At 73.0% G+C, this 81953-nt stretch carries 68 protein-coding genes and 1 pseudogene; 59 read left to right on the forward strand and 10 right to left on the reverse strand.

Annotated elements, in window-relative coordinates; all coding sequences use genetic code 11:
• Nucleotides 1-244: 244 nt before the first annotated feature.
• Entirely contained in the window at nucleotides 245-430 is a 186-nt protein-coding gene (gene rpmB, locus ACZ55U_RS23775) for a 50S ribosomal protein L28 (RefSeq protein ID WP_014138233.1), read from the reverse strand.
• Between the two features lie 263 nt (nucleotides 431-693).
• Between rpmB and ACZ55U_RS23780 the strand changes: the two genes are divergently transcribed.
• The 10 genes from ACZ55U_RS23780 (at nucleotide 694) to mutM (ending at nucleotide 10652) form a co-directional block, all read left to right on the forward strand.
• Nucleotides 694-2361, forward strand: coding sequence for a DAK2 domain-containing protein (locus tag ACZ55U_RS23780; RefSeq protein WP_465528710.1), 1668 nt, complete (start codon nucleotides 694-696; stop codon nucleotides 2359-2361).
• A gap of 42 nt (nucleotides 2362-2403) precedes the next feature.
• Nucleotides 2404-4629 carry an ATP-dependent DNA helicase RecG gene (gene recG / locus ACZ55U_RS23785; protein WP_465528712.1) on the forward strand — a complete coding sequence of 742 codons (2226 nt, stop codon included), beginning with the start codon at nucleotides 2404-2406 and terminating at the stop codon, nucleotides 4627-4629.
• 103 nt (nucleotides 4630-4732) lie between these two features.
• Nucleotides 4733-5266 (forward strand): hypothetical protein, encoded by a 534-nt coding sequence (locus ACZ55U_RS23790; protein ID WP_465528714.1) that lies wholly within the window; start codon nucleotides 4733-4735, stop codon nucleotides 5264-5266.
• Nucleotides 5267-5356: 90 nt separating this feature from the next.
• Nucleotides 5357-5941, forward strand: coding sequence for a 16S rRNA (guanine(966)-N(2))-methyltransferase RsmD (gene rsmD / locus ACZ55U_RS23795; RefSeq protein WP_465528716.1), 585 nt, complete (start codon nucleotides 5357-5359; stop codon nucleotides 5939-5941).
• A gap of 49 nt (nucleotides 5942-5990) precedes the next feature.
• Nucleotides 5991-6482, forward strand: coding sequence for a pantetheine-phosphate adenylyltransferase (coaD, locus tag ACZ55U_RS23800; RefSeq protein ID WP_465528718.1), 492 nt, complete (start codon nucleotides 5991-5993; stop codon nucleotides 6480-6482).
• 188 nt (nucleotides 6483-6670) lie between these two features.
• On the forward strand, nucleotides 6671-7858 hold the full coding sequence (locus tag ACZ55U_RS23805) for a cell division initiation protein (protein ID WP_465528720.1): 1188 nt from the start codon (nucleotides 6671-6673) through the stop codon (nucleotides 7856-7858).
• 174 nt (nucleotides 7859-8032) lie between these two features.
• Nucleotides 8033-8677, forward strand: coding sequence for a YceD family protein (locus tag ACZ55U_RS23810; protein ID WP_465528722.1), 645 nt, complete (start codon nucleotides 8033-8035; stop codon nucleotides 8675-8677).
• 2 nt (nucleotides 8678-8679) lie between these two features.
• Nucleotides 8680-8853, forward strand: coding sequence for a 50S ribosomal protein L32 (gene rpmF, locus ACZ55U_RS23815; RefSeq protein ID WP_030056747.1), 174 nt, complete (start codon nucleotides 8680-8682; stop codon nucleotides 8851-8853).
• Between the two features lie 20 nt (nucleotides 8854-8873).
• The gene (gene rnc / locus ACZ55U_RS23820) at nucleotides 8874-9662 is read left to right on the forward strand and encodes a ribonuclease III (RefSeq protein ID WP_465528724.1); all 789 of its coding nucleotides are present in this window, start codon (nucleotides 8874-8876) and stop codon (nucleotides 9660-9662) included.
• Between the two features lie 93 nt (nucleotides 9663-9755).
• On the forward strand, nucleotides 9756-10652 hold the full coding sequence (gene mutM, locus ACZ55U_RS23825; protein WP_465528726.1) for a bifunctional DNA-formamidopyrimidine glycosylase/DNA-(apurinic or apyrimidinic site) lyase: 897 nt from the start codon (nucleotides 9756-9758) through the stop codon (nucleotides 10650-10652).
• Here the strand turns inward: mutM and ACZ55U_RS23830 are convergent.
• Nucleotides 10639-11559, reverse strand: a complete 921-nt coding sequence (locus ACZ55U_RS23830; protein WP_465528728.1) for a DMT family protein — start codon at nucleotides 11557-11559, stop codon at nucleotides 10639-10641. The genes mutM and ACZ55U_RS23830 overlap by 14 nt on opposite strands.
• 318 nt (nucleotides 11560-11877) lie before the next feature.
• Between ACZ55U_RS23830 and ACZ55U_RS23835 the strand changes: the two genes are divergently transcribed.
• The 5 genes from ACZ55U_RS23835 (at nucleotide 11878) to ftsY (ending at nucleotide 19281) form a co-directional block, all read left to right on the forward strand.
• Nucleotides 11878-13224 carry a hypothetical protein gene (locus tag ACZ55U_RS23835; protein WP_465528730.1) on the forward strand — a complete coding sequence of 449 codons (1347 nt, stop codon included), beginning with the start codon at nucleotides 11878-11880 and terminating at the stop codon, nucleotides 13222-13224.
• Between the two features lie 79 nt (nucleotides 13225-13303).
• Nucleotides 13304-13603, forward strand: coding sequence for an acylphosphatase (locus ACZ55U_RS23840; protein WP_465528732.1), 300 nt, complete (start codon nucleotides 13304-13306; stop codon nucleotides 13601-13603).
• A 457-nt stretch (nucleotides 13604-14060) separates the two neighbouring features.
• Nucleotides 14061-14264, forward strand: a complete 204-nt coding sequence (locus ACZ55U_RS23845) for a hypothetical protein (RefSeq protein WP_030056753.1) — start codon at nucleotides 14061-14063, stop codon at nucleotides 14262-14264.
• Between the two features lie 155 nt (nucleotides 14265-14419).
• Complete coding sequence (gene smc, locus ACZ55U_RS23850; RefSeq protein ID WP_465528734.1) at nucleotides 14420-18010, forward strand: chromosome segregation protein SMC; 3591 nt, start codon at nucleotides 14420-14422, stop codon at nucleotides 18008-18010.
• Nucleotides 18011-18057: 47 nt separating this feature from the next.
• On the forward strand, nucleotides 18058-19281 hold the full coding sequence (ftsY, locus tag ACZ55U_RS23855) for a signal recognition particle-docking protein FtsY (protein ID WP_465528736.1): 1224 nt from the start codon (nucleotides 18058-18060) through the stop codon (nucleotides 19279-19281).
• Between the two features lie 185 nt (nucleotides 19282-19466).
• Here ftsY and ACZ55U_RS23860 read toward each other — a convergent pair whose 3' ends face one another.
• Nucleotides 19467-20144 (reverse strand): bifunctional DNA primase/polymerase, encoded by a 678-nt coding sequence (locus ACZ55U_RS23860; RefSeq protein WP_465528738.1) that lies wholly within the window; start codon nucleotides 20142-20144, stop codon nucleotides 19467-19469.
• 635 nt (nucleotides 20145-20779) lie between these two features.
• Between ACZ55U_RS23860 and nsdA the strand changes: the two genes are divergently transcribed.
• From nsdA to ftsH, 7 genes are all read left to right on the forward strand, one after another.
• A complete protein-coding gene (nsdA, locus tag ACZ55U_RS23865; protein WP_465528740.1) occupies nucleotides 20780-22234 on the forward strand; it encodes a transcriptional repressor NsdA in 1455 nt (484 codons plus the stop codon).
• A gap of 360 nt (nucleotides 22235-22594) precedes the next feature.
• A complete protein-coding gene (locus ACZ55U_RS23870; RefSeq protein ID WP_465528742.1) occupies nucleotides 22595-24073 on the forward strand; it encodes an ammonium transporter in 1479 nt (492 codons plus the stop codon).
• Complete coding sequence (locus ACZ55U_RS23875; RefSeq protein ID WP_316526085.1) at nucleotides 24070-24408, forward strand: P-II family nitrogen regulator; 339 nt, start codon at nucleotides 24070-24072, stop codon at nucleotides 24406-24408. Before ACZ55U_RS23870 ends, ACZ55U_RS23875 begins: the two co-directional genes overlap by 4 nt.
• A 218-nt stretch (nucleotides 24409-24626) precedes the next feature.
• The gene (locus ACZ55U_RS23880) at nucleotides 24627-27065 is read left to right on the forward strand and encodes a [protein-PII] uridylyltransferase (protein ID WP_465528744.1); all 2439 of its coding nucleotides are present in this window, start codon (nucleotides 24627-24629) and stop codon (nucleotides 27063-27065) included.
• Between the two features lie 268 nt (nucleotides 27066-27333).
• A complete protein-coding gene (ffh, locus tag ACZ55U_RS23885; protein ID WP_465528807.1) occupies nucleotides 27334-28899 on the forward strand; it encodes a signal recognition particle protein in 1566 nt (521 codons plus the stop codon).
• A gap of 143 nt (nucleotides 28900-29042) precedes the next feature.
• The gene (locus tag ACZ55U_RS23890) at nucleotides 29043-29567 is read left to right on the forward strand and encodes a GNAT family N-acetyltransferase (protein ID WP_465528746.1); all 525 of its coding nucleotides are present in this window, start codon (nucleotides 29043-29045) and stop codon (nucleotides 29565-29567) included.
• 92 nt (nucleotides 29568-29659) lie between these two features.
• The gene (gene ftsH / locus ACZ55U_RS23895; RefSeq protein WP_465528748.1) at nucleotides 29660-31720 is read left to right on the forward strand and encodes an ATP-dependent zinc metalloprotease FtsH; all 2061 of its coding nucleotides are present in this window, start codon (nucleotides 29660-29662) and stop codon (nucleotides 31718-31720) included.
• 137 nt (nucleotides 31721-31857) lie between these two features.
• Here the strand turns inward: ftsH and ACZ55U_RS23900 are convergent, their stop codons facing one another.
• Nucleotides 31858-32562 carry a class I SAM-dependent methyltransferase gene (locus ACZ55U_RS23900; protein WP_465528750.1) on the reverse strand — a complete coding sequence of 235 codons (705 nt, stop codon included), beginning with the start codon at nucleotides 32560-32562 and terminating at the stop codon, nucleotides 31858-31860.
• Nucleotides 32563-32955: 393 nt separating this feature from the next.
• Here ACZ55U_RS23900 and proS point away from each other — a divergent pair, with 393 nt between their 5' ends.
• The 18 genes and pseudogenes from proS (at nucleotide 32956) to ACZ55U_RS23990 (ending at nucleotide 50076) form a co-directional block, all read left to right on the forward strand.
• The gene (proS, locus tag ACZ55U_RS23905; protein ID WP_465528752.1) at nucleotides 32956-34368 is read left to right on the forward strand and encodes a proline--tRNA ligase; all 1413 of its coding nucleotides are present in this window, start codon (nucleotides 32956-32958) and stop codon (nucleotides 34366-34368) included.
• Between the two features lie 513 nt (nucleotides 34369-34881).
• Entirely contained in the window at nucleotides 34882-35460 is a 579-nt protein-coding gene (locus tag ACZ55U_RS23910) for a hypothetical protein (RefSeq protein ID WP_380696563.1), read from the forward strand.
• A gap of 531 nt (nucleotides 35461-35991) precedes the next feature.
• Nucleotides 35992-36420, forward strand: a complete 429-nt coding sequence (gene rpsP, locus ACZ55U_RS23915; protein ID WP_196946892.1) for a 30S ribosomal protein S16 — start codon at nucleotides 35992-35994, stop codon at nucleotides 36418-36420.
• A 2-nt stretch (nucleotides 36421-36422) separates the two neighbouring features.
• A complete protein-coding gene (locus ACZ55U_RS23920) occupies nucleotides 36423-36662 on the forward strand; it encodes an RNA-binding protein (protein ID WP_030056773.1) in 240 nt (79 codons plus the stop codon).
• Nucleotides 36663-36852: 190 nt separating this feature from the next.
• Nucleotides 36853-37497 carry a ribosome maturation factor RimM gene (rimM, locus tag ACZ55U_RS23925; protein ID WP_465528753.1) on the forward strand — a complete coding sequence of 215 codons (645 nt, stop codon included), beginning with the start codon at nucleotides 36853-36855 and terminating at the stop codon, nucleotides 37495-37497.
• A gap of 149 nt (nucleotides 37498-37646) precedes the next feature.
• Complete coding sequence (gene trmD / locus ACZ55U_RS23930) at nucleotides 37647-38465, forward strand: tRNA (guanosine(37)-N1)-methyltransferase TrmD (protein ID WP_465528809.1); 819 nt, start codon at nucleotides 37647-37649, stop codon at nucleotides 38463-38465.
• Nucleotides 38466-38619: 154 nt separating this feature from the next.
• Nucleotides 38620-38970, forward strand: coding sequence for a 50S ribosomal protein L19 (gene rplS / locus ACZ55U_RS23935; protein ID WP_030243502.1), 351 nt, complete (start codon nucleotides 38620-38622; stop codon nucleotides 38968-38970).
• 78 nt (nucleotides 38971-39048) lie between these two features.
• Nucleotides 39049-40104 (forward strand): signal peptidase I, encoded by a 1056-nt coding sequence (gene lepB, locus ACZ55U_RS23940; protein WP_465528754.1) that lies wholly within the window; start codon nucleotides 39049-39051, stop codon nucleotides 40102-40104.
• Between the two features lie 253 nt (nucleotides 40105-40357).
• Entirely contained in the window at nucleotides 40358-41137 is a 780-nt protein-coding gene (lepB, locus tag ACZ55U_RS23945) for a signal peptidase I (protein ID WP_465528755.1), read from the forward strand.
• A gap of 242 nt (nucleotides 41138-41379) precedes the next feature.
• A complete protein-coding gene (gene lepB / locus ACZ55U_RS23950; protein ID WP_465528757.1) occupies nucleotides 41380-42387 on the forward strand; it encodes a signal peptidase I in 1008 nt (335 codons plus the stop codon).
• A gap of 160 nt (nucleotides 42388-42547) precedes the next feature.
• Entirely contained in the window at nucleotides 42548-43300 is a 753-nt protein-coding gene (gene lepB / locus ACZ55U_RS23955) for a signal peptidase I (RefSeq protein ID WP_465528758.1), read from the forward strand.
• A 112-nt stretch (nucleotides 43301-43412) separates the two neighbouring features.
• Complete coding sequence (locus tag ACZ55U_RS23960) at nucleotides 43413-43886, forward strand: NUDIX hydrolase (RefSeq protein ID WP_465528759.1); 474 nt, start codon at nucleotides 43413-43415, stop codon at nucleotides 43884-43886.
• A 55-nt stretch (nucleotides 43887-43941) separates the two neighbouring features.
• Nucleotides 43942-44268, forward strand: coding sequence for a DUF2469 domain-containing protein (locus ACZ55U_RS23965; protein ID WP_030056781.1), 327 nt, complete (start codon nucleotides 43942-43944; stop codon nucleotides 44266-44268).
• Between the two features lie 168 nt (nucleotides 44269-44436).
• Nucleotides 44437-44940 (forward strand): YraN family protein, encoded by a 504-nt coding sequence (locus ACZ55U_RS23970; protein WP_465528761.1) that lies wholly within the window; start codon nucleotides 44437-44439, stop codon nucleotides 44938-44940.
• A gap of 1 nt (nucleotide 44941) precedes the next feature.
• The gene (locus ACZ55U_RS23975; RefSeq protein WP_465528763.1) at nucleotides 44942-46657 is read left to right on the forward strand and encodes a YifB family Mg chelatase-like AAA ATPase; all 1716 of its coding nucleotides are present in this window, start codon (nucleotides 44942-44944) and stop codon (nucleotides 46655-46657) included.
• A complete protein-coding gene (dprA, locus tag ACZ55U_RS23980; RefSeq protein ID WP_465528765.1) occupies nucleotides 46654-47904 on the forward strand; it encodes a DNA-processing protein DprA in 1251 nt (416 codons plus the stop codon). Before ACZ55U_RS23975 ends, dprA begins: the two co-directional genes overlap by 4 nt.
• Nucleotides 47905-48551: 647 nt before the next feature.
• Nucleotides 48552-49324, forward strand: a pseudogene (whiG, locus tag ACZ55U_RS23985) (RNA polymerase sigma factor WhiG).
• A 167-nt stretch (nucleotides 49325-49491) separates the two neighbouring features.
• Nucleotides 49492-50076 carry a TetR/AcrR family transcriptional regulator gene (locus tag ACZ55U_RS23990; protein WP_465528811.1) on the forward strand — a complete coding sequence of 195 codons (585 nt, stop codon included), beginning with the start codon at nucleotides 49492-49494 and terminating at the stop codon, nucleotides 50074-50076.
• Nucleotides 50077-50215: 139 nt separating this feature from the next.
• On the opposite strand, the gene ACZ55U_RS23995 is transcribed toward ACZ55U_RS23990, so the two are convergent.
• Nucleotides 50216-50605 carry a peptidoglycan DD-metalloendopeptidase family protein gene (locus ACZ55U_RS23995; RefSeq protein WP_465528767.1) on the reverse strand — a complete coding sequence of 130 codons (390 nt, stop codon included), beginning with the start codon at nucleotides 50603-50605 and terminating at the stop codon, nucleotides 50216-50218.
• A 918-nt stretch (nucleotides 50606-51523) separates the two neighbouring features.
• Between ACZ55U_RS23995 and rpsB the strand changes: the two genes are divergently transcribed.
• The 8 genes from rpsB to rlmN all read left to right on the forward strand — a co-directional run bounded on the left by rpsB (nucleotide 51524) and on the right by rlmN (nucleotide 62522).
• Complete coding sequence (gene rpsB, locus ACZ55U_RS24000; protein WP_465528769.1) at nucleotides 51524-52375, forward strand: 30S ribosomal protein S2; 852 nt, start codon at nucleotides 51524-51526, stop codon at nucleotides 52373-52375.
• 129 nt (nucleotides 52376-52504) lie between these two features.
• The gene (gene tsf / locus ACZ55U_RS24005) at nucleotides 52505-53344 is read left to right on the forward strand and encodes a translation elongation factor Ts (protein ID WP_465528771.1); all 840 of its coding nucleotides are present in this window, start codon (nucleotides 52505-52507) and stop codon (nucleotides 53342-53344) included.
• A gap of 261 nt (nucleotides 53345-53605) precedes the next feature.
• The gene (gene pyrH / locus ACZ55U_RS24010) at nucleotides 53606-54370 is read left to right on the forward strand and encodes a UMP kinase (protein ID WP_030056790.1); all 765 of its coding nucleotides are present in this window, start codon (nucleotides 53606-53608) and stop codon (nucleotides 54368-54370) included.
• Between the two features lie 99 nt (nucleotides 54371-54469).
• On the forward strand, nucleotides 54470-55027 hold the full coding sequence (gene frr / locus ACZ55U_RS24015; RefSeq protein ID WP_380728924.1) for a ribosome recycling factor: 558 nt from the start codon (nucleotides 54470-54472) through the stop codon (nucleotides 55025-55027).
• Nucleotides 55028-55302: 275 nt separating this feature from the next.
• Entirely contained in the window at nucleotides 55303-56526 is a 1224-nt protein-coding gene (locus ACZ55U_RS24020; protein WP_465528813.1) for a phosphatidate cytidylyltransferase, read from the forward strand.
• A 519-nt stretch (nucleotides 56527-57045) separates the two neighbouring features.
• Nucleotides 57046-59058 carry a stealth family protein gene (locus ACZ55U_RS24025; RefSeq protein ID WP_465528773.1) on the forward strand — a complete coding sequence of 671 codons (2013 nt, stop codon included), beginning with the start codon at nucleotides 57046-57048 and terminating at the stop codon, nucleotides 59056-59058.
• Nucleotides 59059-59276: 218 nt separating this feature from the next.
• Complete coding sequence (locus tag ACZ55U_RS24030) at nucleotides 59277-61328, forward strand: DUF8189 domain-containing protein (protein ID WP_465528775.1); 2052 nt, start codon at nucleotides 59277-59279, stop codon at nucleotides 61326-61328.
• Nucleotides 61329-61421: 93 nt separating this feature from the next.
• The gene (rlmN, locus tag ACZ55U_RS24035; protein WP_465528777.1) at nucleotides 61422-62522 is read left to right on the forward strand and encodes a dual-specificity RNA methyltransferase RlmN; all 1101 of its coding nucleotides are present in this window, start codon (nucleotides 61422-61424) and stop codon (nucleotides 62520-62522) included.
• A gap of 21 nt (nucleotides 62523-62543) precedes the next feature.
• On the opposite strand, the gene ACZ55U_RS24040 is transcribed toward rlmN, so the two are convergent.
• The 4 genes from ACZ55U_RS24040 to ACZ55U_RS24055 all read right to left on the reverse strand — a co-directional run bounded on the left by ACZ55U_RS24040 (nucleotide 62544) and on the right by ACZ55U_RS24055 (nucleotide 66565).
• Nucleotides 62544-63695, reverse strand: coding sequence for a hypothetical protein (locus ACZ55U_RS24040; protein ID WP_465528779.1), 1152 nt, complete (start codon nucleotides 63693-63695; stop codon nucleotides 62544-62546).
• 26 nt (nucleotides 63696-63721) lie between these two features.
• Complete coding sequence (locus ACZ55U_RS24045) at nucleotides 63722-64477, reverse strand: ABC transporter ATP-binding protein (protein ID WP_465528781.1); 756 nt, start codon at nucleotides 64475-64477, stop codon at nucleotides 63722-63724.
• Nucleotides 64478-64700: 223 nt separating this feature from the next.
• Nucleotides 64701-66095 (reverse strand): aspartate aminotransferase family protein, encoded by a 1395-nt coding sequence (locus ACZ55U_RS24050; protein WP_465528783.1) that lies wholly within the window; start codon nucleotides 66093-66095, stop codon nucleotides 64701-64703.
• Entirely contained in the window at nucleotides 66092-66565 is a 474-nt protein-coding gene (locus ACZ55U_RS24055; protein ID WP_030243538.1) for an Lrp/AsnC family transcriptional regulator, read from the reverse strand. The genes ACZ55U_RS24050 and ACZ55U_RS24055 overlap by 4 nt, the downstream gene beginning before the upstream one ends.
• A 253-nt stretch (nucleotides 66566-66818) precedes the next feature.
• On the opposite strand from ACZ55U_RS24055, the gene ACZ55U_RS24060 reads away from it, so the two are divergent.
• From ACZ55U_RS24060 to ACZ55U_RS24070, 3 genes are all read left to right on the forward strand, one after another.
• Nucleotides 66819-68312, forward strand: coding sequence for a gamma-aminobutyraldehyde dehydrogenase (locus tag ACZ55U_RS24060; RefSeq protein ID WP_465528784.1), 1494 nt, complete (start codon nucleotides 66819-66821; stop codon nucleotides 68310-68312).
• 215 nt (nucleotides 68313-68527) lie between these two features.
• Entirely contained in the window at nucleotides 68528-69886 is a 1359-nt protein-coding gene (locus ACZ55U_RS24065; protein WP_465528786.1) for an aminotransferase class III-fold pyridoxal phosphate-dependent enzyme, read from the forward strand.
• A gap of 66 nt (nucleotides 69887-69952) precedes the next feature.
• On the forward strand, nucleotides 69953-71155 hold the full coding sequence (locus ACZ55U_RS24070; RefSeq protein ID WP_465528788.1) for a polyamine ABC transporter substrate-binding protein: 1203 nt from the start codon (nucleotides 69953-69955) through the stop codon (nucleotides 71153-71155).
• Between the two features lie 12 nt (nucleotides 71156-71167).
• Here ACZ55U_RS24070 and ACZ55U_RS24075 read toward each other — a convergent pair whose 3' ends face one another.
• On the reverse strand, nucleotides 71168-72820 hold the full coding sequence (locus ACZ55U_RS24075) for a PucR family transcriptional regulator (protein WP_465528790.1): 1653 nt from the start codon (nucleotides 72818-72820) through the stop codon (nucleotides 71168-71170).
• 233 nt (nucleotides 72821-73053) lie between these two features.
• Between ACZ55U_RS24075 and ACZ55U_RS24080 the strand changes: the two genes are divergently transcribed.
• From ACZ55U_RS24080 to ACZ55U_RS24115, 8 genes are all read left to right on the forward strand, one after another.
• Nucleotides 73054-74565: a gamma-aminobutyraldehyde dehydrogenase gene (locus ACZ55U_RS24080; protein ID WP_465528792.1), complete on the forward strand. Its 1512-nt coding sequence runs from the start codon at nucleotides 73054-73056 to the stop codon at nucleotides 74563-74565.
• A gap of 56 nt (nucleotides 74566-74621) precedes the next feature.
• Nucleotides 74622-75872 carry a polyamine ABC transporter substrate-binding protein gene (locus tag ACZ55U_RS24085; RefSeq protein ID WP_465528793.1) on the forward strand — a complete coding sequence of 417 codons (1251 nt, stop codon included), beginning with the start codon at nucleotides 74622-74624 and terminating at the stop codon, nucleotides 75870-75872.
• Nucleotides 75873-75912: 40 nt separating this feature from the next.
• Nucleotides 75913-77055, forward strand: coding sequence for an ABC transporter ATP-binding protein (locus ACZ55U_RS24090; protein ID WP_465528795.1), 1143 nt, complete (start codon nucleotides 75913-75915; stop codon nucleotides 77053-77055).
• The gene (locus tag ACZ55U_RS24095) at nucleotides 77052-77981 is read left to right on the forward strand and encodes an ABC transporter permease (RefSeq protein WP_465528797.1); all 930 of its coding nucleotides are present in this window, start codon (nucleotides 77052-77054) and stop codon (nucleotides 77979-77981) included. The genes ACZ55U_RS24090 and ACZ55U_RS24095 overlap by 4 nt, the downstream gene beginning before the upstream one ends.
• Nucleotides 77981-78784 carry an ABC transporter permease gene (locus ACZ55U_RS24100; protein ID WP_465528799.1) on the forward strand — a complete coding sequence of 268 codons (804 nt, stop codon included), beginning with the start codon at nucleotides 77981-77983 and terminating at the stop codon, nucleotides 78782-78784. The genes ACZ55U_RS24095 and ACZ55U_RS24100 overlap by 1 nt, the downstream gene beginning before the upstream one ends.
• A gap of 63 nt (nucleotides 78785-78847) precedes the next feature.
• Entirely contained in the window at nucleotides 78848-80242 is a 1395-nt protein-coding gene (locus ACZ55U_RS24105; RefSeq protein WP_465528801.1) for an NAD(P)/FAD-dependent oxidoreductase, read from the forward strand.
• 264 nt (nucleotides 80243-80506) lie between these two features.
• Entirely contained in the window at nucleotides 80507-80938 is a 432-nt protein-coding gene (locus ACZ55U_RS24110; RefSeq protein ID WP_465528803.1) for a bifunctional DNA primase/polymerase, read from the forward strand.
• 95 nt (nucleotides 80939-81033) lie between these two features.
• Entirely contained in the window at nucleotides 81034-81852 is an 819-nt protein-coding gene (locus ACZ55U_RS24115) for a hypothetical protein (protein ID WP_465528805.1), read from the forward strand.
• The last annotated feature ends 101 nt before the right edge of the window (nucleotides 81853-81953 follow it).

An 81953-nucleotide genomic window follows, 5' to 3' on the forward strand; every position in this document is an offset into this window, starting at 1 on the left:
CCAGTCGAGGAGGGGGGATATGTAGGGGAGGGGGTTTTTCCTTCGGGGTGAGGGGTGCACAGCACGCTCTTCAGGGGGGAGGGGGGGGGGGGGGGTGGGGGGGGGAGGGGTTTCCCCCCCCCCCCCCCCCCCCCCCCCACCACCGGTGAGCCCGGAAAGCGGCGTAGCCGGTCACGGAAACAGCGAAGCCGGCCCATCCGAGGATGAACCGGCTCACTGGAGGACCGGCATGCCGGTCTGCGCGTCAGCGCGAGACCTTACCGGCCTTGATGCACGAGGTGCAGACGTTGAGCCGCTTCGGCGTCCGCCCAATCACAGCGCGCACCGTCTGGATGTTGGGGTTCCAACGACGGGGGGTACGGCGGTGAGAGTGGGAGATGCTGTTGCCGAAGCCCGGCCCCTTGCCGCAGACGTCGCAGTTGGCAGCCACAGGAGTCACTCCAAGACTTCAGATCAGATACTTTCGAAAACCCCGCTCAACCACCAGAACACTCGCGTGAACCAGACCGGACAAGGGGGTGAGCCTGGACGGTTCCAGGCAACCGGAAGAGCATACAACGCTTGCTTCCGTCCCACGAAACTACCACGACCGGCCGAGTGATCGCTCCGGCCGCCGGACCGGCCGGCCCTCCCCGGCCCCCGATAACCTGCCGGTATCACCCCCGCCGCCGCAACCGAACGAGTTGCCGCCCCATGGGCCATGTCGGCGTCCCACCCGGAGGAGACCTGGTGCTGCACACGCTCGACGCACCGGCCGTGCGCACCTGGTGCCAGCTCGCCCTGCGCGCGCTCGGCCAGGCCCGCGAGGAGATCGACGCGCTCAACGTCTATCCCGTCCCGGACGGCGACACCGGCACCAACCTCTACCTGACCGTCGAGTCCGCCGCCGCCGAGGTGGAGAGCCGCTTCACCGACCCCGCCGCCGAGCCGGCCCCCGGGCTGGCCGACACCGTCCGGGCGATGGCCCGCGGCGCGCTGGTCGGTGCCCGCGGCAACTCCGGGGTGATCCTCGCCCAGTGGCTGCGCGGCACCGCCGAGACGCTCGCCGAGGGCGGCGGCGCCGAACAGCTGCGGGCCGCCCTGCAACGGGCCGCCGAATCCGCCTACCAGGCCGTCGCGGAGCCCGTCGAGGGCACCCTGCTGACCGTCGCCCGGGTCGCCGCCCGGGAGGCCGTCCGGGCCGGGGACGGGCTCGCGCAGGTCGCCGACACCGCCTACCGGGCCGCCCGGGACGCGCTGCGGCACACCCCCGAGCAGCTCGCCGTGCTGGCCGAGAACGGCGTGGTGGACGCCGGCGGGCGCGGCCTGGTGGCCGTCCTCGGCGCGCTCGCCGACGCCGTCGCCGGGCAGCAGCCGATGGGACCGGTCGCACTGCGCGGGGACGTCCGGGCGGCGGAGCACTGCGAGGCCCACCTGCGGCCGCCCGGCCCCGGCCACCCCGCCTTCGAGGTCATCTACCTGCTCGACGCCCCGGACGAGGCGCTGCCCGCCCTGCGCGAGCGGCTCGGCGCGCTCGGCGACTCGCTGGTGATCGGCGGCGGCGACGGCCTGTGGAACGTGCACGTCCACGTGGACGACGCGGGCGCCGCCGTGGAGGCCGGGGTCGAGGCCGGACGCCCGCACCAGATCCGGATCACCCACTTCGCCGAGGCCGCCGCCCGGGCCGGCACCACCGCCGAACGCGGCGAGCGCGAGGAACGGGCCCGCGCGGTGCTGTCGGTGGTCTCCGGCGACGGCCTGGCCGAGCTCTGCGAACAGGCCGGCGCCGTCGTCCTGCACGCCGACCCGGACCGCCCGCCGGCCAGCGCCGAACTCGCCGCCGCGGTGCGCCGCTCGGCCGCCCGCGAGGTCGTCCTGCTGCTCAACGACCCCGAACTGCGCGCCGCCGCCGGGGCCGCCGCCGACCAGCTGCGCGAGGAGGGGGTGCGGATCGCCGTGCTGCCCACCCGCTCGCCGGTGCAGGGGCTGGCGGCCCTCGCGGTGCACGAGGGCTCCCGCCGCTTCGACGAGGACGTGGTCGCCATGACCTCCGCCGCCGGAGCCACCCGGTACGCCGAACTCGCCGTCGCCGAGGGGGAGTCCTGGACGATGGCCGGGGTCTGCCAGGCCGGGGACGTGCTCGGGCTGATCGACGGCGACGTCGCGGTGATCGGCACCGGGCTGGCCGAGGTCGGCGAGAGCGTGCTGGACCGGATGCTCGGCGCCGGCGGCGAACTCGTCACCCTGATCCTCGGCGGCGGCACCGACGCGGCGCTCGCCGAACGGCTGGTCGCCCACGTCCGGCACCGCCGGCCCGAGGTGGACGCGGTGGTCTTCCACGGCGGGCAGGAACCGGCGCCGCTGCTCATCGGGGTGGAGTAGGAGGACCCGGTTTGTCCGTGCGGTGGTGTAGACAGGGGCCTGATGGGCGCTCTCGATGAACCACTGACCAAACTCGTCGGCGACCGCACCGCGAAGGTGCTCGCCGACAGCCTCAAGCTGCGCACGGTCGGGGACCTGCTGCACCACTACCCGCGCCGCTACGTCGAACGCGGCCAGCTCACCAGCCTGGACGAGCTGGAGGTCGACGAGCACGTCACCGTGCTGGCCCGGATCGAGAAGGTCACCCTGATCCCGTTCCGCGGCCGCAAGGGCGACCGGCTGGAGGTCGTCGTCACCGACGGCCGCAGCCGGCTCTCGCTGGTCTTCTTCAACCAGGGCTGGCGGCAGAAGGAGCTCAGGGCCGGCGCCCAGGGCCTGTTCGCCGGCAAGGTCGGGGTCTTCAACCGCACCCGCCAGCTGGTCTCGCCGGACTACCAGCTGCTCGACGAGGAAGCGGGCTCGGACGCGGCGGAGCAGTTCGCCGGCCGGCTCATCCCGGTGTACGCCGCCAGTGCCCAGATGCCCAGCTGGAAGCTCTCCATCTGCGTCGAGACCGCCCTCACCAAGCACCTCGGCGACGTCGGCGAACCGCTGCCCGCCGAACTGCGCGAGCGGCACGGCCTGATCCCGCTGCCCGAGGCGCTGGAGCTCATCCACCGCCCGCGCGGCCAGGCCGACCGCGAGCGCGCCCAGAGCCGGCTGCGCTGGGACGAGGCCTTCGTGCTCCAGGTCGCCCTGGCCCAGCGCCGGGCCGCCGACTCCGCGCTGCCGGCCAAGCCGCGCGAGGCCCGCGAGGGCGGCCTGCTGGACGCCTTCGACGCCCGGCTGCCGTTCACCCTCACCGAGGGCCAGCGGAAGGTCTCCGCCGAGATCGCCGCCGACCTCGCCACCGAACACCCGATGCACCGCCTCCTCCAGGGCGAGGTCGGCTCCGGCAAGACGCTGGTCGCGCTGCGCGCCATGCTCGCCGTGGTCGACGCGGGCGGCCAGGCCGTGCTGCTGGCGCCCACCGAGGTGCTCGCCCAGCAGCACCACCGCTCGATCGTCGAGATGATGGGGGACCTCGCCGAGGGCGGCATGCTCGGCGGCTCCGACCTCGGCACCCGGGTGGTGCTGCTGACCGGCTCGATGGGCGTCGCCGCCCGCCGCCAGGCGCTGCTCGACATGGCCTGCGGGGACGCCGGGATCGCCATCGGCACCCACGCGCTGATCGAGGACAAGGTCCAGTTCCAGGACCTCGGCCTGGTCGTCGTCGACGAGCAGCACCGCTTCGGCGTCGAGCAGCGGGACGCGCTGCGGGCCAAGGGCGAGCAGCCGCCGCACCTGCTGGTGATGACGGCCACCCCGATCCCGCGCACCGTCGCGATGACGGTCTTCGGGGACCTGGAGACGTCCGTCCTGGACCAGCTGCCGGCCGGCCGCTCGCCGATCTCCACCCACGTCGTCCCGGCGCTGGAGAAGCCCAACTTCCTCACCCGGGCCTGGGAGCGGGTGCGCGAGGAGGTCGCCAAGGGCCACCAGGCGTACGTGGTCTGCCCGCGGATCGGGGACGAGGAGCCGGCCGCCGAGCCGAAGGCCGCGAAGAAGAAGCGCAAGGCGGCCGAGGAGGACTTCGAGGACCTCGCCGACGCCGGCGCCGCGAGCGACGAACGGCGGCCCCCGCTCTCGGTGGTGGAGACGGCCGAGAAGCTGGTCAGGGGGCCGCTCGCCGGGCTGCGGGTGGAGATCCTGCACGGGCGGCTCGCGCCGGAGGCCAAGGACGAGGTGATGCGCCGGTTCGCCGCCGGGGAGGTGGACGTGCTGGTCGCCACCACCGTCATCGAGGTCGGCGTCAACGTCCCCAACTCCACCGTGATGGTCATCATGGACGCCGACCGCTTCGGCGTCTCCCAGCTCCACCAGCTGCGCGGCCGGGTCGGCCGCGGCAGCGCGCCGGGCCTGTGCCTGCTGGTCACCGACATGCCCGGGGCCAGCGCCGCCCGGGCCCGGCTGGACGCGGTGGCCGGCACCCTGGACGGCTTCGAGCTGTCCCGGATCGACCTCGAACAGCGCCGCGAGGGCGACGTGCTGGGCCAGGCGCAGTCCGGGGTGAAGTCCTCGCTCAAGGTGCTCTCGGTGCTGGAGGACGAGGAGGTCATCCTGACCGCCCGCACCGAGGCCACCCGGCTGGTCGCCGAGGACCCGGACCTCGCCGCCCACCCGGAGCTGCGCACCGCGCTGGAGAGCCTGCTCGACGAGGACCGCGCGGCCTACATGGAGAAGGGCTGAGCGGCCCCGGGGCCGCCGGACTGTCAGACCCCCACGAGAGAATGAAGGTGTTCAGGGCGCACCCCCAAGGTGCGTACCTGGCGCGACACTTGGGGGTCATGCCATGGCATTCCGTCATCTCAACGAGCTCCCGCTGGGCGACAAGGTCTTCCGGATCGAACTCGCCAGCGACGACGACCGCGAGGTCACCCTCACCCTGACCGGCTGGCGCGAGGGGGCGGCCGCCGCACCGCTCGCCTCGGGCAAGCTCCGCCTGCCGGTCGAGGACGTCGCCTCGCTGCGGATCGCGCTCAACCGCGCGCTGCGGGCGCTGGCGATCGTCGCCGACGTCTCCGAGCCCATCCCCGACCGCGACGTGCTGCGCGAGCTGTACCCCGGCCACGGCGCCCCCTGGGTGCCGCAGCACGAGGAGGAGCTGGTCCGGCGCTTCCACGACGGTGAGACCGTCGCCCGGATCGCCGCCCGCTTCGGCCGCACGCCCGACTCCGTCCGCACCAAGCTGCGCGAGCTCGGGCACGACCCGCGCCGCCCCGAGTTCTGCCCGCCCGACGGCTGCCTGTCCTGGTCCCGCTACGCCTCGCCGGCGCTGCTCGGCGCGGCCGTCCCGGCCCCCTCGGCGGGCGCCGAGGCGAGCTGAGCCGCACTGCCCGCGGGCCCCGCCGGTACGCCGGGCGGGGCCCGCGCCGTATAGCGTGGTCGGGCAGCGACGAAAGGACCTCCCACCACCATGACCCGCGTGATCGCCGGGGCGGCCGGCGGCCGCCGCCTGGCCGTACCGCCCGGCCGGGGCACCCGCCCGACCTCCGACAAGGCCCGGGAGGCGATGTTCTCCACCCTGGAGGCGCTGCGCGGCACCGTGCACGGGGCCCGGATGCTGGACCTGTTCGGCGGGTCGGGCGCGGTCGGGCTGGAGGCGCTCTCGCGCGGCGCCGAGCACGTCCTGCTGGTGGAGGCGGACGGCCAGGCGGCCCGGGTGATCCGGGAGAACGTCCGGGCGCTGGGCCTGCCGGGCGCCGAGGTGCGGGCCGCCAAGGCGGAGAAGGTGATCGCCGGTCCGGCCCCGGAGAGGCCGTACGACCTGGTGTTCCTGGACCCGCCGTACGCGGTGACGGACGGGGAGCTGCGCGAGATGCTGATCACACTCCTGGCCGGGGGCTGGCTCGCGGAGGACGTACTCGTCACCGTGGAGCGCAGCACCCGGGGCGGCGAGTTCGGTTGGCCCGAGGGGTTCGAGGGGCTGCGCTCCCGCCGTTACGGCGAGGGCACGCTCTGGTACGGTCGCGCCGCCGCCGCGGCCGGCGATCAGGAGTAGCGGGCCGCGGCCCGCAGTAGCCGTCACCCCACGAGGGAGCACACACGTCATGCGCCGAGCCGTCTGTCCCGGTTCGTTCGACCCGATCCACAACGGCCACCTCGACATCATCGAGCGCGCCTCCAAGCTCTACGACGTGGTGCACGTCGCGGTCCTGGTCAACCGGAACAAGCAGGGCATGTTCACCATCGAGGAGCGGATCGGCCTGATCGAGGAGGTCACCGCGGACTTCGGCAACGTGGTGGTCGAGTCGCACCAGGGCCTGCTGGTGGACTTCTGCCGCGAGCGCGGTATCCCGGCGATCGTCAAGGGCCTGCGCGCGGTCAGCGACTTCGACTACGAGTTGCAGATGGCGCACATGAACAACGGCCTGACCGGCGTGGAGACGCTGTTCCTGCCGACCTCGCCGACGTACAGCTTCCTGTCCTCGACGCTGGCCAAGGAGGTCGCCTCGTACGGCGGCGACGTCTCGCACCTGCTGCCGGAGGCGGTGCACGGCCGGCTGGTCGAGCGGATCGCGGAGCGCAGGGCGGCGCAGTAGCCCGCCGGCTGTCCGATTCTGCCGGTTCGTCACCTCATGTCCGTTTCCCGGGCCGCCCGTTCGGCTCGGGGGTTGGGAACCCGCAGGGCAGTGGCCGTACAGTCAGTACTCCCTGCCCTGCGGTGAGGTCCACCGCGTCGGGCCTGCCTCCGCCGGAGCGTCGGCGGCACACGGAAAGACGAAGACCCGTGGACGTGCAGAACAAGGTCGACGAGATCGTGGCGGCGGTCGAGAACGCCCGCTCGATGCCGATGTCGGCCTCCTGCGTGGTGAACCGGGCCGAGCTGATCGGCCTGCTCAACGACCTCAAGGCGGCCCTGCCCGCCGAACTCGCCCAGGCCCAGTCGGTGATGGCCGACCACGAGCAGGTGGTGGCGGGCGCCCAGGCCGAGGCCGAGCGGATCATCCAGGGCGCGCACGCCGAGCGCGGCTCGCTGATCTCGGACACCGAGGTGGTCCGCCGGGCCCAGGCCGAGGCCGACCGGATCCTCGCCGAGGCGCGCGCCGAGGTCGAGGCCAAGCGGGCCGAGGCCGACGACTACGTGGACAGCAAGCTCGCCAACTTCGAGGTCGTGCTGACCAAGACGCTGGGCGCGGTCGGCCGCGGCCGCACCAAGCTGCGCGGCGACTCCAGCGTCTTCGAGACCGAGTCCGGCGGCGAGGGCGACGGCGAGGAGTTCCGTCCGCAGCGGATCAGCCCGAGCCCCGAGGTGGACGAGTACGTCGATGTGAAGCTCGCCACCCTGGAGAACGTGCTCAGCGCCACCCTGGACGCGGTCGGCAAGGGCCGCGACAAGCTGCTCGGCAAGCGGCCGATCGACGAGCTGGGCGCCTACCTGGCCGCCGCCGACCAGGCCCAGCAGGCCAAGGAGCGGGCCGAGGCGGTGGCGGCGGGCTTCGCCGAGGACGCCGAGGGCGGGGACATCGCCTGGTACCGCGAGGAGGTCCCGCAGCAGCAGACCTGGCCCGAGCAGGCCCCGGCCGCGGCCGGCTGGCAGGCCCCCGGCGCCGACCAGTACGCGGCCGCCCAGCAGCCGGGCGGGCAGTACGCCGAGGTGTACGGCGGCGGCTTCGACCCGGCCGGCCAGGGCGACCCGTACAGCACCCAGTGGGGCCAGCAGCAGGGCGGCTACCCGCAGCAGCCGGGCTACCCGCCGCAGCAGGGGGACGGCTACGGGTACGCCCAGCAGCAGCCGGGCTACCCGGCGCAGTCGTACGACGGCTACGCCTACCCGCAGCCGCCCGCCGCCCCGCCGACCGTGCCGCACCAGCAGCAGGGCCAGCAGCAGGGACAGGGCCAGGGCCTGGACGAGACCAGCTTCTTCGACACCAGCATGATCGACATGACCAGGCTGCGGGAGCTCGGCGGCCGCTGAACCGGCCCGGGCGCGACGGCGGGGGAGTCTCCTGACGGGACCGAAGTTGGGCCTGGCGGGAGACTCCGGTAGTCTGACCACTCCGGCCTCCCCATGTCCGGCCGTCGGCTTGCCCTCTCGCAACGCCGACTTGTATGGGGACTCCTCGTTGATTCCTATGGAAGTCAGGACACTGTGAACCGCCTCGACCACCGCGACCCCCTCGTGTTTGACACGCACGAGCTCGGCCGTCGCCCGGGCTCGATGCGCAAGGTGAGCCGGACCCTGGAGGCCCCCGAGGGCCTCGGGATCGTCGACGTGGTCGGGGTTCCGGAGGGAAGCCCGATCGAGCTGGAACTCCGCCTGGAGTCCGTGGTCGAGGGCGTGCTGGTCACCGGCACCGCCGAGGCCCACGTCGAGGGCGAGTGCGTCCGGTGCCTGGAGCCCGTCGAGTTCGACGTCGACGTCGACTTCCAGGAGCTGTACTACTACCCGGAGTCCGACGAGCGCCATCGCGCCGCGACGGCCGGGACCGAGGACCTCGACGAGGACTCGGAAGAAGAGACTTACCGTCTGGAGGGCGACTTCTTCGACCTCCAGCCGGTGCTGCGTGACGCGGTGGTGCTCGCACTGCCGCTGCAGCCGGTGTGCCAGGAAGACTGCCTGGGCCTGTGCTCCGAGTGCGGAGCGCGCCTGAGCGACGACCCGACGCACCACCACGACGCCGCCGACCCCCGGTGGGCGGCTCTGCAGGGACTCTCCGCCGCCCCCGGCGACGAGGGTGACGGGATCAAGACCAGCGACACCCGTGAGGGTCTCGCCGAGAACCAGGAGAAGTAGCCGTGGCTGTTCCGAAGCGGAAGATGTCGCGCAGCAACACGCGCCACCGTCGGTCCAACTGGAAGGCCGTCGTTCCGGCCCTCGTGGCGTGCGACCGCTGCCACGAGCCGAAGCTCGGCCACATCGCGTGCCCGAGCTGCGGCACGTACAACCGTCGCCAGGTCCTCTCGGTCTGATCGGCGGGGTGCACGGATCGATGTCGGACGGTAACTCCACCCGCAAGGCGTCCTCCGCCCCGAAGGGTCCTTCGGGCGGCGGCAAGGCCGGTGGGCCGGCTTCGACCGAATACGACGTCCTGGAAGGGCGCCTCGGGTACACGCTCGAGCGCGCCCTTCTGGTACGTGCCCTGACCCACCGCTCGTACGCGTACGAGAACGGCGGGCTGCCCACCAACGAGCGCCTGGAGTTCCTCGGCGACTCGGTGCTGGGCCTCGTGGTGACCGACACCCTCTACCGCGTCCACCCGGACGTCCCGGAGGGCACGCTCGCCAAACTGCGCGCCGCGGTGGTCAACTCCCGCGCGCTCGCGGACGTCGGCCGCGGCCTGGAGCTCGGCGCGTTCATCCGGCTCGGCAAGGGCGAGGAGGGCACCGGCGGCCGCGACAAGTCGTCGATCCTCGCGGACACCGTCGAGGCCGTGATCGGCGCCATCTACCTGGACCGGGGGCTGGAAGCGGCCACCGAGTTCGTCCACCGGCTGTTCGACCCGCTGATCGAGGAATCCTCTCAGCTGGGCGCCGGCCTGGACTGGAAGACCAGCCTCCAGGAGCTCACCGCCTCGGTGGGCATCGGCGTGCCCGAGTACGTCGTCATGGAGTCCGGTCCGGACCACGAGAAGACCTTCACCGCGGCGGCCCGGGTGGCCGGTGAGGACTTCGGCAGCGGCGTCGGCCGCTCCAAGAAGGAAGCCGAGCAGAAGGCCGCCGAGAGCGCCTGGCGCGCGATCAAGGAGAAGTACGCCGACCGGCTCCCCGCCGGGGCCTGAGCGACGGCCCGACACGCCGGGCCCGCCGCGCAGTAACCTTCACTCCTGCCGATCCGTACCGATGCCGATCCGCCCAGCAGGAGGCGTTCTCCCGTGCCCGAACTCCCCGAGGTCGAGGTCGTCCGCCGTGGTCTGGCCACCTGGGTGGCCGGGCGGACCGTCGCCGACGTCCAGGTGCTGCACCCGCGCGCGGTGCGCCGCCAGCCCGCCGGCGCGGCCGACTTCTCGGCCCGGCTGACCGGCACGACCTTCGGCAGCGCGCAGCGGCGCGGCAAGTACCTGTGGGTGCCGCTGACCGGTGCCGGCGCCGGATTCTCGCTGATCGGCCACCTCGGGATGAGCGGCCAGCTCCTCGTCCAGGACCCGTCCGTCCCCGACGAGACGCACCTGCGGGTCCGGCTGCGCTTCGACGACGGCGGGCGCGAGCTGCGCTTCGTGGACCAGCGGACCTTCGGCGGCCTGGCGGTCGAGGAGGCCGAGGACGGGGACCCGGAGGGCACCCCGGTCTCCATCGCGCACATCGCCCGCGACCCGCTCGACCCGCGCTTCGACGACGCCGCCTTCGTGGCCGCGCTGCGGGCCAGGCGGACCACCGTCAAGCGCGCCCTGCTCGACCAGAGCCTGATCAGCGGCGTCGGCAACATCTACGCCGACGAGGCGCTGTGGCGCTCCCGGCTGCACTACGACCGCCCGACCTCGACGCTCACCCGCCCGCAGGCCCTCCTGCTGCTGGCCAACGCCCGGGACGTGATGACGGCGGCGCTCGCCGTGGGCGGCACCAGCTTCGACAGCCTCTACGTCAACGTGAACGGCGAGAGCGGCTACTTCTCCCGGGACCTCGACGCCTACGGCCGCGCGCAGGAGCCCTGCCGCCGCTGCGGCACCCCGATCCGGAGGGCGGCCTGGATGAACCGCTCCAGCTACTTCTGCCCCCGCTGCCAGCGCGTGCCGCGCCAGGCGAGCGGGGGCCGGAGGGCTACTTCCGGGTGAGCTCGGGCTCCTGCGGGGCCGGCTCCCCGGGCGTGCCGTGGGTGTCCTGGCCGAAGTAGGCGACCCCGACCGCGGAGACCACCGCGAGCAGGAAGCCGACCACGCCCAGCCAGCCCAGGCCGGCCTTGGAGGAGTCGCCGAGCCAGAGCACGCCGGCCGCGCCGGGCAGCACCGTCTCGCCGACCACCAGCGCGGCGGTCGCCCCGTTCACCGAGCCGATCTGGAGCGCCACGGTGTGGATGTACATGCCGCCGAGGCCGCCGACCAGGACGGCGTACAGCGCCGGGTCGGAGAGCAGCGGACCGAGCGCGAACGGCTCGACGCCGTTGAGGATGCGCACCCCGACGCCCAGGGCGCCGAAGCCGAGTCCGGAGAGCAGACCGGCGACGATGGCGCCGTTGGCGCCCATCCGCCGCACCAGCAGGCTGCCGCCGACCAGCAGCACGGTGGTGACGATCAGCAGCGCCCAGTGGAAGGACATCGCCGCGTGGTGCCCTCCCTCCGGCCCGGCCGAGACGGCCAGCAGCACCAGCGCCGAGCAGAGCACGCCGATCGAGGCCCACTCCAGCTGCTTGAGCCGGATGCCCAGCAGCTTGATGCTGAGCACCGCGGTGATCACCAGGTTGGCGCTGATGATGGTCTGGGAGAGGAACAGCGGCAGCAGCCGCGCGGCCAGCGCGCCGAGCCCGAAGCCGATCAGGTCCAGCACCGTGCCGAGGATGAACTCCCAGGTGACGGCGGCCTTCGCGGTCGAGGACAGGCTCGGGCCGCCGTGCTCGGTGGTCGAGGTGGTGGCGCCCTTGGCGGCCTCCTCCCGGGCGGAGCGGCGGGATCCGACGGCCTGGAGGACCGAGCCGGTGCCGTAGCAGGCGGATGCCGCCACGGCGGTGACGAGGCCGATGATCACCGAGCGCTCCGATCGGGAGTTGGGTCAGGAACGGGCTGAGTAAAGAAAGGGCAATGGGACCGGCGGTCCGGGACCACTATGCCCGCTCGCGCGGTACGGTCGGCACGCCCCCGCAGTGCCCCGGCACCGGGCCGTGCCCGCCGGGACGTACGTCCGGGGGCCCCGCGGGGTTCCCGCGCCGGGCCCGTCTCAGGGGAAGCTCGGGGGAACATCATCCCCGAGGAGGGGCGCCACCCCGGCGGACGACGGGGCTCTTGCCGATACCAGTATGCGAAGGGTATGGCGTGCTCCGGGGCCGATCACGGTAGCGTCGGGGGCATGAGAACCCTTGCACGACGTTCCCGGGGCGCCGGGCCGCTTGCCCTGGTGGCGGCGCTGCTCGGGCTGCTGATGCTCCTGCTGGCGCCGGCGGCCTCGGCCGCCGGCGGGCTGAGCGACGCCGCCGCCACGCTGAAGAAGGGGCAGGTCTACGTCGCCCCGGCCATGACCGGCCGCTTCAGCCAGGCCCAGGCCGATGCCCTGACCAAGAAGATCGACAAGGCCGACAAGCCGATCTTCGTCGCGGTCATCCCCGACAAGGCGTTCGCCAAGTCCACCCTCCAGGACCTGCGCACCCTGGTGGGCATCGACGGCGTCTACGCGGTCTGGCACGACGGCACGCTCGACGCCGGCGGCGACCGCGGCGCGATGGGCGCCGGCCAGCCGCAGCGCATCGCCGGCGCGGCCGCCCGGTCGAACGGCGGCGACATCGACGCCACCCTGAACTCCTTCGTCGACCAGGCGGCTCCGCAGACCAAGGGCACCGGGGTCAACCACAGCACCTCGATCGCCTGGGTGGTCATCCCGGTCGTGCTGCTGGCGCTGGCCGGGGCCGGGGTCTTCTTCCTGTTCCGCCGGGCCAAGCAGCGCAAGGAGGCGCAGGCCCGGGCCGAGCTGGAGCAGCTGCGCCGGGTGGTGGACGAGGACATCACCGCCTTCGGCGTCGAGCTGGAGCGGCTCGACTTCAACCCGGCCGCCGCAGACGCCGACGACGCCCAGCGCACCGACTACAGCCAGGCCCTGGACTCGTACGAGAAGTCCAAGCGGCTGATCGACGAGGCCAAGCGGCCGGAGGACGTCAAGCAGGTCACCGAGGCGATCGAGGAGGGCCGCTTCTCGCTGGCCACCCTGGCCGCCCGGCGGGAGAAGCGGCCGCTGCCCGAGCGCCGTCCCCCGTGCTTCATGGACCCGCGCCACGGCCCGTCCGTCAAGGACGTCGACTGGGCCCCGGGCGGCGGCTCCGCCCGTTCCGTGCCGGTCTGCCAGGCCGACGCGGACCGGATGGCGGCGGGCCTGGACCCGGCCGTCCGCACCGTCGACACCGAGCAGGGCCCGCAGCCGTACTGGAACGCAGGCCCGGCGTACGCCCCGTACGCGGGCGGGTACTACAGCGGCTTCGGCGGCGGCGGTCTGCTGCCGGGCCTGCTGGTCGGCACCATGCTCGGCTCGATGATGAGCGGCCCGGCGTACGCGGCCGCGCCGATGATGGGCGGCGGCTACCAGGACCAGTACGAGGGCGGCGACTTCACCGGCGCCGACTTCAACGCCGCCGACTTCGGCGGTGGCGACTTCGGTGGCGGCGGGGACTTCGGCGGGGGCGGCGACTTCGGCGGCGGGGACTGGTGACCCACCCGCCCGCCACACCAGCGGCCCCGCCGGTCCTCCGGCGGGGCCGCTCGCGTTCGCGCGGGTTAGGGTCGGGGGCATGCACGGTCGCGACGCCCACAGTGAGGAACCGGTCCGGGTGACCGCCTGGGTCCGGGGGAAGGTCCAGCAGGTCGGGTTCCGCTGGTGGACCAGGGCACGGGCGCTGGAGATCGGCCTGAGCGGCTACGCGAGCAACCTCGGCGACGGCCGGGTGCAGGTGGTGGCCGAGGGGCTCGCGGCCGACTGCGAGGAGCTGCTGGCCCGGCTGCGCGGCCCCGGCACCCCGGGCAACGTCACCGGTGTCACCGAGATCTGGACGGCGGTCGGCCCCGGGTACGAGGGGTTCGAGATCCGCTGAGCCGCCGGGTTCGCGGACCGCCGCCGACCGCTTGCCCACCCGTCACCGGCCGTCGCCGCCCCGCCGCGCGGGCTCCGGGGAAAAGATCCGGAACTGGCGGTGTCACGAGGTTGCCATCCGGGCAGACTCGTGGTTGACTCCGCATCGAACGATGATCCACGAGCGTGTCGTGGACCCGTCCCGAGGCCCCCCAGGCGTGACGACACCGCCGGGCAGGTGACAGGGGCGCGGTAGCGTGCGGTGATCGTGTTGACCCTTTCCGTCTTTGGTGAGACGCTGGAAGCCCGCGCACACGACCGCGTTTTCCCGGTAGGCGCATGCCCTCGTGAGCCCAGCTCACGGTGGTTGTGCCGTAGTGCCCAGCCAGCACTTCCGGAGGCGCGCCGCGCGTGCGTCCCCCTTCCCCCTAGACCTGTACCGTTCCGGTTCGGTCACTCAGCGTGGAGGACCATTCATCATGGCAAAGGCGCTTCTCGGGTACGTCGGCGGCCCCGACCCGCGAATGCTCTCCGAGATGCGACGGCTCCAGCAGCGCGTCCAGGACCTTGAAGCCCAGCTCCTTCGGATGCAGGCGGAGAACGACGCTCTCACCGCTGTCGCTGACGAGCACTCGCTGCTCAACAGCATCGATCTGGACCAGCGGGAGCCGGCTCTCACCTGAGTCCCGCCCGGTCCTCACAGATCGACGCCGCTGTGCACAGAGCCGCCCCGAAAGGGACGCAGCTTGCAAGGGACGCCCGGATGTGGCGTCCCTTCGTCGTGTCGTGCTCCGGATAGAGTCGGTTCCAGTCGTGAGCGAACGAGGGGACCGGCGGCGTGCACCTGAAGAGTCTGACGCTGCGCGGGTTCAAGTCCTTCGCCTCCGCCACCACGCTGCGCTTCGAGCCCGGCATCACCTGCGTCGTCGGCCCGAACGGCTCCGGCAAGTCCAACGTGGTCGACGCGCTCTCCTGGGTGATGGGCGAGCAGGGGGCCAAGACGCTGCGCGGCGGCAAGATGGAGGACGTCATCTTCGCCGGGACCAGCGGGCGCGCCCCGCTCGGCCGCGCCGAGGTCAGCCTCACCATCGACAACGGTGACGGCGCCCTGCCGATCGACTACTCCGAGGTGACCATCACCCGGACCATGTTCCGCAACGGCGGCAGCGAGTACGCGCTCAACGGCGAGACCTGCCGCCTGCTGGACATCCAGGAGCTGCTCTCCGACTCCGGCATCGGCCGCGAGATGCACGTCATCGTCGGGCAGGGGCAGCTCGACTCCGTCCTGCACGCCGACCCGATGGGCCGGCGCGCCTTCATCGAGGAGGCGGCCGGCGTCCTCAAGCACCGCAAGCGCAAGGAGAAGGCGCTGCGGAAGCTGGACGCGATGCAGGCCAACCTCAACCGGGTCCAGGACCTGGTGTCCGAACTGCGCCGCCAGCTCGGACCGCTCGGCCGCCAGGCCCGGATCGCCCGCCGGGCCGCCGGCATCCAGGCCGACCTGCGGGACGCCCGGCTGCGGCTGCTCGCCGACGACCTGTGCACGCTGCGCCGGGCCGTCGAGGCCGAGGTCGCGGACGAGCTGGCGCTGCGGCTGCGCCGCACCACCGTCGAGCAGGACCTGGCCCGGGCGGTGCGGCGCGAGCGCGCCCTGGAGGCACAGGTCCAGCAGCTCGGGCCGAGCCTGGAGACCGCCCGGCAGACCTGGTACCGGCTCTCCGCGCTCGCCGAGCGCACCCGCGGCACCCTCGGGCTGGCCGAGGCCCGCGCCCGGCACGCCGCCGCCGGGGCACGGGGGGAGGAGCGGCGCGGGCGCGACCCGCAGGAGCTGGAACGGGAGGCCGAGCGGGTCCGCGAGGAGGAGGCCGCGCTGGCCGAGGCGCTGGAGGAGGCCCGGTACGCGCTGGCCGAGGCGGTCGAGCGCAGGGGAGGGCTGGAGCGGGAGCTGGCCGACGAGGAGCGCCGGCTGCGCGATGCCGCCCGGGCCATCGCCGACCGCCGGGAGGGCCTGGCCCGGCTCCAGGGGCAGGCCGCCGCCGCCCGGTCCGAGGCCGCCGCGGCGCAGGCCGAGATCGGGCGGCTCGCCGAGGCCAGGGAGGAGGCGCTGCTGCGCGCCGAGGCCGCGCGGAGCGAGCTGGACGAACTCCAGCGGCAGGTGGACGGCCTGGCCGGGGAGGATGACCGGGTCGAGGCCCGGTACCAGCGGGCGCGGGAGCAACTGGCTCTGGTGGAGCGCGAGTTGGCCGAAGCCCGGGAGGCGGCCGGCGCCGCCGAACGGGAGCGGGCCGGGCTGGTCGCACGGCACGAGGCGCTCTCCCTCGGGCTGCGCCGCAAGGATGGCACCGGCGCGCTGCTGGACGCCGGGGAGCGGCTGGACGGACTGCTCGGCCCGGCGGCCGCGCTGCTGCGGATCGAGGCGGGGTACGAGGTGCCCGTCGCCGCGGCGCTCGGTGCGGCGGCCGACGCGGTGGCCGTCGACTCGCCGTCCGCCGCCGTCGAGGCGCTGCGGCTGCTGCGCGCCGAGGACGCCGGCCGCGCCGCGCTGCTGATCGCCGGCGTCACCGAAGTGGCCGACGTGCCGGGCGAGTTGCCGGAGGGAGCCCGCTGGGCGGCCGAACTGGTCGACGGCCCGGCCGAGTTGCTCGGTGCCGTCCGTCAACTGCTCTCCGGGGTCGCGGTGGTCGCGGACCTGGACCGGGCACTGCGGCTGGTCGCCGCGCTGCCCGGAGTCCGCGCCGTCACCCTCGACGGGGACCGGCTCGGCGCCGGCTTCGCCCAGGGCGGGTCCGGCGGCGCACCGAGCCTGCTGGAGACCCGGGCGGCGGTGGACGAGACGGCCCGGGCGATCGGGGAACTCGCCGCCCGCTGCGCCGAGTCGGCCGAGCGGCTGGCCGAACTCACCGAACGGCGCCGGGAGTCGGCCGCCGAGGTGGAGCAACTGGCCGAGCGGCGGCGGCAGACGGAGAAGGAGCGGGCGGGGACCGCCGGAGCGCTCGGCCGGCTCGGCGGGCAGGCCCGGGCCGCCGCCGGGGAGGCCGAGCGGCTGTCGGCCGCCGTCGCGCGGGCCGAGCAGGGGCTGACCGGGCTGCTCGACGGCGCGCAGGAGCTGGCCGAGCGGCTGGCCGCCGCCGAGCGGTCGGCCCGGGACGGGGAGGACGAGCCGAACACCGCCGAGCAGCAGCGGCTGGCCGAGGCGGCGAGCGCCGCCCGGCAGGCCGAACTGGAGGCCCGGCTCGCCGTGCGCACCCACGAGGAGCGGGTGCGCGCCCTGACCGGCCGGGCCGACCAGCTGGACCGGGCCGCCCGCGCCGAGCGCGAGGCGCGCGCCCGGGCCGCCGAGCGCCGCCGGCGCGCCGAGCACGACGCCTCGGTGGCGAACGCGGTCGCGTCCGGCGCCCGGCAGCTGCTGGCCTGCCTGGAGGTGTCGCTGGCCCGCGCGGACGCCGGGCGGGCGGCCGTCGAACAGGAGCGCGCCGAGCGCGAGCAGGAGCTGCGCGAGCACCGCGAGCACGGCCGCGGCCTCAAGGAGGAGCTGGACAAGCTGGTCGACGCCGGGCACCGGGACGAGGTGCTGCGGGCGGAGAAGCGGCTGCGGATCGAGCAGCTGGAGGCCCGCGCGCTGGAGGAGTTCGGCATCGACGGCGACGGCCTGCTCGCCTCGTACGGGCCGGACCAGCCCGTCCCGCCGTCCCTCCCGGAGGAGGGCGGCGAGCCCGGGGAGCCGTACCCGTACGTCCGGGCCGAGCAGGAGAAGCGGTTGCGGGCGGCCGAGAAGGCGTACCAGCAGCTCGGCAAGGTCAACCCGCTGGCGCTGGAGGAGTTCGCCGCGCTGGAGGAGCGCCACGCCTTCCTCGGCGAGCAGCTGGACGACCTCAAGCGCAGCCGACGGGACCTGCTGGACATCGTCCGGGACGTGGACCAGCGGGTCGAGCAGCTGTTCACCTCGGCGTACCACGACACCGCCGCCCAGTTCGAGGCCGTCTTCGCCCGGCTCTTCCCGGGCGGGGAGGGCCGGCTGGTGCTGACCGACCCGGAGGACATGCTGGCCACCGGCGTCGAGGTGGAGGCCCGGCCGCCGGGCAAGAAGGTCAAGCGGCTGTCGCTGCTGTCCGGCGGCGAGCGCTCGCTGACCGCGGTGGCGCTGCTGGTGGCGATCTTCAAGGCGCGGCCCAGCCCGTTCTACGTGATGGACGAGGTGGAGGCGGCGCTCGACGAGACCAACCTGCGCCGGCTGATCGGGATCATGGAGGAGCTGCGGGAGAGCTCCCAGCTGATCGTGATCACCCACCAGAAGCTCACCATGGAGTGCGCCGACGCCCTCTACGGCGTGACCATGAAGGGCGACGGCATCTCCCAGGTGATCAGCCAGCGGCTGCGGGACGGGCACCGGGAACGGCGGCCGAGGGCGTCGCACACCGCGTCCGTGTAGGGCGGCTGCGGTCCATCCGGGCTCCGGTCGCGGATACTGGAGCCGTTATGGAATACGTGATCCTTGCCGTAGTCATCGCCGTGGTCGCCGTCGGCGCGATCACCGGCCTCGTCGTTTCCGGCAGACGACGCCAGCAGCTGCCCCCGAAGTCGCAGGCGCCGGTCATCACGGCGCCGAAGCCCACCCCGCGGGAGCCCCAGGTCGGCGAGGAGGCCGCTCCGCCGACGGAGGCACCCCGCCGCACCATCGAGGAGGTGGAACTCCCGGCGGAGACGGAGGCTCCCGAGGCCGCCGAGGTCGTCGAGGCCCCCGAGGCCGCCGAGACCGCACCCGCCATCGAGGTCCCCGAGCCCACCGCGGGCCGGCTGGTCCGACTGCGCTCGCGGCTCTCCCGCTCGCAGAACTCGCTCGGCAAGGGCCTGCTCTCGCTGCTCTCCCGGGAGCACCTGGACGAGGACACCTGGGAGGAGATCGAGGAGACCCTGCTCACGGCGGACGTCGGCGTCGCCCCCACCCAGGAGCTGGTCGAGCGGCTGCGCACCCGGGTGAAGGTGCTCGGCACCCGTACGCCCGACGAGCTGCGCGGGCTGCTGCGCGAGGAGCTGGTCGAGCTGATCGGCAAGGACTCCGACCGCACCGTCCGCTCCACCAAGCACGAGGAGGGCCCGGCCGTGGTCCTGGTGGTCGGCGTCAACGGCGTCGGCAAGACCACCACCACCGGCAAGCTGGCCCGCGTCCTGGTCGCCGACGGCCGCAAGGTGGTGCTCGGCGCCGCCGACACCTTCCGGGCCGCCGCCGCGGACCAGCTCCAGACCTGGGGCGAGCGGGTCGGGGCGCGCACCGTGCGCGGCCCGGAGGGCGGGGACCCGGCCTCGATCGCCTTCGACGCGGTCAAGGAGGGCATCGCCGAGGGCGCGGACACCGTGCTGATCGACACCGCCGGCCGACTGCACACCAAGACCGGCCTGATGGACGAGCTGGGCAAGGTCAAGCGGGTCGTCGAGAAGCACGGCCCGGTGGACGAGGTGCTGCTGGTGCTGGACGCCACCACCGGCCAGAACGGTCTGATCCAGGCCCGGGTGTTCGCCGAGGTGGTCGACATCACCGGCATCGTGCTGACCAAGCTGGACGGCACCGCCAAGGGCGGCATCGTGGTCGCGGTCCAGCGCGAGCTGGGCGTGCCGGTCAAGCTGATCGGCCTGGGCGAGGGTGCGGACGACCTGGCTCCGTTCGAGCCGGGGGCGTTCGTGGACGCGCTGATCGGGGACTGAGGCTGACCGGGGCCTGAGGCTCCCCGCGCGCCAGGGCCCGCTCCCTTCCGGGAGCGGGCCCTTTCGCGTGTCCGTCGTCGCGCGTCGGTCGTCGCGGGTCCGTGGCGCGTCCGTCGGGCGTCCGGCGCGGGCGCCGGGTCGGCGGCGGGGCCGGGTTCAGCGCGTCCCGGAGGGGAGCGCTCGGCTCACGAGGCCATCCAGGCCGGTTCGGCGGTGCGCTCGCGGCCGCGGTGGCACGCGTAGGCGAGGGTGCCGAGCAGCAGCCGGGCCTCGGGCGGGCAGCCCGCGTTGTCCCGGGTGGGGCGGCGCAGCCAGCGGACCGGGCCGAGGCCGCCGAGGACGGTGGGAGGGGCGGCGACGTAGCCGCCCTCGCCGTGGCAGACCAGGTCGAGCGCGGCGTCGTCCCAGCCCATCCGGTACAGCAGGTCGGGCAGGCGCCGGGCGGTGCCGGCGGCGACCAGGAACTGGAGCCGGCCGGTGGGGGCGGCGAGCACCGGGCCCACCTGGGTGCCCATCCGCTCCAGCCGGACCAGCGCCTGGAGGCCGGCCTGCTCGGGGACGTCCAGGACGTCGAAGGAGCGGCCGGTGGGGAACAGCACCGAGCCGCCGGCGCGGGCGGCGCGGGCGCGGCCCCCTCCGCCGGGCAGCGGGTGGGGACCGGGGGCGGCGCACAGGGCGGAGCCGCAGGGACAGCGGGTCGGGGCGGTGGCGCCGGCGACCGGGTCGCCGGTGACGACCGCCCAGCCCCAGCGACCGGTGTACTCCGCGGCGGCCTGGGACGCGGTGACCTTGGTGCGGCGGCGCGTGCCCAGCGGTGCGAGCCGAAGGTGCCCCAGTCGAAGTTCGCCGAACAGGTTGTCCATGCCTCCCCCAACAGGTTCTCGTAGCCGATGGTTACGGGACGGTGACTGTGTGTCGATTGTCAGCCGTGTGGTGCGTAGTGCGGTGGCGGCGCGCAGCGCGTGGTGTGCGCCTGTTCCGTCCGTGTGCCTCGGGCGCCGCCTTGTGGTGGCGGCGGCGATGCCGGATCGTCGTGTTCGTGGGACTGGCGCCGTCCGGAGTGGACGGTGAACTCGCCTGTGACCGCGGTGGATTGCGGGTCCGCCGGGTCCTCCGGGAAACGCCGGGTGACTGGGCGGGCCGCATACGCCGAGCCGTCGGGACCTCCTAAGTGAAGCGTGCGCCCCCGGGCTGCGGTTCACTCCCGGGGGTGGCGAAAGGTGGCGTTTCGCCAGGGCCGCTCCCGCGGGCCCCTCGCAGGGCATTACGTTCAGCATGCGGATGTCGTCGAGGTGCTCGTTCCGGGTCGACTGGCTACGGGAGTAGGGGATCTGACGGATCGTCCGCGAGGATGGCACACCAGTGCGAGAGCGTCGCGGTGCGGCACCGCCGCGGCGCGGCAGCACTTCAGGCACGGCACGTCTGGCAAGAGCCCGCAACCGTCGGGCGGTCACGATCGGGGCCCCGTTGGGGGCCGGGCGGGATGGGGACGTCACCCATGGCAGAGAAGCAACCGAACGAGAAGCTGACCACGTGGTTCGTCCGCAGTGGCTGGTCCAAGGGCGAGTTGGCCCGCCAGGTCAACCGGAAGGCCCGGCAGATCGGCGCCCACCACGTGTCCACCGACACCTCCCGGGTGCGCCGCTGGCTCGACGGCGAACAGCCCCGGGAGCCGATCCCCAAGATCATGTCGGAGCTCTTCTCCGAACGGTTCGGCTCGGTGGTCTCGATCGAGGACCTCGGTCTGCGCGCCGCGATCCCGGTCTCGACCGTGGGCGGCAGCGTCGACCTGCCGTGGAGCGGGCAGCAGACCGTCCAGCTGATCAGCGACTACTCCCGCAGCGACCTCATGCTCAACCGCCGGGGCTTCCTCGGCACCTCGCTGGCGCTGACCGCGGGCGCCGCGCTGATCGAGCCGATGCAGCGCTGGCTCGCCCCCGGCCCGACCGGGGTCCCCACCCCGATCCTCACCGCGGCCAACGGCGGCGAGGCGTTCACCGGCCGGCTCTCCGAACCCGAGCTCGAACTGCTGGAGCAGACCACGGTCATGTTCCGGCAGTGGGACGCGCAGAACGGCGGCGGGCTGCGCCGCAAGGCCGTCGTCGGGCAGCTCCACGAGGTCACCGACCTGCTCCAGGAGACGTACAACGAGGCCACCACCAAGCGGCTGTTCCGGCTCACCGCCGAACTCGCCCACCTCGCCGGGTGGATGTCCTACGACGTCGGGATGCACCCGAGCGCGCAGAAGTACTACGTGCTCGCCCTGCACGCGGCCAAGGAGGCGGGGGACCGCCCGTTCGGTGCGCTGATCCTCACCGACATGAGCCGCCAGATGATCCACCTCAACCGGGGCGAGGACGCCCTGGAGCTGATCCACCTGGCCCAGTACGGCAGCCGCGACTCCGCCACCCCGCGCCAGCAGTCCCTGCTGTACGCGATGGAGGCGCGCGCCTACGCCACCATCGGCGAGGTCAACCGCTGCGCCCGGGCGATCCGGCTGGCCGAGGACACCTTCACCGACATCCGGGAGGGGGACACCGAGCCGGACTGGCTGAAGTTCTTCTCGCCGGCCGAGCTGAACGCCGAGAACGCCCACTCCTACCGGGACCTCGCGTACCACTCGGACAACGCCGGGCTCTACGCCTCGATGTCCGCGCCGGTGATGGGGCGCGCGGTCGACCTGTTCCGCGAGGACGCCGACCACGTGCGCTCGTTCGCCTTCAACCTGGTCGGCATGGCCAGCGTGCACCTGCTCCAGAAGGAGGCCGAGGAGGCGGTGCGGTACGCCGAGGAGGCGGTGGACATCGCCACCAAGGTCCGCTCGGAGCGGCTGAACTCCCGGGTGCGCAAGACCACGGAGGCCGCGGCGGAGCGGTTCAAGGGCGTGGACGCGGTGAGCCGGCTCAAGGAGCGGGTCGTCCAGGACCTCCCGGAGTACGTCTCGGTGGTCTGACCGCCAGACCGCCAGACCGTCTGACCGCCCGACCATCCGACTGTCTGACCGGCCCTGCCGGGGACCGTCCGGAGAAGCTCCACCGACCGTGACGGCCGCCGCCGTCACGGTCGGTGGTGTGTCCGGGCCCGGCGTTGCTCCGGCGGGGTGGTGCTCCGCGCCCGGCGTTGCGCCGGGCGGCGGCAGGGCCGTGGTTCACGCGGTCGTAACCCGCGCGCCGCATGCGTCACGGCGGCGAAACAAGCGGCCGCACCGGCCGAAACCAGCCTCCGGCACGCTCCTGTCCAACGCCGACACCCCGGGTGGCAGCACGGGACGGATCCCCGGGTGCGGATCGGCCTGGACGCAGAGGAGACGCCGATGCCGGACGGCTTCAGTGCGGGCGACACCGCCTTCGTACTCATCAGCGCGGCCCTGGTCATGCTGATGACCCCCGGGCTGGCCTTCTTCTACGGGGGCATGGTCAGGGCCAAGAGCACGCTGAACATGCTGGCGATGAGCTTCCTCTCGCTCGGCGTCGTCAGCGTGCTGTGGGTCCTCTACGGGTACTCGCTCAGCTTCGGGTCCGACTCCTTCGCCGGTCTGATCGGCGACCTGGACCACCTCGGGATGCGCGGCCTCGGCCTGAACGAGCTGACCGGCACCATCCCGGTCACCGCCTTCGCGCTCTTCCAGCTGATGTTTGCGGTCATCGCCCCGGCGCTGATCAGCGGCGCCGTCGCGGACCGCGCCAGGTTCACGGCCTGGGGACTGTTCATCGCGCTCTGGGTGACGGTCGTCTACTTCCCGGTCGCCCACTGGGTGTTCTTCTTCGACGGCGGCCACGGCGGCTGGCTGGGCGACCGCAACGGCGTGATCGACTTCGCCGGCGGGACGGCCGTGCACATCAACGCGGGCGTCGCCGGACTCGCGCTCTGCCTGGTGCTGGGCAAGCGGATCGGCTTCCGGAAGGACCCGATGCGCCCGCACAGCCTGCCGCTGGTGATGCTGGGCTCCGGGCTGCTCTGGTTCGGCTGGTTCGGCTTCAACGCGGGATCGGCGCTGGCCGCCAACGGCGTCGCCGCGATGGCGATGGTCAACACCCAGGTGGCCACCGGCGCGGCGCTGCTCGGCTGGCTGGTCTACGAGAGGCTCAGGCACGGCGCGTTCACCACGCTGGGCGCCGTCTCCGGTGCGGTTTCCGGGCTGGTCGCGATCACTCCGGCGTGCGGCTCGGTCAGCCCGCTCGGCGCGGTGGCGATCGGGCTGGTCGCGGGTGCGGTCTGTTGCGCCGCCGTCTCGCTCAAGTACCGCTGGGGCTTCGACGACTCGCTCGACGTGGTGGGCGTGCACGCGGTCGGCGGGGCGGTGGGCTCGCTGCTGGTCGGCCTGTTCGCCACTGGCGGGGTCGGCCAGGACGTGAAGGGCCTGTTCTACGGAGGCGGGTTCGGGCAGCTGGGCAAGCAGGCGATGGGTGTCGCGGCGGTCGCGGCGTACTCCTTCGTGCTGTCCTGGCTGCTGGCCAAGGCGGTCGACCGGCTGGTCGGCTTCCGGGTCGCCGGGGAGGTCGAGGTGGCCGGCATCGACCAGGCCGAACACGCCGAGTCCGCCTACGATTTCAGCGCCGTGGGGGCGGGGCTGGCCCGGGCCCTGCCGGGCCTGGCCGCCGCTGCCTCCGGGCCTGCCACGGGGTCTGCGGCCGGAGTGGTCGAGGGGCCCGTGGCCGGGACGACCGGGACGGCGGGGAAGCCCGCCGCTCCGAAGGCCGTCGCTCCGACGGGCGCCGCCGAGGAGCCCGTCGCTCCGAAGGCCGTTGCTCCTACGCCCGCCGAGAAGAAGACCGAGGTCGACGCCCGATGAAGCTCATCACCGCCGTGATCAAGCCGTACCGACTGGACGAGGTGAAGGCCGCCCTCCAGGCCTTCGGGGTCCAGGGCCTGACCGTGACCGAGGCCAGCGGCTACGGCCGTCAGCGCGGCCACACCGAGGTGTACCGGGGGGCCGAGTACACCGTGGACCTGGTGCCGAAGGTCAGGATCGAGGTCCTGGTCGAGGACGAGGACGCCGAGGACCTGATCGACGTCCTGGTGAAGGCCGCCCGGACCGGGAAGATCGGCGACGGCAAGGTGTGGAGCGTGCCGGTCGACACCGCCGTACGGGTCCGCACCGGAGAGCGGGGCCCGGACGCCCTGTAGGGCCCGTGGCGGGCGGTGCCGCCCTCCGCCGGCCTCCGTTGCCCGTTCGGTCGAACGGCCCGTTCGCGGGACGGCTCACCCGGACGGGTCCACCAGTACGTACGACGGCCCACCGGCAGGACGGTCCGCCCGACGGGCGGTTCACCGGCTGGACGGATCACCCGACGGACGGTTCACAGCAGGACGGTTCACCAGCACCACGGACGGGATCCACGCGCATGGCCACCGAGACCGACCCCTCCGACCCCGCCGCCGCGGCCGGTGGCGCCGCCGCCCGGGCCGCGCTGCTGGCCGCCCCGGGCCCGGTCGGCCGCCCCCGCCGGCAGGCGCTCGCCCGGCTGACCGACGACTGGCTGGCCGGGCTGCTCGCGACCGCCGGCGCCCCGCCGTCGGGCGTCGCGCTGGTCGCCGTCGGCGGCTACGGGCGCGGCGAGCTGTCCCCGCGCAGCGACCTGGACGTCCTGCTGCTGCACGCGGGCCCGATCGCCCGGGAGCTGCCCGAGCGGATCTGGTACCCGGTCTGGGACGCGGGCGTCAGGCTCGACCACTCGGTGCGCACCGTCGCCGGGGCCCGCTCGGTGGCCGCCGCCGACCTCAAGGTCCAGCTCGGTCTGCTGAACGCCCGCCACCTGGCCGGGGACCAGGCGCTCACCGAGGAGCTGCGCGCCGCGGTGCTCACCGACTGGCGCGCGAGCGCCCCGGCGCGCCTGCCCGAGCTGCGCGAGCTGGGCCGTGCGCGGGCCGAACGGCAGGGTGAGCTGTCCTTCCTGCTGGAGCCCGACCTCAAGGAGGCCCGCGGCGGCCTGCGCGACGTCGTGGCGCTGGACGCGATCGCCGCGACCTGGCTGGCCGACGCGCCCCGGGACGGCCTGGACGCCGCGGCGCGGTGGCTGGCCGACGTGCGCGACGCCCTGCACCTGGCCACCGGCCGGGCCACCGACCGGCTCGTCCTCCAGGACCAGGACCAGGTCGCCGAGCGGCTCGGGGTGCTGGACGCCGACGCCCTGCTGCGCCGGGTCTACGAGGCCGCCCGCACCGTCGCGTACGCGGGGGACGTCACCTGGCGGGCGGTGGACCGGGTGCTCGCGGCCCGCGGTGGCCGGGGCCGGCGGGTGTGGCGGCCGGGCATCCCGTTCGCGGGCGCCGTGCGCGGCGGCGCGGTGGCCCGGGGCGCGGTCGAACGGCGTCCGCTGGCCGAGGGCGTGGTCGAGCAGGACGGCGAGGCGGTGCTCGCCCAGGGAGCCCGTCCGGCAGCCGACCCGGTGCTGCCGCTGCGCGCGGCGGCCGCCGCCGCGCAGAACGGGCTGACCGTCTCGCACGCCACGGTGCGCCGGCTGGCCGCCGAGTGCCGCGCGCTGCCGGTGCCCTGGCCGGACGAGGCGCGCGAGCAGCTGGTCACCCTGCTGGGGGCGGGGGAGGCGGCCGTCCCGGTGTGGGAGGCGCTGGAGGCGCAGGGGCTGGTGAGCCGGCTGCTGCCGGACTGGGAGCGGGTGCGCTGCCGCCCCCAGCGCAACGCGGTGCACCGCTGGACGGTGGACCGGCACCTGGTGGAGACGGCGGCGCGGGCCGCCGCGATGACCCGGCGGGTGGCACGGCCGGACCTGCTGCTGGTCGCCGCGCTGCTGCACGACATCGGCAAGGGCTGGCCGGGGGACCACAGCAAGGCCGGTGAGGTGATCGTCCGCGACCTCGCCGCCCGGATGGGCTTCGGCCCCGAGGACATCCGGACCCTGGCGGTGCTGGTGCGCCACCACCTGCTCCTGGTGGACACCGCCACCCGGCGGGACCCGGACGACCCGGCCACCGTCGAGGCGATCACCGAGGTGGTCACCACGCTGCCGGAGCTGGAGCTGCTGCACGCGCTCACCGAGGCGGACGCGCTGGCCACCGGCCCGGCCGCGTGGAGCGGCTGGCGGGCCTCGCTGGTGGACGGCCTGGTGGCCCGGGTCGCGGACCGGCTGGCCGGGGCGGGCACCGGGCCGGTGGAGACGGCGCCGACCGCGGAGCAGGAGCGGCTCGCCGTCGAGGCCGCCCGCACCGGCGGGCCGGCGCTGTCGCTGCGGGCCCGCTCCGAGGGGGACCCGGGCGCCGAGCCGATGGGCGTCGAGCTGAACCTGGCGGTCCCGGACCGTCCCGGGCTGCTCGGCACCGCCGCCGGGGTGCTCGCGCTGCACCGGCTGGCCGTCCGCTCGGCCGGGCTGCGCGAGCTGGACCCGGTGGGGAGCGGGCCGGTCCTGCTGCTGTCCTGGCGGGTGGCGGCCGAGTACGGCGCGCTGCCGGAGGCGGCCCGGCTGCGCGCCGACCTGCGCCGGGCGCTGGACGGCTCGCTGGACGTCGCCCGCCGCCTCGCCGAGCGGGACGCCGCCGCCCCGCGCCGCCGGGGCATCCCCACGCCGCCGCCGCTGGTCACGGTGGCGCCCGCGGCGGCCTCGGCGACCGCGACGGTGCTGGAGGTGCGGGCGCACGACGCCCCGGGGCTGCTGCACCGGATCGGCCGGGCGCTGGACGGGGCGGGTGTCCGGGTGCGCACCGCGCACGTCTCCACGCTGGGGGCGGAGGCGGTCGACTCGTTCTACCTGACGGACGCGGCGGGCCGTCCGCTGACCGCCGGGCGGGCCGGGGAGGTGGCGGCGGCGGTCCGGGCGGTGCTGGGCTGAGGGCGGGCCGGCTCAGGCCGGTACGGGCAGGGCGAGCCGGTGCGGGCCGGGCGAGCCGGTGCGGGCCGGGTGAGCCGCTACGGGCCGGGCGAGCCGGTGCGGGCCGGGCGAGCCGGTGCGGGGGCGAGCCGGTACGGGCCGGGGGCGGGGCCCGGGCAGGGGTCCGGGCAGGGGTTCCGACCGGGGTGGAGACCGTACCCGGGGTGGCCGGATACCCTGGGGGACGACGACCGTACCGATACCGATGCCGCAGAGGACCCGCGCCGACGTGTTCGACACCCTTTCCGATCGCCTCGCAGCGACGTTCAAGAACCTCCGGGGCAAGGGCCGCCTGAGCGAGGCGGACATCGACGCCACGGCCCGCGAGATCCGCATCGCCCTGCTGGAGGCGGACGTCGCGCTGCCGGTCGTCCGGGCCTTCATCAAGCAGGTCAAGGAGCGGGCGCTCGGTGCCGAGGTCTCCGGCGCGCTGAACCCGGCGCAGCAGATCATCAAGATCGTCAACGAGGAGCTCATCTCGATCCTCGGTGGCGAGACCCGCCGGGTGCGGTTCGCCAAGAACGGCCCGACGGTGATCATGCTCGCCGGCCTCCAGGGCGCCGGTAAGACCACCCTGGCGGGCAAGCTCGGCCACTGGCTGAAGGCGCAGAAGCACACCCCGCTGCTGGTCGCCTGCGACCTCCAGCGCCCCAACGCGGTGAACCAGCTCCAGGTGGTCGCCGAGCGCGCCGGTGTGGCCTTCTACGGTCCGCAGCCGGGCAACGGCGTCGGCGATCCGGTGCAGGTCGCCAAGGACTCGATCGAGTACGCCAAGCAGAAGCAGTACGACGTCGTCATCGTCGACACCGCCGGCCGCCTCGGCATCGACGCCGAGCTGATGCAGCAGGCCGCCGACATCCGCGCCGCGGTGAACCCGGACGAGGTCCTGTTCGTCGTCGACGCGATGATCGGCCAGGACGCGGTCACCACCGCGCAGGCCTTCCTCGACGGCGTCGACTTCACCGGTGTGGTGCTGTCCAAGCTCGACGGCGACGCCCGCGGTGGTGCCGCCCTGTCGGTCGCGCACGTCACCGGCCGCCAGATCATGTTCGCCTCCAACGGCGAGAAGGTCGACGACTTCGACGCCTTCCACCCGGACCGGATGGCCTCGCGCATCCTCGGCATGGGTGACGTCCTCTCGCTGATCGAGAAGGCCGAGCAGACCTTCTCGCAGGCCGAGGCGGAGAAGATCGCCGCCAAGCTGCGCGGCGGCCCGAAGCAGTTCACCCTGGACGACTTCCTGTCCCAGCTGGAGCAGGTCCAGAAGATGGGCTCGATCTCCAAGCTGCTCGGCATGCTGCCCGGCATGGGCCAGATCCGGGAGCAGATCAACAACATCGACGACAAGGACGTCAACCGGGTCGGCGCGATCATCAAGTCGATGACCCCGGCCGAGCGGGCCGAGCCGGAGCTGATCAACGGCTCCCGCCGGGCCCGCATCGCCAAGGGCTCGGGCGTCCAGGTCGGCGAGGTGAAGAACCTGGTCGAGCGGTTCTTCGACGCCCGCAAGATGATGTCCGCGATGGCCTCCGGCAAGGGCGTGCCGGGCATGCCGGGGATCCCGGGCATGGGCGGCGGCGGGAAGAAGTCCGCCAAGAAGGCCCCGCAGGCCAAGGGCAAGCGCAAGAGCGGCAACCCGCTGAAGCGCGCGCAGGAGGAGGCCGCGGCCGCCCAGCGCCGCGCGCTCGGGCCGGGCGCCGGCCAGGCCCCGGCGGACGGCGGCGCGTTCGGTCTCGGCGCGGGCAAGGGCCCGGCCGACTTCGAGCTGCCCAAGGAGTTCAAGGACCTGCTGTAGTCCTGCGTCGTCCTGGAACGGTTCCGGTGGGGATCGCTTCCTGATGGCCTTTGATCGACTCTGACTGGTCTTGATCGATTTTGGTCGGCCCGTCGTCCGGTATTTCCGGGCGGCGGGCCGATCGCGTGTCCGATGATGAGGACATGCGAGTGATGATCAGGGCCCCGAGGGCCGCGGACACGGCCGCGTACGCCGAGGCGGTCCGGCGCTCCGCCGAACACATCGGACGGTGGAACCCGGTCGAGCCCGACGGACTGCCCGACCTGCTGAAGCGCCAGGGCTCCGGGCTGCGCACCTTCCTGATCGTCGACCGGGAGACCGGCGGCCTGGTCGGCAAGGTGAACGTCGCCAACATCGTGCTGGGACGGTTCTGCAACGCCTCGCTGGGCTACGACTCGTACCTGCCGTTCAACGGCACCGGGCGGATGACCGAGGGCATGCGGCTGGTCCTGGACCGCTGCTTCGCCCCGCAGTCGGCCGACGGGCTGGGGCTGCACCGGCTGGAGATCAACGTCCAGCCGGAGAACGAGCGCTCGATCGCGATGGCCAAGCGGCTGGGCTTCCGGCACGAGGGCTTCTCCCCGCGGATGCTGTTCCTCCAGGGGGACTGGCGCGACCACGAGCGGTTCGCGCTGACCGCCGAGGAGTGGCCCGACGCGGCGGCATAGCCGCTGGTGGGAGGGGTCGGCAGGGCCGTACGGCGGCCCGGGCGCGGCGTTGCGATTGGCCCGCCCGAGCGCCTGTCCGTATTGTCCGATGGGTGACCGAACCCGTGCCGCCGCGTCAGACCCCCGACCAGCCCTGGCGCTCGGAGGGCGCTCCGCCCCCGCCTCCACCCAAGCGCCGGATGCCCGGCGGCTGGGTGGGCCTCGCCCTCACCGCCCTCGTGGTGTTCCTGATCTCGGACCTGCTGCTGTCCTTCTTCGGCCCCGCCGGTGCCACCACGATCTCGTACACCGAGTTCAACCACCAGCTGAACAAGGGCAACATCACCAAGATCTACGCCAAGGGCGACGCGATCGAGGGCACCCTCAAGACCGCCCAGCCCAAGCCCGACGGCGGCAAGGGCGACTACACCGAGTTCGACACCCAGCGGCCCTCCTTCGCGGGCGACAACCTCTGGACCACCCTGCAACAGCAGGGCGTCGAGGTCACCGCCACCTCGCCCGTCCAGCAGCGCAGCTTCCTCACCAACCTGCTGCTCTCGCTCGCCCCGATGCTGCTGCTGGTCTTCATCTGGGTGCTGCTGGCCCGGCGGATGGCCGGCGGGCTCGGCGGCGGACCGCTCGGCCGCAAGGCCCCGCCCAAGCCGGTCACCGCCGAGGAGGGCAAGCGCACCACCTTCGCCGACGTGGCCGGCATCGACGAGGTCGAGGCCGAACTCACCGAGGTGGTCGACTACCTGAAGAACCCCGAGCGGTACCGCAGGCTCGGCGCCAAGATGCCGCGCGGGGTGCTGCTCAGCGGCCCGCCCGGCACCGGCAAGACCCTGCTGGCCCGAGCGGTGGCCGGCGAGGCCGACGTGCCGTTCTTCTCCGCCTCCGCCTCCGAGTTCATCGAGATGATCGTCGGCGTCGGCGCCAGCCGGGTCCGCGAGCTGTTCGCCGAGGCCCGCAAGGTCGCCCCGGCGATCATCTTCATCGACGAGATCGACACCATCGGGCGCCAGCGCGGCGCGGGCGGCGGCATGGGCGGGCACGACGAGCGCGAGCAGACCCTCAACCAGATCCTCACCGAGATGGACGGCTTCACCGGCTCCGAGGGCGTCATCGTGATCGCCGCGACCAACCGGGCGGACGTGCTCGACCCGGCACTGCTGCGGCCGGGCCGCTTCGACCGGCGGATCACCGTCAGCCCGCCCGACCGGGAGGGCCGCGCCGCGATCCTGCGCATCCACAGCCGCAGCGTCCCGCTGGCCGGCGACGCGGACCTCGACCAGCTGGCGAAGGTCACCCCGGGGATGACCGGCGCCGAACTCGCCAACCTGGTCAACGAGGCCGCGCTGCTGGCCGTCAAGCGCAAGCAGGACGCGGTCGACGGGCGCGACCTCTCGGACGCCCTGGAGAAGGTCCAGCTCGGCGCCGTACGGCCGCTGGTGATGCCGCAGGAGGAGCGCGAGCGCACGGCCTACCACGAGAGCGGGCACGCGCTGCTGGGCATGCTCCAGCCCGGCGCGGACCCGGTCCGCAAGATCACCATCGTGCCGCGCGGCCGGGCGCTGGGCGTCACCCTCTCCACCCCGGAGAACGACCGCTACTCGTACACCGAGCCCTACCTGCGCGGCCGGATCATCGGCGCGCTCGGCGGGATGGCGGCCGAGCAGGTGGTCTACGGGGTGATCACCACCGGCGCGGAGAGCGACCTGGAGCAGGTCACCAGCATCGCCCGCGGGATGGCCGGGCGCTGGGGGATGAGCGAGCGGGTCGGCCGGCTGACCGCGGTGCCCGCGGACGCCCAGGGCGCCGGTGCGTACGGGCTCTCCGCGGCGCCGACCACCCTCGACGCGGTGGACGAGGAGGCCCGGCGGATCGTCTCCGAGTGCTACGACGACGCGGTGCGGATCCTGACCGAGCAGCGGCACCGCCTGGACGCGCTGGCGGCGGCGCTGCTGGAGGCGGAGACGCTGGACGAGGAGGCGGCGTACCGGGCGGCGGGAGTGCCGCGGGAGGCGGCCTCGGGGGAGGGGGTTTCTCCGGAGGGGGCTCCTTCGGAGGGGGCTCCGTCGGGCGGGGCTTCGTCGGAGGGGAACGGCTCGGACGGAGGCGGTCCGGACGAGGGCGGTCCGGACGGGGGCGGCGGGAAGTCGATCGGCCGGGCGTGAAGTCCGGTGCCGGGGGCGCTCGCCGTGGTGGCGGGCGCCCCCGGTGTCGTGTCCGGTGCCGTGTCCGTTGTCGTGTTCGGCTCCCTGCGTCGCCCCGGCAGGACCCGGATGAGCGGACCCGGCCCGAACGGGCCCGGCTAGCGCGGCCGCTCGGCGACCAGGTAGCGGAACAGGTTCTCCATCCGCACCGAGCCGTCCGCCCGCAGGTACGGCTGGAGCGCCTCCTCCAGTTCCTTGGCCACCAGCGAGGCACCGGAGAACTCCTCGGCCGGTTCGAACAGACCGGTGGAGAGCAGCCCGCGCACCGCGCTGTCGAGGTCCGGGTAGGCGAACGGGCAGCTCACCCGGCCGCTGCCGGCCGGGCGCAGACCGGCCGGGGCGAGCAGGTCCTCCAGCGCGCCGGGCGAGCTCAGCTCGAACGGGTCCCGCGCGGTGGTCCGGCTCGCCCTGCGACGGGCCACGTCCAGCACCGCGGCGCTCTCGCAGCGCTCCGGCGGGCCCCAGGCGGCCAGCACCACGTGCCCGCCCGGCAGGGCGAGCCCGGCCGCCTCGGCGACCACCGGGCGTGACTCGGCGGCGCCGGGCAGCTGCTCGAAAACCGTCACCAGGGAATGGGCCGGCCGGGGGACGGCGGCGGTCGTCCGGGCCCCGTCGCACACCCGTAGCCGTCGGCCGTGCGCCAGCGCCCGCAGCTCCTCCCGCGGCTCCTGCCCGGCGACCTGGGCACCCCGCCCGGCCGCGAGCAGCAGGGCCAGTCCGGACCGGCAGCCCAGGCCCAGCACGCTGCTCGCCGGGCCGACCTCCAGGCGGTCGTAGACCGCCTCGTAGAGCGGCACCAGCATGCGCTCCTGGATCTCCGCCCAGTCACGCGCCCGCGCGGACCGGGCGGTCCCGGGCTGCGGGTGGTGCGGGCGGGCGCCCGTCGGCCCCGCGCCGGTCGGTCGTGCGCCCGTCGGTCCTGTACCCGCCGGTCGTGCGGTCGTCGGCCCCGTGCCCGCCGGTCGTGCGGTCGTGCCGGTCGTGCCGGTCGTACGAGCTGAAGCCATCGCGGCCTCCCATCCGGTCCTTCGGTGTGCTGCTACGGCTCCCCCAAAGTCCCGCCCCACACCAGCGAACAGCGGGTCGGGCCCGGCGTCCAGAGGGGTGCAGGGTGGTGCGCGGGCATCGCGGTGGTGCGCCCCCGTCCGGTGATACCGATTCGAAACCGGGGGCCCGGTCCCCGTACCATTCGCCCCATGGCTAAGGCACCTGTTCTCACCCCTCAGGCGGAAGACTTCCCGCGCTGGTACCAGGACCTCATCAACAAGGCCGAGCTGGCCGACAACGGTCCGGTGCGCGGCACCATGGTCATCCGACCGTACGGCTACGGCCTGTGGGAGCGGATGCAGCAGGAGATGGACGCGCGGATCAAGAAGGCCGGCGCCCAGAACGCCTACTTCCCGATGTTCATCCCGCAGTCGTACCTCACCAAGGAAGCCGAGCACGTCGAGGGCTTCGCCCCCGAGCTCGCGGTGGTCACCCACGGCGGTGGCAAGCAGCTGGAGGAGCCGGTCGTCGTCCGGCCGACCTCCGAGACGATCATCAACGAGTACTTCTCGAAGTGGGTGCAGAGCCACCGCGACCTGCCCCTGCTGATCAACCAGTGGGCCAACGTGGTCCGTTGGGAGCTGCGCCCGCGCGTCTTCCTGCGCACCACCGAGTTCCTCTGGCAGGAGGGCCACACCGCCCACGCCACCTACGAGGACGCCCGCGACTACGCGTCGATGATCCACACCCAGGTCTACGGCGACTTCATGACGAACGTGCTCGGCATCGACGTCGTGCTCGGCCGCAAGACCGCCAAGGAGCGCTTCGCCGGCGCCATCAACACCCTCACCCTGGAGGGCATGATGGGCGACGGCAAGGCGCTGCAGATGGGCACCAGCCACGAGCTGGGCCAGAACTTCGCCAAGGCGTTCAACACGACCTACCAGCTCCAGGGCGCCGAGCGCGAGCACGTCTGGCAGACCTCCTGGGGCGTCTCGACCCGCATGGTCGGCGGCCTGATCATGTCCCACGGCGACGACAACGGCCTGCGGGTGCCCCCGCGTCTGGCCGCCGTCCAGGCCGTCGTGCTCGCGATCAAGGGCGATGACGCGGTCATCGCCAAGGTCCGCGAGATCGGCGCCGCGCTGGAGGCCGTCGGCGTCCGGGTCGTGGTCGACGACCGCACCGACACCCCGTTCGGCCGACGCGCCGTCGATTGGGAGCTCAAGGGCGTTCCGCTGCGCATCGAGGTCGGCCCGCGCGACCTGGAGAACGGCACCGCGATGCTGGCCCGCCGCATCCCCGGCGGCAAGGAGCCGGTCTCCATCGACGCCCTGGCCGCGCTGCTGCCGGGCATCCTGGAGGAGGACCAGGCGCTGCTGCTGCGCCAGTCCCGCGAGCGCCGCGAGTCCCGCACGGTGGACGTCACGACCATCGACGAGGCCATCGAGGCCGCCGCGACCGGCTGGGGCCGGATCTCCTGGGCGGACCTCGGCGCGGAGGGCGAGGCCAAGCTGGCCGAGCAGGGCGTCACGGTGCGCTGCATCGTCGCGGCCGACGGCTCGGTGCCGCAGGCCGACGACCAGGAGGGCAACGTCGCGCTGGTCGCCCGCGCGTACTGACGTCCGTCGTGACGTCCGGTCTCCGGGGTTCCGGCGGCCCGGCGTTGGCGTTCGGCTTTCGGTGTTCGATGTCCGGTGGATGTCCCGCGGATGCCCGCCGGACATCCGCCGTGCGCCGGTAATGGCCGGGTGCGGTGACACCGGAGACATTTGCCCGGAATGCGGATGGGTAAGAATCCGGTAACTGTTCCGGGGGAGCCCTCGCGGCGGACATCCCTACTGGCCAGTCAACTCCCGGTATTAACGGAATAGCGGTACGGTGTACGGCCCGTGGCCCTGTCAATCCGGCAGGCCCCACGGGCCGTACGTCCTGGGTGGCGACAGCCCGCCCCCGGACGGAATTCCACCAGGCCCGCCGAGGACGCGACGGGCCGAAACCGGCAGGGGGTTGGTCTTGCGTCAGATCCGGAACGCGCAATTCGAGCGCGGCCTCGCATTCCTGGGAGTTCCCTGTGAATTCCCCCGGAACGGGAACATGCGGAACATCGGCTCGCACTCCATCGTTGGTCTAGCGTGAGCACGACACAGCCCCTCGTTCTCGCGGCCGAACTGGCCGCCGCCTGGAGCGACATCCAGGCCCACCACCAGGACCTTCCCGACCTCGCTTCGCCCGAGGCCCTGATCGGGGAGTCCTCCTCGGCCTGCGGGACGCGGCTCGGTTTCGAGCGCCTCCTCCACGAGGCCGCCCACGGTCTGGCCGCGGCCCGGGACATCCGGGACACCTCGCGGGCCGGCCGCTACCACAACCGGCGCTTCCTGATGCTCGCTTCCGAGCTGGGCCTGGCGCACCCGGTCGAGCCGCACGCGAGCAGCGGCTTCTCCCAGGTGACCATGCTCAAGGAGACCCAGGAGCGGTACGCCGAGACCATCGAGCGCCTGGACCGTGCCCTCGGGGCGCACCAGGAGGCGGTGGCCGGTGAGGGGGCGACGCGTGCCTTCCGCGGCCCGGCGGCCCGGCACGGCTCCTCCGGGGGCGGCGTGCGGGTCAAGGCGGTCTGCGGTTGCGGTCGCAACGTCCGGGTCGTTCCGTCGGTCCTCGCCCAGGCGTCCATCGTCTGCGGCGCGTGCCAGCAGCCGTTCAAGATCGCGTAAGCGCGGTCGGTGTCCTGGCGGGACCGCTGTGCGGGCAGTGGTCCGGCCGGCCGGTGAGCGGTACGGCGGCGCGGCGGCACGAGCGGCGCGGCCGTGAGCAGTGCAGTGGAGCAATGCGGCCGTGCGGCGATTCGGCAGCACAGCAGTGCGGCAGGACAGCAGTGCGGCAGGACAGCAGTGCGGCAGGACAGCAGTGCGGCAGGACTGAAGTGCGGCAGTACGAGCGGTACAGCAGGACAGTGGTTCCTTCGGGCCGGACCGGGAGCGGGGGCTCCCGGTCGAGCCTCGTGCGACTGCGCGGAGATCGTGGCCGGACGGCGGGCCGTGGCGGGGTGACCGGCCGTGGCCGGGCGGTCAAGGGCCCGCGTGCAGGCGGTTCTCGCCGGTGTGGCAGAATGGACAGCTGAGTACTCGGCAGCCGGGCAGGACCCCTCTCTCCTACGGCTGGCGTGTCCCTTGAACGGTCCGCTCCGCAACCCCACGCGATGGCGAGCCCGCTCACCCACGTCAACACCAGGAGAATCCACTCCCGTGGCAGTCAAGATCAAGCTGAAGCGTCTCGGCAAGATTCGCTCCCCGCACTACCGCATCGTCGTCGCCGACGCCCGCACCAAGCGTGACGGTCGCGCGATCGAGGAGATCGGCATCTACCAGCCGACCTACAACCCCTCGAAGATCGAGGTCGACAGCGACCGCGCCCAGTACTGGCTGTCCGTCGGCGCCCAGCCGACCGAGCCGGTGCTCGCCATCCTGAAGCTGACCGGCGACTGGCAGAAGTTCAAGGGCCTGCCGGCTCCGGAGCCGCTGAAGGTCGCCGAGCCGAAGGTCGAGGACTTCTCGCACCTGTTCGCCAAGGCCGTCGCCGGCTTCGAGGACGCCACCACCGGTGTCGCCATCACCCCGAAGGCCAAGAAGTCGGACAAGGCCGAGGCTGAGGCCGACGCCGCCGCCGAGGCCTGATCATGATCGAGGACGCCCTCGACCACCTGGTGAAGGGCATCGTCGAGCACCCCGACGAGGTACAGGTGCGCTCGCGCAACCTGCGTCGGGGCAACACCATCGAGGTGCGAGTGCACCCCGATGACCTCGGCAAGGTGATCGGCCGGGGCGGCCGTACGGCGCGCGCGCTGCGCACCGTGGTCGGCGCCCTCGGCGGTCGCAACGTCCGGGTCGACCTGGTCGACGTGGACAACATCCGCTGACGCTGCTGTTCGTTCAGCCGTCAGGGCTTGTGAGGCCGACCGGGACGCATGTCGTCCCGGTCGGCCTTTCGCATTTCCGTCCGCATCTCCCACGCGCCACCGCTTCGTCGCAGCCGGTGCCCCGTCGCATCAGCGCTTCGCAGCCCGTCGCTTTTCGTATCGGTTCAGGAACTCCAGGAGAACGATCACCGTGCAGCTCGTCGTCGGCAGGATCGGCCGTGCCCACGGCATCAGGGGGGACGTCAGTGTCGAGGTCCGCACCGACGAGCCGGAACTCCGGCTCGGCCCTGGTGCCGTCCTGCTCACCGACCCCGCGTCGGCGGGACCGCTGACCGTCGAGTCCGGCCGGGTGCACAGCGGCCGGCTGCTGCTGCGCTTCGCCGGCGTCAAGGACCGCAACGCGGCCGAGGCCCTGCGCGGCACCCTGCTGATCTCCGAGGTCGACCCGGAGGAGCGCCCCGACGACCCGGAGGAGTACTACGACCACCAGCTGATCGGGCTGGAGGTGGTGCTGCTGGACGGCACCCTGGTCGGCGAGCTGACCGAGGTCGTCCACCTGCCGTACCAGGACCTGCTCACGGTCAAGAAGGCCGACGGGACGGAGGTGCTGGTGCCCTTCGTCAGCCAGATCGTGCCGACCGTCGACCTGGAGAACCAGCGCGCCGTGATCACCCCGCCGGCCGGGCTGATCGACCCGGAGCAGGCGGAGGTCGCGGGGACGTCCTCGGCCGAGCCCGCCGAGTCGGCCGGGCCCGTCGGGTCGGCCGGGCCCGTCGGGTCGGTTGAGTCCGCTGAGTCCGCTGAGTCCGCCGAGGGTTCGGAGGAGTCGGAGTGACCGGCCAGGAGGGCGTCGAGGGCCGTCTCGGGGGCGGAGAGGCCGCCGAGGGGCGCGTCGTGGGCACGGAGGCCGCCGAGGAGGTTGCCGAAGGTCGTGCCGGTGTCGGGGCCGGAGCCGGCGTCGCGTCGGGTGGTGTGCAGAGCGGCATGCGGATCGACGTCGTCACGATCTTCCCCGAGTACCTGGAGCCGCTGGACATCTCGCTGGTCGGCAAGGCCCGTGCCCGCGGCCAGCTGGACGTGCACGTCCACGACCTGCGCACCTGGACCCATGACGTGCACCGCACGGTGGACGACAGCCCGTACGGGGGTGGCCCCGGCATGGTGATGAAGCCCGAACCGTGGGGCGAGGCGCTGGACGCGGTGATCGCCGGCGGCCCCGAGGGGCAGCTGCCCACGCTGGTCGTGCCGACTCCGAGCGGACGTCCGTTCACCCAGGAGCTGGCCCAGGAGCTGGCCGAGCGCCCCTGGCTGGCCTTCACCCCCGCGCGGTACGAGGGCATCGACCGCCGGGTGATCGAGGAGGCGGCCACCCGGATGCCGGTGGTCGAGGCCTCGATCGGCGACTACGTGTTGGCCGGTGGCGAGGTCGCGGTGCTGGTGATGGTCGAGGCGATCGCCCGGCTGCTGCCCGGGGTGCTCGGCAACGCCGAGTCCCACCGCGACGACTCCTTCGCGCCGGGAGCGATGGCCGACCTGCTGGAGGGCCCGGTCTACACCAAGCCCGCCGAGTGGCGCGGCCGGACGGTGCCGGAGGTGCTGCTCAGCGGCAACCACGGCAAGATCGCCCGCTGGCGGCGCGAGCAGGCCTTCGCCCGGACCCTGGCGAACCGGCCGGACCTGGTCGAGCGCTGGCAGTACGGCGCCTTCGACAAGAAGGAGCGGGAGGCGCTGAGCACCCTCGGCCTGGTCTGGGACGAGAAGCTCGGCCGATTTCGGTCCGCGACCGCTGATGTGGAAGAATAGGCGGCTGCTGTCTGTCGCTGGTTCCCTTCCGTAGGGGGCACGTGGACCGGCGCCCCCGCCACGGGGGGATCGCCGTCAGCCGATGCGGCCCGCAGCAGACCCCATTGTGACGATTTTCCGTGGGCGGCCCGTGGCGCCTGCGATGGAGAGCAACATGAGCAACAAGCTCGCTGCTGTCGACGCGGCCTCGCTGCGTACCGACATCCCGGCCTTCCGCGCCGGTGACACCCTGAAGGTCCACGTCCGGGTCATCGAGGGCAACCGCTCCCGTGTCCAGGTCTTCCAGGGCGTCGTCATCCGTCGCCACGGCGCCGGTGTCGGCGAGACCTTCACCGTTCGCAAGGTCAGCTTCAACGTCGGCGTGGAGCGCACCTTCCCGGTGCACACCCCGGTCGTCGAGAAGATCGAGGTCGTGACCCGCGGTGCGGTTCGCCGCGCCAAGCTGTACTACCTGCGTGACCTCCGCGGCAAGGCCGCGAAGATCAAGGAGAAGCGCGACCGCTGATCCACCGTCCTCCGGCCTGGCCGGGGGATCGGAACGCTCCGAGGGGGCCGAACGACCGCAAGGTAAGCTCACCCCCCGATGAGCACGCATGAACCATCCGCGGACCGCGACGGCAGTCCCGCACCCACCGGTGCGGGTTCGCCGACGCGGTCCGCGGTCGTTTCCGAGGGCATCGGCATCGGGGTCGCCGAGGTGTCCGCAGGTGCGGCGGAGCGGACCGGTGCCCGGGAGCGGACCAGTGCCCGGGAGTGGACCGGTGCCTCGGAGCGGGCCAGTGGGCCGGAGGGGGCCGACGCGGCGCAGGTAGGTCCGGCGGGCGACTCGGAGCAGGTTGCTCCGGAGCAGGTCACTCCAGAGCGGGTCACTGCGGAGCAGGACGGCTCGGAACCGGGCGAGGGCCCGCAGGAGGCCGACCGCTCCGCCGAAGAGGGACCGGACGACCAGGACGAGGAAGCCGGGCGCTCGCGCTCGTGGGACCTGCTGCTGTTGGTCGGGATCTGTCTGGCGGCCCTCCTGCTGGTGAACGCCTTCGTCGCGCGCCCGTTCTCGGTGCCCTCCGGGTCGATGGAGGACACGCTGCGTCCCGGTGACCGGCTGGTCGCCAACCAGCTCGCCTACGCCTTCGGGGGCCACCCCCAGCGGGGCGACGTCGTGGTCTTCGACGGAACCGGCTCCTTCGTTCCGGAACCGGTGAAGCCGGAGGGCTTCTGGGACGGCCTGCGCTCGTTCGCCCGGGACCTCGGGCTGGCCCCCGCCGGCGACACCATCTACGTCAAGCGGGTGATCGGCGTCGGTGGGGACCGGGTGGCCAGCACAGGCCCGGGCGCACCGATCACCGTCAACGGCGTGCCGATCGACGAGGCCTCCTACCTGTCCCCGGGCGACGAGCCGTCGAGCGTGGCCTTCGACGTGGTCGTGCCGGCCGGTGAGCTGTGGGTGATGGGCGACCACCGCAGCGCCTCCCGGGACTCCCGCGACCACCTCGGCGAGCCCGGTGGCGGCTTCGTGCCCGAGGAGAAGGTGATCGGCCGGGCGGACTGGGTGGTCTATCCCTTCTCGCGCTGGACCGGCATCGACCGGCCCGCGGCCTTCGCCGCCACTGCGGGGACGGGCGGTCATGGGGGCCAGAGGTAGGGGACGGCTCGCCGACCGTCCGGCCACCGGGGGACCGGAGGACGGCGGCGCGGCCACTCCCCGGGTGGAAGGCGCCCGGGTGGGAGGCGCGCTGACGGAAGGCACTCGTGGGGAAGGCGTCCGCCCGGCTGGTGGTGGGCCGGCTGGTGGTGGGCCGACGAGCGATGCGAACAGCGGGGGACCCTCGGGGCGCGGTCGGGCCGCCCGTCGGCGCAGTGCCCGAAAGGCGGCCCGTCGGCGTAGGCGCTCGCTGGTGCGCGAGGTGCCGCTGATCATCCTGGTGGCCCTGGTGGTGGCGCTGGTGATGAAGACCTTCATGATCCAGGTGTTCGTGATCCCCTCCGGTTCGATGGAGCAGACCATCCGGATCGGGGACCGGGTGCTGGTGGACAAGCTGACTCCCTGGTTCGGCAGTGAGCCGCAGCGCGGCGACGTGGTGGTGTTCAAGGATCCGGGCGGCTGGTTGGAGCACGACCGCAAGCCGTCCCAGGACGGCCCGGTGCTGGGGGCGGCCAAGCAGGTGCTGACCTTCGTCGGACTGCTGCCCTCCGACAACGAACAGGACCTCATCAAGCGGGTGATCGGCGTCGGCGGGGACACCGTCGAGTGCTGCGACGCACAGGGGCGTCTCAGCGTCAACGGCCGTCCGGTGGACGAGTCCTACCTCTCGCCCGGCAACCCGCCCTCCCGACAGACCTTCAAGGTCCAGGTGCCGCAAGGGCGGTTGTGGGTCATGGGTGACCACCGGGACGTCTCCGCCGACTCCCGTTTCCACATGGGCAATCCGGGACAGGGGACGATTCCGGTGAGCGACGTGGTCGGCCGGGCGTTCGTGGTCGCCTGGCCGCTGGACCGCTTCCATCAACTCGATGCTCCGAGTTCACTCTCCTCGCTCGCCAGGGCGCCGCAGGTCGACGGAACTGGCGTGGAACCGGTGCCGGTTGGGCCGGTTCCTGTGGAACCCCCGCTCGTTATGGGGGTGTTGGGCATCCTTCCGCTCGTCGTTCGCCGGTCGGGGCGGCCTCCGGAGTGAGCCGCGCCGACCTCGGCCCGGCCGGGCCGCGCGTGTGGGACCGTGAGCCGGATGCCTTGGAGTGATAGAGAAGTGCAGGTGCGGCCGGGAGTGGTTCCGGTCGCGGGCCGAGGCTGTGGTGGTGTCAGGGGAGTCCGCGCTGGGCAGCCCTGAGGCGTTCATGGTCATGGTGAGCGTGGTGCCCGCTGTGCGGCACTCTGAGCGCGGGCGCGCGGGCGTCCGCACAGCAGGGAGGAGACGTTGTGGGGGATTTGGTGATCGGCGCCCGCTCGGGCGCCGGAGAGCCCGAGGGCCCAGGCCGTCGGGCGGACCGGTCCGCCGGGTCCGCGGCCTCCGCGGCCTCGGCTGAGGACGCGGCGGCCCAGAGCGCTGACGGTCGGAGCGGCGCTGGGTCGGAGGACCCGTCGGGCTCCTCGCACGCGGAGCCCGAACCCGCGGACGGGACGGAGTCCCAGACCGCGCCCAAGCCGCGCAAGCAGCGCTCGTTCTGGAAGGAACTGCCGATCCTGGTCGGCATCGCGCTGGTCCTCGCACTGGTGATCAAGACCTTCTTCGTCCAAGCGTTCTCCATTCCGTCGGAATCGATGCAGAACACGTTGCAGGTCGGCGACCGCGTCCTGGTGGACAAGCTGACCCCGTGGTTCGGGGCCGAGCCCGAGCGCGGCGAGGTCGTGGTGTTCCACGACCCGGGCGGCTGGCTGAACGACGAGCCCACCCAGCAGAGCAGCAACTCCTTCCTCCGCGGTGTGCAGGACGTCCTGAGCTTCGTCGGCCTGATGCCCTCCGCCAACGAGAAGGACCTGATCAAGCGGGTCATCGCGGTCGGCGGGGACACCGTCGAGTGCGAGGGCGAAGGGCCGGTCAAGGTCAACGGCGTCGCGCTCGACGAGCCGTACGTCTACCAGGGCAACACCCCCTGCGGTGATCACCCCTTCGGGCCGGTCAAGGTGCCCAAGGACCGGATCTGGGTGATGGGCGACCACCGCGCCAACTCGCTGGACTCCCGCTTCCACATGGACCAGCCGGGCGGGGGCACCGTCCCGGTGGACAACGTGATCGGGCGCGCCTTCGTGGTGGCCTGGCCGATCAACCACTGGTCCACGCTGCCGGTGCCGAACACCTTCGACCAGAAGGGCCTGGCGGCGGCCGCGCCGCTGGCGCCCCCCGTGGCCGGTGCGGTGGGGGCTGTCGCCCTTCTTCCGCTGGTGCGCCGGGTGCGGGGCCGGGCGGAGCGCCGCCAGGAGTCCTGAGTCCCACCGGACCGTGTTCCACCGGGTTGTCGCCGACTCTTGCGCGGGCCGTGGTACCGACGAGTAATCTGCTCGGACGTGCCACGGCCCGTCGGTTTTTCCGCCAGTGCCTCCGGCGTGCCAGTGGTGTTCTCCGGTCGGCCAGAGGTGGACGGTGTCGATGAGCAGTGTCGTGGAGCAGGCGGCCGGTCGGCCGGCCGCACCCGCCCGTGGCAGCCGGCCCGCCGCGGTGCTGCAGGGCGTCGCGCTGGCACTCGGGCTGGTGCTGATGATCGGCGGCTTCGCCCTCATCGCGATCGACTACCGGCCGTACAACATCCCCACCGCCTCGATGCACCCGACGCTGCGCGCCGGGGACACCGTGCTCGCGCGCAAGGTCGACGGCAGCGGCATCGGGCGGGGCGACGTGGTGGTCTTCCGGGACCAGGCCTGGGGCGGCGAGCTCATGGTCAAGCGGGTGGTCGCGGTCGGCGGGGACACCGTCGCCACCACCGCCGGGCCCGAGTACCGGCTGACGGTCAACGGACAGCCGGTGAACGAGCCCTACCTCGCGGCGCAGGGCCGCCAGGGCGCTTCGTTCAGCGTGACGGTGCCGCAGGGCCGGCTGTTCCTGCTCGGCGACAACCGGTTGGGCTCGCTCGACTCCCGCACCCACCTGGAGGTGGACGGCGGGAGTGTCCCGGCCGAGGCCGTCGAGGCCAGGGTCGAGGCCACCGTGCTGCCCTTCGGCCGGATGGGCCTGCTCGACCGGGTCACCGACTTCGACGGCCTCGCGGGACCGAACGCGTCGCGGCCCGGTCCGCTGGGGCCGGCCGCCTACGCCGGCGTCGCGGGGGCGGTGCTGATCGTCGCGACCTCGGCGGTGGGCGGGGTGGCGGGCCTGGCCCGCCGGTTCCGGGGGCGCAGTTCCTGAACGGGCGCGTCGCCGGGCGGGCCGCTCTGCCGAACATCGCCCCGGACGACCGCGTCGGGTGGCAGGATCGGTAGCGCCACCGATGCGAACCGAAGGAGCGTGGAGGGCCGCCATGACAGCACAGCGTCGCAAGGCGGCGCGGATCCTGCTGCTGGACGGGCTGGACCGCATCCTCCTCTTCCGGGGCGCCGATCCGGCCGACCCGGGAGAGACGTGGTGGATCACGCCCGGGGGCGGCTTGGAAGCGGGCGAGGACGTGCGCGAGGCCGCGGAGCGGGAGCTCGCCGAGGAGACCGGCCTGCGAGGTGTGGACCTGGGGCCCTTGGTGGGGTACGGCACGGTGTCGTTCTCCTTTCGGGGACGGCGCTACGAGCAGGAACAGTGGTTCCACCTGGCCCGGACCACGGAGACGGGGCTGGACCACTCGGGCATGGGCGAGGACGAGCACGCCCAGCTGCTCGGGGCGCGCTGGTGGACGGTCGAGGAACTGAGGGGGACCACCGAGACGGTCTATCCGGTCGGCCTGGCGGACTTCCTGGAACGACTGCTGGCCGAGGGCCCGCCGGTGGATCCGGTACGGCTCTGACCGTGGGTGTGGTGGTCCACAATGGGTGGACGCGACAAGTTGAGGGGACGCCTGGATGAGTGCCGAAGATCTCGAGAAGTACGAGACCGAGATGGAGCTCAAGCTCTACCGGGAGTACCGGGACGTCGTCGGCCTGTTCAAGTACGTGATCGAGACCGAGCGACGGTTCTACCTCACCAACGACTACGAGTTGCAGGTGCACTCGGTCCAGGGCGAGGTGTTCTTCGAGGTGTCGATGGCGGATGCGTGGGTCTGGGACATGTACCGGCCGGCCCGGTTCGTCCGCAAGGTCCGGGTGCTGACCTTCAAGGACGTGAACATCGAGGAACTCGCGAAGAGCGACCTGGAGCTGCCCTCGGACGAGTCCGGCTTCGGGAACTGACGTTGGACGACTCCGTCCCGCGTTGTCCAGCCGAATTTCGCGGGAACGGGTCTTCTCACCCCTGCGGGTGACAAAAGTTATCCACAGGTCCGAGTTATCCACAGGAAAAGGGAATTCCCGGGCCCCGTCGCGAACATTGGTGCAGCCTCCTCGGCGGAGGTGGTCACCATGCAGCACACCGTCGTGCAGGACCAGGCCGTACCGGACACGGCCGCAGCCGGGGAGGCCTCGCGGGCGACCCCGGACCGCAGCACCAGGACCGGGCTCGGCCGCTACGGGGAGCGGGTCGCCGCCCGCCGACTCACGGAGGCCGGGCTCCGCATCCTCGACCGCAACTGGCGCTGCGTCGAGGGCGAGCTGGACATCGTCGCCCTCGACGGCGACACCGTGGCGGTCTGCGAGGTGAAGACCCGCTCCGAGCGGGGTTTCCAGCAGCCCACCGAGGCCATCGACCAGACCAAGGCCGCCCGGCTGCAACGCCTCGCCGAACGCTGGATGGCCGAGCGCTGGCCCGGCCACTTCGCCCGGCTGGCCGGCCCCGGCTACGACCCGGGGCCCAGCGATCCGCAATGGCCACCCGCTCCACCGGGCGGGGTGCGGATCGACCTGGTCGCGGTGGTCAACCGGGCGCGGGGTGCGGCCCTGGTCGACCACCTGCGGGGGGTGGTCTGAGATGGCTTTCGCCCGCACCTGTTCCGTCGCGCTGGTCGGCGTCGACGGAGTGATCGTCGAGGTCCAGGCCGATCTGGAGCCCGGGGTGGCCGCGTTCACCCTGGTCGGCCTGCCCGACAAGGCACTCACCGAAGCCCGGGACCGGGTCCGCGCCGCCGTGGTGAACAGCGGCGAGGCCTGGCCGCAGCGCAAGCTGACGGTCGGCCTGAGCCCCGCTTCGGTGCCCAAGAGCGGCAGCGGCTTCGACCTCGCGGTGGCCTGCGCCGTGCTGGCCGCCGCCGAGCGGCTCGACCCCTCCGCCATCGCCGACCTGCTGATCATCGGCGAGCTGGGGCTGGACGGCCGGGTGCGGCCGGTCCGAGGGGTCCTGCCGTCGGTGCTGGCCGCCGCCGACGCCGGGTACGAGCGGGTCGTGGTCGCCGAGCAGACCGCACCCGAGGCCTCACTCGTCCCCGGGGTGACGGTGATCGGAGTCCGCAGTCTGCGCCAGCTCATCGCGGACCTGACCGGAGCGGCGGCACCGGAGGAGCCGCCCGACCCGATCGGCGGCCGCCCGGATCCGCTGATGGCCGGCCTGATGCTGCCCGCCGCGGGGGTGCGGGGCCTGCCCGACGACAGGGCCGCCCGGCTGGACATGGCCGATGTGGCGGGCCAGTACGAGGCCCGGCGAGCCCTGGAGATCGCCGCCGCCGGTGGACACCACCTCTACCTGAAGGGGCCGCCGGGCGCGGGCAAGACGATGCTGGCCGAGCGGCTGCCCGCGCTGCTCCCGCCGCTGACCCAGAAGGAGGCGCTGGAGGTCACCGCCGTCCACTCGGTGGCGGGCCTGCTCCCGGCCGGGCGCCCCCTGATCGACACAGCGCCCTACTGCGCTCCGCACCACTCCACGACGATGCCGGCGATCGTCGGCGGCGGCAGCGGCCTGCCGAGACCGGGAGCGGTCTCGCTGGCCCACCGGGGGGTGCTCTTCCTGGACGAGGCGCCGGAGTTCCCGGTCCGGGTGCTCGACGCGCTGCGCCAGCCCCTGGAGTCGGGCGAGGTGGTGATCGCCCGCTCGGCCGGATCGCTGCGGCTCCCGGCCCGCTTCCTCCTCTGCCTGGCGGCCAACCCCTGTCCGTGCGGCCGGTACTCCCGGCGGGGCGAGGGCTGCGAGTGCACCCCGGCCATGGTCAGCCGCTACCAGGGGCGGCTCTCCGGGCCGCTGCTGGACCGGGTCGACCTCCAGGTCCAGGTGGCCCCGGTGACCAGGGCCGAACTCATGGAACGGGACACCACGGCGGAGACCACCGAGACCGTCGCGGCCCGGGTGCTGGCCGCGCGGGAACGGGCGGCGGCCCGGCTGGCGAACACCCCGTGGCGGACCAACGCGGAGGTGCCGGGCCATGAACTGCGCACCCGCTGGCCGCTCGCGTCCGGAGCGCTCAACGATGTCGCGCGGCAGTTGGAGCGCGGGCTGTTGACGGCCCGGGGCCTGGACCGGGTGCTCAGGGTCGCCTGGACGGTCGCCGACCTCGCCGGGCGCGACCGACCGGACCAGCGGGACGTGCGCACCGCCCTGGTCCTGCGCACCGGGGTGGAGCAAGGACTGCCGCTGGCCGAACGGGTCTTCGGCCGGCTCGGCGGCATCCCGGCGCAACGCGGCGGTCCGGGCGGTGGCAGATCCAAGAAGCCCGAGGTCCGCCAGGAGCAGCACGAGATCCCGGAGGGTGAGGCATGAACCGGCTGTCGGGGCAACCCCGCATCCTCGGTGCGGTCGAGACCGAGACCGAGACCGAGACCGAGACCGAGACCAAGACCGTTGCCGAGGCCGAGGCCGAGACCGTTGCCGAGGCCAGCGTCGAGCCCGATCCCGAGCGCCTCGCCCGGGTGCTGCTCGGCCGGCTCAGCGAACCGGGGGACGCCGTGGTGGGCCGGTGGCTCGCCCAGCTCCCCGCCGTCGAGGTGGTCCAGGCGATCAGGGACGGAACGGTGCCGGACCACCCCGGGCTGGACTCCACCCGGCTGGCGGGATACCAGGCGCGGCTCCCGGGGCTGGATCCGCGGCTGGACCTGAAACGGGTACGGGACGCCGGTGGGCGGTTCATCATTCCGGGGGACACGGAATGGCCCAGTCAACTGGACGATCTGGGCGACGGGCGTCCGGTCGGGCTCTGGGTGACGGGCACCGGCTCGCTGCGGCTGCTCGCGCTCCGCTCGGTCGCGATGGTGGGTTCCCGGGCCTGCACGGCCTACGGCGCCCACGTCGCGGGGGAGTTGGCGGCCCAACTGGCTGAGCGCGGCTGGGTGGTGATCTCCGGCGCGGCCTACGGGATCGACGCGGCCGCGCACCGCGGGGCGCTCGCGGTCGGCGGGATGACCGCGGCCGTGCTCGCCTGCGGAGTCGACGTGGCCTATCCCAGGGGCAACACCGAACTGATCCGGCGGATCGGCGTTCAGGGCCTGCTGATCAGCGAACTCCCTCCCGGGGAGCACCCGAACCGCTTCCGCTTCGTACTGCGCAACCGGGTCATCGCGGCGCTCACCAGGGGCACGGTGGTGGTCGAGGCGGCGGTGCGCAGCGGGGCCCTGAGCACGGCCAGACGGGCGCGGGACCTCAACCGCCACACCATGGGCGTGGCCGGCCCGGTGACCTCGGAGCTCTCCGCCGGGGTGCACGCCCTGATCCGCAGCGGCGGCGCCACCCTGGTCACCGACGCGGCCGAGATCACCGACCTGATCGGGGCGATCGGGGACGACCTGGCACCGCAGCGCAGCGGCCCGGTGCTCCCGCGCGACCTGCTGGAGCCGGTGGTGGCCCGGGTGCTGGAGGCCGTGCCCGCGACGGCTGAGGGCGCACCGGTCGAGCGACTGGCCCGGCAGTCCGGACTCCCGCCGGACGAAGTACTACAACGGCTCTACGAGTTGGGCTCGCTCGGTTTCGTGGAGCGGCACGGCGCGCACTGGCGCGTGGTGCGGAGGAGGTGAGGGCGCCGGAACGGAGAACACCTTCGCGCCGGGGGAACGCGCATCGGAGCCGCTCGGCTGACCTGCTGATCCGGTTCTTCCACTCGTTGCCCGGATCCGGGGCCCCATCGCCACCGGATCGGGGGACGACCGAGTGGCGGTAGCGCTTCGCAGTGAGTCGGTCACGCTACGCTCCACATGCCTTCCCTATCAGCACATGACTCGGCAGAACGGCGCAGACCCACGCATGCCCACACACATTCCCGGACACAGGGTGACCGGTGGCACTCGGTCCTCGGGAGTGCCGCGGACCGAGCGGCGCCCCGCGCCCGACTTCCCGGCCAAGTCGGCGGGGACGATGGGAGGCCTGTCACGCCAGGGCGGTCGGTCGACGGTGGTGCCAGGCCAGCCCGCGGATGCGGCTCGGGGTGCTGAGGCGGCGCAGGGCGGCGACCCCGCCGACAGCGTCGAAGCGCCCGCCACCGCGCCCGCCGGCGTGCCCCCCGGCGCGGGCGTGGCTGGTGCGCCCGCGCCGAACGGAAACGCGCCGGTCTCGGGCGCCGCCTCCCGAGCCCCGGGCGCCGCCTCCCCTTCGTTCGGTTCGCCGGTGTCCCCGCTCCGCCGGGGGCGGGCGACGGCCGGCGACCACGGGCAGGACACCCGGGAGGGTGCGGCCCAGGGGCGCACCGCGCTGGAGGACCTCTGGCGCTCCTACAAGGTGACCGGAGACCAGCGGCTGCGGGAGCAGCTGATCCTGCACTACTCACCGCTCGTCAAGTACGTCGCGGGGCGGGTCGGGGTCGGGCTGCCCTCCAACGTCGAGCAGGCGGACTTCGTCTCCTCGGGGGTCTTCGGGCTGATCGACGCGATCGAGAAGTTCGACATCGACCGCGCCATCAAGTTCGAGACCTACGCGATCAGCCGCATCCGCGGTGCGATCATCGACGAGCTGCGCGCCCTGGACTGGATCCCGCGCTCGGTGCGGCAGAAGGCGAAGGCGGTCGAGCGGACGTACGCCACGCTGGAGGCCCGGCTGCGCCGGACACCGCACGAGCCCGAGGTCGCGGCCGAGATGGGCATCGCGATCGAGGACCTGCACGCCATCTTCAGCCAGCTGTCGCTCGCCAACGTGGTGGCACTGGACGAACTGCTCCACCCGGTGGGGGAGGGCGGCGACCGGCTGAGCCTGATGGACACCCTGGAGGACCACGGCGCGGACAACCCGGTCGAGGTGGCCGAGGACAGGGAGCTGCGCCGACTGCTGGCCCAGGCGGTGAACACCCTCCCCGAGCGGGAGAAGACGGTGGTGACGCTCTACTACTACGAGGGGCTCACCCTCGCCGAGATCGGACAGGTGCTGGGGGTGACGGAGAGCCGGGTGAGTCAGATCCACACCAAGTCCGTCCTCCAACTGCGCGCCAAGCTGTCGGACATCCGATAGGGCGTCGGGACTTCCGACCCGCGTGAGCCTGCCCTCGGGAGCCTGTCGTCGGGAGCCTGCCGTCGGCAGCCGGCCGCCCGTGAGTCGGTCGGCTGATGCGCGGCGCCGTATCGGCCGCAAGTAGGGCTCCGTACAGTGGGAGCGTGCCGAAGATCCGAGCGGCCACGGTGGCCGAGCATCGCCAGCTCCAGCGGGCAGCCCTCCTCGATGCTGCCCGCATCCTGCTCACCGAGGGCGGTATGGAGGCGCTGACCTTCCCCGCGCTCGCGGCGCGCACCGGGCTGGCGCGCTCCTCGGTCTACGAGTACTTCCGCTCCCGCGCCGCCGTGGTCGAGGCGCTCTGCGAGGTGGACTTCCCGCTCTGGGCGGCCGAGATCGAGGCCGGGATGGAGAGCTGCGACACCGCCGTCGAGCGGATCGAGGCCTACGTCCGGGGCCAACTGGCGCTGGCCGCCGACCCTCGGCACCGCGCGGTCGTGGCGATCTCGGCCCTGGAGCTCGACGAGGCCGCGCGCGAGCGGATCAGGTCGGCGCACGGCCGGCTGGCCGGTCTGGTCGGGCGGACGTTGGAGGACCTCGGCCACGAGCAGCCCCGGCTCGCCGCGGCCCTGGTGCAGGGCGTCGTCGAAGCGGCGACCCGCCGGGCCGAGCAGGCCGCGGCCGGGGGACGTGGCGGCTGTGCGACCGAGAGCCCCGAGGAGATCGCCGACGCGGCCGTCGCGCTGGTGCTGCACGGGCTCGGCCGGGCCTGAGCGAGCCCTCGGGCCGCCGCCGCTTCCTGGTCTGAGCCGCCGTCGGGCCGTCGCCCGACCCGCAGCCCGCCCAGGCCTGCCCCGGCCCGCCCCGCCGCGTCCCGGGCGATGGGGACGGCGCCCTACCCGCTCAGACCGTTCAGCCGCTCAGCGGCAGAAGCCGTACGGTGCCGACGCCGAACAGGGCCAGCGGGTCCAGGTAGCGGTTCCCGCGCAGCAGTCCCCAGTGCAGGCAGTCTCGCCCGGGGCAGTGACGGCCGTCCGGAGCGAGCTGTCCGATCACCTGCCCGGCGGCCACGGCGGTGCCGACCGGGACGGAGCCGGCGACGGGCAGGTAGGTGGTCCGGAGCGGGGGAGAGCCCGAGCCCGGGTGGGAGACGGTCACCACCGGCCGGCCCGCCACCACCCCGGAGAACACGACCAGCCCCGGTGCGGCCGCCCGTACCCCTTCCCCGGCGTCGGCGGCGAGGTCCACGCCCCGGTGCCCGGCGGCCCAGGGCTTCGCCGGCGGTTCGAAGCGCCCCAGCATCCCGCCGCGCCCGCCCACCGGCCAGGCCCGCGCACCACCCCGCCCGGCACCGCCATCCGGACCCGGAACGTCACCCGGACCGGACACCCCAACCACCCCGATGCCTCGCGACGCCGCCGGAGCGCTCGACGCCCCGAACAGCACCGCTACCGCCGTCACCACCGCCGTCACCCCCGCCACCCCCACCGGGAGCGCCCCGGGCGCCCGCCGCCCGCCGCCCCGAACCACCCCGCCGAACCACCCGCGACCAGTCATGCCCGAAGGTTCGCCGCCCGGCAGCCCCCGCACCACCCACATCCGGATTCCTGTGGACAAACCGCCCCCGCGCCGGATCGCCATCCCCCTGACGGGTGTACGGACGCCGCCATCCGGTGTACAAACGGCATACCGGCGACGGACCCCGGGCAGGCGCCCGACGGGCTCCGCCCCCTCAGCCGACCCCAGCCACCGCCCCGCCTAGCCCGGGCCCGGACCGCCCCACCCGGCCTTCCACCCGGCCCCCGCGCCGACTCCGCCGCAGCCGCCCGACTCCGCCACGGCGCCCCGCCGAACCCGCCCGTCCCGGCCGTTTGCCAGGCGCTTGCCGGGTCGCCGCCGGGCCCTCGGTCACGCGTGGAGTCGCCCGCCCCTCGGCGCTTCCCGTACACTTCACACGCGACCCGGTCCGCCGGGTCGACTTCGCACGCCCCGCCACCGGTGGTCGGACGCGGTTCTCCGCGGCCCCGCCAGGTGCGAGTGCCGCTCGGTCCGCCGAGCCCGACCGGCCCCTGGCCGGGCGGGTGGAAGCGGCTCGGCACGTTCGGGGCGTCAGGCGTGGCTGTCACCTGGCCGCCACGGACAAACCGAGCCTGACCCGGCTGTGGGCGATCACTGCGACGCAGTGCCGCCGCCGGGCCGTAACACCAAGGAGCACGGCACATGGCCGTCGTCACGATGCGGGAGCTGCTGGAGAGCGGCGTCCACTTCGGTCACCAGACCCGCCGCTGGAACCCGAAGATGAAGCGCTTCATCATCACCGAGCGCAACGGCATCTACATCATCGACCTCCTGCAGTCGCTGAACTACATCGACCGCGCCTTCGAGTTCATCAAGGAGACCGTTGCCCACGGCGGCAGCGTCCTCTTCGTCGGCACGAAGAAGCAGGCCCAGGAGGCCATCGCCGAGCAGGCCACCCGCGTGGGCATGCCCTACGTGAACCAGCGCTGGCTCGGCGGCATGCTGACCAACTTCTCGACCGTCTACAAGCGCCTCCAGCGCCTGAAGGAGCTCGGCGAGCTGGACTTCTCGGACGTGGCCGGTTCCGGCCTCACCAAGAAGGAGCTCCTGGTCCTCCAGCGCGAGCACGACAAGCTGGAGAAGACCCTCGGCGGTATCCGCGACATGCAGCGCGTCCCCAGCGCCGTCTGGATCGTGGACACCAAGAAGGAGCACATCGCGGTCGGCGAGGCCCGGAAGCTGAACATCCCGGTCGTCGCCATCCTCGACACCAACTGTGACCCGGACGAGGTCGACTACAAGATCCCGGGCAACGACGACGCGATCCGCTCCGTCACCCTGCTGACCCGCGTGATCGCCGACGCCGTGGCCGAGGGTCTGAAGTCCCGCGCCGGTGTCGCCAAGGGCGACGCCAAGGCCGAGCCGGGCGCCGACCAGCCGCTGGCCGCCTGGGAGAAGGACCTCCTCGAGGGCGAGAAGAAGGCCGAGGAGGCCCCCGCCGCCGCCGAGGCCCCCGCCGCCGAGGCCACCGAGGCGCCGGCCGAGCAGGCCTGACGTACCAAGGGTGAGGGGCACCCGCCGGTACGAAGCCGGCAGGTGCCCCTCTCTCCCGCGCCGGGACCGAACCACCGGTCCCGGCGCCACTCCACGCAGACACGCGAGACGCGAGAAGAGATTCACACCATGGCGAACTTCACCGCCGCGGACGTCAAGAAGCTCCGTGAGCTCACCGGCGCCGGCATGATGGACTGCAAGAAGGCCCTGGACGAGGCCGAGGGCAACGTCGAGAAGGCCGTCGAGCTCCTGCGCATCAAGGGCCAGAAGGGCGTTGCCAAGCGCGAGGGCCGTGACGCCTCGAACGGCGCCGTCGCCGCGCTGATCGCCGAGGACAAGAAGTCCGGCGTCCTGGTCGAGCTGAACTGCGAGACCGACTTCGTCGCCAAGGGCGAGAAGTTCGTCGAGGTCGCCGACGCGATCGCCGCCCACGTCGCCAAGTCGGCCCCGGCCGACCTGGAGGCCGCCCTGGCGTCCGAGATCGAGGCCGGCAAGACCGTCCAGCAGTTCGTCGACGAGGCCAACGCGACCCTGGGCGAGAAGATCGTCTTCCGTCGCTTCGCCCGCTTCGACGGTGACGGCTTCGTCGCGGTCTACCTGCACAAGACCAGCCCCGACCTGCCGCCGGCCGTCGGCGTCCTGGTCGAGCTGGACAAGGAGAACGCCGAGGTCGCCAAGGACGTCGCGCAGCACATCGCCGCCTTCGCCCCGAAGTACCTCTCCCGCGAGCAGATCCCGGCCGAGGAGCTCGAGAACGAGCGCCGCGTCGCCGAGGCCACCGCCCGCGAGGAGGGCAAGCCGGAGGCCGCCCTGCCGAAGATCGTCGAGGGTCGCGTCACCGGCTTCGTGAAGGAGAACTCCGTTCTGGAGCAGGCCTTCGCGAAGGACAACAAGAAGACCGTCCAGAAGGTCCTCGACGAGGCCGGCGTCACCCTCAAGGGCTTCGCGCGCTTCCGCGTCGGCGCCTGAGCCACGTTCCACCGGGTCCCCGGCCCCTCTAGGCTGGGAACCGCCCCCGCCCGCTGACCCGGGCGGGAGGAACGCCGAACGGGCTCACCCCGCGCCCACCGTCAACGGGCGGGCTCGCGTCGGCACCATGAACGACGAGGAGGCCATTGCCGTGCAGGACACCGAACCGGTTCCCGCGGCAGTGGCCTCCTCGCGTGTACGCGCAGGCGGGGATTCCGCAAACCCGCGCCTGTGACCAGTAGGTGCAAAAAGGAGAAGTCCATGCAGGAGACGCAGGAGACCGCGCAGGACCCCAAGGCCGGCTCGCGCCGCCGGGTGCTGCTCAAGCTGTCCGGTGAAGCCTTCGCCGGTGGCGGCGGGCTCGGCGTCGACCCGGACGTCGTGCACGCGATCGCCCGTGAGATCGCCACGGTCGTCCGCGCCGGTACCGAGGTCGCGGTGGTCATCGGCGGCGGCAACTTCTTCCGCGGGGCCGAGCTCCAGGTCCGCGGCATGGACCGGGCCCGCTCCGACTACATGGGCATGCTCGGCACCGTCATGAACTGCCTCGCGCTCCAGGACTTCCTGGTCAAGGAGGGCATCGAGACCCGGGTCCAGACCGCCATCACCATGGGTCAGGTCGCCGAGCCGTACCTGCCGCTCCGGGCCGTCCGGCACCTGGAGAAGGGCCGCGTCGTGATCTTCGGCGCCGGTATGGGCATGCCGTACTTCTCCACCGACACCACGGCGGTCCAGCGCGCCCTGGAGATCCACGCCGACGTCCTGCTGATGGGCAAGAACGGCGTGGACGGCGTCTACGACTCCGACCCGCGCACCAACCCGGACGCGGTCAAGTTCGACGCCCTGGAGTACTCCGAGGTCATCGCGCGCGACCTCAAGGTGGCCGACCTCACCGCGATCACGCTGTGCAAGGACAACAACCTTCCGATGCTGGTCTTCGAACTGCTGGCGGAGGGCAATATCGCACGTGCGGTGAAGAGTGAGAAGATCGGCACACTCATCAGCCAGGATTCTGTCCGGGCCTGAGCAGCAACCAGCCGTACCGGACGGCGCCGACGGCCGCGACCGGCCACCGCGCCGGGACCGGTCGGAACAACAGCAGATGAACCGGACAGGGAGACCACAGTGATCGAAGAGACCCTCCTCGAGGCCGAGGAGAAGATGGAGAAGGCCGTCAGCGTCGCCAAGGACGACCTCGCGGCCATCCGCACCGGCCGTGCGCACCCGGCGATGTTCGCCAAGATCGTCGCGGAGTACTACGGCGCCGTCACGCCGATCAACCAGCTGGCCTCGTTCTCGGTGCCGGAGCCGCGGATGGCGGTCGTCTCGCCGTTCGACAAGACCGCGCTGAAGGCCATCGAGCAGGCGATCCGCGACTCCGACCTGGGCGTCAACCCGTCCAACGACGGCTCGATCATCCGCGTGGTGCTGCCCGAGCTGACCGAGGAGCGCCGCCGGGAGTTCATCAAGATCGCCCGCACCAAGGGCGAGGACGCCAAGGTGTCGATCCGTTCGGTGCGCCGCAAGGCCAAGGACGCCATCGACAAGCTGGTCAAGGACGGCGAGGTCGGCGAGGACGACGGCCGCCGCGGCGAGAAGGAGCTCGACGACACCACGGCCAAGTACGTGGCGCAGGTCGACGAGCTGCTGAAGCACAAGGAAGCCGAGCTGCTCGAGGTCTGATGAACGACGCCCCTGACGCCCCCGGCTACTGGGGCCCGTCCGACCAGCAGTTCCAGCCCTACCGTCCGGCGCCGCAGCCGCAGGCCGCCCGTACCCCGGTCCACCCGGTGCCGGGGTACGGCGAGCGGCCGGACCGGGGACACCCCGGCCACCCGGGCGGCCAGGCCGTGCCCCCGGGCACGCCGGGCGTCGCTCCGGGGGCGCCGGGCCTCCGTTCGGATCAGTCGCAGCAGCCTCCGGTGTACTGGGGCGGCGACGCGGAGGAGACTCGGGTCATGCCTCCCGTACCGGCCGACCCCGGCCCGCCGCCCGGCACGCCCGACTCCGGTCGGGCGGCCGCCCGGGGCCGGCGCGCGGCCCCCGGACGGCCTGCCACCGGCGGACCCTCCGACCCCGCCGAGGGGCAGGCCAGGGAGTCCGGCCGGCTGAGCGGCCCGCTGTTCCGGGACGAGCAGTCCCAACAGGCGCCGCCGGGCGTGACGGAGACCGTCGTGCTGCGCGCGATATCCGACGACGCCACCCCCGCCCCCGATCGCGGCGCCATGCCGCACCCGGGGGCACCGGTGCATCCCGCGCCGCCGGCGAACCACCCGGCGGCCGGGCAGCCCCACTTCGTGCCGTCGTCCCACCCAGGGCAGGAGACACCCGTGGCCGCCGAGCCCGCCCCGCAGCCGCAGCCGCGCAAGCAGCGCGGTGGCCGTAACCTCCAGGCCGCCATAGGCGTGGGCGTCGGCCTCGGCGCGGTGATCGTCGCCTCGCTGTTCGTGGTGAAGGCGCTGTTCCTGGTCGTCGTGATGGCCGCGGTCGCGGTCGGCGTCTGGGAGCTGACCAGTCGGCTCGCCGAGCGCAAGCAGATCAAGGCTCCGCTGGTCCCGCTGGTGGTGGGCGGCATCGCGATGGTGGCGACCGGTTACTGGGCCGGCATCCAGTGGGCCGCGGCCTCGCTGGCGCTGACCGGCCTGGCGGTGATGGTCTGGCGGATGGCCGAGCCGCCGGAGGACTACCTGCGGGACATAACGGCGGGCGTGTTCACCGCCTTCTACGTGCCGTTCCTGGCCACCTTCGTGGCGATGATGCTGGCGGCCGACGACGGCCCCCAGCGGATCGTGCTCTTCCTGATCGTGACGATCTGCAGCGACACCGGCGCCTACGCGGTGGGCTACAAGTTCGGGAAGACCAAGCTGGCCCCGATGATCAGCCCGGGCAAGACCCGGGAGGGCCTGGCCGGCGGCATCGCGCTGTCGATGCTGGCGGGCGCGCTGCTGATGGAGCTGATCATCGACGGCGGCAGCTGGTGGCAGGGCCTGATCCTGGGCGGTTGCGCGGCGGTCACCGCGACCCTGGGCGACCTGGGCGAGTCGATGATCAAGCGCGACCTCGGGATCAAGGACATGGGCACGCTGCTGCCCGGCCACGGCGGCATCATGGACCGGCTGGACTCGCTGCTGCCGACCGCCCCGGTGGTCTGGCTGCTGCTGGCGGCCTTCGTCGGCAGCTGACCCGCACGTACCAGACAGGGCCCCGGGCGCCAGGCGTCCGGGGCCCTGTTCCGTACCGTCCCGGATCCGGCGGCGATTCGCGGCAATTCACCGGTGAATAGGCCCCGGCCGGCCGCCTCGAAATCGAGCACTCGCTTCGAGTGGAAGAGCGATGGGATTCCGGAGCAAGTCCAAGGCCGGGAAGCGGCGGGTCATTGCCCGGTAAGGCTCTGGCATTGCGCCGGGTACTTACGGGAATCCCCGATCTGCCGGAAGGCCCTGCAACGGGGGCCGGGCGCAGGCCGCAGAGTGGCGGATACCCGCTGGTGCAAGGCATCGCGGCCCCAAAAGGACGCCTGATCGTTACTCGAACTCAACAAAAAATTCTCACGGTCGCATACGATCTCCCGCAGCACAACGGGTCTCGCGCCGTGGCGGTGCGGCTCCGCGGCGAGGGAAAGTCGGCGGAATCGGACTTTCGGACCCAACGCGCTTCCTTTCCCTCATTTCACGGTTTTCCCCCACCCACTTGGAGTTCCCGTGCCCGTCCGCCCGGCCCGTCTCGCCACCGCGATGCGCCCGCTCGCCGCACTGGCGCGCCGTCGCCGGCCCTTCGGGCGGAGCGGCCGGGGCAAGGGGGCCCCGGAAGTCGTGGAGGTGCCACCGACCCCGATCGAGCAGCTGACCCTGGCGCGCGCAGCCCGCGAGCAGGAGCTGTTCGAGGCCCTCACCGAGGTGACCCGCTGCGGTGACGTCCTGGCGGAGCCGCACCGGAAGCTCCTGCCCGGGCAGCGCCGGGACGGCAACCTGGCCGAGGTGGCCGAGGTGCTGGACGCGGCCGGCGTCGCGCACGGCATCGTGCCCGACCGGCACCCGCGCCACCGGCTCGCGATAGCCCCCGGCGACCGGGCGGCCGTGCTGGAGGCGCTGTCCACCACGTTCGCCGGACAGGCCGTCTACGCGGACCTGCTGGAGCACGGGCGCACGCTCGGCACCGTCCTGGCCGAGCAGCTGCCCACCGCGGTCGCCCTGATGGAGGCCCCTGAGAGCGCCCCGGACGACGAGTCGGCCGGCGAGGCGACCGACGAGGCGACCGAGCCGGGCGAGGACGCGGCACCGGAGCCGGGCGACGCGTCGGACGAGGACGGTTCCCCGGAGGAGGAGCCCTGGCCCGCGGACAGGGTCAAGGGCGTGCGGATCTACCGGCCCGCGGCGATCGGCACCCTGCTGTACGGTGCCGAGACCGGCTGCGACGTCGAGTTCTGGGACTCCGCCGCCCCGTCCCCGGGCGCGATCGCCTCGATCGACGAGACCCCGCTCGGCTGGTGGGTGCCCTCGCTGGAGGCCACCGCCACGAAGACCGTCGACGGGCGGGCCTACCCGCTGCTCGACGTCTTCGCCACCGACCTGCCGGACCAGGTCACCTTCCCCATCGACGCCGTGATCACCTGGGTCGACGACGCCGACCCGGCCTGGCAGGAGCGCCGGGCCGCCGCCCGGGCCCGGCTCGCCCACACCGCGGGCCCGATCGCCGCGGAGGACGGTGTCGCCGCCAGCGGCATCGCCGGCGACGCCGACCAGCGCTTCCGCAACCGCGACGAGCTCCGGTACTGCCTGCGCGCGCTCGCCGCCCACGCGCCCTGGATCCGCCACGTGCACCTGGTCACCGACGACCAGGTGCCGCACTGGCTGAACACCGAGGCGCCCGGCCTGACGGTCGTCCCGCACCGCGACCTGTTCGCCGGGGCCGGCGTCGGACCGGTGTTCAACTCCCACGCCATCGAGAGCCGGCTGCACCTGATCCCCGGGCTCGCCGAGCACTTCCTGTACCTGAACGACGACGTCTTCCTCGGCCGCACCCTGGTGCCGGAGGACTTCTTCCTCGGCAACGGCCTGCCCCGCTACTTCCCCGACGGCCGGGTCATACCGCCCGGCGCCGCCGAGGCCGACGACTCCGTCTACGTCGCCGCGCTGAAGAACACCCGCGACACCCTGGCCGCCGCCGTCGGCAAGACCTACCCCCGCACCCTCAAGCACACCCCGCACCCGCTGCGGCGCAGCGTGCTGGCCGAGAGCGCGGAGAAGTTCGCGGACGAGCTGAAGGACACGGTCGGTTCGGCCTTCCGGGCCGCCACCGACCTGGCGCCGGTCACCCTGGCCGTCCACTACGCCCACGCGACCGCCCGTTCCGTGGAGGGGCAGCTCTCCGACGGCTACTTCGTCACCGACAGCACCGAGGACCTGGCCCGGCTCGCGGAACTGGGGGAGGAACGCTGGGCGGACTGCTTCTGCCTCGCCGACGGCACCCAGGACGAGCTGTCCCCGCAGGAGCAGGAGGCGGCCGTCACCGCATTCCTGCGGGCCTACTTCCCCGTCCCGTCCCCCTTCGAGAGCGCCGAGGCCATCGCGGCCGCCGAGGCCGAGGCCGAAGCGGCGGCAGCCGCAGCCGCCGCTTCGGCCGCGGAGGTCGCGGAAGGCGTGGAAGGCGCGGAGACCGGGACGGCCGGCCCGGCCGCTCCGGAGGCCCACGGGCCCACCGCCGAAGGGGAGTGAACGGCCCGCCTCGCCCGCCGGACCGCCGTCCGGGCCCGCCCGCGTCCCGTCCACGACCGGCGCTGTCAACCCCGCGCTGACTAGGTGTGATAATCCTTCGAAACGCTCTCGGGGGACGGGCGCGGGCAGGTGGACGAAGGGGCGGGTGCGGGGTGGGGCGGGTGACGACCGCCGTGGCGGCGTTGGCCTTGACGCTGTCGCAGACGTGGGTGGGTCCCGTGGCGCTGGCGACGGGGGTGAACCCGCTGTCGGCACTGAGAGCCGGGCCCAAGGCCCCGCCGCCGGCCGCGCGGGCGCTCGCCCGGCCCGCGACGGTCGTCCAGATCGTCGCCCACCAGGACGACGACCTGCTGTTCATGAACCCGGACCTGTCCAACAGCATCCGGGCGGGCCTGACGGTGACCACCGTCTACGTGACCGGCGGCGCCGCCGGCACCGGAGCGGCCTACTCCGCCCACCGCCAGGACGGCGCCCGGCTCGCCTACGCCCGGATGGCCGGCCAGGCGGCCGGCACCGGGGCCGGCGAGTGCGCCGACGATCCGGGCCCGGCCTGCTGGGACCGGGAGAACTACCGCCCCGCCCCGGACGGCCCGGTCGCCGAGCGGTTCACCCTCAAGACGAACCGCTCGATCCGGCTGGTCTTCCTCGACCTCCCCGAATTCGCCGACTCCGCCTACCTCGGCGGCAACGCCCTGCGCCGGCTCTGGGAGACCCGGAACGCCGCCGCGCCCGCCCGGACCACGACGCTGGACATGGACGGCCCCGGCACCGTCTGGCCGCAGGCCTACGACGGCAGGCAGCTCGTCGGCATGCTGCGCGCCGTGCTCGCGGACCAGGGCCCCACCCTGATCAGGTTGCAGGACCCGGCACCGGACCCGATGCTCTGGTCCTCCCACGCGGAGCACGACCACCCGGACCACATCTCCACCGCGTGGTTCGCGGACGCGGCCGTCGACGCCTACACGTCGACCGGCCGCCGGGCGCTGGTCGAGCACTACCGCGACTACAACACCTGGTCCTCGCCGGCCGCCCTCTCCAGCGCGGAGACCGCCGACAAGCAGGCCACCTTCGTGCGGTACGCCGGGCGGGACGTCAGGCTGCCCACCGGAGCCGCCTTCGCCGAGAGCGCGTACTCGTCCTGGCTGTCCCGGCAGTACCTGCGCCACCCCCGGTCCAGCCAGGTGGTGGCCGCCGACCGGGCCGGTCTGCTGCACGCCTTCGCGGTGGAGAGCGGGTCGCTGCTCGAATGGGCCGAGGACCAGGACAAGGTGTGGCACGGCCCGCTCCCGCACGGCGGCCCGGGGGGACCGCTGGCGGACGGCGTGACGGTGACCCGCCGCCGGGACGGAGGGATCGTGGTCCTCGGGCAGCGCGCCGACACCGGCGAAACCGTCTCCCGCGCCCAGGACCCGGCCGGCGGCTGGAGCTGGTCCGGACTGGGCAGCCCCGAACCCGTCGCCCCGGCGGAGGCCTCCAAGCTCGACAACCCCGCGCTCCAGGTGAGCCTGCCCGCCGTCGCCGCCGACGGCGAGGGCCGGCTGCACCTGTTCGTCCGCAACCGCCGCGGCGGCATCAGCGGCAAGGCGCAGACCGGGCCCGACGGGCCGTGGGGCGAATGGACCGACCTCGGCGGCACGGGTGTCCAGGACGCGCCCTCGGCCGCCACCGGCCCGGACGGCCGGATCGAGCTGTTCGCCGTCGCCGCGTCGGCGAACACCCGCCCGACCGTCCTGCACTGGTCCCAGCCCGCGCCCGACGCGGCCCTCGCGCCGGACCCCGGCTTCCCGGCCGTCGCCCCGGTCGGCGACGTCGGCGTGGGCAGCGACCCCGACGGCCGCCTGGTGCTGTTCTACCGGCAGCTCTCGGGCGATCCGGCGCCCGGCGCGGCCACCAGCTCGTACACCATGCGCCTCGTCCAGAGCGAGCCCGGCGGCCCGTGGTCACCGGAGGCCGCCCCGGTGGGCGGCGGCCCGGACCACGGCGGCAGCGGCGAGCCGGCCGTGGCGTCGGGCGGCGGCCCGTCCCCGCACCGGATGGTGGTGGCCGTACGCAACCGGGACGGCGGCGTCAGCGTCAACCGCCAGGGCGCCGACGGGCGGTTCGGCGGCTGGAGCGACCTGGACGGCTTCGTCGTCGGGGCGCCCGCCGCCGGTGTCGATCGTGACGGCCTGACGGCCCTGGTGGCGCTCGGCCCGGACGGCCGGCTGCGCCAGAGCCGGCAGCGGCCGGACGGCTCGTTCGGCGGCTGGAGCGCCGTCGCGAGGCCCTGACCTCGGACTCCCCGCAGGTGCCCGGCCCGCGCCCGCCCGCGCCCGCCCACGCGGGCCGGGCGGACTTCCGGCGTCTGCGACACTTGAACCACCATGCCTAAGCCCGGAGAACTCACGTTTGTCGCGCCGCGCGGCGCCAAGCCCCCGCGACACCTCGCCGACCTGAGCCCCGCCGAGCGCAAGGAGGCCGTCGCCGAGCTGGGCGAGCAGCCGTTCCGCGCCAAGCAGCTCTCCAACCACTACTTCGGCCGGATGTCGAACGACCCGGCGAGCTGGACGGACATCCCCGCCGCCAGCCGGGAGAAGCTCACCGGGAGCCTGCTGCCCGAGCTGATGTCGGTGGTCCGGCACGTCTCCTGCGACGACGACGCCACCCGCAAGACGCTCTGGAAGCTCTTCGACGGCACGCTCGTGGAGTCCGTGCTGATGCGCTACCCGGACCGGGTCACCATGTGCATCAGCTCGCAGGCCGGCTGCGGCATGAACTGCCCGTTCTGCGCCACCGGCCAGGCCGGGCTGACCCGCAACCTCTCCACCGCCGAGATCGTCGAGCAGATCGCCGCGGGGATGCGCGCGCTCAAGACCGGTGAGGTCCCCGGCGGCGAGGCGCGGCTGTCCAATGTGGTCTTCATGGGCATGGGCGAGCCGCTGGCCAACTACAACCGGGTGCTGGCCGCCATCCGCCGGCTGACCGACCCGGCACCGGACGGCTTCGGACTGTCGCAGCGCGGCATCACGGTGTCCACCGTCGGCCTCGTCCCGGCGATGCACCGGTTCGCCGACGAGGGCCTCAGCTGCCGCCTGGCGCTGTCGCTGCACGCCCCGGACGACGAGCTGCGCGACGAGCTGGTTCCGGTGAACACCCGCTGGAAGGTCGCCGAGGTGCTGGACGCGGCCTGGAACTATGCGGAGAAGTCCGGCCGCCGGGTCTCCATCGAGTACGCGCTGATCAAGGACATCAACGACCAGGCGTGGCGGGCCGACCTGCTCGGCCGGCTGATCAAGAACCGCCGGGTGCACGTCAACCTGATCCCGCTGAACCCGACGCCGGGTTCCAAGTGGACGGCCTCCCGGCCGGAGGACGAGCGCGAGTTCGTCCGCCGGCTCCAGTCGCACGGCGTCCCGACGACCGTCCGCGACACCCGCGGCCAGGAGATCGACGGCGCCTGCGGCCAGCTCGCCGCGGCGGGCTGAGCCCTCCCGTACGAGCCGCCGCTACCGGAGGCCGGCCGCCGCCAGCGCGGCGGTCGCCCCACCGGTCAGCAGTAGGGTGCTGCCCACCGCCAGGGTGCGCAGCGCCACCGCGCCGAACAGCAGCCGGGGCGAGGTGCCCAAGCGCAGCAGCGCTTCGGTGACCTCCCGGCGGTCGGTGCGGACCTCGGCGAGCCGGGCGAGCACCGCCGCGACGGCGCAGCCGAGCACCAGGCAGGCCTCGACCGCGGGCAGCGCGTCGGCGCTGTCGGGCGTGCCGATCCAGTAGCGGACGGTGGTGAGCACCAGGGCGACGGCGAGGGTGAGCACGGCCAGCGGCGCGCCGAGCCGGCGGGCCTGGGCGGTGAGCCCGCGCCCGGCCAGCAGCCGCAGCGGGGTGGGCCGGCCCGCGGCGAGCAGCCGTCCGGCCCAGGCCAGCAGCGGTCCGGTGAGCAGCGCGAGGCCGAGCGCACTGGCGGCCCAGCCGCCGAGGGCGGCGGTGCTGGTGGTGCCGAGGCCGGCGGGCAGGTGGACGGGGCGGCCGTCGGCCTCGGCGCCGGGCCGCAGCGCGATGAGTTCGAGGGCGGCGCCGATCACGCCCAGCCCGGTGGCCAGGGCGATCCGCCAGACGCCGAAGCCGGTCGGGGCCTGGACCCGGCCGCCGGGCAGGGTGTCGTGGACGGGCATCGCGCAGGCGGCGGCGGTGCCGGCGGTGAGCGGCACCAGGGCGAGCAGGGCGATCGGCGCGGCGGGCGGCAGCGGTACGCCCATGCCGAGGTCGGCGGCGAGCGCGGGCCCGGCGACGTCGTTGCGCAGCACCAGGAAGAGCAGCAGGGTGAGCACGCTGCCGAGGGTGCAGGCGAGCGCGACCTCCCCGGCGACGAGGGCCCGGACGCGGAGCGGGCCGGCGCCGGCGGCGGCGAGGCCGGCGATCCGCTCCGGTCGCCGGGCGGGCACCGCGCGGGCGGCGACGGCCGCGAACCAGGCGACGGCGGCGAGCGGGGGCAGGCACCAGAGCAGCCGGACCAGCGGGTCGCCGCCGCCGGTCGGGTCGCTCATCGCCCGGCCGAGGGAGCGCAGCAGGAAGGCGGCGACCACGGCGGCGGCCAGCGCGGTGAGCAGCCAGCGGCCGAGGTCGGACACCCGGTAGCCCCGGGCCAGACGGAGATAGAACACGTCGACTCTTTCAGCGCTCGGCGTCGTCAGCGGTGGGTGGCCGTGACGGCCGGCGCTCCGGCGGCCCCGGGGGCGACGCTGCCGCGCGGGACGGGAGCGGCGGGGGCGGTGAGCCGCCCGTCGACGAGGGCGACGGCGCGGTCCGCGAACCGGACGAGCTCGGGGTCGTGGGTGGCCAGGACGAGGGTGAGCTGGTGCGATCGGGCCGCGCTGGTCAGTATCCGCATGACCTGGTCGGCGGCCTCGCGGTGCAGCGGGGCGGTGGGGTCGTCGGCGAAGACCACGGGCGGCAGCGGGGCCAGGGCCCGGGCGACGGCGACCCGTTGGCGCCTGCTCTGGATCAGCCGCTCGGGGCGCAGTCGGGCGCAGTCGCCGACGTCGAGGCGTTCCAGCCACTCGTCGGCGGCGGTGTAGGCGGCCTTGTTGCCGGCTCCGGCGAGCAGCAGCGGCAGGGCGACGTTCTCCCGGGCGGTCAGTTCGGGCACCAGGTGCGGCTTGGATCCGACGAAGCCGAAGCGGTCGCGGCGCAGCCGTTCGCGCCCGGCTCGGGTGAGGGTGTGCACGGGGGCGCTGTTGAACCAGACCTCGCCCTCGTCGACCGGGAGTTGCGCGGAGAGGCAGCCGAGCAGGGTGCTCTTGCCGGAGCCGCGCGGGCCGGTGACGGCGAGCACCTCGCCGTCGCGGACGCCGATCGAGATGCCGCGCAGGGCGGGGGCGCCGTCATGGGACTTGACGATCCCTCGGGCCCACAGCACGTCGTTGTCAGGCGGTGCCGCTGACATGAGGATCCATCCTGGGGGCCGCAGGGATATGACAGTCGTCAGATTAGAACGACCGGGGCTGGTCGCGGTTGCGGCGCACTGGTCCATCACGGGCAAATCACCCGCATTCAGGCATGTTTGGTCGTACGACTGTGATGTTGAGCGGACCGGGAGACGCCGAAGGGCGGCCCCGCGGGGAGCGGGGCCGCCCTTCGGCGGAGGGTGGGGAAGAAGGCTCAGGTGATCAGATCTTCGCCCACGCGTCGGTCAGGCTGGTCCGCAGGATCTGCTCGATCTCGTCGAAGGTCGACTGGTCGGAGATCAGCGGCGGGGCCAGCTGGATGACCGGGTCGCCACGGTCGTCGGCGCGGCAGTACAGGCCGTTGTCGAAGAGGGCCTTCGACAGGAAGCCGTAGAGGACGCGCTCGACCTCTTCGTCGTTGAACGACTCCTTGGTGACCTTGTCCTTCACGAGCTCGATGCCGTAGAAGTACCCGTTGCCGCGGACGTCGCCGACGATCGGCAGGTCGCGCAGCTTGTTCAGGGTGCCCAGGAACGCCGACTCGTTGTCGAGCACGTGCTGGTTGAGGCCCTCGCGCTCGAAGATGTCGAGGTTGGCCAGCGCCACCGCGGAGGAGACCGGGTGGCCACCGAAGGTGTAGCCGTGCAGGAAGGTGTTGTCACCCTTGTAGAACGGCTCGGCCAGGCGGTCCGAGACGATCGTGGCGCCGATCGGGGAGTAGCCCGAGGTCATGCCCTTGGCGCAGGTGATCATGTCGGGCTGGTAGCCGAACTTGTCGGCGCCGAACATGGTGCCCAGGCGGCCGAAGGCGCAGATGACCTCGTCCGAGACCAGCAGCACGTCGTGGCGGTCGCAGATCTCGCGCAGGCGCTGGAAGTACCCGGGCGGCGGCGGGAAGCAGCCACCGGCGTTCTGCACCGGCTCGACGAAGACGGCGGCGACGGTCTCGGCGCCCTCGTTGAGGATGGCCACCTCGATCTCGTCGGCGCACCAGCGGCCGTAGGCCTCGGGGTCGACCGTGCCGTCGGGGCCCTCCAGGAAGGCCGGGGCGCGGTAGATGTTGGTGTTCGGCGCCTTGTGGGTGCCCGGGACCAGCGGCTCGAACGGGGCCTTCAGGCCCGGCAGGCCGGTGATCGACAGGGCGCCCTGGGGGGTGCCGTGGTAGGCGACGGCGCGCGAGATGACCTTGTACTTGGTCGGCTTGCCGGTCAGCTTGAAGTACTGCTTGGCGAGCTTCCAGGCGGTCTCGACGGCCTCGCCGCCACCGGTGGAGAAGAAGACCTTGTTCAGGTCGCCCGGGGCGTAGTTGGCCAGGCGCTCGGCCAGCTCGACGGCCTTCGGGTGGGCGTAGCTCCACACCGGGAAGAAGGCGAGCTCCTTGGCCTGCTTGGCGGCGGCCTCGGCGAGCTCCTCGCGGCCGTGGCCGGCCTGGACGACGAACAGGCCGGCGAGGCCGTCGAGGTACTTGCGCCCCTTGTCGTCCCAGACGTAGGTGCCCTCGCCCTTGACGATCGTCGGCACGGGGGAGTTCTCGTACGACGACATGCGGGTGAAGTGCATCCACAGGTGGTCGTAGGCGGTCTTGGAAAGGTCCTTCTGCGCCGGGTCGGCTGTCATCGGGTGCCCCAGGTGTAGGTCTGTTTCCGGAGCTTCAGGTAAACGAAGCTCTCGGTGCTCCGCACGCCGGGAAGGGCGCGGATGCGCTTGTTGATCAGTTCGAGCAGGTGCTCGTCGTCCTCGCAGACGAGTTCGGCCAGGAGGTCGAACGAGCCTGCTGTGCAGACGACGTAGTCGACCTCGTCGAGGGCGGCCAACGCATCGGCGACGGGCTCGATGTCGCCCTCGACCCGGATTCCGACCATCGCCTGGCGGGTGAAGCCGACGGTGAGCGGGTCCGTGACGGCGACGATCTGCATCACGCCCTGGTCGAGCAGCTTCTGGACGCGCTGTCGCACGGCCGCCTCGGACAGGCCGACGGCCTTGCCGATGGCGGCGTACGGGCGGCGCCCGTCCTCCTGGAGCTGCTCGATGATCGCCTTGGAGGCGGCGTCGAGGGGAACGCTGGCGTTCCGGTCGCGGTTGGCCACGCGGCCACTGTGCCTGATCGCTTCCGTGTTCGCAAGCGTGGAAACTGCTGATTTCGTCGTGATCTTGGAAATCGCATGCGGATTTCATCGCGCGAGCGCGCTCGGTCTGTCGATACCGGCAGTGATGCGGTTACCCTGGCACGGTACGCGCGCGGACCCCGAGGGGCGGCGCGCGGACCCCGCCACCAGTGGACCGCGCCGTCCCGGGCCCGGCCACTCGGGACCCTTCGTACGCCGGTCCGTCCGACGTACCATGGCGCCGGAATCTGCAACGCCGCAGGCCCAGACCGAGGAGAGACCCGTGAGCGACCTTCGCACGCTGCGCAACTACATCAACGGTGAGTTCGTCGACGCGGCTGACGGCCGCACGCTCGACATCGTCGACCCGACCACCGGCGAGGTGTACGCGACGTCGCCGCTGTCCGGTGCCGCTGACGTGGACGCCGCGATGACCTCCGCCGCCGCCGCGTTCCCGATCTGGCGCGACGCCACCCCGAGCACCCGGCAGAAGCTGCTGCTCAAGATCGCCGACGCGGTCGAGGCCCGGGCCGACGAGATCGTCGACGCCGAGGTCCGCAACACCGGCAAGCCCCGCGCGCTGACCCTCTCCGAGGAGATCGGCCCGATGGTGGACCAGATCCGGTTCTTCGCCGGTGCCGCCCGCCTGCTGGAGGGCAAGGCCGCCGGTGAGTACCTGGACGGCATGACCTCGATCATCCGCCGCGAGCCGGTCGGCGTCTGCGCCCAGGTCGCGCCGTGGAACTACCCGATGATGATGGCCGTCTGGAAGTTCGCCCCGGCCATCGCCGCGGGCAACACCGTCGTGCTGAAGCCCTCCGACACCACCCCGGCCTCCACCGTGCTGCTGGCCGAGATCATCGGCGGCATCCTCAAGGACATGGAGCTGCCGGCCGGCGTCTTCAACGTCATCTGCGGTGACCGCGAGACCGGCAAGCTGATGGTCGAGCACAGGATCCCGGCGATGGCCTCCATCACCGGTTCGGTGCGCGCCGGCATCTCGGTCGCCGAGTCGGCCTCCAAGGACGTCAAGCGCGTCCACCTGGAGCTGGGCGGCAAGGCCCCGGTCGTGGTCTTCGAGGACGCCGACATCGCCGAGGCCGTCGAGGGCATCTCGATGGCGGGCTACTTCAACGCGGGCCAGGACTGTACGGCCGCCACCCGCGTGCTGGTCCACGAGTCGATCCACGACGCGTTCGTCGAGGCGCTGGCCAAGGCCGCGGCCGAGACCAAGACCGGCGGCGTGGACGACGAGGACGTGCTCTACGGCCCGCTCAACAACGCCAACCAGCTGAAGCAGGTCTCCGGCTTCATCGAGCGGCTGCCCGCCCACGCCAAGGTCGAGGCCGGTGGCCACCGGGTCGGCGACCAGGGCTACTTCTACGCCCCGACCGTCGTCTCCGGCCTGAACCAGGACGACGAGATCATCCAGAACGAGGTCTTCGGCCCGGTCATCACCGTGCAGAAGTTCTCCGACGAGGAGCAGGCCGTCGAGTACGCCAACGGCGTCGAGTACGCGCTGGCCTCCTCGGTGTGGACCAAGGACCACGCCCGCGCCATGCGGATGTCGCGCCGCCTGGACTTCGGCTGCGTCTGGATCAACACCCACATCCCGCTGGTCGCCGAGATGCCGCACGGTGGCTTCAAGAAGTCCGGCTACGGCAAGGACCTGTCGTCGTACGGCTTCGAGGACTACACCCGCGTGAAGCACGTCATGACCGCGATCTGAGCGGGTCGTGACCGTCCGGCGCAGGATGACCGCGATCTGAGCGGGTCGTGACCGTCCAGCACAGGATGACCGCGATCTGATGATCGACTGAAACGACGAGCGGGCCCGGGTCCTGGTGACCCGGGCCCGCGTCTTTGCATCCTGTCGACGGTTGGCGCGACCGGCTGACACGATGGAACTGCCCATCGGGGACGGGCCGCCCTAGCCTTACCGGCATGAGCATCCCCACCGCTGACTCAGCCGCCGGCCAGGCCGTCAAGGCCGCCGACCGCGCGCACGTCTTCCACTCGTGGTCCGCCCAGGCGCTGATCGACCCCCTCGCGGTGGCCGGCGCCGAGGGCTCGTACTTCTGGGACTACGACGGCAACCGCTACCTCGACTTCTCGTCGCAGCTGGTCAACACCAACATCGGGCACCAGCACCCGAAGGTGGTCGCCGCGATCCAGGAGCAGGCGGCGAAGCTCTGCACCATCGCCCCCGGCTTCGCGGTCGAGCCGCGCAGCGAGGCCGCCCGGCTGATCGCCGAGCGCACCCCCGGCGACCTGGACAAGATCTTCTTCACCAACGGCGGCGCCGAGGCCAACGAGAACGCCATCCGGCTGGCCCGGCTGCACACCGGCCGCCAGAAGGTGCTGTCCACCTACCGCTCGTACCACGGCGCCACCGCCAACGCGATCGCCCTCACCGGCGACCCGCGGCGCTGGGCCAACGAGACCGGCGTCTCCGGCGTGGTGCACTTCTGGGGGCCGTACCCCTACCGCACCAACTTCCACGCCGAGAACGAGGCGCAGGAGTGCGAGCGCGCGCTGGAGCACCTGGAGCAGGTGATCGCGTTCGAGGGGCCCGGCACCGTCGCGGCGGTCATCCTGGAGACGGTGGTCGGCACCGCGGGCATCCTGGTCCCGCCGCCGGGCTACCTGGCCGGGGTGCGGGAGATCTGCGACCGCTACGGGATCGTGTTCATCCTGGACGAGGTGATGGCCGGCTTCGGCCGCACCGGCGAGTGGTTCGCCGCCGACCACTGGGGCGTCACCCCGGACCTGCTCACCTTCGCCAAGGGCGTCAACTCGGGCTACGTGCCGCTGGGCGGCGTGGCGATCAGCGCCGAGATCGCGGCCACCTTCGCCGAGCGGGCCTTCCCCGGCGGGCTCACCTACTCCGGCCACCCGCTGGCCTGCGCCTCCGCGGTGGCGACCATCAACACCATGGCGGAGGAGGGCATCGTCGAGAACGCCAGGCACATCGGCGAGACCGTCCTCGGCCCCGGCCTGCGCGAGCTGGCCGAGCGGCACCCGTCGATCGGCGAGGTCCGCGGCCTCGGCGTGTTCTGGGCGCTCGACCTGGTGAAGGACCGCGAGACCCGCGAGCCGCTGGTGCCGTACAACGCGGCCGGCGCCGACAACGCGCCGATGGCCGAGCTGGCCGCCGCCTGCAAGCAGCGGGGGCTCTGGCCGTTCGTCAACATGAACCGCTTCCACGTCGTCCCGCCGTGCACCGTCACCGAGGAGGAGGCCAAGACCGGCCTCGCGGTGCTGGACGAGGTGCTGTCGCTCACCGACGCGCACACTGTCTGACGTACCTACCGGACGGCCCCGTGCACTCGTGTGCCCGGGGCCGTCCCACGCTCCGGAAGGCCGCTCATGCCCAGCAGCTCCACCCTGATCCGCCGCCCCGTCAACTCCCCGTCCTTCCGCCGCCGTTCCGTGCTCGGAGGGGTCGCGCTGCTCGGCGCCGGCACGCTGACCGGCTGCGGCATCCCGTCCGCGTACGTGGCCGAGGACCGCCGCTCGGCGCCGGACCGCTCGGAGAGCGACAAGCGGCTCGCCTTCTCCAACTGGACGCAGTACATCGACACCGACGACGCCGGCGGGCGGCCGACCCTGGACGCGTTCGGCGCGGAGACCGGCATCGCGGTCACCTACACCGAGGACATCAACGACAACGACGAGTTCTTCGGCAAGATCAGCCCGGTGCTCACCCAGGGCGCCGCCCCCGGCCGGGACCTGATGGTGATCAGCGACTGGATGGCCGGCCGGTACGTCTCGCTGGGCTGGGTGCAGGCCATGGACCGGGCCAACCTCCCCAACGTCACCGCCAACCTGGACCCGCAGCTCGCCGACCCGGCCTTCGACCCCGGGCGCAGGCGCAGCGTGCCGTGGCAGTCCGGGATCACCGGCATCGCCTACAACCGCAAGGCGCTCGGCCGGGAGATCAAGTCCACCGCCGACCTGTGGGCGCCCGACCTCAAGGGCCGGGTCACGCTGTTCGCCGGGCTGGACGAGGCGCTCGGGCTGCTGATGCTCTCCCAGGGCGCGGACATCGCGAACTTCAGCGACGACGACGCGCGCAAGGCGATGGACCTGGTGCAGAAGTCGGTGGACAGCGGCCACGTCCGGCGTTTCACCGGCAACGACTACACCAGCGACCTCGCCTCCGGCGCGGCGCTCGCCTGCCAGGCCTACTCCGGCGACGCCGTCCAACTCACCGCCGAGAACCCGGACATCGAGTTCGTGGTGCCCGAGGAGGGCGGCGAGCTGTGGGCGGAGAGCCTGATGATCCCCAACCGGGCCGCCCACAAGCGCAACGCCGAGCTGCTGATCGACTACTACTACCGGCCCGAGGTGGCCGCCGAACTCGCCGCGTTCGTCCAGTACATCTGCCCGGTGCCGGCCGCCCGCGAGGTGCTGGCGGCCAGCGGGGACAAGGACAAGGCCGAACTCGCCGAGAACCCGCTGGTGTTCCCGACCGACGAGATGCGCGAGCGGCTGCACACCATGCGCGACGTCACCTCGGCCGAGCGGCCCGAGCTGCACAAGGTCTGGGGCCGCATCACCGGGGTGTGAGGCCGCGCGGGCTCAGCGCCGCACCGCGTCCAGGGCGAGCAGCGCCACGTGCAGGGAGAGGCAGGACTCCACCTGGTCGAGGTCGACGCCGAGGATGCGCTCGACCTTGTGCAGCCGGTCGTAGAAGGAGGGCCGGGACAGGTGCGCGGCGTCCGCCGCGGCCGACTTGTTGCGGCCCTGCTCCAGGTAGATCCGCAGCATCTGCACCAACTGGCCGTTGTGCTCGGCGTCGTGGGCCAGCAGCGGGCCCAACTCCCGTTCCACGTACGTCTGGAGCCGGGCGTCGTCACGCAGCAGGTGGAGCAGGCCGCGCAGCCGGACGTCCGGCAGGCGGTAGTAGGAGGAGCTGCGGCCGCCGGGCGCGTCGTGGAGGGCGGCGTCGGCGACCTGGGTGGCCTCCAGCAGGGTGCGCCGGGCGTCGCGCACCGAGCCGACCGAGGAGCCGACCGCGACCACCGGGCCCGCCGGGTCGGCGCCCTCCCGGCCGGACTCGGCCGACATCCGGCGCAGCGCGGCCGAGAGGGCGTCCAGCGAGGCGTGCTCGTCCTGCTGGGTGCCGAGCGCGATCAGCAGGCCGACGGCCTCGTCGTCCAGCGCGCCGACCAGGGCGGTCAGCCGGCAGGCCCGGACGGCGCCGGCCGCCAGCTCGGTGAAGTCGCGCAGCCGGGCCTGTGCCTCCAGCGCGGCCGGGATCGGCCCGCGCCGCTGGCGCAGCACCACGCCGACCAGCCGGCGGCCCTCCAGCGGGACGCCGAGCGCCTGGGCGCGCAGCGCCGCCTCGGAGACGGTCAGCGCGTGGGTGAGGATGCCGGAGAGCAGGGTGCGGTGGGTCTGCCGCTCCAGGCTCTCCCGGTCGCGCACCACCAGCCGGTTGAGCGCCAGCGCGGAGGCGCCGCGCTCCAGCAGCATGGTGTGCGGGTGGGCCTCGCCCTCGGGCAGCGGGCCGGGCTCCTGCACCAGCACCAGCCGGCCCCAGTCCTGGCCGCGGGCGCCCACGGTGGTGACCAGCCAGCCGCTGCGCGGGTCGTGGCCGGTGCGCCCGGCCGGACGGACCCCGCGCGAGCGGCGCTCCCAGTCCTCCAGGACCTCGGCCTCCGGGCGCCCGGCGGTGTCGTGGGCCAGCACCTGGTGGGCCAGGTTCTCCAGGACGACCGGCGAGCCCGCCATCCGGGCCACCTGGCGGATCACCTCGGATGCCTCGGCGCCCTCCACCACCAGCTCGTTGAAGACCTGGTGGACGGACTCGGAGGCGCGCAGCTGCTCCAGCTGGGCGTTGACCACCAGGGCGTGCACCGCCTCGGTGACGGCGACGAAGCGCAGCTCGCGGCGGAGGGTGATCAGCGGCAGTCCGCGCTGCTCGGCGGCGTGGACCAGGGCGCGGGGGAGCGAGTCGAAGTAGCGCCGACCGAACTCGACGACCAGACCGGCCACCCCGACCTCGTCCAGCTCGCGGACGTAGCGGGCCAGGCCCTCGCGGTCCTCGGGCAGCGCGATGCCGGTGGTCAGCACCAGCTCGCCGCCGCGGAGCATCCCGGCGACGTCGGGCAGCTCGCTGACGTGCACCCAGCGGACCGGCCGCTCCAGGTGGTCGGCGCCGGCCACCACCTGGGGCAGGCCGCGCCGCATCACGTCCAGGTCGAGGATTCGGGCGACGGTGGGGAGCATCGCGAGGGCCTCCGGGTGATCGGGGAGATCAGGGTGTCAGGTAAATCATCCAACCTGGCGACGACCTGTTGCCCTGCCCGCACCCTTGCACCCTGTAAGGCCCTTCGTGCCGAGACTGTCGGAGTGACCCTTGTCACCCCAACCCCGCACCGGGCAAGGTCAGCGGGACCGCAGACCCCCACCGCGGACGCCTGACCCCGCAGCGGTCGAACCACGGCACTTGGAGGAACCAGATGGACCTGACCGACTTCGCCCCGGGCGCGCAGTACATCGCGGGCCGCCAGACCAGGGGGAGCGGCGAACCCTTCCAGGTCGTCAACCCCGCCGACGGCGGCGTGGTCGAGCAGGTCGCCCTGGCCGGCCCCGAGGACGTGGACGCCGCCGTCGCCGCCGCCAGGGCCGCCCTGCCCGGCTGGTCCTCGGCCACCCCCGGCGCGCGTTCCGAGGCGCTCACCCGGCTGGCCGCCGTGCTGGCCGGGGCGGCCGACGACCTGGCCCGGGTGGAGACCTCGCAGACCGGCAAGCCGATCAAGCTGGCCACCGAGTTCGACGTCCCCGGCACCGTCGACAACGCCGCCTTCTTCGCCGGCGCCGCCCGCAACCTGGAGGGCAAGGCGGCCGGCGAGTACTCCGGCGACCACACCTCGTACGTGCGCCGCGAGGCGGTGGGCGTCGTCGGCTCGATCTCGCCGTGGAACTACCCGCTGCAGATGGCCGCCTGGAAGATCCTCCCGGCGATCGCCGCGGGCAACACCATCGTCCTCAAGCCGGCCGAGCTGACCCCGCTGACCTCGCTGATGTTCGCCCGGGCCTGCACCGCCGCCGGCATCCCGGACGGCGTGGTCAACGTGGTGACCGGCGCCGGACGCACGGCGGGCGAGCACCTGGTCGGGCACCCCGACGTCGCGATGGTCTCCTTCACCGGCTCCACCGGTGTCGGCAGGCGGGTCGCCGAACTCGCCACCGCGAGCGTCAAGCGCACCCATCTGGAGCTCGGCGGCAAGGCGCCGTTCGTGGTCTTCGACGACGCCGACCTGGACGCCGCCGTGCACGGCGCGGTCGCCGCCTCGCTGATCAACGGCGGCCAGGACTGCACCGCCGCCACCCGCGCCTACGTCCAGCGCCCGCTGTACGACGCCTTCGTGGCCGGGGTGGCCGAGCTGTACGCGGCGATCCGGATCGGCGACCCGCTGAACCCGAGCACCGACCTCGGCCCGCTGGTCTCCTTCGCCCACCGGGACCGGGTGGCCGGCTTCGTGGAGCGCGCCCGCTCGTACGCGACCGTGGTCACCGGCGGCCGGGCCCCCGAGAAGGGCCACGACGGCACCGACCTCACCCGGGGCGCGTACTACCCGCCCACCCTGATCACCGGCGCGGCCCAGGACAGCGAGGTCGTGCAGGGCGAGATCTTCGGGCCGGTGCTGGTCGTGCTGCCCTTCGACGGCGACGACGAGGGCCTGCGGCTGGCCAACGACACCCCGTACGGGCTGGCCGCCTCCGCCTGGACGAGCAACGTCCACCGCTCGCTGCGCGCCACCCGGGAGATCGCGGCCGGCTGCGTCTGGGTCAACGACCACATCCCGATCATCAGCGAGATGCCGCACGGCGGCTACAAGGCGTCCGGCTACGGCAAGGACATGTCGCAGTACTCGCTGGACGAGTACACCCAGGTCAAGCACGTCATGTTCGACACCACCGCGGTGGCCCGCAAGGACTGGCACCGCACCGTCTTCGGAGACAGATAACCCCTCGGCCCACCCGGGTGCCCCCACACCCCCCTCTCCCCCAGGAGGCCCGTTCCATGGCGTTCAACGAGCTCACCGACGGTCTGCCCGAACCGGTCCGAAGGGCCTGGGAGCGCAGCCTGACCAGCGGTCGGGCGGCGCTCGGCCGCCGCACCCTGCTGCGCGCCGCCGCGCTGACCGCCGGAGCGGGCACCCTGGCGGCCTGCGGCATCCCGGCGGCCCCCCGGGCGACCGGCGACTCGACCGCGAACGCCGCTCCGGACCTCTCGCAGACGCAGAAGGAGGTCAACTTCTCCAACTGGCCGCTGTACGTGGACACGGACGAGAAGGACAAGGAGAAGCACGGCACCCTGGACGCCTTCACCGCGGCCACCGGCATCAAGGTGAAGTACAACGAGGACGTCAACGACAACGTCGAGTTCTTCGGCAAGGTCAAGCCGCAGCTGGCCTCCGGCCAGGACACCGGCCGCGACCTGATGGTGCTCACCGACTGGATGGCCGCCCGGCTGATCCGGTTCGGCTGGGCGCAGAAGCTCGACCCGGCGAACGTCACCACCGCGATCACCAACATCGAGGCGCGCTTCCGCGCCCCCGACTGGGACCCGGGCCGGCTGTACTCCTACCCGTGGGCGGGCATCCAGACGGTCATCGCGTACAACAGGAAGGCGACCAGGGGGAAGGAGGTCACCAGCGTCTCCCAGCTGCTGGACGACCCCGACCTCAGGGGCCGGGTGACCTTCCTCTCCGAGATGCGCGACAGCATCGGGATGGTCCTGCTGGACCAGGGCAAGGGCACCGAGAGGTTCACCGCGGACGACTACGACGGTGCGGTCGCCCGGCTCCAGAAGGCCGTCGACAGCAAGCAGATCCGCCGCTTCACCGGCAACGACTACGGCCAGGAGCTCTCGGCCGGCGACATCGCGGCCTGCATCGCCTGGGGCGGTGACCTGATCCAGCTGCGCGCCGACAACCCGGACATCGAGTTCGTCATCCCGGAGAAGGGCTACATCGCCTCGACCGACAACATGCTGGTCCCGGCCAAGGCGCAGCACAAGACGAACGCGGAGAAGCTGATCGACTTCTACTATCAGCCGAAGATCGCGGCGCAGCTGGTCGCGGGCATCGGCTTCGTCTCCGCCGTCACCGGGATGAAGGACGAGCTCGCGGCCATCGCCCCGGACACCGCGGCCAACCCGCTGGTCGTACCCACCCCCGAGATGGCGGTCAAGGCGCACGTGTTCCGCACGCTCTCCGAGAGCGAGGAGAGCGACTTCGAGCAGAAGTTCTCCAAGCTCATCGGCGCCTGACCCCACCTCCCGGCAGCCAATCCCAGGAAGACACCACCCCATGACAGACCAGCAGCGCGACGCGGCCGTCGGCGGCGACGTCCGGCTCACCGGCATCGGCAAGACCTACGGCTCCTTCACCGCCGTCCACCCGCTCGACCTGACCGTCCCGCAGGGCTCCTTCTTCGCCCTGCTCGGCGCCTCCGGCTGCGGCAAGACCACCACCCTGCGCATGATCGCCGGCCTGGAGGAGCCCACCTCCGGCACCGTCCTGATCGGCGGCCAGGACGTCACCGCCCTGCCCCCGTACAAGCGGCCGGTGAACACCGTCTTCCAGAGTTACGCGCTCTTCCCGCACCTGGACATCTTCGAGAACGTCGCCTTCGGCCTGCGCCGGCGCGGCAGGAAGGACGTCAAGAAGCAGGTCGACGAGATGCTGGACCTGGTCGAACTCGGCCAGTACGCCCGGCGCAAGCCGCACCAGCTCTCCGGCGGCCAGCAGCAGCGCGTGGCGGTCGCCCGCGCGCTGATCAACCACCCCCAGGTGCTGCTCCTGGACGAGCCGCTCGGCGCGCTCGACCTCAAGCTCCGCCGCCAGATGCAGCTGGAGCTCAAGCGGATCCAGACCGAGGTCGGCATCACCTTCGTGCACGTCACCCACGACCAGGAGGAGGCCATGACCATGGCCGACACCATCGCGGTGATGAACGGCGGCCGGGTCGAGCAACTGGGCGCGCCCGCCGAGCTGTACGAGAACCCCGCGACCACCTTCGTGGCCAACTTCCTCGGCCAGTCCAACCTGCTGCCCGCCGAGGTCACCGGCACCGACGGCGGCGACCTGCTGCTCAGCGCGGCCGGCGCCCGGCTCGCGGTGCCCAGGGCGCGCTGCGCCACCGACGCCAAGCGCGTCCACCTGGGCGTGCGCCCGGAGAAGATCACCATCTCCCACGCCTCCGAGCAGGTCGCCGACGGCCGCAACAAGCTGGCCGGCACGGTGCTCGACTCCAGCTTCATCGGCGTCTCCACCCAGTACGTGGTGCGCACCGACGGGGGCCAGGAGGTCACCGTCTTCGAGCAGAACATGGAGCGCGACGCCCGGATCGTCCCCGGCGCCTCCGTCCTGCTGCACTGGAACCCGGCGCACTCCTTCGCCCTGGACGCCGCGCAGGCGATCGACGCGGGCACCACGGAGGAGGCCGCGTGACCACCACCACCCCGCCCGCCGCGCCCCAGGTCATACCGTTGCGGGAACCGGCGCCGAAGCCGAAGCGCAAGCTCACCCCGTACTGGCTGCTGCTGCCCGGCATCGCCTGGCTGGTCGTCTTCTTCGCCGTCCCGATGCTCTACCAGGGCTCGACCTCGCTGCAGACCGGCTCGCTCGAAGAGGGCTTCAAGGTCACCTGGCACTTCTCGACCTACTGGGACGCCCTGGTCGAGTACAAGTGGCACTTCCTGCGCTCGTTCTCCTACGCGGCCGTCGCCACCGTGCTCTGCCTGGCCATCGGCTACCCGCTCGCCTACACGATCGCCTTCAAGGCGAGCAAGCGCTGGCGCAACGTCATCCTGATCCTGGTCATCGCGCCGTTCTTCACCAGCTTCCTGATCCGCACCCTGGCCTGGAAGACCATCCTGTCCGACGGCGGCCCGGTGGTCGGCGCGCTGAACGCGCTGCACGTCCTGGACGTCACCAACCTGCTCGGCCTCACCGACGGCGACCGGGTGCTGGCCACGCCGCTCGCCGTGGTCTGCGGCCTGACGTACAACTTCCTGCCGTTCATGATCCTTCCGCTGTACACCTCGCTGGAGCGGATCGACCCGCGCCTGCACGAGGCGGCCGGCGACCTCTACGCCCGGCCGTTCACCACCTTCCGCAAGGTCACCTTCCCGATCTCGCTGCCGGGCGTGGTCGCGGGCACCCTGCTGACCTTCATCCCGGCCTCCGGCGACTACATCAACGCCCAGCTGCTGGGCTCCCCGAGCGAGCAGATGGTCGGCAACGGCATCCAGAAGCAGTTCCTGAACGTGCTCGACTACCCCACGGCGGCCGCGCTGAGCTTCATCCTGATGGCCCTCATCCTGGGCATGGTGACGGTCTACATGCGCAAGGCCGGGACGGAGGATCTGGTCTGATGTCCCGGATGTTCAAGTGGATCCGCGCCCACCTGGTGGTGCTGGCCGGCCTGCTGGCCCTGGCCTACCTGGTGCTGCCCAACCTGGTGGTGCTCGCCTTCTCGTTCAACAAGCCGGTGGGCAAGTTCAACTACGAGTGGAACGAGTTCTCCACCGACGCCTGGACCAACCCCTGCGGGGTGGCCGGCATGTGCCAGTCGCTCTCGCTCAGCCTCCGGATCGCGGTGCTCGCCACCGTCGGCGCCACGGTGCTCGGCACCATGGTCGCCTTCGCGCTGGCCCGCTACCGCTTCCGCGGCCGTTCCGCCACCAGTGCGATGATCTTCCTGCCGATGGCGATGCCCGAGGTGGTCATGGCCGCCTCGCTCGGGACGCTCTTCCTCAACATGCGCATCCCGTTCGGCTTCACCACCATCCTCATCGCGCACATCATGTTCTGCCTCAGCTTCGTGGTGACGGCGGTCAAGGCGCGCGTGATGAGCATGGACCCGAGGCTCGAACAGGCCGCCCAGGACCTCTACGCGACCCCCTTCCAGACCTTCCTGAGGGTCACCCTGCCGCTGGCGGCGCCCGGCATCGCGGCGGGCGCGCTGCTCAGCTTCGCGCTCTCCTTCGACGACTTCATCATCACCCAGTTCAACTCGGGCCCGACCACGGTCACCTTCCCGATGTTCGTCTGGGGCGCCTCGCAGCGCGGCATCCCGGTGCAGGTGAACGTCATCGGCACCGCGATGTTCCTGGCCGCCGTCGTGCTGACCGTCGCCGGCCAGTGGCTGGGCAACCGCCGAAAGGCCACCGTCTGACGTACGGTCGACAGCGGTGGAACGTACGACCATCATCTATCCGTAGAAAGTGGCTGATAATGCATGGACTCCGCCCGCGCACTCAGTGACGCCAGGCCCACCCCCTTCTGGCTGGAGGATCCCGGCCGGCCGGCGGCGCTGCCCGCCCTGGTCGGCGACACCACCTGCGACCTGCTGGTCGTCGGCGGCGGCTACTCCGGCCTGTGGACCGCCCTCATCGCCAAGGAGCGCGACCCCTCGCTGGACGTCGTGCTGGTCGAGGGCAACGAGGTCGGGTGGGCCGCGTCCGGGCGCAACGGCGGGTTCTGCGCGGCCAGCCTCACCCACGGCTTCGGCAACGGCCTGGACCGCTGGCCGTCCGAACTGGCCCGGCTGGAACGCCTCGGTGCCGCCAACCTCGACGGCATCGAGGCCACCCTCAAGCGCTACGGCATCGACGCCGAGTGGGAGCGCACCGGCGAGATCGACGTCGCCACCCAGCCCCACCAGGTCGAGGAGCTCCACGAGATCGCCGAGGCGGTCGAGCGGTACGGCTTCGACATCACCGTCCTGGACGCGGACCAGCTGCGCGCCGAGGTGAACTCGCCGACCTTCCTCGGCGGCCTCTGGGACAAGGAGGGCGTGGCGATGGTCCACCCCGCCAAGCTCGCCTGGGGCCTCAAGGACGCCTGCCTGAGCCAGGGGGTGCGGATCTTCGAGCACACCCGGGCCACCGACCTGCGGGAGCACGGCAGCGGCATGGCCGTCCGCACCCCGTACGGCCGGGTGTTCGCCCGCAAGGTCGCGCTCGGCACCAACGTGTTCCCGTCCCTGCTCAAGCGGGTCCGCCCGTACATCGTCCCGGTGTACGACTACGCGCTGATGACCGAGCCGCTCAGCGAGGAGCAGCTCGCCTCGATCGGCTGGCGCGGGCGGCAGGGCCTCGGCGACAGCGCCAACAAGTTCCACTACTTCCGGCTCTCCGCCGACAACCGCATCCTGTGGGGCGGCTACGACGCGGTCTACCACTTCGGCGGCCACGTCCGGCACGAGTACGACCAGCGGCCGGAGACCTTCCGCACCCTGGCCGAACACTTCTTCCGCTGCTTCCCGCAGCTGGAGGGGCTGCGCTTCACCAACGCCTGGGGCGGGGCGATCGACACCTGCAGCCGGTTCTCGGCCTTCTTCGACACCGGCTACCGGGGCAAGGTCGCGTACGCCGTCGGCTACACCGGGCTCGGCGTCGGCGCGACCCGCTTCGGTGCCGAGGTGATGCTCGACCTGCTCGCCGGCGAGCGCACCGAGCGCACCTCGCTGGACATGGTGCGCAGCAAGCCGCTGCCGTTCCCGCCCGAGCCGGTGCGCTGGGCCGGGATCGAGCTCACCACGCGGTCGCTGGAGCGGGCCGACCGCAACGGCGGGCACCGCAACCTCTGGCTGCGCACCCTGGACCGGATGGGACTGGGCTTCGACAGCTGACCCCGAGGCCCGTGCACGCGACGTCCGTGAGCGGCCCGTGCGAGTGCGGGCGACCCTGCAAGCGCGAGCGACCGCGAACGTGCGAGCAACCGCGAACGTACGAGCAACCGCGTAAGTGCGAGCAACCGCGTAAGTGCGAGCAACCGCGCAAGTGCGAGCGACCCGTGTAAGAGGGACCCGCCGTCCGCCTCTCCCTGGTGACGGCGGGTCTCGCTCTTCCCGCCGTGTCCGAACTGTACGAACGGCGAGAAGCGGGGACACGACATGGAGAACACCGGACTGCACTGGCTCGCGCAGGCGGCACCGGACCCGGACTCCTTCCGGGAGCGGTGGGAGCGCACCGGGCTGGGCCTGATGCCGCTGCCGGCCGGCCGCCGCTGGGACGTCCTGGCCGTCCCCGGGCGGCTCGGGCGCCCGGCCCTCGCTGTCCTGGACCCAGGCGGCCGGGGGCCCGTCCTCACCGACTCCGGGGGCGAGTACGTCAGCTTCCTGGTGCCGGTCGGCACCTCCGCCCGCTGGATCGGCACCGGCGTGCGCAGCGCGGGGAAGGGCACCTGGGTCGTCCTCCCGCACCCCGAGCGGGCCAGCCGGGCTGTGCGCTGGCTGGTCCCGCCCGACGGCTCCGGGCGGCTCAACGACCTGGTGCGGCTGGAGCTCGCCCTGCACGAGGCGGCGGCCGGGCTCGGCGACCGGTGAGCCCCGGGACGTCCGGTGCCCGCTGAGCCCTCTCCGGCACCCGGCGCAGGGGCGCGCGTGGCGCGCGGGACGGGCGGTCGCGTCAGACTGGAGGCGTGACCACCGTCCCGCACGCCGTCGACGCGTCCCTCCGCCCCGGCCCCGCCCAGCTGCGGCTGGCCGCACTCGCCGCACCCGTCTGCGAGCGGTACGGCCTCGCCCTGGCCGGCGGGCACGCGCTGCGCGCCCACGGGGTCGGGGCCTGCCCGCAGGACGGGCTGACGCTGGTGACCGGTGGCGCCGACCTGCCCGAGGTGGCCGCCGTACTGGCGGAGGCCTACCGGGCGGCGGGCGGCGGGGTCGTGGAGCGGCCCGGCACCCCGCGGCTGGAGCAGCTCACCGTCCGGCTGGCGCTGGGCGGGCGCTCGCACTCGGTCGAGCTGCGCAAGGAGCCGCTGGGCCACCGCCCGGTGCGGCTCGACCTCGGTGCGCCCGGCCCGCAGGAGCAGAGCGGGGCGGGCGGGACGGGCGAGCCGGACGGGCCGAGCGGGCCGGGTGAGCCGCCGGTGGTGCTGCCGGTCGCCGCCCTGGAGGACGCGGCCGCGCTGACCACCGCGCTGCTCGTGGACCGGGGCATGCCGCGCGACCTGATCGACGTGCGCGCCCTCACCCGCTGCTACCGGGAGGGAGAACTGCTCGCACTGGCGGGGGAGTTGGACCCGGACTTCCAGCCCGCGGCGCTGGCCGAGCGGCTGGAGACGCTCGCCGAGGCGGCGGACGGGCGCTTCCGTGCCCGGGGCGTCCCGGTCGGCGAGGTGGACGAGCTGAAGCGGTGGGCATTGGCGTGGGCGCAGGACCTGCGACTGGACCTGCTGGAGACCCAGGAGGCGGCGGACGGGCTGCACGATCTGTACCTGGAGGACGAGGAGTCCTGAGGCCAACCCCGTTACCTTCTTCGTGGCCCTGAAACGGGGCTCCTGGCCTCCGGGTCCGGCATGACTGTTGCCCCCTGTCGATCGCATGACCTGGGGGGTGG

It is taken from the genome of Kitasatospora sp. NPDC034533, from assembly GCF_055575155.1.

What these genes read in the sequence shown, in the direction of transcription:
- lepB (WP_465528754.1), top strand. Translation starts at nt 39,049, where the DNA reads ATGAGCACGCATGAACCATCCGCGGACCGCGACGGCAGTCCCGCACCC.
- ACZ55U_RS23845 (WP_030056753.1), top strand. Translation starts at nt 14,061, where the DNA reads ATGGCAAAGGCGCTTCTCGGGTACGTCGGCGGCCCCGACCCGCGAATG.
- trmD (WP_465528809.1), top strand. Translation starts at nt 37,647, where the DNA reads ATGCGGATCGACGTCGTCACGATCTTCCCCGAGTACCTGGAGCCGCTG.
- ACZ55U_RS23870 (WP_465528742.1), top strand. Translation starts at nt 22,595, where the DNA reads ATGCCGGACGGCTTCAGTGCGGGCGACACCGCCTTCGTACTCATCAGC.
- rnc (WP_465528724.1), top strand. Translation starts at nt 8,874, where the DNA reads ATGTCGGACGGTAACTCCACCCGCAAGGCGTCCTCCGCCCCGAAGGGT.
- recG (WP_465528712.1), top strand. Translation starts at nt 2,404, where the DNA reads ATGGGCGCTCTCGATGAACCACTGACCAAACTCGTCGGCGACCGCACC.
- ACZ55U_RS23780 (WP_465528710.1), top strand. Translation starts at nt 694, where the DNA reads ATGGGCCATGTCGGCGTCCCACCCGGAGGAGACCTGGTGCTGCACACG.
- ACZ55U_RS23995 (WP_465528767.1), bottom strand. Translation starts at nt 50,605, where the DNA reads ATGCTGGGGCGCTTCGAACCGCCGGCGAAGCCCTGGGCCGCCGGGCAC.
- ACZ55U_RS24090 (WP_465528795.1), top strand. Translation starts at nt 75,913, where the DNA reads ATGACAGACCAGCAGCGCGACGCGGCCGTCGGCGGCGACGTCCGGCTC.
- ACZ55U_RS24050 (WP_465528783.1), bottom strand. Translation starts at nt 66,095, where the DNA reads ATGACAGCCGACCCGGCGCAGAAGGACCTTTCCAAGACCGCCTACGAC.
- proS (WP_465528752.1), top strand. Translation starts at nt 32,956, where the DNA reads ATGGCTAAGGCACCTGTTCTCACCCCTCAGGCGGAAGACTTCCCGCGC.
- ACZ55U_RS23900 (WP_465528750.1), bottom strand. Translation starts at nt 32,562, where the DNA reads ATGCTGGTGCCGCTCTACGAGGCGGTCTACGACCGCCTGGAGGTCGGC.
- ftsY (WP_465528736.1), top strand. Translation starts at nt 18,058, where the DNA reads ATGGAATACGTGATCCTTGCCGTAGTCATCGCCGTGGTCGCCGTCGGC.
- ACZ55U_RS23975 (WP_465528763.1), top strand. Translation starts at nt 44,942, where the DNA reads ATGGCTTTCGCCCGCACCTGTTCCGTCGCGCTGGTCGGCGTCGACGGA.
- ACZ55U_RS24105 (WP_465528801.1), top strand. Translation starts at nt 78,848, where the DNA reads ATGGACTCCGCCCGCGCACTCAGTGACGCCAGGCCCACCCCCTTCTGG.
- nsdA (WP_465528740.1), top strand. Translation starts at nt 20,780, where the DNA reads ATGGCAGAGAAGCAACCGAACGAGAAGCTGACCACGTGGTTCGTCCGC.
- ACZ55U_RS23890 (WP_465528746.1), top strand. Translation starts at nt 29,043, where the DNA reads ATGCGAGTGATGATCAGGGCCCCGAGGGCCGCGGACACGGCCGCGTAC.
- ACZ55U_RS24020 (WP_465528813.1), top strand. Translation starts at nt 55,303, where the DNA reads ATGCCTCCCGTACCGGCCGACCCCGGCCCGCCGCCCGGCACGCCCGAC.
- ACZ55U_RS23790 (WP_465528714.1), top strand. Translation starts at nt 4,733, where the DNA reads ATGGCATTCCGTCATCTCAACGAGCTCCCGCTGGGCGACAAGGTCTTC.
- ACZ55U_RS24110 (WP_465528803.1), top strand. Translation starts at nt 80,507, where the DNA reads ATGGAGAACACCGGACTGCACTGGCTCGCGCAGGCGGCACCGGACCCG.
- lepB (WP_465528758.1), top strand. Translation starts at nt 42,548, where the DNA reads ATGAGCAGTGTCGTGGAGCAGGCGGCCGGTCGGCCGGCCGCACCCGCC.
- pyrH (WP_030056790.1), top strand. Translation starts at nt 53,606, where the DNA reads ATGCAGGAGACGCAGGAGACCGCGCAGGACCCCAAGGCCGGCTCGCGC.
- ACZ55U_RS23960 (WP_465528759.1), top strand. Translation starts at nt 43,413, where the DNA reads ATGACAGCACAGCGTCGCAAGGCGGCGCGGATCCTGCTGCTGGACGGG.
- rplS (WP_030243502.1), top strand. Translation starts at nt 38,620, where the DNA reads ATGAGCAACAAGCTCGCTGCTGTCGACGCGGCCTCGCTGCGTACCGAC.
- ACZ55U_RS23840 (WP_465528732.1), top strand. Translation starts at nt 13,304, where the DNA reads ATGCACGGTCGCGACGCCCACAGTGAGGAACCGGTCCGGGTGACCGCC.
- ACZ55U_RS24045 (WP_465528781.1), bottom strand. Translation starts at nt 64,477, where the DNA reads ATGTCAGCGGCACCGCCTGACAACGACGTGCTGTGGGCCCGAGGGATC.
- rlmN (WP_465528777.1), top strand. Translation starts at nt 61,422, where the DNA reads ATGCCTAAGCCCGGAGAACTCACGTTTGTCGCGCCGCGCGGCGCCAAG.
- ACZ55U_RS23920 (WP_030056773.1), top strand. Translation starts at nt 36,423, where the DNA reads ATGATCGAGGACGCCCTCGACCACCTGGTGAAGGGCATCGTCGAGCAC.
- rsmD (WP_465528716.1), top strand. Translation starts at nt 5,357, where the DNA reads ATGACCCGCGTGATCGCCGGGGCGGCCGGCGGCCGCCGCCTGGCCGTA.
- ACZ55U_RS24065 (WP_465528786.1), top strand. Translation starts at nt 68,528, where the DNA reads ATGAGCATCCCCACCGCTGACTCAGCCGCCGGCCAGGCCGTCAAGGCC.
- dprA (WP_465528765.1), top strand. Translation starts at nt 46,654, where the DNA reads ATGAACCGGCTGTCGGGGCAACCCCGCATCCTCGGTGCGGTCGAGACC.
- ACZ55U_RS24060 (WP_465528784.1), top strand. Translation starts at nt 66,819, where the DNA reads ATGGCGCCGGAATCTGCAACGCCGCAGGCCCAGACCGAGGAGAGACCC.
- ACZ55U_RS24070 (WP_465528788.1), top strand. Translation starts at nt 69,953, where the DNA reads ATGCCCAGCAGCTCCACCCTGATCCGCCGCCCCGTCAACTCCCCGTCC.
- ACZ55U_RS23860 (WP_465528738.1), bottom strand. Translation starts at nt 20,144, where the DNA reads ATGGACAACCTGTTCGGCGAACTTCGACTGGGGCACCTTCGGCTCGCA.
- coaD (WP_465528718.1), top strand. Translation starts at nt 5,991, where the DNA reads ATGCGCCGAGCCGTCTGTCCCGGTTCGTTCGACCCGATCCACAACGGC.
- ACZ55U_RS23880 (WP_465528744.1), top strand. Translation starts at nt 24,627, where the DNA reads ATGGCCACCGAGACCGACCCCTCCGACCCCGCCGCCGCGGCCGGTGGC.
- rpsB (WP_465528769.1), top strand. Translation starts at nt 51,524, where the DNA reads ATGGCCGTCGTCACGATGCGGGAGCTGCTGGAGAGCGGCGTCCACTTC.
- ACZ55U_RS24085 (WP_465528793.1), top strand. Translation starts at nt 74,622, where the DNA reads ATGGCGTTCAACGAGCTCACCGACGGTCTGCCCGAACCGGTCCGAAGG.
- ACZ55U_RS24100 (WP_465528799.1), top strand. Translation starts at nt 77,981, where the DNA reads ATGTCCCGGATGTTCAAGTGGATCCGCGCCCACCTGGTGGTGCTGGCC.
- ACZ55U_RS23965 (WP_030056781.1), top strand. Translation starts at nt 43,942, where the DNA reads ATGAGTGCCGAAGATCTCGAGAAGTACGAGACCGAGATGGAGCTCAAG.
- tsf (WP_465528771.1), top strand. Translation starts at nt 52,505, where the DNA reads ATGGCGAACTTCACCGCCGCGGACGTCAAGAAGCTCCGTGAGCTCACC.
- ACZ55U_RS24080 (WP_465528792.1), top strand. Translation starts at nt 73,054, where the DNA reads ATGGACCTGACCGACTTCGCCCCGGGCGCGCAGTACATCGCGGGCCGC.
- ACZ55U_RS23835 (WP_465528730.1), top strand. Translation starts at nt 11,878, where the DNA reads ATGAGAACCCTTGCACGACGTTCCCGGGGCGCCGGGCCGCTTGCCCTG.
- ACZ55U_RS24075 (WP_465528790.1), bottom strand. Translation starts at nt 72,820, where the DNA reads ATGCTCCCCACCGTCGCCCGAATCCTCGACCTGGACGTGATGCGGCGC.
- ACZ55U_RS23970 (WP_465528761.1), top strand. Translation starts at nt 44,437, where the DNA reads ATGCAGCACACCGTCGTGCAGGACCAGGCCGTACCGGACACGGCCGCA.
- ACZ55U_RS23875 (WP_316526085.1), top strand. Translation starts at nt 24,070, where the DNA reads ATGAAGCTCATCACCGCCGTGATCAAGCCGTACCGACTGGACGAGGTG.